At 59.7% G+C, this 94,334-nt stretch carries 84 protein-coding genes (1 of these 84 only partly in view); 43 read left to right on the top strand and 41 right to left on the bottom strand.

What is annotated here, in order from left to right:
* The 9 genes from QD336_RS20370 to QD336_RS20330 all read left to right on the top strand — a co-directional run.
* Window positions 1-1,148: type VI secretion system Vgr family protein (locus tag QD336_RS20370; protein ID WP_499171975.1), on the top strand; the 1,148-nt coding region annotated here is incomplete at its 5' end.
* 9 nt (window positions 1,149-1,157) lie between these two features.
* Window positions 1,158-2,303: a hypothetical protein gene (locus tag QD336_RS20365; RefSeq protein ID WP_499171974.1), complete on the top strand. Its 1,146-nt coding sequence runs from the start codon at window positions 1,158-1,160 to the stop codon at window positions 2,301-2,303.
* Between the two features lie 16 nt (window positions 2,304-2,319).
* The gene (locus QD336_RS20360; protein WP_499171973.1) at window positions 2,320-3,483 is read left to right on the top strand and encodes a hypothetical protein; all 1,164 of its coding nucleotides are present in this window, start codon (window positions 2,320-2,322) and stop codon (window positions 3,481-3,483) included.
* Between the two features lie 78 nt (window positions 3,484-3,561).
* On the top strand, window positions 3,562-3,810 hold the full coding sequence (locus QD336_RS20355) for a hypothetical protein (protein ID WP_499171972.1): 249 nt from the start codon (window positions 3,562-3,564) through the stop codon (window positions 3,808-3,810).
* A gap of 5 nt (window positions 3,811-3,815) precedes the next feature.
* Window positions 3,816-4,841, top strand: a complete 1,026-nt coding sequence (locus tag QD336_RS20350) for a DUF2169 family type VI secretion system accessory protein (protein WP_499171971.1) — start codon at window positions 3,816-3,818, stop codon at window positions 4,839-4,841.
* The gene (locus tag QD336_RS20345; protein ID WP_499171970.1) at window positions 4,838-5,905 is read left to right on the top strand and encodes a hypothetical protein; all 1,068 of its coding nucleotides are present in this window, start codon (window positions 4,838-4,840) and stop codon (window positions 5,903-5,905) included. The genes QD336_RS20350 and QD336_RS20345 overlap by 4 nt, the downstream gene beginning before the upstream one ends.
* Window positions 5,902-7,023, top strand: a complete 1,122-nt coding sequence (locus QD336_RS20340) for a DUF4150 domain-containing protein (RefSeq protein ID WP_499171969.1) — start codon at window positions 5,902-5,904, stop codon at window positions 7,021-7,023. Before QD336_RS20345 ends, QD336_RS20340 begins: the two co-directional genes overlap by 4 nt.
* 9 nt (window positions 7,024-7,032) lie before the next feature.
* Window positions 7,033-8,025, top strand: coding sequence for a type VI immunity family protein (locus QD336_RS20335; protein WP_269344551.1), 993 nt, complete (start codon window positions 7,033-7,035; stop codon window positions 8,023-8,025).
* Between the two features lie 9 nt (window positions 8,026-8,034).
* Window positions 8,035-9,027: a type VI immunity family protein gene (locus QD336_RS20330; protein WP_499171968.1), complete on the top strand. Its 993-nt coding sequence runs from the start codon at window positions 8,035-8,037 to the stop codon at window positions 9,025-9,027.
* A 46-nt stretch (window positions 9,028-9,073) separates the two neighbouring features.
* Here the strand turns inward: QD336_RS20330 and QD336_RS20325 are convergent, their stop codons facing one another.
* A complete protein-coding gene (locus tag QD336_RS20325) occupies window positions 9,074-10,465 on the bottom strand; it encodes a M20/M25/M40 family metallo-hydrolase (protein WP_499171967.1) in 1,392 nt (463 codons plus the stop codon).
* A 32-nt stretch (window positions 10,466-10,497) separates the two neighbouring features.
* Complete coding sequence (locus QD336_RS20320; protein WP_499171965.1) at window positions 10,498-11,412, bottom strand: EamA family transporter; 915 nt, start codon at window positions 11,410-11,412, stop codon at window positions 10,498-10,500.
* A gap of 92 nt (window positions 11,413-11,504) precedes the next feature.
* Here QD336_RS20320 and QD336_RS20315 point away from each other — a divergent pair, with 92 nt between their 5' ends.
* Window positions 11,505-11,987: an Lrp/AsnC family transcriptional regulator gene (locus QD336_RS20315; protein ID WP_499171964.1), complete on the top strand. Its 483-nt coding sequence runs from the start codon at window positions 11,505-11,507 to the stop codon at window positions 11,985-11,987.
* A 51-nt stretch (window positions 11,988-12,038) separates the two neighbouring features.
* Here QD336_RS20315 and QD336_RS20310 read toward each other — a convergent pair whose 3' ends face one another.
* The 8 genes from QD336_RS20310 to QD336_RS20275 form a co-directional block, all read right to left on the bottom strand.
* Complete coding sequence (locus QD336_RS20310) at window positions 12,039-12,344, bottom strand: hypothetical protein (RefSeq protein ID WP_499171962.1); 306 nt, start codon at window positions 12,342-12,344, stop codon at window positions 12,039-12,041.
* A gap of 201 nt (window positions 12,345-12,545) precedes the next feature.
* Window positions 12,546-13,766: a mannonate dehydratase gene (gene uxuA / locus QD336_RS20305; protein ID WP_499171961.1), complete on the bottom strand. Its 1,221-nt coding sequence runs from the start codon at window positions 13,764-13,766 to the stop codon at window positions 12,546-12,548.
* Between the two features lie 70 nt (window positions 13,767-13,836).
* Entirely contained in the window at window positions 13,837-14,691 is an 855-nt protein-coding gene (locus tag QD336_RS20300) for a carbohydrate ABC transporter permease (RefSeq protein ID WP_499171960.1), read from the bottom strand.
* Entirely contained in the window at window positions 14,688-15,578 is an 891-nt protein-coding gene (locus QD336_RS20295; RefSeq protein ID WP_269344566.1) for a carbohydrate ABC transporter permease, read from the bottom strand. The genes QD336_RS20300 and QD336_RS20295 overlap by 4 nt, the downstream gene beginning before the upstream one ends.
* 65 nt (window positions 15,579-15,643) lie before the next feature.
* A complete protein-coding gene (locus QD336_RS20290) occupies window positions 15,644-16,912 on the bottom strand; it encodes an ABC transporter substrate-binding protein (protein ID WP_499171959.1) in 1,269 nt (422 codons plus the stop codon).
* A 51-nt stretch (window positions 16,913-16,963) separates the two neighbouring features.
* Window positions 16,964-18,040 carry an ABC transporter ATP-binding protein gene (locus QD336_RS20285; protein WP_499171958.1) on the bottom strand — a complete coding sequence of 359 codons (1,077 nt, stop codon included), beginning with the start codon at window positions 18,038-18,040 and terminating at the stop codon, window positions 16,964-16,966.
* Window positions 18,041-18,058: 18 nt separating this feature from the next.
* Window positions 18,059-19,204, bottom strand: a complete 1,146-nt coding sequence (locus tag QD336_RS20280; RefSeq protein ID WP_499171957.1) for an N-acetylglucosamine-6-phosphate deacetylase — start codon at window positions 19,202-19,204, stop codon at window positions 18,059-18,061.
* Window positions 19,201-19,980 (bottom strand): 6-phosphogluconolactonase, encoded by a 780-nt coding sequence (locus QD336_RS20275; protein ID WP_499171956.1) that lies wholly within the window; start codon window positions 19,978-19,980, stop codon window positions 19,201-19,203. Before QD336_RS20275 ends, QD336_RS20280 begins: the two co-directional genes overlap by 4 nt.
* Window positions 19,981-20,187: 207 nt before the next feature.
* Here QD336_RS20275 and QD336_RS20270 point away from each other — a divergent pair, with 207 nt between their 5' ends.
* Genes QD336_RS20270 through QD336_RS20260 form a run of 3 tightly spaced genes read left to right on the top strand, consistent with a single transcriptional unit; the run spans window position 20,188 to window position 23,229 of the window.
* Window positions 20,188-21,225, top strand: a complete 1,038-nt coding sequence (locus QD336_RS20270) for a Gfo/Idh/MocA family protein (protein WP_499171955.1) — start codon at window positions 20,188-20,190, stop codon at window positions 21,223-21,225.
* Window positions 21,225-22,217, top strand: a complete 993-nt coding sequence (locus tag QD336_RS20265) for a Gfo/Idh/MocA family protein (RefSeq protein WP_499171954.1) — start codon at window positions 21,225-21,227, stop codon at window positions 22,215-22,217. Before QD336_RS20270 ends, QD336_RS20265 begins: the two co-directional genes overlap by 1 nt.
* Window positions 22,207-23,229, top strand: a complete 1,023-nt coding sequence (locus QD336_RS20260) for a LacI family DNA-binding transcriptional regulator (protein ID WP_499171978.1) — start codon at window positions 22,207-22,209, stop codon at window positions 23,227-23,229. The genes QD336_RS20265 and QD336_RS20260 overlap by 11 nt, the downstream gene beginning before the upstream one ends.
* A 141-nt stretch (window positions 23,230-23,370) precedes the next feature.
* Here QD336_RS20260 and QD336_RS20255 read toward each other — a convergent pair whose 3' ends face one another.
* Window positions 23,371-23,778: a MerR family transcriptional regulator gene (locus tag QD336_RS20255; RefSeq protein WP_499171953.1), complete on the bottom strand. Its 408-nt coding sequence runs from the start codon at window positions 23,776-23,778 to the stop codon at window positions 23,371-23,373.
* Between the two features lie 85 nt (window positions 23,779-23,863).
* Here QD336_RS20255 and QD336_RS20250 point away from each other — a divergent pair, with 85 nt between their 5' ends.
* On the top strand, window positions 23,864-25,099 hold the full coding sequence (locus tag QD336_RS20250) for an NADH:flavin oxidoreductase/NADH oxidase family protein (RefSeq protein WP_499171951.1): 1,236 nt from the start codon (window positions 23,864-23,866) through the stop codon (window positions 25,097-25,099).
* Between the two features lie 71 nt (window positions 25,100-25,170).
* On the opposite strand, the gene QD336_RS20245 is transcribed toward QD336_RS20250, so the two are convergent.
* The 17 genes from QD336_RS20245 to QD336_RS20165 all read right to left on the bottom strand — a co-directional run bounded on the left by QD336_RS20245 (window position 25,171) and on the right by QD336_RS20165 (window position 45,927).
* A complete protein-coding gene (locus QD336_RS20245) occupies window positions 25,171-26,352 on the bottom strand; it encodes an acyl-CoA dehydrogenase family protein (RefSeq protein WP_499171949.1) in 1,182 nt (393 codons plus the stop codon).
* A 112-nt stretch (window positions 26,353-26,464) separates the two neighbouring features.
* Entirely contained in the window at window positions 26,465-27,568 is a 1,104-nt protein-coding gene (locus QD336_RS20240) for an LLM class flavin-dependent oxidoreductase (RefSeq protein WP_269344585.1), read from the bottom strand.
* A 108-nt stretch (window positions 27,569-27,676) separates the two neighbouring features.
* Window positions 27,677-28,810: an LLM class flavin-dependent oxidoreductase gene (locus QD336_RS20235; protein ID WP_499171946.1), complete on the bottom strand. Its 1,134-nt coding sequence runs from the start codon at window positions 28,808-28,810 to the stop codon at window positions 27,677-27,679.
* The gene (locus QD336_RS20230) at window positions 28,807-30,525 is read right to left on the bottom strand and encodes a dipeptide ABC transporter ATP-binding protein (protein WP_499171944.1); all 1,719 of its coding nucleotides are present in this window, start codon (window positions 30,523-30,525) and stop codon (window positions 28,807-28,809) included. Before QD336_RS20230 ends, QD336_RS20235 begins: the two co-directional genes overlap by 4 nt.
* The gene (locus QD336_RS20225) at window positions 30,504-31,349 is read right to left on the bottom strand and encodes an ABC transporter permease (protein ID WP_499171943.1); all 846 of its coding nucleotides are present in this window, start codon (window positions 31,347-31,349) and stop codon (window positions 30,504-30,506) included. Before QD336_RS20225 ends, QD336_RS20230 begins: the two co-directional genes overlap by 22 nt.
* Window positions 31,346-32,356, bottom strand: a complete 1,011-nt coding sequence (locus QD336_RS20220) for an ABC transporter permease (protein ID WP_499171942.1) — start codon at window positions 32,354-32,356, stop codon at window positions 31,346-31,348. The genes QD336_RS20225 and QD336_RS20220 overlap by 4 nt, the downstream gene beginning before the upstream one ends.
* Window positions 32,357-32,394: 38 nt before the next feature.
* Window positions 32,395-34,050, bottom strand: coding sequence for an ABC transporter substrate-binding protein (locus tag QD336_RS20215; RefSeq protein ID WP_499171941.1), 1,656 nt, complete (start codon window positions 34,048-34,050; stop codon window positions 32,395-32,397).
* A 335-nt stretch (window positions 34,051-34,385) separates the two neighbouring features.
* On the bottom strand, window positions 34,386-36,791 hold the full coding sequence (locus tag QD336_RS20210) for a molybdopterin guanine dinucleotide-containing S/N-oxide reductase (protein WP_499171940.1): 2,406 nt from the start codon (window positions 36,789-36,791) through the stop codon (window positions 34,386-34,388).
* A gap of 37 nt (window positions 36,792-36,828) precedes the next feature.
* Window positions 36,829-38,205, bottom strand: a complete 1,377-nt coding sequence (locus QD336_RS20205) for an FAD-binding oxidoreductase (RefSeq protein ID WP_499171939.1) — start codon at window positions 38,203-38,205, stop codon at window positions 36,829-36,831.
* A 111-nt stretch (window positions 38,206-38,316) separates the two neighbouring features.
* The gene (locus QD336_RS20200; RefSeq protein ID WP_499171938.1) at window positions 38,317-38,919 is read right to left on the bottom strand and encodes a 2-hydroxychromene-2-carboxylate isomerase; all 603 of its coding nucleotides are present in this window, start codon (window positions 38,917-38,919) and stop codon (window positions 38,317-38,319) included.
* A gap of 12 nt (window positions 38,920-38,931) precedes the next feature.
* Entirely contained in the window at window positions 38,932-39,501 is a 570-nt protein-coding gene (locus tag QD336_RS20195; protein WP_499171937.1) for a TetR/AcrR family transcriptional regulator, read from the bottom strand.
* 51 nt (window positions 39,502-39,552) lie between these two features.
* Window positions 39,553-40,581: a ketopantoate reductase family protein gene (locus QD336_RS20190; RefSeq protein WP_499171936.1), complete on the bottom strand. Its 1,029-nt coding sequence runs from the start codon at window positions 40,579-40,581 to the stop codon at window positions 39,553-39,555.
* A 303-nt stretch (window positions 40,582-40,884) separates the two neighbouring features.
* The gene (locus tag QD336_RS20185) at window positions 40,885-41,727 is read right to left on the bottom strand and encodes an NADPH-dependent oxidoreductase (RefSeq protein ID WP_499171935.1); all 843 of its coding nucleotides are present in this window, start codon (window positions 41,725-41,727) and stop codon (window positions 40,885-40,887) included.
* A 131-nt stretch (window positions 41,728-41,858) separates the two neighbouring features.
* Window positions 41,859-42,590, bottom strand: a complete 732-nt coding sequence (locus tag QD336_RS20180) for an ABC transporter ATP-binding protein (protein ID WP_499171934.1) — start codon at window positions 42,588-42,590, stop codon at window positions 41,859-41,861.
* Window positions 42,587-43,456 (bottom strand): ABC transporter permease, encoded by an 870-nt coding sequence (locus tag QD336_RS20175; protein WP_499171932.1) that lies wholly within the window; start codon window positions 43,454-43,456, stop codon window positions 42,587-42,589. The genes QD336_RS20180 and QD336_RS20175 overlap by 4 nt, the downstream gene beginning before the upstream one ends.
* A complete protein-coding gene (locus tag QD336_RS20170; RefSeq protein WP_499171931.1) occupies window positions 43,453-44,448 on the bottom strand; it encodes an aliphatic sulfonate ABC transporter substrate-binding protein in 996 nt (331 codons plus the stop codon). The genes QD336_RS20175 and QD336_RS20170 overlap by 4 nt, the downstream gene beginning before the upstream one ends.
* A 153-nt stretch (window positions 44,449-44,601) precedes the next feature.
* A complete protein-coding gene (locus tag QD336_RS20165) occupies window positions 44,602-45,927 on the bottom strand; it encodes an LLM class flavin-dependent oxidoreductase (protein ID WP_499171929.1) in 1,326 nt (441 codons plus the stop codon).
* Window positions 45,928-46,302: 375 nt separating this feature from the next.
* On the opposite strand from QD336_RS20165, the gene QD336_RS20160 reads away from it, so the two are divergent.
* Genes QD336_RS20160 through QD336_RS20120 form a run of 9 tightly spaced genes read left to right on the top strand, consistent with a single transcriptional unit; the run spans window position 46,303 to window position 55,796 of the window.
* Entirely contained in the window at window positions 46,303-47,802 is a 1,500-nt protein-coding gene (locus QD336_RS20160; RefSeq protein WP_499171928.1) for a SidA/IucD/PvdA family monooxygenase, read from the top strand.
* The gene (locus QD336_RS20155) at window positions 47,795-48,439 is read left to right on the top strand and encodes a 2-hydroxychromene-2-carboxylate isomerase (RefSeq protein ID WP_499171927.1); all 645 of its coding nucleotides are present in this window, start codon (window positions 47,795-47,797) and stop codon (window positions 48,437-48,439) included. The genes QD336_RS20160 and QD336_RS20155 overlap by 8 nt, the downstream gene beginning before the upstream one ends.
* On the top strand, window positions 48,436-49,437 hold the full coding sequence (locus QD336_RS20150; RefSeq protein WP_499171926.1) for a dipeptidase: 1,002 nt from the start codon (window positions 48,436-48,438) through the stop codon (window positions 49,435-49,437). The genes QD336_RS20155 and QD336_RS20150 overlap by 4 nt, the downstream gene beginning before the upstream one ends.
* 30 nt (window positions 49,438-49,467) lie before the next feature.
* Window positions 49,468-50,541, top strand: coding sequence for an ABC transporter substrate-binding protein (locus tag QD336_RS20145; protein WP_499171925.1), 1,074 nt, complete (start codon window positions 49,468-49,470; stop codon window positions 50,539-50,541).
* Window positions 50,542-50,561: 20 nt separating this feature from the next.
* Window positions 50,562-51,617 carry an ABC transporter ATP-binding protein gene (locus tag QD336_RS20140; RefSeq protein WP_499171924.1) on the top strand — a complete coding sequence of 352 codons (1,056 nt, stop codon included), beginning with the start codon at window positions 50,562-50,564 and terminating at the stop codon, window positions 51,615-51,617.
* Window positions 51,617-52,492 carry an ABC transporter permease gene (locus QD336_RS20135; protein ID WP_499171923.1) on the top strand — a complete coding sequence of 292 codons (876 nt, stop codon included), beginning with the start codon at window positions 51,617-51,619 and terminating at the stop codon, window positions 52,490-52,492. The genes QD336_RS20140 and QD336_RS20135 overlap by 1 nt, the downstream gene beginning before the upstream one ends.
* 8 nt (window positions 52,493-52,500) lie before the next feature.
* Window positions 52,501-53,289: an ABC transporter permease gene (locus QD336_RS20130; RefSeq protein WP_174024537.1), complete on the top strand. Its 789-nt coding sequence runs from the start codon at window positions 52,501-52,503 to the stop codon at window positions 53,287-53,289.
* A gap of 1 nt (window position 53,290) precedes the next feature.
* On the top strand, window positions 53,291-54,799 hold the full coding sequence (locus tag QD336_RS20125; RefSeq protein ID WP_499171922.1) for a carboxylesterase/lipase family protein: 1,509 nt from the start codon (window positions 53,291-53,293) through the stop codon (window positions 54,797-54,799).
* A gap of 49 nt (window positions 54,800-54,848) precedes the next feature.
* Window positions 54,849-55,796, top strand: a complete 948-nt coding sequence (locus QD336_RS20120; protein WP_269344633.1) for a LysR family transcriptional regulator — start codon at window positions 54,849-54,851, stop codon at window positions 55,794-55,796.
* Window positions 55,797-55,982: 186 nt separating this feature from the next.
* Here QD336_RS20120 and QD336_RS20115 read toward each other — a convergent pair whose 3' ends face one another.
* Complete coding sequence (locus QD336_RS20115) at window positions 55,983-56,759, bottom strand: HpcH/HpaI aldolase family protein (protein ID WP_499171921.1); 777 nt, start codon at window positions 56,757-56,759, stop codon at window positions 55,983-55,985.
* Window positions 56,760-56,897: 138 nt separating this feature from the next.
* On the opposite strand from QD336_RS20115, the gene QD336_RS20110 reads away from it, so the two are divergent.
* The 8 genes from QD336_RS20110 (at window position 56,898) to QD336_RS20075 (ending at window position 64,942) form a co-directional block, all read left to right on the top strand.
* Window positions 56,898-57,815 (top strand): proline iminopeptidase-family hydrolase, encoded by a 918-nt coding sequence (locus tag QD336_RS20110; protein ID WP_499171920.1) that lies wholly within the window; start codon window positions 56,898-56,900, stop codon window positions 57,813-57,815.
* Complete coding sequence (locus QD336_RS20105) at window positions 57,812-58,672, top strand: carbon-nitrogen hydrolase family protein (RefSeq protein ID WP_499171919.1); 861 nt, start codon at window positions 57,812-57,814, stop codon at window positions 58,670-58,672. Before QD336_RS20110 ends, QD336_RS20105 begins: the two co-directional genes overlap by 4 nt.
* Complete coding sequence (locus QD336_RS20100) at window positions 58,669-59,337, top strand: RraA family protein (RefSeq protein ID WP_499171918.1); 669 nt, start codon at window positions 58,669-58,671, stop codon at window positions 59,335-59,337. The genes QD336_RS20105 and QD336_RS20100 overlap by 4 nt, the downstream gene beginning before the upstream one ends.
* Window positions 59,338-59,450: 113 nt before the next feature.
* A complete protein-coding gene (locus tag QD336_RS20095; protein ID WP_499171917.1) occupies window positions 59,451-60,296 on the top strand; it encodes an alpha/beta fold hydrolase in 846 nt (281 codons plus the stop codon).
* 4 nt (window positions 60,297-60,300) lie between these two features.
* The gene (locus QD336_RS20090) at window positions 60,301-61,392 is read left to right on the top strand and encodes an ABC transporter substrate-binding protein (RefSeq protein ID WP_499171916.1); all 1,092 of its coding nucleotides are present in this window, start codon (window positions 60,301-60,303) and stop codon (window positions 61,390-61,392) included.
* Window positions 61,393-61,444: 52 nt separating this feature from the next.
* Window positions 61,445-63,184 (top strand): ABC transporter permease, encoded by a 1,740-nt coding sequence (locus tag QD336_RS20085; RefSeq protein WP_499171915.1) that lies wholly within the window; start codon window positions 61,445-61,447, stop codon window positions 63,182-63,184.
* A complete protein-coding gene (locus QD336_RS20080) occupies window positions 63,177-64,268 on the top strand; it encodes an ABC transporter ATP-binding protein (protein WP_499171914.1) in 1,092 nt (363 codons plus the stop codon). The genes QD336_RS20085 and QD336_RS20080 overlap by 8 nt, the downstream gene beginning before the upstream one ends.
* A gap of 23 nt (window positions 64,269-64,291) precedes the next feature.
* On the top strand, window positions 64,292-64,942 hold the full coding sequence (locus tag QD336_RS20075; RefSeq protein WP_269344650.1) for a GntR family transcriptional regulator: 651 nt from the start codon (window positions 64,292-64,294) through the stop codon (window positions 64,940-64,942).
* A 30-nt stretch (window positions 64,943-64,972) separates the two neighbouring features.
* Here the strand turns inward: QD336_RS20075 and QD336_RS20070 are convergent, their stop codons facing one another.
* Window positions 64,973-65,725, bottom strand: a complete 753-nt coding sequence (locus QD336_RS20070; protein WP_499171912.1) for a helix-turn-helix transcriptional regulator — start codon at window positions 65,723-65,725, stop codon at window positions 64,973-64,975.
* Between the two features lie 373 nt (window positions 65,726-66,098).
* Here QD336_RS20070 and QD336_RS20065 point away from each other — a divergent pair, with 373 nt between their 5' ends.
* The 4 genes from QD336_RS20065 (at window position 66,099) to QD336_RS20050 (ending at window position 70,789) form a co-directional block, all read left to right on the top strand.
* Window positions 66,099-67,103 (top strand): sugar ABC transporter substrate-binding protein, encoded by a 1,005-nt coding sequence (locus tag QD336_RS20065; protein ID WP_499171911.1) that lies wholly within the window; start codon window positions 66,099-66,101, stop codon window positions 67,101-67,103.
* A gap of 90 nt (window positions 67,104-67,193) precedes the next feature.
* A complete protein-coding gene (locus QD336_RS20060; RefSeq protein ID WP_499171909.1) occupies window positions 67,194-68,753 on the top strand; it encodes a sugar ABC transporter ATP-binding protein in 1,560 nt (519 codons plus the stop codon).
* 25 nt (window positions 68,754-68,778) lie between these two features.
* Window positions 68,779-69,786: an ABC transporter permease gene (locus QD336_RS20055; RefSeq protein WP_499171977.1), complete on the top strand. Its 1,008-nt coding sequence runs from the start codon at window positions 68,779-68,781 to the stop codon at window positions 69,784-69,786.
* Between the two features lies 1 nt (window position 69,787).
* Window positions 69,788-70,789, top strand: a complete 1,002-nt coding sequence (locus QD336_RS20050) for an ABC transporter permease (protein ID WP_499171908.1) — start codon at window positions 69,788-69,790, stop codon at window positions 70,787-70,789.
* 74 nt (window positions 70,790-70,863) lie between these two features.
* Here QD336_RS20050 and QD336_RS20045 read toward each other — a convergent pair whose 3' ends face one another.
* Window positions 70,864-72,282, bottom strand: a complete 1,419-nt coding sequence (locus tag QD336_RS20045; RefSeq protein ID WP_499171907.1) for an LLM class flavin-dependent oxidoreductase — start codon at window positions 72,280-72,282, stop codon at window positions 70,864-70,866.
* Between the two features lie 305 nt (window positions 72,283-72,587).
* Here QD336_RS20045 and QD336_RS20040 point away from each other — a divergent pair, with 305 nt between their 5' ends.
* From QD336_RS20040 to mgrA, 5 genes are all read left to right on the top strand, one after another.
* The gene (locus QD336_RS20040) at window positions 72,588-74,012 is read left to right on the top strand and encodes an FAD/NAD(P)-binding protein (protein WP_499171906.1); all 1,425 of its coding nucleotides are present in this window, start codon (window positions 72,588-72,590) and stop codon (window positions 74,010-74,012) included.
* Window positions 74,013-74,038: 26 nt separating this feature from the next.
* Window positions 74,039-75,208, top strand: coding sequence for an FMNH2-dependent alkanesulfonate monooxygenase (gene ssuD / locus QD336_RS20035; protein WP_269344663.1), 1,170 nt, complete (start codon window positions 74,039-74,041; stop codon window positions 75,206-75,208).
* 218 nt (window positions 75,209-75,426) lie between these two features.
* On the top strand, window positions 75,427-76,695 hold the full coding sequence (locus QD336_RS20030; RefSeq protein WP_499171905.1) for an SfnB family sulfur acquisition oxidoreductase: 1,269 nt from the start codon (window positions 75,427-75,429) through the stop codon (window positions 76,693-76,695).
* A 10-nt stretch (window positions 76,696-76,705) separates the two neighbouring features.
* Entirely contained in the window at window positions 76,706-77,968 is a 1,263-nt protein-coding gene (locus tag QD336_RS20025; protein ID WP_499171904.1) for an SfnB family sulfur acquisition oxidoreductase, read from the top strand.
* An 89-nt stretch (window positions 77,969-78,057) separates the two neighbouring features.
* Window positions 78,058-79,101 carry an L-glyceraldehyde 3-phosphate reductase gene (gene mgrA / locus QD336_RS20020; protein WP_499171903.1) on the top strand — a complete coding sequence of 348 codons (1,044 nt, stop codon included), beginning with the start codon at window positions 78,058-78,060 and terminating at the stop codon, window positions 79,099-79,101.
* Between the two features lie 66 nt (window positions 79,102-79,167).
* On the opposite strand, the gene QD336_RS20015 is transcribed toward mgrA, so the two are convergent.
* From QD336_RS20015 to QD336_RS20000, 4 genes are all read right to left on the bottom strand, one after another.
* A complete protein-coding gene (locus QD336_RS20015) occupies window positions 79,168-80,421 on the bottom strand; it encodes an LVIVD repeat-containing protein (protein WP_499171902.1) in 1,254 nt (417 codons plus the stop codon).
* A gap of 67 nt (window positions 80,422-80,488) precedes the next feature.
* Window positions 80,489-81,532 carry a substrate-binding domain-containing protein gene (locus tag QD336_RS20010; RefSeq protein ID WP_499171901.1) on the bottom strand — a complete coding sequence of 348 codons (1,044 nt, stop codon included), beginning with the start codon at window positions 81,530-81,532 and terminating at the stop codon, window positions 80,489-80,491.
* A gap of 32 nt (window positions 81,533-81,564) precedes the next feature.
* Entirely contained in the window at window positions 81,565-82,599 is a 1,035-nt protein-coding gene (locus QD336_RS20005) for an ABC transporter permease (RefSeq protein ID WP_499171900.1), read from the bottom strand.
* Complete coding sequence (locus tag QD336_RS20000) at window positions 82,599-84,080, bottom strand: sugar ABC transporter ATP-binding protein (protein ID WP_499171899.1); 1,482 nt, start codon at window positions 84,078-84,080, stop codon at window positions 82,599-82,601. The genes QD336_RS20005 and QD336_RS20000 overlap by 1 nt, the downstream gene beginning before the upstream one ends.
* A gap of 355 nt (window positions 84,081-84,435) precedes the next feature.
* Here QD336_RS20000 and QD336_RS19995 point away from each other — a divergent pair, with 355 nt between their 5' ends.
* Window positions 84,436-85,482 (top strand): substrate-binding domain-containing protein, encoded by a 1,047-nt coding sequence (locus QD336_RS19995; protein ID WP_499171897.1) that lies wholly within the window; start codon window positions 84,436-84,438, stop codon window positions 85,480-85,482.
* Between the two features lie 189 nt (window positions 85,483-85,671).
* Here QD336_RS19995 and QD336_RS19990 read toward each other — a convergent pair whose 3' ends face one another.
* From QD336_RS19990 to QD336_RS19975, 4 genes are all read right to left on the bottom strand, one after another.
* Window positions 85,672-86,523, bottom strand: coding sequence for an ABC transporter permease subunit (locus tag QD336_RS19990; protein WP_499171896.1), 852 nt, complete (start codon window positions 86,521-86,523; stop codon window positions 85,672-85,674).
* Window positions 86,520-87,311, bottom strand: a complete 792-nt coding sequence (locus tag QD336_RS19985) for a taurine ABC transporter ATP-binding protein (RefSeq protein ID WP_499171895.1) — start codon at window positions 87,309-87,311, stop codon at window positions 86,520-86,522. Before QD336_RS19985 ends, QD336_RS19990 begins: the two co-directional genes overlap by 4 nt.
* Before the next feature lie 72 nt (window positions 87,312-87,383).
* A complete protein-coding gene (gene tauA / locus QD336_RS19980) occupies window positions 87,384-88,397 on the bottom strand; it encodes a taurine ABC transporter substrate-binding protein (protein WP_442864931.1) in 1,014 nt (337 codons plus the stop codon).
* Window positions 88,398-88,731: 334 nt separating this feature from the next.
* Entirely contained in the window at window positions 88,732-89,682 is a 951-nt protein-coding gene (locus QD336_RS19975; RefSeq protein ID WP_499171894.1) for an MYG1 family protein, read from the bottom strand.
* A gap of 272 nt (window positions 89,683-89,954) precedes the next feature.
* Between QD336_RS19975 and QD336_RS19970 the strand changes: the two genes are divergently transcribed.
* Window positions 89,955-90,185: a hypothetical protein gene (locus QD336_RS19970; RefSeq protein ID WP_269344675.1), complete on the top strand. Its 231-nt coding sequence runs from the start codon at window positions 89,955-89,957 to the stop codon at window positions 90,183-90,185.
* 132 nt (window positions 90,186-90,317) lie between these two features.
* Here the strand turns inward: QD336_RS19970 and QD336_RS19965 are convergent, their stop codons facing one another.
* Window positions 90,318-91,709, bottom strand: coding sequence for an amidohydrolase (locus tag QD336_RS19965; RefSeq protein WP_499171893.1), 1,392 nt, complete (start codon window positions 91,707-91,709; stop codon window positions 90,318-90,320).
* A 9-nt stretch (window positions 91,710-91,718) separates the two neighbouring features.
* Window positions 91,719-92,942, bottom strand: a complete 1,224-nt coding sequence (locus QD336_RS19960) for an MFS transporter (protein ID WP_499171892.1) — start codon at window positions 92,940-92,942, stop codon at window positions 91,719-91,721.
* 116 nt (window positions 92,943-93,058) lie between these two features.
* Here QD336_RS19960 and QD336_RS19955 point away from each other — a divergent pair, with 116 nt between their 5' ends.
* Window positions 93,059-94,334, top strand: the 5' portion of a protein-coding gene (locus QD336_RS19955; protein WP_499171890.1) for a helix-turn-helix domain-containing protein. It continues 629 nt past the right edge of the window; 1,276 of the gene's 1,905 nt are visible here — the first part of the coding sequence; it begins with the start codon at window positions 93,059-93,061; its stop codon lies beyond the right edge, outside the window.

Raw genomic sequence — 94,334 nt, 5'->3', positions numbered from 1 at the left:
CGCCTTACGAGGTCGCCCATCCCGAACATGCCTATGAGGAGCATGTGATCATCAGGGCAAGCCACAGCATCGTCGACCTGTCCTATGAAACAAACAGCAACGAGCCGGAGTATCGCAACCACTTCGAGGCGATCCCGGCCCGCGTGCCGCTGACGCCGCACCGGACGACGAAGCGTCCGCGCATCGAAGGCACGCAGGTGGCGATCGTCGCCGGGCCCGAAGGCGAGGAAATCCATCCGGATCAATATGGCCGCATCAAGCTGTGGTTCCCCTGGGACCGCAAGGCGAAGAAGGACGGCACGGATACGTGCTGGGTGCGGGTGGCGCAGAACTGGGCGGGCTCCACCTGGGGCGGCCAGATCATTCCGCGTATCGGCATGGAGGTCATGGTTGCCTTTGTCGATGGCGACCCGGACCGGCCGCTGGTGACCGGCGTGGTGCCGAATGCGCGGCAGACCGTTCCTTATGATCTGCCGGCGAACAAGACGCGCAGCACGTTCCGCACCAATACGCACAAAGGGTCCGGATTCAACGAATTGCGGTTTGAGGACGAAGCGGAGCAGGAGGAGGTATTTCTCCACGCTCAGAAGGACACGAATTTTGAAATTCTGAACGATTATTCCAAACGCGTGGGACACGATAAATCGGAACTCGTGGCCAACGACAAATCGACGGAAGTTGGCGGCGACCATGATGAGGTGATCGCCGGCAACATGTCGATTGCGGTAGGTGAAAATGCCTTGTCAAACCTTCTGAGGGACAAGACGAAGCTCGTCTTCGACAAGGTTGGCGCTGCGTTGGGCAAAATGAAGATCCCGGACCCATTCAATTTCGCGAAAGGGAATTTCCAGCTTTTCGTGGAGAAAAATCACTCGCAGGTCGTTGGTATCGGGTCCTCGGAAGTTGTCGGCGGGGCGAAATCGACGGTCGTTGGACACACTTATCAAACGACGGTGGGTAAGTCTCACAGTGTCATCGTCCGGGGGCGCTCCGATACGGATATCGGGCGCATCATGAACATTCGGGTAGGCGAACAATTGACGATCAAGGTGGGAGAGAACTCGATGCTGACGATGTCGCGCGAGGGGCATATCGTGATTCAAGGGAAGCATATTCATTTCCAAGCCGACCAGATTACACAGAACTGAGTGTAGGCCATGGCTGAGAAACCATCAGGATTGCCGCCGTCTCGCATGCTGGGTGTGCCGTTTTCCGCATATGACGACGACAATGTTCTGGATATGTTGAAAACCGACCTGTCGACATTCAAGCGTCATCCGTTTTTTCCGGTATCTCCGCGGATCACGCCGCCATATCGCGCAGATGCGCCCCAGCAGTCGTTCAATTCCAACGGCGGAATGTGCGAATATATACCGGCTGTGGACGAGACCGTGCTTTTCGGACGATCGTCCAGCGCAAACAAGCTCCTTCCCCAGAAAGAACGTGAAAACGAGACCAAGGAAAACGCCTGGAAATTTGGTGAGCTGAGCAAGGACTACAAGGACGCGGGCGTCGGCAAGAAATATCAACGGGGCGTGAGAGAGTATCTTGCTTCGGGTTACACACGCCGCAATCCGGACGGAAAGACCGCCCACGACACTGACTGGCGCGGCAAATGGAAGGAACGCAATTTCCAGGTTGCCGAATTTACCTGGTGGAAAGCCGATAAAAAATTGGCCGGAGACAGCTTTGGCGACCCGGCAAAGGATTGGGCTTCAGGAGAATACAAACTCGGAGCACTGGAAGGTGATGGAAAGGCCGGTTTTTCTGTCACCAAAGGCGGAATTGATGCCAAACTAAGCGCAAAAGCCAGTGCCGCCGCCGCCCAGGGCAAGGTCGAAGTTCTCAAGGACCAGGTCATCTCCGGCGCCGCGAAAGGTGCGGTGCTGAAAGGAGAGCTTGAGGGCGAGGTTGCCTTTGTCGGTAACCCTGAAGAGGTAACGGGAACACTGAAACTTGCCGCCAAGGCCAATGTCATCGAGGGATCGGTCAACGGAGAACTCTGCCTGACGCCAAGCCGTGTCGGCAACCCTGTCATCAAAGCGTGGAACTGGTTGTTCGAAGAGCACAACCAGCTCATCGAGGACAAATGGGATATAGGTGTTTGTGTTGGCGGTGAGTTGCAGGGAGCTGTTGGCGCTCAGGCTGAGGCATCTGCTGAAGCTGGCGTGAAAAAGGGCAAGGCGCGCGCCGAAGTCGGCGCAAAACTTGGCTTGGGCGTGGGTGGCGGCGCGAAAGTGTCTGGCGGCCTGACGGGTCTTGATAAGGCGGCAGACCTCGTCAAGGGATGGTGGGGAAAATGATACGGAGAACCGAACGTTGAAGCCTCTATTTTTGGTGCTGCGCCGACTGTCTTTTTCGGCGATGGTTTTAATGACGACCGCAATTGGATTGGATGTTATGGCTGAAGATTATACGAGCCGTTTGACCCTCGACACCACAGCGAAGGCGTCCGAGCCATATACATTTCAAGACGCCAAGGATCTTAACTTTCACTCGGTCAAGATCGACAAGTTCATGTGGTTCAAGGAACAGCGGGCACTGTCCGAATGGGACAAGTACGAAACCTTTGACAATGTTACCCTGCAGACGATCGGCTATGATCCCGCCAATCGCGATCATTTCGAAATCCAGATCATCACCGCCGAGATCAAACCGGAAAAGGTTGCCCGTGGGGTCGATTACGCCCGGCTCTTCGCGAAAGAATGGGCACCTTCGGTCGCCGCGATGAAGGAACATGGTCGCGATGCTGGCGATGTGTTTGCCCTCGGGCCGGATAATGGATTCAACCGCCGTGAGAGGGTTGCGGTTTGGCGCGAGGACAAGTCTCTGCTCATTGTGCGTGCCGGCTATGCAGAAGAGGAGGCCGCCCGCGTCGAACCCCAGATCGGGCAATTTTTCGGAGCTTTGAAGCTCGACAACGAAACGGCTGACAGCATTGAAGGCTCGATGCATTGGGAAAAATTGCCGTCGAGTGGCGGCACGGTCTACTCCGCGCGCCTGCCGGATGGATGGAAAAAACTGACACAGAACAGCGATCCCAATCCGTCCTATACGGGAGCGATATTCACAAATTCCAATGATCCGGACGGAAACGCGGCCGTATCCCTGTTCGCCTTTCCAACGCCCAAGTCGGACGTGTCGCCAACTGACGACCAGTTGCGTCAACTCGCTGCCAAAGTGGTGGAAATAGAGCTGCAGAATCTCATGCCGGACGTGGGCTTCAAGTTGGACGAGGACGTCAGTTTCGTTCCCGGCGAAAAAGTCGGTGACGTGGACAAAGGTTTCATCGACATCGTTACTCTCCAGGGCAGCGAACAGAAGATACGTGCCAGGACCGTATTGAGTGTCGGGAAAGGCGTTGTCACCGCAGTGGCTTCGCTTACTGCGTTTCCTGCTGCGCCGAAGGACGTTGCAACAATGATCCATACCGATTTCGTTACGCGTACCATCGAAGAAGGTTTGGTGAAACAACTGAAATAGAGATCTGTGGTCGCTGGAAGTGCCGCTCATTTTGGGATCGGCCTTCCATCTGGGTGAATTTAGAGGGAGTTCGCAGGCATGAATCAAATCCCTGATCGTAAAGCGCTGTTGGCACAAGCTCTTCCGTTATCGGAGGACGTCTGGGGCAAGCTACTGAAGCTTGCGGCGATGATCGAGTTTGACGGTTCCGGTGCGTTGGCAATCCGTAATGGCGAAGCCCGCATCGTGCTGGGTGCTGATGGAGTCGTCAGAGTGGAAGGCAAGAAAATCATCCAGACGGCTCGCCAGAATATCGCACTGGACGCCGCCTATATCGACCTGAACTGACCGGCATGTGGGCAGTCAGCAACAACACGCCTTTCTCCGCGGACGGTTATTTCATTCGGGATCGTGATGGAAAGGAATATTGGTGTGTCGCCGTGCGCGGGCGGTTTCGTGCGCGTCCCGACGGCATGACTGATCTTCTCGAGCCGCAGCCTGTCCGGCTCTCGCCGGCCTATCGTGACGCCGAGGCAAATGAGCTCCTCGCGGATGCTGATTTCGCACCTTTCAGGCCCGCCGCAGATATTCTTCTCCATGGCTCGGCTGTGGCACTGGACGAAAAGCCTTTGGATAGCATCGATGTCACCGTTGCTGTCGGTACAATGACCAAGCAGGCCGCCGTCACGGGCGAAGCGCGCATGATCAAAAAAAGGCGCGGCTGGGAGGCTGCCGAAAGAGAGCGGGTTTCACGCGTCGAACTGTCATGGACGCGTTCGCTCGGCGGAAGCGATCTCTTTGCGGATGACGATGGCGCCGAGTGCGAAGCCAATCCAATTGGCCGGGGCTGGTCCCGTCATTTCGAGCGCGCGCCGGAGGGTGCGGAACTGGCCATGCCGCAGATCGCGGCTCCCGCCGATGTCTTCCATCCCGGCCGTCCGCTTTCGCAGCCGGTCGGGTTCGGCGCGATTCAGCCGGCCTGGGCAACGCGGCGTATCCACGCCGGCACCTATGATGAAGCGTGGATGAAACACAGGTCGCCGCTTTTGCCTTCCGATTTCTCGGAAAATTTCCACCAGACCGCGCCGGTCGATCAAATCTATCCCGGCGAGTTGCGTGGTGGCGAACCGGTACGACTGGAAGGGCTTCATCCGGAAGGCGGTTACGCATTTCGCCTGCCACAATGTATCCTCGAAGCGGACACTCGGATCGCCGGCAAGACGCTGACGCACAGGTTCAGGCTCGTTCAGGTGGAAATCACGGGCGATGAGCGTCTCGTGGATCTGGTATGGAACGCCCATGTGCCCTGTGGCGGGCGCGATCAGGACGTTGAAGTCTCTTTCCTTCGATTGAGGCAAATGGCCGGGGTCGTTTCATGAGGGCAGCGGTTTCAATTCTGGCGGCCGGTCTGACATGTCCGGCGGGCAAAAATTTTGAAACGGCAATTGCCGCCTATTCGCGTGGCGAACGGTTTACCGAGAAGGACCGCAACCTGGTGATGGCGGACGGGCGACCACCGACCCTTGCGCCGGTCTATCCGTTGACGGAAGAGCGGGACTATGTCGAGCGGCTGCGAAAATTACTGTCCTGCGCGCTTGCCGATTGCCTTGCGCAATTGGCGCAGCGGGGGCAGGAAAGCGCGGATTATGCGATGCTTCTGCTGCTGCCCTATTGGATGGAGGGCGGGGTTGTCGCCGAGGCCTTTGATGCCAGGCTTAAGCAAACCCCTCTGACGCAGGTGAAGAGCCTCTCCGTTTCCTTTGGCGGACAGGCGGAAAGCCTGCAGCTTGTTGGCCGGGATGGTCCGGAAATCGTGAGGAGAACGGATAGAGTTGTCCTTGTTGCGGTTGTCGACAGTTATATTCACTCGGACATGCTCGACAGTCTGGCCTATCACGGTGAACTGCTGACACGGGACAACCCCTACGGCATGGTTCCCGGTGAAGCTGCGGCTGTGCTGGCGCTTGGGCCGGAAGACAATACGCGGCTCGGCCGGATTGCGCGCCTTTCTATCATGGAAGAGCCTGAAAGCCCCGTTGATCCCGAGCGCGGATTGATGGGCCGCGCCCTTGCGAGCTGTTATGGGGCCCTCCTCGAAGGCGGCTTTTCCCCGGATCGCTTCATTGTCGATCTCAATGGTGATCGCGTCCGCGCCGAGGAATTTGGATATGCGATCACAACCAACGCCGCGCAAATGGCTGACCTCTCCGACAGGGCGGAAATCCCGGCGCTTCAGCTGGGTGACCTTGGGGCCGCGAGCGGGCTTGTGATGGCGGCGCTTGCGCTTGGGCCGGCGCCCGGATCGCGCGTAGAAAAGGCGGAGCCGGGGGGCGAGGAATTTCTCTACAGCCTTCTGTCCGCCAGTTCCCGCGACGGGTTGAGAGCGGCGACAATTGTGGAAAGCGTCCAGCGCGACATGGAAACCGGCAGGATAGACGCATGAAGGAAACAATCCGCATCAACGGGATTACACTCTGCCATAAAAACTCGAATGGCTATGTCCGCTCGACGCTGCCGGATGTATGCCTGACCCCGCCCAAGCCTGTGCCCGTGCCGTATACGAATACCGCATTCGCCCACGACCTCGCCGATGGCACCACCACGGTGTTTTCGCATGGCGGGGCGATGAATGGCGTGCGCGGCTCCCGGTTCGCCAAATCGATCGGTGACGAGCCCGGTTCGTCCGGAGGGGTCAAATCCGGCACGCATCTGCATGAGGCCACTTTCCTGTCCTGGTCTCCCGACGTATTCATGCAAGGCCGCGCGGTGACGCGCCTTACCGACAAGATGCTGCTTAACAAGGGCAACACCGTATCGGTCGGCGGCTACAAGACCGATCTGCCCGAAGGCGATCCCGAACGTTATCTCTGCGAGGTGGGCTGCCGCTGTTATGCGCTGCATCGTCCGAGAAACAGCGTTACCGAGGGGCTTGAATGGATGGATCAGGTTTTGCCGCGCGACGACGAGGCGAGCCCGGGCCGCTACCAGCGCTGTGTCGATGCGACGATCCAGGCGCAATATCCGAACACGGTCCTTGGCAGCAGCATGCCGGTCGGCGATCCGCGCACTAATTACGGCTATATTTCCGAGCTTGGCTTCTGGGACCCGAACAATCCGAACAACACATTCCCGGACAAACCGCCCGGCAATGTCATCCTGCAGGGAGAGGAACACGACATTCCCAAGGTTCCCCGCCGGGCGCCCTGGGGCGGTACGCGATGGTTCAACGTGCGTGGCTCCCGCTGGCTCGACGTGGTGAAAGTCGAGAACGGCCAGATGACCCATATGTACGACATGAAATTTCCGGGAGACAAGTTTCCGAATGATGCGGCGAAGGCCAGGGCATATGAAGATATCGCTGACCGGCACGGTGCTGAATATAGTGAGTTCGTGGTGCTGGATGAGTGTGACAACTGTGAGGAAGCGGTAAGGCAGCGCGAACAGGAGCGGCAGTGGGAAGCTGAGAGACGGTGGCGCGAACTCCAGAAAGGTCTGGAGAATCCGATCTGGTTGCCCTTGCCCGGTCGTCGGTTCCCCGGCCGCCCGATACCGATCAAGTAGGATAATATCATGAATTTAAACGAACTCATCACCACGATGGCCATCCTCGAGGAGCGGGGTGAACTCGAAAAACTGGATGAAATCGGATTGCCGCCCGGCAATGCCATCCAGTGGCTGTTCGGGCTGACATCCGGGTTCTATTTTGCCAATGGAGAAACGCGTCAGATACGCCAATCCATGCTCGGTTTGGCAGTGCGTTATTACGATCTCGCAGAGGGCAACACCAATTTATTGTCGTTTAATGAGCGGACACGCCGTATCTCAGCGGGAAAACAGATCGAGGAATATCTGTCGCAGGGCGACTATTACGACGAGAAGGAGACGGCGAGTTTCTATATAAGGCATATGCCAAAACAGGCTTTGCGTTCGACGGATCCGGTCCACGACTACTTCACTGCCCTTCTTCCCGGCGCCGGTTATCGCGGCGGCAATGGACACCTCATGTGCCAGACGAGACTATCGGCGTTGTCGCGCGATCGGGATGGCGTGGTCCGTTTTTTCGTTGACGCCTGCCGCGATCTGCGGGTTTTCTACGCCGTATCGGGTTTATCGCTTTTTTTCTATTCCTACGCCTCGGGCGCAACGGCAAAAGCCTACCCTCTTTTTCGCAGGTTTCCCGGGCTGCTTTACGAGGATGGCGCGCGTTTTGGATTGGCGATACGAGACAGGACGGACACTATCCGCGACGTGAACTGGCTGACAGCCGTCAACGATGAACTGCTCGCGCGGGTTGGCGGCCTTGAAAAGGCACGAACGGTACTCGGCGAGGAAGTCATCCTTCACCCTTACGAGGGCGGCGTCGTTTTCCAGGCTGGAGACCAGCCTGTGCTCGGTGACTTGAACAAGGGGCGGGTGCCCGCGGCATATCGCGCGGTCAACGATTTTCTCAAGCCCCTGCGTTATGAGAACTGGGAGCGCGCCTATCTTAGAGCGCCACATGATGTCGATAAGATGGAGTACACCGAATGGTGGACACGCCGGTTTGATGGTGGCGAGCGTTAGGGCGGTTTCTTGGATATAGACGAACTCATCACCACGATGGCGATCCTCGAGGAGCGCGGTGAACTCGAAAAACTGGATGAAATCGGCCTGCCGCCCGGCAATGTCATCCAATGGCTGTTCGGGCTGACATCCGGGTTCTATTTTGCGGATGGTGAAACACGGCGTACGCGCCAAGCCATGCTCGATCTGGCGTTACGTTACTACGACCTTGCGGAAGGCAACACAAATCTGTTGTCCTTTAACGAGCGTGTGCGTCGCATCTCGTCACGGGAAGACGTCGCGCAATATCTGTCACAAGATGAATATTTCGACGAGGCCGAGACGGCGAGCTTCTATATCAGGCACATGCCAAAACAGGCGCTGCGTTCGGCGAATCCGGTTCGCGACTACCTTACGGCCCTTCTTCCAGGCATCGGTTACCGCGGCGGCAACGGGCGCGTGATGTATCAGACGCGGCTATCGGAATTATCACGCAATCCAACTGGCGTGGTTCGCCTCTTTGTTGACGCCTGCCGTGATCTCCGGGTTTTTTATGCCGTTTCGGGGATGTCGCTTTTCTTCTATTCCTATGCGGCAGGTGCAACTGAAAAGGCATATCCCTTGTTCCGCAGATTTCCCGGCCTTCTCTATGAGGACGGCATCCGTTTTGGGTTAATCATTTCGCAGCGCACCGATGTGATCCGTGATGTGAATTGGCTTACAGCCGTCAACGATGAACTGCTGGCGCGGGTCGGTGGTCTTGAGAAGGCGAGAGAAGTGCTCGCAGACGAGATTGTCCTCCATCCTTACGAGGGGGGTGTCGTTTTCCAGGCGGGCGAACGGCCTGTGCTCGGCGACTTGAACAAGGGGCAGGCGCCCTCGGCGTACCGCGCGGTCAACGATTTTCTCAAGCCCCTGCGTTACGAGGCCTGGGATTATCCCTATCTGCGAGCGCCTTACGGTGTCGATGAGATGGAGTATACGCAATGGTGGACCCATCGATTTGACGATGGTGAACGTTAAGGTCGACCACTCTAGTGAATTTAAACGAACCCATCACCATGATGGTCTATTGGGCGAAAGCGTCAAGCAGGCGAACCCAGCTGCGAATGCCTTTGTGGAAGCTCGTCAGGTCGTACTTCTCGTTGGGCGAGTGAATTCGGTCATCATTTTGGGCGAAACCGATGAAGAGGGTGTCCATGCCCAGAATGCGCTTGAATTCACCGCCAACGGGAATTGAGCCACCATCTCCGATGATGACGGCGGGCTTGCCCCACTCGCGCGTGAGTGCGGCAAGGGCCTTGTTGAGTAGCGCGCCTTCGGAGGGAACGGTCAGTGCCGGGCTACCACCATGATCAGTGAAGGTCACCGAACAATCGGCAGGGATGCGGGCGCGCGCATAAGCTCTGAAGGTGTCCCGGATCTTTCGTGGGTCCATATTGGAGACAAGGCGGAAAGAAATCTTTGCGCTGGCCCTGGCGGGTATCACTGTTTTGAACCCTTCGCCGGTGTATCCGCCAAAAATGCCGTTGATCTCGCAGGTGGGGCGGCTCCAGAGCAGCTCGAGCACCGAGCGGTCTCGTTCGCCGGCTGGCAGGGAGAGGCCGGCACCCGCAAGAAACGCATTTTCATCGAAGCCGAGGCCGCGCCACTGCTCTTTGACGTTGGTCGGCAGTTCAGCGACGTCTTCGTAGAAGCCTTCGAGCGCAACGCGCCCATCCGCATCATGCAGCGATGCAATGATCTCCGCCAGGATTTGGTTTGGATTGCGCGCAGCACCGCCATACGTGCCCGAATGCAAATCCCTGTTGGCGCAGAAGATGGTTATCTCTTCGCCCACGAACCCGCGCAACATGGTGGTGACGCAAGGTGTCTGGCGGTCCCACATGTCGGTATCACAAACGAGTGCGATGTCTGCCTTAAGCTCTTGCATATTCGCTTCGATGAAAGCGGGCAAATTTTTGCCACCGCTCTCTTCCTCGCCTTCGAGAAGGATGGAGACCCTGACTGGCAGCTTGCCGACGACATGACGCCAGGCACGGCATGCTTCGATGAAAGTCATGAGCTGCCCTTTATCATCGGAAGCACCGCGGCCGGTGATGACCCTGGTGCCGTCGGCAATGGTCTTGACTTGCGGCAGGAACGGGTCGGTGCTCCAGAGATCGAGGGGGTCGACGGGTTGGACGTCGTAATGGCCGTAAAACAACACATGTGGATCGGTCCCATCACGATCATGGGCGACGACGATCGGATGGCCCGGCGTCAGGTGCGTCGCGACTTCGAAGCCGCATGCGGTGAGATCGTCAACAAGCCATTGTGCGGCCGCCTTGCAGTCCTCAGCAAAAGCGGGATCCGTCGAGATTGATTTAATCCGCAGCAGTTCCTGCAAACGCTCCACGCTTTGGTCAAGTCCGGCATCGACATGGGCGAGGACAGTATCGACTGTGGCAGTATCGGGCATGGTCCAGCGATCTCCTTTCTTTAGATTTCCGGCTAATTCGGCTTGTGTATCGCGACACCGAGCATGACGAGGGCGACGCCTGCGAGATCGATAAATTCGGGTATCTGACGCAAGACGACCACGCCGATGATTGTCGCCGTTGCCGGCAGGAGCGCCAGGAGCAACGCAAAGCTGGAGCGCGGCAGGCGCGACATTGCAAATTGATCACAGACATAAGGGATCACCGAGGAGCAGATCCCGACCCCGATCCCCGCAAGAACCAAAAGCGGCGCACCGAAGGCATTGAGCGCATCGAGAAATCCGATCGGGATCACGAAGATGAAGGCCGCCGCCATCGCCGCGCCCAGACGCTCCACCCCCTTCGATGCGCCGCTTTGTGAAATCCTGTGTCCAAGCACGATATAGAGAACGAAAAGACCACCGTTCACAAATGCCCAGACGAGGCCAAGCGGATCGGCAGACCATTCTCTGCCCCCACCCATGCCAATGAGCCACGGCACGTCAATCAGCAGGGCGACGCCGAAGACTGTCAGGGCGAAGGCGAGCCAGTTTCTGCCGGTTCGCAGGCCCCAAAGCGCTATTCCAATCGTCCCGACGAACTCTATTGCCGCAACGAGCGCAATCGGCAGGCGGTCAAGTGCCAGATAAAATGCGGAGTTCATGACCGCGAGACACGCACCCAATGAGAGAAGGAGCAGCCGCTCCCTTGATGAGGCAAGCGCGAAGGTCCGCCAAGGCTTGGTAAACGGCGCAAAAATCAGTGCGGCCGAGGCAATCCGGAACCAGGCAACACCGAGGACGCCGACAGCAGGAAACAGCAACACGGCAAATGATGGGCCAAGATAGTGAAAGACGGCCGAAACGCCGAACCACGCGTGCGGCGGAACCCGTTCGGCAATGTGGGTTGACCGTTGTAAAGGAGCGGCGGGTGAGACTTGATTGTTCATGCCAGCATGATACCAAGGCAATTCAGCCTTCGGAATAACGATTGAACTCAGAAATTAATGATAATGCCTCATGATCAAAGGTGAAAAAGACAATGCACTTTCAAAATAGAAAGGAAGCGTTGGGGGCCGGGTTTGATGAGATCGACGCGCGCCTGCTGACCGCTCTGTATAAAAATGCGCGCCTGTCGAATGCGGAACTGGCACGCCAGGTCGGACTTTCGGCGCCCAGCGTTTCAGAGCGGGTTAGGCGGTTGGAAGATCGGGGCGTGATCACCGGCTATGGTGCCCGTGTGGATCATAGCAAGCTGGGGCTTGCGCTTACCATCATGATCCGGGCGCGTCCCCTGCCAGGCGAAATGAAGAACATGATTGAGGCGATCCGCAACACGCCAGAAATCGTAAGGTGTGACCGCGTGTCGGGGGACGACTGTTTTGTTGCTATCGCGCATGTCCGGGACGTGCAGCAGATGGAAGCTGTCATTGACCGAATAGTTCCTTACGGGTCCACCAACTCGGCAATCGTCCAGTCCGCGCCCTTCGAGGCCAGATTGGGGGCGTTTGCGGAAGCACTCTGAAAACTTCAGAAAAACAAGCTCACCCATCTGAATATGGCGCGGCAGGAAAGCTCAGATACCCGACCCGTCAAGCTCGCGGGCGTCTTCGCCTTCCCAGGGAGTGGGCATCGAGAGGCCGTCGACATCTGCTGAGGGCATGGGCATCCAACACTTCAATTCCGGCTCCGCATACTCGATGATCCGCCCTGGAGACGAGTCAGAAGCACGCCAGCCTTCTGAACCGTGCTGGTCACCCTTCGACCAGTACGCAAGGTCCACCTGGGACGGACCTTGTTCGGATGAGCGGATCGTGACGAGAATGCGATCGCCATTTTTCGGCGCGCTTGCCATATGACGCCATCGGCGTGGTTGATCCATTATTTTTCCTCCGTCTTGGCTTTCAATTGTGACCTCGCTGTCAAAGAGGTCAACCAAAACTTTGCATGGCCCTCTGTCGATCCGACGGGTATTCGATCCAGATTTCTACGCGGCGGTATGAAATAGGCCACTACGGCCGCCGGCAGGAAGAGGTTCAGGCGGCCCCGCCGACAATTGGCTTGCTGGCGGCGCCGAGCATCATCAGGTGCGTTCCCCGGAAAACATCGGATGCGATATCGCGGTCATGATGCCGCGTAATTCCGCCAGTCCCTTGAGGCGGCCGATGGCCGGATAACCGGGGCGGGTCTGGCGCACATGATCGTCGAGAATGTTCTGGCCATGGTCCGGGCGGAAGGGTATCTGCCAGTCCTCCCGGCCTTGCCGTTTGCGTCGGGCTTCTTCGGCAAGTATCGCGGCGATGACGGCAACCATATCGGTATTGCCTTCCAGGTGGGCGGCCTCATGAAACGAACCGCCGGCGCGTCTGTCTTCCAGCGTCACGTTCCGCAGATGCAGGAAATGCACCCGGCTTCCGAGCCTCGCCATCATGCCAGGCAGATCGTTGTCCCTGCGGGCACCTAGCGAGCCAGTGCAGAGCGTGATACCGTTTGCTGGAATGTCGATGGCGTCGATCAGATAGCGATAGTCTTTTTCGGTCGACATGATGCGCGGCAGGCCGAGCAGCGGGAATGGCGGATCGTCGGGGTGGCAGCATAGTCTCAGGCCGAGATTTTCGGCGAAAGGCGCGACCTCGTCCAGAAAATCCAGCAGGTTCTGGCGCAACCGGTCGGCGGATATGCCGCTATAGAGATCAAGATGCGCCTTTACCTCATCGATGGTCATATGGGTCGCTGCCCCGGGTAGGCCAGACACGACGTTTGCGACAAGCTGCTGTCTGCGGCGATCGTCCATCTCCGAGAAACGCTGCCGCGCTTCTTCGATCAGCTCTGCATCGAAATCCCCGTTGGCGCCGGGGCGTTCGAGCAGGAAAAGATCGAAGGCGGTGAAATCCACGGCATCGAAGCGCATGCAGGTTGCGCCGTTGCCCAGGCGGTAGGCGAGATCGGTGCGCGTCCAATCGAGAACCGGCATGAAATTATAGCAGATCGTGCGAATGCCGGCGCCGGCCAGATGGGAGAGGCTGGTCTTCCAGTTTTCGATATGCGTGCGCCAGGCGCCGCTCTGGCGCTTGATATCCTCTGAAACGGGCAGGCTTTCCACCACCTCCCAGGTCAGGCCGGATGGCTGACCGTCGCGCATGACGGAAAGATCCCGCTGGTGCCGGGCGATTTCCTTCGGTGACCATATTTCGCCGGGCGGGATATGGTGCAGCGCCGTTACGACACCTTCGACCCCCGCCTGCAGCATGTCATCGATCGATACGGGATCGGAAGGGCCGAACCAACGCCAAGTTTGCCGCATCTCTAGTCCTTTTCTGATTATGTGAATGAAGCTTGGCGAACGAAGGAAAAGGGGAGGTCGGGCCTCCCCGCTATTCCTTCATGCCGCTGGCGGCGACACCCTTGACGAAGTTCCGCCGCATCGCGCCGAAGAAGATGACGCTCGGGATCAGCGACAGGGCAGCAGCAGCGCTGAGGCGACCGAGATCGACGGTGAAGCCTGTCTGGAAAAGGGCAAGCCCGACCTCGAGAACGTATTTGTCGCGGGCGGTATTGACGACCATCGGCCATGCGAAGGTCGTCCATGCCTGAAAGAAGGCGAGAACGGTCAGCGTGCCGATCGGGCCACGCATGAGCGGTAGAACGATGCGGAAGAAAATCCACCATTCCCCGGCACCATCCATGCGCGCGGCTTCCATCAACTCGTCGGGGATGGAGGAGATCGCATATTGCCGGATGAGGAAGATGCCGAAGCTCATCACCAGATAGCCGGCCAGAAGCCCGCCGAGGGAGTTCAGCAACCCCAGTTGCCGTACGCCGAGATAAAGCGGGATCATGTATACTTCGAATGGCACTATAGCGGTAGCGAGTACACCGAAGAATATCAGGTTCACGCCGGGAAAGCGGAATTTCGCCAGGACATAACCGGTGACGGACGACGTAAGAACGATGGCGACCGTCGAAATGGCCGCGAAGGCGAGACTGTTGCCCATCCAGATCAATAGCGGCGTTTCGGTAATGATGGAGGAGAAATTATCCAGCGTCGGCGATTGCGGAATGAGCCGCGGCGGCCACGCCAGGAGTTCCGCCGGTGTCTTGAAGGCGTTGGCGGTGAGCATGATGAGCGGCAGGATCATCAGCACGCCGAAGACCGTCAGAATGACGTCTACGGTGAGTTTCTGGAAGGAAAAGCCCCCGGATTTCCGGTTCTGTAACGTGTGGTTCATCGGCGCGCCGCCTTGTCACGGAAGAAAACGAATTGACCGGCCGTCAGGAGAAGCACGATGGCGAGAAGCACCACGGCTTCCGCTGCGGCGTATCCGACGCGGTAGTTGCGGAAGCTGTTTTCCAGCATGTCGAGCACGAGCACCCTGACGAGCTTGCCGGGCGCGCCCTGGGAGTCCGAGGCGAGCACGAAAGCCTGTCCGTAAATATTGAAGGCGGCGATCATGGTGACGACCGATACATAGAGCGTCACGGGCCGCAGCTGCGGCACAGAAATATGCCGGAAACATTCCCATGCCGTCGCACCGTCCAGCCGGGCGGCTTCATAGAGCGACACCGGGATATTGCGCAGGCCGATTAGGAAGATCAGGACCGCGTAACCGAGCGCCTGCCAGGAACACAGGACGATGATGCAGACGATCGACCAGACAGGATCAAAAAGCCAGGCCTGCGCAGGCATGCCGAAGAGGCCGAGGAAAGCATTCAACGGTCCGAGTTGTGCATCGAAAACCCATTTCCAGGCCATGGCCGCCGGCACGAGCGACACGATATGGGGAATGAAGAGGCTGGTTTCGTAAAACCCCGCCAATGCGCTGCCGAAGCGATATTGGATGAGTGCGGCAAGACCGAGCGCAAGGGGGATCGTCAACGCCAGCACACCGAAGGCGATGATCGTGGTGTTGCGCAGGGCTTCGAGAAACAGCGGATCGCCCGCAAGCTCCTGAAAATTGGCAAGGCCGATAAAAGGTTTGTTACGGGAGATGATATCCCATTTGAACAGGCTGAGCCGTAACGTCTCGAAGATCGGTACGACACGGACGAGCACGAACAGCGTCAGCGGCACGGCCAGCGCGCTTATCACGAAGCTCAATTGTTTGCGGCGTTTCATCTGACAGTCCTTTTGCCGCGGGGACAGCAAGGCTGTCCCCGGCACGTTACTTCAGGCCCTGGCGATTATTTCACCAGCAGGCCTTCCCGTTCGAGGATGGAGTCGATTTCCCTGGCGGCGTCGGCAAGCACACGATCGATACCCGCATCGTCCGTTGCGAGCGCCGGATTGGCGAATGCAGCTTCCAGACGTGCGGCGAAACGGGTCAAGATTTCGCTTGAGGGTGCGATCGGTGGCAAGCTGAAATAGGTGTAATCCTTCGGTGGGGCAGCAAATGCTTCCAGCGCCGGGTTTTTGGCGATGATGGCCGCGTAGTCGATGTTGTCCTGTGATGGCAGCCAGCCGACATTCTGCAGCAGCCATTGCAGATTCTCAGGAGCATTTGTCATCTCGACGAACTCCCAGGCAAGCGCGCTGCGGTCGTTTTCGGCCGGCACGAACAGCGATGCCGGCACCACCAGAGAGCCCTTGGGCAGCGGCGCGGTTGCGTATTTCAGGCTAGACGCCTTCTTGACGATGTCGCCGATGACCCAGGATTCACGGATAAACATCGCGGTCTGCCCAAGCTCGAATGCTTCCGCATCCGCCTTCATCTGCGGGCTGACGGTCTTCGTTACAAAAAGCTGCTCGAGATATTGCTTCAGCGTCTTGCGCCCGGCCTCACTGGCAATCGCCGCTTTCCAGCCTTCGCCTCTCTTCTCGATCAATGTGCCGCCGAACTGGTGAAGATTGATCCAGAACTTTTCGCTGATGCCCTGGCCGCCACCGGAAAGTCGCATGGACCAGCCGCTGGCGGCGGGATTTCCAGAAGCATCCCGCTCGGTCAGCTTGGCGGCATATTCGGAATACTCCTCCATCGTCTTCGGCGGGCCGGAAAGGTCGGCCCTGGCGAATTTCTCGGTATTGTAATAGAGCGCCGCCTGTCCGTGATAAAGCGGCACGCCGTAGACATGCTCGCCATCCGAGACGGCGGCGGAATAGACGGCGTTGAAGTTCTTCGGGTCCTTCACGAAGGCGGCCACTTTATCCGGCGCGAGCGCCAGCAAGCCCGACTGCACGTAACGAGGCGCCTCGGACTGCATTTCGACAATATCGGCGGCGGAACCAGCGGGCAGGGCAAAGGCCAGACGCTTTTCATGTTCGCGCAGGCTAATGGTTTCGACTTTCAACTCGAAATCCGGATGCTTGGCTTTCATTTGTCCGGCTACGTATTTGTAGAAGGGGTCGAGCTCGGGCGATCCGCCCCAAAGCGTCAGGGTTTCCGCCTGCGCTGTCCAGGAAAGGCCAGCCAGAAGTGCGGCAATCGGTAGTGTCTTGAAGGGATGCAATGCCATTTCTGTTCTCCTCTTAGGTAATCGACTGTTTTTTGTCGTTATATTTATCGGTTAACGCTGATCGCCTTCGATCCTTGCGCCGGTTGCCTTGTCGAACAGGTGCGTTCCGGCAGGGGATAGTTTCAGCGACAGGGTGGCACCCGGATTGTCCGGCAATCTTTCCCGGAAAACGGCGGTCACTTCCTCTCCCCCGAGCTTCAACGTGGCATGGCTTTCCGCGCCTGTCGGCTCGACGGAGACAATGGAGGCCTCGATACGTGCCGGATCGTCGGGTGCGCAGAGGAGCAGGCTTTCGGGCCGGATGCCGAGCAGTATCTCGCCGGAGGGGCGGCCCAATCGCGTCGGAAGCGGTATTTTTGTGCCGTCACGCATCACGAAATCCGTTTCCATCGAAAGTCCCTCGAGAAAATTCATCGCCGGTGAACCGATGAAGCCCGCAACGAAGAGATTGGCGGGCCGGTCGTACAGTTCCAGCGGGGAGCCGACCTGCTCGATGATACCGCCCTGCATGACCACGATCCTGTCCGCCATCGTCATGGCTTCGACCTGGTCATGGGTGACGTAGATCATCGTGTTGCCAAGCCGGCGATGCAGCGACTTGATTTCCGTGCGCATCTTCACGCGCAGCTTGGCGTCCAGATTGGACAGGGGTTCGTCAAACAGGAAGACCTTTGGCTTGCGCACGATCGCGCGTCCCATGGCGACGCGCTGGCGTTGGCCACCCGAGAGCTGGCGTGGGTAGCGCTTCAGGTAGTCGCTGAGGCCGAGGATCGCGGCCGCGGCCTCCACCTCCTTGCGGATGCGGTCGGCCGGAGCACGGCGCAGCTTCATCGAGAAGGCCATGTTGTCGTAAACCGTCATGTGCGGATAAAGCGCGTAGTTCTGGAACACCATCGCGATATCGCGGTCTTTCGACTCGATGTCGTTGATCACCCGGCCATTGATGTGGATTTCGCCATCCGAAACGTCCTCAAGTCCCGCAATCATTCTGAGGAGGGTGGACTTGCCGCAACCGGACGGGCCGACGAGTACGACGAATTCGCCATCTTCCATCGCAACGTTAAGATCGCGCAGGGCGTGAAAGTCGCCGTAATGTTTATGCAGTTTGCGGATTTCCACCCGTGCCATCTTACTTCCCCACTATGCTTATTGAGAGGCGGACGGTTCCGCCCCCGATTCTGGCTCGCAAAGACGCAGGCTCGTTTCTCCCGGCACCCAGCGGAAGGCAATGAAATCCGCCCGGGCGCCCTCGCGCAGACCGGTTTCGAGACCGAGTGCTTTTGCTGGATTGACTGCGGCCATGGTGAGCGCATCCCTAATGTTGAACCCTTCCAGGCCTGCGACCAATGCGACGCCATCCGAAAGCGGTTTTGCCGCACCGGCAAGCAGCCGCGTGCCTGCCATGGAGAGGCGGCCTTCGGCCGAAAGCTCCACGTCGCCGCCGACCGGCTGCCGGTAGCGGCCCGGCGGCATGCCCGCAAGCGCGACCATATCGCTGACAAGGATCGATCTCTGCACACCCTTCGCTCTCAACATTGCAGTGAGGGTTACCCGGTCCAGGTGGTGGCCATCGGCGATGAACATTGCCTGCAACCCGTCATTGGCGAGCTGCGCCCATATCAGGTTCGGATGACGCGGCAATGTCTGAGAGACGCCGTTGCCGAGATGGGTGCTGAAGCCGGCTCCCGCCTGCGATGCCTCGGCGATATCAGCGGCTTCGGCCGAGGAATGCCCAATGGAAACAAGGCAACCCGCGTTGCGCACATGATGAATGAAGGCGCGCGCATCGGCCTGCTTCGGGCAGAGCGTCACCAATCGCACAATTCCGCCCGAGGCCTCTTGCCACTGGTCGAACTCCTCGCAGCGTGAAGAACGAACGTGCTCCCGTGGATGCGCGCCCCGTGCCCCGTCTTCCGGCGAGATGAAAGGGCCTTCGACGTGAACGCCGGGGATCATCTCGGCGAGCCATTGATGGTTTGTACGGGCGGTCGCGATGGCGGAGAGCGCATTGCAGATCGCATCGCTCGATGCGGTGATCAGCGTCGGCAGGAACGCCTTGATGCCTTGGCTGCGCATCCCCGCCGCAACGGCGAGTACCGTCTCCTCGTTCATATCGTGACGATTGAAATCATGGCCGCCCCATCCATTTACCTGCAGGTCTATGAGACCGGGCGCCAGCCAGGGAAGATCCTCACCGAGGTCTTCCTCGATGGGGCGCAGAGCGGCGATCCAGCCGTTTTCGACGGCAATACCGATGACCTTTCCGCTTATGGCGTCGCGTCCGACAATCATGCGGCGCTCCTGTCGATGTCGGGCATGGAATCAGCATCGATATAGAGCCGTGCCTGATTATGGGTGCGCAGAATACTCGCGGGGCAGTCTTCCTCAACCGGCCCGGTCAGCATGCGGGTCACCGCTTCTTTCTTGAGCGCACCGGGTACGACACATACCATGCTGGTCGCGGCGAGAAGTGCGGGAATGGTAACGGTGATCGCCTGTTGCGGCACGTCGGCCAGTTCGGCGAAACATTCGTCCTCCACCTGCTGCACACGGCAATCCTGCGCGAGCGTCACGACCTTAACCGCCTCTTTTTCGTCGAACCGCGCTTCCGGCGGATCGTTGAAGGCAAGATGGCCGTTGATGCCGACACCGAGGCATATGAGGTCGAGCGGTTCATCGGCGAGGCGGCGGGCATAATCGGCAGCACAGGCTTCGGGCGACGCGAACCTATGCGGTTCGATGTGATGTACGGTTCCGAAGGGCAGGCGTGAGAACAGATGCCGGTCGAGCCAGTTGGCGAAACGCGCCATATGGCCGGTCTCAAGCCCGATATATTCGTCCATGTGGAAGGCCGTGATCCGCGACCAGTCAATATCCTTTTCCTGGCAGAGAAGGGCAAGCGTATCCTGCTGGCTGGGGGCGGCGGCGAACATGACCGAAGCGCGATCCTTCGTGGCGAGAAGCTGGCGTAGCGTGGCGGCAAGATCAAGGCTGGCCATTTTGGCCATATCGCTGCGCGACGCTCCGCTTCGGACGATGAGACGATCAACCTGCCATGACGGCGACATATGTAAACTCCCCATTTGTTGCTTCGAGCAAAATGCAACCGATTGCATAAGTCAATAGTGTTTTTGTGCAATTTTTTGCGAAAACCTGTCTCGATTGCCGTAATTTCCAAGGAATTCATAATTTTTGCTCGGCGCCTATTGCAAAATTTTATGAAATCGGTTGCATAGATGTTATGTGCACTACACTCGCTCAGGAAGGAGATAGACGTGTCGGTCATCAAGGTCGGGCTGGTTGGGCCCGGAACAATTGGCAGGGTTCATCGCGATGCGATCGGTGCTGTTGAAGGTATCGAACTGACCGCCGTCGCAGGCGGCACCGCAGAGGAGCTGGAACTCTTCGCCGTACCGCAGGGCGCGCGCCTCTTCACCGACGCCGCATCGATGCTGGAGCAGGCCGACCTGGATGTGGTCGTGATCGCCACCCCGAGCGGCACCCACTATGCGCCGGCGCGGGCGGCGCTGGACCGGGGCCTGCATGTCGTCGTCGAAAAGCCGCTGGCTGTCGACCTCGATGAGGCGGCCGATCTTTATCGGCGTTCGCAAGCGGCTGGTCTTGTCTGCTCCACCATGTCGCAGCGGCGTCTGGAGGCTCAGCACCAGGATATCCATCGCCGTCTGCGCTCAGGCGAACTGGGGCGGCCCGTTGCTATCGAAGGTCAGGTCTACTGGCACCGCTCGGATGCCTATTACGATGAAAAGCCGTGGCGAAAGCTCGATCGACAGGGCGGTGGATCGTTGTTCAATCAGGGCATCCATACGCTCGATCTCATGCTCTGGCTTTTCGGTCCGGTCGTAAGCGTGATGGCGGAAACGACCAATGTTGCGGGGCGCGAAGGCGGCAGCGAGGATCTCTGCCAGGCCCTTCTGACCTTCGGAAACGGTGCTCGGGGCATCATCGTCACCAGCACGGCCACGCCGCCGGGACGCCCCGCCTCGTTGATGCTGTTCACGGATCGCGGTCACGTGGCGATCAATCATACGGATGTCGTTGAGTGGACATTCCCGGATCAGCCGCTGCCGGTCGCTGCCGATGCCTCGATCAAAAGTGGCGCGGGCAGTCAGGTCAGCATTGGCATTCGCGGTCATGTCGACCAGTGGCTCGATATTCGCGATGCGATCCGCGACGGACGTCCGGCGGATATTACCTTTCGGGATGGTCTCGAAGCGGTGCGTGTCATCACTGCGATCTATCGATCTGCTGAATCCGGGCGCAGAATTGTCATGAGCGACGTGGGAGACGCATGATGTCCGTGAAGAAACTTGCCATACTGGGCGCGGCGCATGGCCATGTCAGCTATGTCACAGATGGCCTTGCCGGACGCAAAGACGTCGAGCTTGTGGCGCTGGCCGATCATGATGGGGAACGCCGCCGCACCTTCAGCGAAAAATTCGGCGTCCCTGCCTATGCGGATCTCGATGCGCTTCTTGCTGCGCACGAAATCGATGGTGCCGCCGTGATTGCCGAGCCCGGCCTGCGTGCAGGGCTCATCGAGGCATGCCTTGAAAGGAATATTTTCGTTATCGCCGACAAACCCCTCGCTTTGACCATGGAAGAGGTCGACCGGATCGGCAAGGCAGATGGTGGCCGCAACCGCGTGGCGCTCATGCTGGAAAAGCGTTTTTATCCGGTAACGCGAAAGGCGCGAGAACTCTTTCTGAACGGTGAGATCGGCGACCTCGTCGCCGTTACCGCGACAGGTCCCCACAAGCTCCTGCCATCGGCGCGTCCGGCGTGGTTTTTCGATCCAGCGCTCTATGGCACAATCGTCAACGATCTTGCTGTCCACGACATCGATCTCGTCCTGTGGCTGACGGCGGCATCGTCAGGCCGCATCAGCGGTTGGAAAAGCCCGGGCCATCCTGAGGGGCACCCGGCATTTTCGCTGGCGGGGCGTGCGCTTTTGACCCTCGATTCCGGCGTGCAGGCGGCGATCGACATGGACTGGCGTCAACCCGAGGTCGCGATCCGGCATGGGGATTACGCAATGCGTCTTGTCGGAACCCGCGGACGCATGGATATTCTGTTTGGAGAAGGACGCCTGCTGGTGGAAACCGATAAGCGCCGCCTCTGGGAGCCGGAACTGCCATCGCCCATCGGGCCGGCGCAGGATGCTCTTGATGCATTGACAGGGGTAGCGCCTTTGCAGGTATCGACAGGGGAAGCGCTTCTGGCAAGTCGTATCGCGGCATTGGCCGCTCTCAGCGCGGAAGACGGGGGACAGGACTATCACTGGTAAGAAGGAACAGAAGTCGAAGGAGCGTGCGAAGCCGACGCTGGAGGAAATAGCGTATCGGGCGAATACCTCCCGCTCGACGGTTTCACGCGCCTTCAGCCGGCCGGACCTGCTCAATCCGAAGACGGTCGAGCAGATATTGTCGATCGCGGAGGAACTTGGCTATCGGCCGAACAACATGGCCCGTGCGCTTTCCACGGGCCGAACGGGCAATATCGGGCTGCTCGTGCCGGATATAGCCAATCCGTTCTTTCCGCCGCTCATCAAGGCCATTCAGCAGAATGCCGACGCCTATGACCTCTGCCTGTTCCTGGGGTCTTCCGGCGAAAGCGCGACGCGGGAAAACACGCTCTTCCAGCGTCTGGCGAGCCAGACGGACGGTATCATTCTGGCCTCGACCCGGCTCAGCGAGGCGCAGGTGCGGGCCCACGCCGAAAGACACCCTGTAACGCTGATCAATCGCGACATCGCGGGATTGCCGCGTGTGCTGATAGACACGCAGGCGGCGGTGAGGGATGCCATCGGCTTCCTGCTCGAGAACGGCCATCGTGATATTGCCTATCTCTCCGGTCCAAAAGAATCCTGGTCGAACCAGCAGCGACTGGAGGCCGCGGCCGAAGCGTGCCGGAAGGCAGGCGTGCGGTTTGAGGTAATACAATTATCCGAACCCACCTTCGAAGGCGGCGAGAAGGCGGCGGAAGAGGCTGTGACCGTAGGCGTGACAGCCATTCTGGCGTTTGATGACCTGACCGCGCAAGGTGCACACGCCCGACTTTCCGCCCTGGGAATTGTGGTGCCGCGGGACATGAGTCTAATCGGTTGCGACGATGCGCTACCCGCCATGACCTACCCCGCCCTTTCGACCCTGAGCGGCCTGTCGCAGGAGGCAGGGCGACATGCGTTGAAGCTTTTGCAAGACGCTATCCAGCATGGCAAAAGCCTTCAGGACATGAAGGTCGTTCTGGGCGCTCGCTTCATCAGCCGCGATACCGCGGGGCCGGTGCGGCGTAGGTAGGGATCGCAACATTGGTTTTGACCGCAAGTCGGAATTCCTGCGGTCGGCGCGACAAGTTGAGGTACGCTGCGGGCCGTCTTTCCCACTCGATGTCCATATAGGCCGTGTGTCGAGCCGCCCGGCCCTGCGGGTGGCGGCGTCTCACGTCTTGCCGAGTATACGGGACAGAACACGCCGCGCATTGGCTGCACAATCCATGTCGCCAGGCTTGGCCTCGATATCCTCAAGGAGTGCGATGAGCTGCGTCTTGTTTTGGGCCAGCCGCGTTTCCAGTGCCTCGATATCCGCCACCTTGCGGCGGAGCGCCTCAATCAGGCTGTCATGGTCCCATCGGTCCAGGTCGGACGGCAGAAGCGTGCGGATTTCATCAAGGCTGAAGCCGGCGGCCTGCGCGGTGGTGATCAGTTCCAGCACCGTCACCGCTTCCGACGGATAGCGGCGGTAGCCGTTCGGACGGCGGTCGACCATCTTGAGCAGGCCGGCGCTTTCATAGAAGCGGATGCGCGAGTTCGTCAGCCCCGTACGCTTCGCCAGTTCACCGATATTCATCTGTAAAATTCCTTTGGGAAGTCGCTTGACCTTCAACTTAGCTTAAACGTTAGGGTCTGTCTAAATCTAGTTTGGAGACCTTGTCATGTCCCTGTTTTCCCCGCTGACGCTGCCCAATGGCGCTATTATCCCAAACCGCATCGCCAAGGCCGCGATGGAAGAGAATATGGCGGACGGTGACCACGCGCCGTCCGCCGAGCTCATCAGCCTCTATCGTGCGTGGGCCGCGGGTGGATCCGGGCTCATCATCACTGGCAATGTGATGATCGATGCCCACGCCATGACCGGCCCGGCCGGTATTGTCCTGGAAGACGACCGTTATCTCGACCGCTTCAAGACATGGGCGGACGCCGCGCGAGCGGGCGGTGGCGAGGTCTGGATGCAGATCAATCATCCCGGCCGCCAGATGCCGGCTGGGCTTGGCCAGCCGACACTGGCTCCATCCGCGATCGCGCTCGATCTTGGCGCGCAGTCCAAAGTTTTCCCCGTGCCGCGCGAGATGACGTCCGACGACATCGCCGAGATCGAGCGCCGCTTTGTCAACACTGCGGTTCTGGCGGAACGCGCTGGTTTCACCGGCGTCGAGATCCACGCGGCCCATGGCTATCTGCTGAGCCAGTTCCTTTCCCCACTCGCCAACCACCGGAAGGATCGCTGGGGCGGAAACCTCGAAAACCGTGCGCGTCTTTTGCTGGATATCGTTCGCAGCGTGCGCGCGGCCGTCTCGCCGGGCTTTGCCGTGGCGGTCAAACTCAACTCGGCCGATTTCCAGCGTGGCGGTTTCTCGCCTGACGATGCGCAAGCCGTGGTCGCCATGCTCGGCAACCTCGGTGTAGACCTCGTTGAGTTGTCCGGCGGCAGCTATGAAGCGCCAGCGATGATGGGTGCGGCGCGCGATGACCGCACCTTGGCACGCGAAGCCTACTTCCTCGAATTTGCGCGCAAGATCGCAGAAGCCGCGACGATGCCGCTAATGGTCACAGGCGGCATCAGGCGTCGCGAGGTGGCGGAGACGGTGATCGAAAGTGGTGTGGCCATGGCGGGGATCGCGACGGCGCTCGCTATCGAGCCGAACCTGCCGCGTAACTGGAGCCTCGGGAAAAACGACGCTCCGGCGCTGAAGCCGATCACCTGGAAGAACAAGCCAGTTGCATCTTCGGCGCACATGGCCGCTGTCCGCTACCAGTTGGTCCGCCTCAGCCGTCGCCGGCGCACGGCTCCGAATGTGTCGCCGGTCTGGGCGCTGCTCACCTCCCAGATATGCGCAAAGCGCAGCACGCGTCGGTATCGTCACTGGATGGCGGAGCGGAAGGCGGCCTGATCGCCCACCGACGAATTTGCGCCAGTTAACGGGAGTTGCCCGGCTCTTGACTCTGGCGCTGCCACCGCGCCTCAGGCCGTCTTCAGGATTGACAGGCCGGCCGGATGTGTCGACCGCTCATTCTCGCCCGTTTTCCAGCGCTCGAAGGCGGCTCGGCCGAGAATGGCGACGGACGTATCCTCCTGGGGAGCATGGACGAGAACGGACTGGATATCCCGGAAATGCCGCTCGAGGCCGAGATCGGCGTTGAGGCCGGGATTGCCGATGCCACGGACAGCCAGTTGCACGGCTTCCCGGATTTGCCTGCCGGCGAGAAGCCGGGCCCTTATCAGGTGTTCGGCGTCGCCGATATGGCTTGCGAGTGTGTCGAAGATGATCTGCCGGGCACCGGAGACCAAAAGGTCGATCTCACCCGAAAGCGTGACAAAACGTTCTGTCCGCGCAATGGGATGGCCGAGATTGGCGGGCACGCGTTCGTGGGCGAAACGAATGAATGCTTCCTGAGCTGCTTCGGCCGCGCCCAGATAGATTGCCGTGAGCGCGAGCGTCATTGCCGCGTGGCTGCGATTATCCTGCTGGGCAACCGAGGGGTCAACGAGCTCCAGCACATTTTCTGCCGGGATTTCAACCTCGGTATATTCGACGTCGTGCGAACCGGTCGCCCGCATTCCGAGGCTCTTCCAGTTCTCTATGATCTTGATGCCGGGCAGGCCGTTGGGGACCACGAAGGTACCGACCCGCGCCTGAACCTCATCGGTGTGCGCCCAGACGAGGAAGTGTGTGAGGCCATGCGCACCCGTCACGAAGCGCTTGCGGCCCGTGATCGACCAGCCATTTGCCGTCCGGTGCGCGCGCGTGGCGGGCAATCCGCCGCGTGCCGGAGAGCCCAGCTCGGGTTCCACACGGGCGGCATTCAGCAGCAGCGGCTGATGTTTGGCCCTGGAAAGAAGATCCCTGTAAAGGCCGTCAGGCCAGTGGTCCTTCGTTGCCTGCCCCAGATGGGTGAAGATCGTCATCGCGCTGATGAGGGCCACAGAGGGATCACCGCGCCCAAGCGCTGCCAGAATATGGGCTGCGGTGCTCAGGGTCCCTGCCGGGCCGCCGTAACGCGTGGCCACGGTGCTCTCGAGAAGCCCCGCCTGATGAACGGCGCGAATGCCGGTCCAGGGAAACTGGCCGGTCTGATCGGCATCCGGTGCGGCTTCGGAAAGGACGCGCACGGCTGCGTCAAGTGCGGTGGGATCATACGACATGCGGATAACGGCTTTCTGGAGGTCGAGAGGCGGGATCATCCGTTACGGGCATGGATGATCCCGTCCTAGAAGGAAAGTGCATAGGTCCGACGGCGTGGCCGGACTGCCGCGATCAGGCGGCGGCCTTCTTTTTTGCCTCTTCGCGTTCGCGAATGCCTTCGCGGACGAGGGGCAGGATGTATCGTCCATAGTCGACGGCATCATTATAATTGTCGTATCCACGGATCGAAATCAGATCGGCGCCGAGATCGATATAGTCGAGAATGGAGTCGGCGATCGTTCGTGGTGATCCGACCAAAGCGGTTGTTGCGCCGCTTGCATTGGTCGCGGTGACCGTCGGATACCACAGCGCCCGGTCGTGAACATCGCCGCGTTTGGCGATATCGAGCAGGCGCTGGGAGCCGATATTGGCGGGGGCTGTTGCGTTGACGGGTGCGCGGGAAAGACCCTTCTGACGGTTCTCATTCAGGCGGTCGAGAACCCTGTGTGCCTTTTCCCAGGCCAGTTCGTCCGTTTCAGCCACGATTGGCCGGAAGGTAACCCAGATGCGCGGTCGATCGGTTCGGCCTGCTTTTGCGGCTTCGGCATAGATACGGTCGATCTGCTGCTTGGTTTCAGCCAGAGGTTCGCCCCAGAGGCCGAAAATATCGCACAGTGAGCCGCCGATACGATAGGCGGCGTCTGACGAACCGCCGAGCGAAATCGGGATCACACCGTTGATGGGGCGCACGGCGCTGCGGAATTGCTTGAACTGGTAATATTTGCCGTCGAAATCGAAGGGTTCGGTTGAAGTCCAGGCAAGGCGGAGAATGCGGATATATTCTTCCTGACGTTCGTAACGCTCTTCCTTGTTGAGGAAATCTCCCTCGCGCGCCTGTTCCTCGTCGCTGCCGCCCGCGATGAAGTGGACGACGACGCGCCCGCCGCTCAATTGGTCGAGCGTGGCGAGCGATTTGGCCGCAACCGTCGGATAAACGGTGTTGGGCCGGAGGGCGACGATGATCTTGATGTGCTTGGTATGCGCAAGCACCGTTGCGCCCAAAGTGAAGGGGTCGAACGAAGAAGAGGAATAGGGAATGAGCGTGTAGTTGAACCCGTAGTCGTCCAGCGCACGCGCATAACGTTCGAGGAAAAGCGGATCGACCGGAGCATCCGGGATGGGGTTCAGATCATTGGACGCGTTGGGAAAGCTGACGCTGATGAATTCCGCAGCCATGGGAGCTCCTTGGTGTTTCTGTGTGTCGGGTAAAAGCTAAAGCCGGCACGGCATATGAGGAAGACAGGTCTTTCTATTTCTATTGAATATGTAGAAAATATTGCCCGACTATGCTGATGGTCTAGAAGCCTCGATTGCCGTCTGTTCCGGTTCGTCGTGATGCGGAGTAGGTCTCCACCCCAGAGACGGAGCAACCGCCGTTGCAAGATCGGTAAGCAATCTTATGTTTTCGGACAGTCCGAAAGCGGGAGGCAGAAACAGGACGAGTTCGTCTGCTGCTGCCAGCCCCGGGTCGCTCAACACCGCCTCTATGACGGCATCCGGTGTTCCTTGAAAGACCGGAGAAATCATCGCGCCAACCGGCTGGCCGGCGGGAGCCAGCGCCCCCTTCGGGCGCGAGGCGGCAATTCCCGCCGTGCGGCGTTCAAGATCGTAGGCTGCGTATTTCTCCCGCAGCTCCGGGGTGGTGCCGACCAGAATGGAAGCGGCAACGGCGACCGGCGGCGGCGTCGTTTTCCAGATGCGCTGCCAGTGGGTGCGATAGGCTTCGATGATGCGCGCCTGATATTGACCGAAAGTCTCGCCCTCGGCCTGATCGTGAAGCACGGTTCCTGAAATCAGGCCGATCCCGAGTTCGGCAGCCTGTATCGCTGAATCGAGGCTGGCAGAGCCTTGCCGGATACGGCCGCGCAAACTGGGGCTATGTGGGGTCACGCGTAACTCGGCTCCCGCAGGCGCGCCTGTGTCCCGCTCCGTAACCGTGTGCAGAACATCGCCGGCAATGGCGGCGAGGAAACGCGACTGGCGCCGCTTTGCCTCTGTCCGGGCATCGGTATCGACGGTTCCAAAAACGGCGTCGAACGCACCGTTGGCCCCGGTCGAAATGGCAAGTTCAAGCCGGCCGTCGATCAAAAGATCGGTTGTTCCCGCCGCCTCAGCCAGGAGGATAGGGTCCTGATAACGCATCGGGATGACGGCGGAGCCGAGCGTGATGTGCCGCGTATGCTGGCCGACTGCCGCAAAGAAGGGTAATGGCGAAGAAAGGTAGTGATCGAAGTGACGCTGATAGGCCCAGCCTGACTGATACCCCAGCCTTTCCGCCTGTCTGAACAGTTCTATCCCCTGTCGCAGCCCCTTTGCCGGACCGTCATCGTCGTTGAACGACACCCGCGTATTGAAACCAAGCCGCTGCTTCGGTCGAAAAACCACGGGAAGGCCGCCGGAAGGTGCAGCAATATTCATGCGAGTTGCTCCTTCCGCAGAGCGTGCCGGGCCGCGGGAATGCGAACCGTCCCGGCAATGCCCGACGGGATGGAGTTCAGCAGCGACGCGGTATATTCATGTTTCGGATTGCCGAAAATCTCGGTGACGGTGCCATGTTCGACAATGCGTCCCCGCTGCATCACCGAAACGCTATGCGCAAGTTGCCGGACCAGAGCGAGGTCGTGCGAAACGAAAACATAGGTCAGGCCGAGCTTCGCCTGCAGCGACAACAAAACCTCGACGATATCTGCCTGAACGCTGACATCGAGAGCGGAGGTGGGCTCGTCCAGTACGATCACATCCGGTTTGAGGACCAGCGAACGGGCGATTGCCACACGCTGACGTTGCCCGCCGGACAGGGCCGACGGTTTGCGCTCCAGCAGGTGCTCGCTCAAGCCGACATTCGCGAGCGCTTCCCGTACCCGCTCGGAGCGCTCTTTCGGCGTCCCGATTTCGAACCGGTCGAGTGGTTCACGAACAAGCTGTCCCACCTTCCATGTCGGGTCGAGTGATGTAAACGGGTTCTGGTAAACCAGTTGAAGATGCCGCCAGACGGACCGCAGCGAAGCGCGGCTTTTGCTCGTGACGGTCTCGTCGGCAACCGTGATCGTACCGCTTTCCGGCTCTTCGAGCCCCAGCAGCAGGCGGATCGTCGTCGTCTTGCCGGAGCCGGATTCGCCGACGAGGGCATGGGTCGTGCCGGCCGGAACCGTAAACGAAATATCGTCCACCGCCGTCAGGGTTTTGCCATCGACGGTGAAGCGCTTGGTGACGCCGCTGACGGCGATCTTTGGCGATTTGTCGCTCTCGAGAAGGCTGAAGCCCGGATCGCGGAGCTTGGCATAACGCTCCGGGTTGAGCGCGGGCACGTCGCCATGAAGCTTTTTCGCATAGGGTGAGGAGGGGGAGGAAAAAACGGCCGATGTCCTGCCCGCTTCCTGTACGACACCGTTCTTCAGCACGACGAGATTGTCTGCCCTTTCTGCCGCTATTGCGAGATCATGGGTAATGAGAAGCAGGCTAATGTTCAGCTCGTCGCGAATGCGGGAGAGGAGATCGAGGATTCGCTTCTGGATCGTGACGTCGAGTGCCGAGGTCGGTTCGTCCGCCACCAGCAGCGCAGGGCGCGGCAATATTGCCAGAGCGATCAGCACGCGCTGCAGCATCCCTCCGGAGAGCTGGTGTGGATAGGAATCGTAGACCCGTTGCGGATTGTCGAGACCCACCTTGGCGAATGTGTCGAGGATAAGTGTCTTGCGGATCGCAGGATTGGCCTCTTCCGTCAGCGCTGCGGCCTCCAGTGCCTGGGAGCCGATTGTTCTCACAGGATTGAGAGCGTTGCCCGGATCCTGCGGCACGAAGCCGATTTCACGGCCACGAAACGGCCTGAAGCGGCGCTCCGGTAATGCAAGAATGTTCTGCCTGTCGAAGACGACCTGGCCCGTGGCGTTCGCACCGTTGGGAAGAAGCCTCAGCACGGCTTTCGCGATTGTCGATTTTCCAGAACCGGATTCTCCGATAAGGGCGAGGCTTTCGCCGCGCCCGATTTCGAAACCGACATTATGGACGACCTCCTGCCTCCCGTAGGCAACGGCAAGGTTTTCGACCTTGAGGAGGGGCGTTGCGTGTAGTGGAGACGCTGCCACGATCTCGGGTAGGACTGGCGCTGTTTTCAGTGCGATTTGCGAAGCCATCGGCTGATCCTGTTGACAGAGAGGACGGTCACGATCGTAACGAACGCGGGCGCATAAACGAGCCAGGGCCATTTGAGGTAGTCCTTGCCGATTGAAATCAGCAGGCCCCAGTCGGAAGAAGGCGGAGGGTCGCCGTAGCCGAGGAAGGCGAGGCTGGCGATGACCAGGATGGACTCGCCGAATTGCAGCACGGCGAGCGGCAGCATCGAGCGGGATGCATTTGGAAGGACGTGTCTGAGAACGATGTAGCGGCGTGAACCGCCCAGCAGAAACGAGGCCTCCACGAAGGTCGCCTGACGGGTCTTGATGACCTCGGAGCGCGCCACGCGGGCGAAAAACGCAATGGCCGATATGCCCGTCGCGATCGCCGCATTGATCGTTTCGAAGCCGATGGCCGTGACGATGATGACCGCGAGCAGGAACTTCGGGATGGACAGCAGTACGTCGACAAAACGCGCAAAGACGATATCCACCCAGCCGCCGAAAAACCCGGCGAGCAAACCGATCACGCCACCGATGAAGACGCCGATGACGACGGCGACCAAAGCGCTCGATACGGATGAGGCTGTGCCATAAACGACCCGTGTATAGAGATCGCGCCCCAGATGATCCGTGCCGAACCAGTGCGCAAAGCTTGGCGCAAGAAGCTTGTCCGCCGGAACGCCGTTGATCGGGCTCTGGCTGGTGAACAGTTGCGGCGCAATCGACCAGGCGACGACAATCGCGATGACGAGGAGGGAAAGCGCAACCGTTGCGGTGATGTTGAGAGCTTTCAGCTTCTCGAAGGGATTGCTGCCGGAGACCGGGCTGGAGATAAGGCTCATGGTTTGGCCCCCGTTTCAAGGCCAAGCGGCGTGTCATCGATGGCTGCCAGACGACGTTTTCGGCCGGCGATAATTTTCACCCGCGGATCGAGCAGCGGATAGAGAAGATCGGCGATGAGGTTGACGACAACGAACACCACGGCTCCCAGCGAGACGATGGCCTGCAGGACGGGCAGGTCCTGCGTGCTGACGGAGCGCTGTACGAGACTGCCGATACCGGTGCGGCCGAACACGGTTTCCGTGATCAGCGAATTGCCCAGAAGTTCACCCACGGTCAGGGCGATGACGGTTACGACCGGCAGCGATGCGGGCTTGAGCAGATGTGTCGCGAAAAGCCGTTTCGGCCCGATGCCGCGGCTGCGGGCAACCGCTGCGTAATCCTGCTCCGCTTCATGGTCGAGATTGGCGATCAGGACTTCCGCGATCTGTGCGGAAAACGGTATGCCGATGGTGATTGCCGCAAACAGCGTCGCCCAGAAGCTGTCAGGCTCGATGACCCGGAACAGCCTGAGCTGAAAACCGAAGAGATGGATCAGAAACAGGCCGATGACGAAATTGGGTGTCGACAGGAATAGCGAGGGGAAGGCCCGCAGCAATCCCTGCCCATATCGTTTCGGCGCGACCTGCGTGCCATAGGCAACGGCGAAGGCGAGGATCAACGCCACCGTGAGCCCGGCGGAGGCCAAAACCAGCGTCGATGGCAGCACTTCGGCAATCAGGGTCGCCACGGGTCGATTGGATCGCATCGAAACACCGAGATCGCCCGTCAGGAATGCCGACAGGGAGTGCCAGAGCTGCACGATGATCGGCCTGTCCAGCCCCTGTGCAGCAATAATTTCAGCGATCTCCTGTTCCGAAAAACCGTTCTGAGGGTTGCGCAGAACGCTGGTGATCGGGTCGCCAGGCAAAACGCTGACGACCACGAAGGTGAAGACATAGGCCAGAAGGATGACGACGATCGCCTGGCCGAGCCGCTTTGCGGCGTAGGTTAGGTAGGCATTGCTCATGCCGTCACCTCCTTGACGTTACTCGGTGGGTGCTGGCCTCATTCGGCAATGAACGCTGTGTAATAGCTGGCGTAAGCGACGCCGTTATAGACTTCGCCCTTCAGCTTCGGCGACTGCACGTAAATGCGCTGAACGATTTGCGTGCGTGGTATGAAGTAGCCCTGTTCCAGCAGGTATTTTTGCAGGCCGTCCAAAAGAGGCTTTCGTTCTTCGACGGAACCCGCACCGGCGATTTTGTCGCGCAGATCGTTCAGCTTGGCGTCACGATCATCCAGCGCAAACCAGTTCTCGCCATTGTTGGCGTTGGTCAGGATGCTGGCGACCGTGCCGGCGTCGATGAAGCTGCGCGTGACTTCATATGTGGGAACGGCGGCGCCACCGAATTTGACCTTCTCGCCATAGGTCACGACATCATAAGCCCTGATGTTGACCTTCCACCCGAGCTTGCCAAGCTGCTGGGCAATCAACTCATCGACGGATTTCGAGGTTGCCAGGTAAGGATTGGAATGGATCGTCAGTTCCAGCGGCTTGCCGTCTTTCACCCGAACGCCGTTCGCGCCCTTGACCCATCCGGCTTCGTCCAGAAGTTTTTCCGACTTGTCCGGGTTATAGGCGAGGAGATCGCTGTGATCCGTGGCACCCGGGACATTGCTTTGAATGAACGATGTCGCAAGCTTCCAGTCCTGCGTATAGACGGTGTCGATGATCTCCTGGCGATTGATGCCTGCCTGGAGTGCCTGACGCACCTTCACGTCATCATAGGGTTGAAGCTTGGTGTTGACCGCCCAGCCATTGACGAAGCCGAGATAACGCGGGGTCGCGACGGTGAAGCCTTCCTCCTTGAGCGATTTCAGCTCCTGGGGCGAGGCATTGTAAGCGACGTCCGCCTGACCGGACTGAACGGAAGCGACGCGGAGGGATGGCTCCGACACCAGCTTGTAGGTGATGGTATCGAGATAGGCGGGGCCGGTGTGGCCGACTGCGGCAGGTCCCCAATTATAATCCTTGCGCTTGACCAGCGTGACATGGTCGCCCTCTTTCCAGGACTCCACCACATAAGGCCCGCTGCCGGCGGTCTTGCTGAGGTCAGCCTGCTGGCCGGCCGGCTGGGCAATGCTCTTGGGAGAGATCAGGATGGAACCGTGATAACCAAGGGTTGGAATGAAACCGAGCGTGGGTTTCTTGAAGAATACTTTGACCGTCGTGGCATCGACCGCTTCAGCGTGATCGTAGGTCTTGGGGAAGAGGCCGATCGGGTTGATCCCCTCGCTCTTGCGGCCGGCATACCAGATGTCGAGATTGGCAACGACGGCCTTGGCATCAAGCGGTTCGCCATCGGAGAAAGTCACGCCGCTTTTGAGGTGAAGCGTGAATTCCGTTGCGGTGTCGTTCTGCTCCCAACGTTCGGCAATCCATGGGCTAACCTTGCCTTCGGCATCGACGTAAAGCAGCTTATCCGTCACATGACCCCATATATGGCCCTGGAAGCTCGAAATGGCGCTGTTGTTGGGGATCCATGTATCGCCCAGTGAATCGATCAGAAATGTGATGTCACCGCCATCGCGCGGCGTATCCGCGGCGATTGCCGTCAGAGGTGCTGCTGTCGATAAAAACAGCGAGGCCGAGACTGCAAGGGAGGCTGTGAAAAGCAACCGGCGACGCGAGAGGGAGAATGAGAAAGAACGTTGTGTCATGGTATGATCCTGAAAAATTCAAAGTTTTTTCGTTGTAATTTCGGCATCTCCTGCGGTCGTACATGCTGCTGCCGTCATTGGAACAACGCATGTTAAACCGTTGCCGCACCGGCCTTTCAGCCGAGCGGGGGAATGCTTGAGTTCATTGGGTGGGCGGGTTGACCGCGAGGGTTAGCGAGCGGCTCCTGGCAGCTTGCCTGGATGAGGAGCGCGCCCGCTTCTACATATTTCAGTCATGTCGCGGCCCCTTCGTTGCGGTGTTTATCTTGCCCATAAACTAGCAGCCGGGCGTGAGGGAGAAAGACTGGTTATTCTTTTTCTATCGATTTAGTGAATTATTTTATCGCCATTTTGCCGGCAGTTTGGATTGGTGTTTCAGACGCATGTAAATTGCCGTCTCGCACCGGCGATAGATGATGTCGCGGTGCCGGAGATACTGTGTCACGCGGCACAAAGGTCATGGCTTCGAAAACCCTGACCGGCGGCAGGTCGCCGGTGAAAAGCTCAACCTCCACCTTGGCGATCTGGCCGGTCGAACCTTGCGCCAGTTTCGAAGTGCCGATGTCGCGGGTGAGGATGTTGGGGTTGCCATGGATGCAGATGGCATTGTCCGCAATGGGATCCAGCGGCTCGAACCATGCGCCGGTGGCAAGCTGCATCACGCCCGGCATGACGTCATCGCTCAGGATAGCGCCGGCGAGGCAGCGTCCGCGTGCATTAAAAAGCCTGACGACGTCGCCGTGAGATATTCCCCGGGCAGACGCATCGGCGGGATGGATGCGGACAGGTTCTCTATCTTTGATCTTGGTCGAACGGCTGAAATCGCCATAGTCCAGCTGGCTGTGCAGACGCTGATACGGCTGGTTGCAGACGAGATGAAGGGGGTGGAGGGGCGCGTCATCCGATATCTCCGCTCGTGGCGGATACCAGCGCGGATGACCTTTGCAGTCGTCATAACCGAAGCCCTCGACAGTTTCGGAAAAAATCTCGATCTTTCCTGAAGGCGTTGGCAGCGGTTTAGTCTCGGGGTCCAGCAGGAAGCTGCGCGCCGGGCCACCTTCGTCAGGTTTAACCGGAAGAAGCAGCTCCCCACGCTCCCAGAAGGTTTCAAAATCAGGCGCATCATGTCCGCCTGCCGCGAGCGCGTTACGGGTGGTCTCGTACAGGAAGGTGAGCCATTCCCTGCTGCTACGGTTTTCGGTAAAGGCCTCGAACCTGCCAAGTTCACGCGCAATGCCGGCGAATATCTCGTAATCATCGCGTGCTTCACCAACGGGGTCGATCAGGCGCTTCATGGCGATCATCAGGGGATCGCGATCTGCGGCGCCGATGTCGTCACGCTCAAGCGTGGTGGTGGCGGGCAGCACGATATCGGCATGTCGCGCGGTGGAGGTCCAGGCCGATTCGTGGACGATGATCGTTTCGGGACGCCGGAAAGCGGCCCGTAACCGGTTGATATCCTGATGATGATGGAATGGATTGCCGCCTGCCCAATAGACGAGCCGGATATCGGGGTAGCGAAGTGAGTGGCCGTTATAATGAAACTCCGCGCCGGGATTGAGCAGCATGTCGGCGATGCGTGCGCAGGGGATATAGTCCGGCACGGGGTTTTTGAACTGTTGCAATGTTGGCAAGGGAACGGCGAGCAGGTTCTTGCCGATATTGCCCAGTGCGCCGAGGGAATAGGAGAATCCGCCGCCATCCAATCCGATCTGGCCGAGCATGGCGGCAAGGACAATGCCCATCCACACCGGCTGTTCGCCATAATCAGCCCGCTGCAGCGAATGGCTGACCGTGATCAGGGTCCTCGAACTGGACATCTTCCGCGCCAGCTCGCGGATCGTCTCCGAGGCGATGTTGCAGATAGCGGCCGCCCATTCCGGGCTCTTGTGCTGGCCGTCCTCCCTGCCGAGAAGATAGGTCTCGAACCGCTCATATCCAACCGTATAACGCTCCAGAAACGTCCGGTCGTGCAGCCCTTCCGTGACGAGGACGTGCGCAAGCCCGAGCATCATCGCCACGTCCGTGCCGGGAGTTATGGAAAGCCACTCGGCATTCACATCACTGGGAAAATCGTCTGCCAGCGGGCTGATAAATGTGAAATGCGCGCCGCGAGCGCTCGCGCCGGCCAGTTTCTGCCGGACCGTGTGCGTGCTGATCCCTCCACCATGGACATCGGCGTTCTTGATCGCCATGCCACCGAAGGCAAGCACCAGCTCGCTGCTGCGTTCGATCGCATCCCAGGTCACGCTCTTGCGGTCGAAGCTGTCATACGGTCCAAGCACATGGGGGATTATCACCATGGCCGCGCCGGAACTGTAAGTGTTGACGGACCGGACATATCCGCCAAGGACATTCAGAAAACGGTGTATTTGGCTTTGTGCGTGATGAAACCGGCCGGCACTCGACCAACCATAGGAGCCGCCGAACACCGCGCCCGGGCCATGATCGTCATAGACCCGTCCAAGCTCGTCCGCGACCAGTTTCGTTGCTTCGGCCCAACTGACCTCGACGTAATCGTCAGCGCCGCGTCGCTGTGTATGGCCCGTTTCGCGCTCAAGCCAGCCACGCCGGATCGCAGGCCGCCGGACGCGAGCCGGGCTATGGGCAACTGCGGGAAGATTGCCCAGAAGCGGTGACGGGTGCGGGTCGCCGGGGTGCGGCTCTATCTCCAGTCGCCCATTTGCAAACCGACCGGAGAACGCGCCCCAATGGGAACTGTGAGTTTTGAAGGAATTCATCGCGTGACCTCACGATCAGGATTGCTAAACGGCAATTCTATTTCGGCAGGATTTTTCCCGGGTTCATGATACCGGCGGGATCGACCGCATGTTTGATGAGCGCCATCAGATCAACCGCGTCGCCATGTTCTTCACGCAGATAAGCGATCTTGCCGATGCCCACGCCATGTTCGCCAGTCGAAGTGCCACCGACAGAGAGGGCATATTGCACCATCTTCTTGTTGATGGTCGCCACTTCGCCGAGCTCTTCCGCATTGCCGGGGTCGACCGCGAAGACGACGTGATAATTGCCGTCGCCGACGTGGCCGAGGATAGCTGCCGGAACGCTGCAATCCTTAAGAAGTTCGCGGGTGTTCAATATGCAGTTGCTGAGCTGCGAGACCGGAACACAGACATCCGATGACCAGCCTTTGGCATTTGGCCTCTGGGATACGACGGCATAGAACGCATTATGCCTCGCTTTCCAGAGGCGATTACGGTCTTCGGGTGCATTGGCCCACTCGAAATCCTTGCCGCCATGGTCCTCCACGATAGTGGATACCATATCGACCTGCTCCTGAACGCCGGCGGGCGAGCCGTGAAACTCGAAAGCCAACGTATCCTCGATCTTCAGGTCCTGCCCGGAATAGGCGTTAACGGCCCTGATCAGGCCACGGTCCATAAGCTCCATGCGGGCGACCGGGATGCCCAGCTGCACGACCTGAATGGCTGCTGCCACCGCCTGTTCGACGCTCTCGAAAGAGCAGAGTGCTGCCGAGATGGTCTCCGGTATTCCGTAGAGGCGGAGCGTTATTTCGGTGATGATCCCGAGAGTGCCTTCCGAGCCCACAAATAACCGCGTCAGGTCATAGCCGGCGGAAGATTTTCTGGCGCGACCGCCGGTCCTGATGATCTGGCCGGTCGGCAGCACCACGGTCAGCCCGAGCACGTTTTCCCGCATCGTTCCATAGCGGACGGCATTGGTGCCGGAAGCGCGGGTTGCGGCCATGCCGCCAATGGAGGCGTTTGCGCCGGGATCGATGGGAAAGAACAATCCCATGTCTCGCAGGTAAGTGTTTAGCTGCTCCCGCGTTACGCCGGCCTCAACCGTGCAATCCAGATCTTCACCGCTGATACGGGCGATCTTCGACATGCGTGAAAGGTCGACCGAGACCCCGCCATTAACGGCCGTCAAATGCCCCTCGAGCGAAGTGCCGGCGCCGAAAGCGATGACGGGCACACGCTCCGCCGCGCATAACCGCACGATTTCGGATACTTCTGCCGTGGTTTCAGCGAAAGCGACCGCGTCGGGAAACGCGGCTGCATGATGCGCTTCGCCACGCCCATGCTGCTCGCGCAGGGCAAGTGACGTCGATAGACGCTCACCGAGCAGGTCTTGCAGGGATAGGATGAGAGGAGCGGGCAGATCGGGCATAAGGAGATTCCATGGGAGCCTTGCGGGAGAAAGCCGCGAGAGGCTTTATGAACATAGGACGAAACGCCTTGGCAGGACCGCGAAACCGTCTCCCGCCGTCCGGCGGCGATATCAGGCGGCGAGCTTCTCACCGCTGAGATGACGCTCGAGGAACGGAAGACTATCCTGCCCCCAATAGAGTTCATTCTGATATCGGTAGGTCGGCACGCCGAACACACCGGCTGTCCTGGCGGCTTCGAAACTGGCCTTTTGCCGGGCCGCAACCGCATCGCTTTGGCCACGTTCATCGAGCGCCGCCGCATCAAAGCCCGCGGCTGTCGCAATCGCCCGCCGGACATCCGCATTGCCGATGTCTTCACCGCGAACCCAGAAAGCCTCCTGAAGCGAAAGTGCAAGCTTAAGCCAGTCCTGACCCGCCTCGATCGCTGCCGCAACCATCAGGCCTGCCGGTGAGGGATCGGAGAGAGCTGCGCGATTGTCGAAATTGAGCACTTTTCCGCGCAATTCCGCCCAGCGCTTCAGATCCCTGATCCAGTAGGCACGTCTGGCCTCAGGCCGGTTTCGCGAATAAATGGCGCCATTTTCCTCGATCAGCGGAATGACATGTGGGTGGATCGTGGCGCCCTGTTCTTTCGCCAGGGCAGCAAAGGGTTCGAGACCGATGAAGGCCCAGGGAGAGCCGATGCTGAAAAAATAATCGATCGTCTTTGTCATTGTCTGCTGCTTTCAGTTGGATTGATTGGTGGAGGCGGCCATGTCGAAGACGGAGAGAGCACAGTCACGCGCAACCAGGACAGCTTCAGGATTCCGCCCGACGGCGACGGTTGCCAATGCCCCTTCGTAAAGAAGCGAAAGATGGGCGGCGGCAATCTGCGCAGTGCTGCCGGCTCTTGCGAGGACAGCGGCAAATACGTCCCTGACCTTCGCCTTATGGGTACGTGCAACGGATACGACACGCTCGGACTCGCCATGTTCCGCAACCGCAAGAGCGAAAGCGCAGCCGCGAAAATCCGGGCTGTCGGCTTTTTCGTGGAGTTGATCGAAGATCAGCCGGATCTGCTCCTTCGGAGCCATGTCCGCATCCAGCACTTTCTGAAACGAATAGATTACCCGCTCGTGCCGTGCCTCCAGATAGGCCGCAACGAGGTGATCCTTGGACGGGAAATGCCGGTAGAGCGTGGCTTTCGCAACATTCGCTTCTTCGATGATCCGATCTATGCCGACAGCCCGGATACCTTCACGATAGAAGAGCGTACCGGCGGCGGCGAGGATATGGTCTGATATGGCTTCTCTCATTTTATCGTTTCACATTGTCGTTTGATAAATGGCACTGCTACGCGCTGCCGGTCATGAAGGGGTGGCGGGATTGGGATGCGCTGTCCGGTCCGGGGCGGCGATGAGAGAGGTGATTGCATCGAGCGGCAGCGGTTTTGAAAACCCGCCCTGATGCGCCAGTTTCCCGGCAAGCGTTTGAACGGCTTCGTTATAGGGCGTCGGAACATTGTGAAGCCGACCGAGCAAAACGATTTCGCCGTTGAGGAAATCCACTTCGCTCGAGGCTCCGCGTTTGAAACTCTGCCATGTTGATTGCTGGCCCGGATGAATGCCGCTGTTCGGCGCAACGTGCCAGTTGGAGATGTCGAGGGTTCGCTCGGAGGGCAAGGCAAGGGTGTAACCCGCTGCCTCCAGCACATGGCGGGCTTCATCCACCAGAGCCGCGCTGATCCTGTCGTTCAGATCCTGGGGACCGTCGAAAAGTTCCAGGGCATTGCGAACGTTGTGGAGGAGTTTTGCTGATTTCCACCGGCGGATATCGTCGCTCGCCTCGGCCAGATATCCCGCCCTGTTCAGGTCTGCCGTGACCTGCGTGGTCACGTCATCCTGTCCGCCCGGAAAACGCCCAACCGTCACGATGCCCAACTGCGGCTCGCCACCGACCACTACCTTGCCGGTTTCCGTGAACCGCGCCGGTGTCAGAATGCTTGCGCCATATACCCTGGAAAATGTTCTCAGCGCATTTGCTTCGGTCGCCAGTCCGTTTTGAAAAGTCACGACAGGAAGGTTTGCCGCTGCCGGCGTCGTTGTGTTCGAGACGCTTTGCCAGGACCAGAAGGCAAGTGCGCTGACGGCATCCTGAGCTTTCACCGTGAGCAGGAGGATATCATCCAGCGTCAATTCCGGAAGATCAGCCAGGTCGAAAACCTTGAGATCGATCTGCCGCGTCTCCGCGGGGCGCTGAAATGTAAGGCCATGTTGCCTGATATGATTGATCTGCGCACCCCGTCCGAAAAGTGCATAGTCAATGCCGGAAAGTGCGAACTGTGCTGCAAGGCTCGCGCCCACCGCACCGGCGCCGATGATAACGTAACGTGGCATCTGTTGTTTCTCGTCTTTTTTCACGCCCCGGATTTTCCGGAGGGCGTCGGCTGTTCATTGGTTGGCGGTCTGCGCGGGCGGCAATTGGGGATGGGGGTGGAAACGGTTCAGAATTATTCTGGAGCGGATCGTAAAGCCTGCCCGCCGTGTAAAGGAAGACCGGTCATTCTATATCTACTAATTTTATAGAAAATCAGTTCCCGAAATCAGCGATTTCGGGAGAGATCGCGCTGCTCCTGGCCGGCGCTTCATTCTGGCTGACAGGGACGCATCTGCATTCGATGCCGGCAGCCGCAACAATCTTTATTTGATACCGAAACCGAGGCGACGCAATGTTTGGCTCAGTTCCGCGCGGCCTTTCAGCGCGGCGGCATTTTCCACGCGCTGGGCAATGGGTGACGTCCAGCCGTTTTGCGGCAGGCCCTGTTTTTCCTGAAACACCTTCAAGACCTCATCATAGGAACTGAGATCATCGCTTGCCGGTTCTGAATAGGTTTCATGAAACAGAATGGATGATTGCGACAGGCGCGGCTTGACGTCGGTTTTCACCGCCGGGTCGGGATAGCCGACCGTGAGGCCAAAGACGGCGATGGTCTCGGGAGGAAGGTTCAGTTCGCGGGACACGTCTTCCGGCCTGTTGCGGATACCGCCGACATAGCAGGAGCCAAGACCGAGTGAATCAATGGCGGCAACGGCATTCTGCGCGGCCAGCGCCGCATCGATGGCGCCGATCAGGAAGCTCTCCAGATAATCCAGCCCTTCGCCCCTGTTGCCTTGGTTGGAAGCGACCGTGCGCAACCGCTTCAGGTCGATCAGCCAGACGAGGAAAACGGGTGCGTCCTTTATGTGACCGTTACCACCCGTGAAATCTGCCAGTCGCGCCTTGCGCTCCCTGTCCTGAACCGCCACCACGCTCCAAGCCTGAAGATTGGACGATGTCGGTGCAGATTGTGCGGCTGCGACCAGAAGTTCCAGAGTGCCCTGCGGCAAAGCTTTTGGCAGATAGGCGCGGGCGGTGCGATGGTTCAGCAAGGCGTCAATGGTGTCGTTCCAGAAGGGCGGAGAAAAGTCGGCCTGCGCTCCATAACGGGCCTCAACCCGCTGCTGTGGAGTTTCAAGTTTGGTGATCGGACTGGACAGGGTCATCGCGTTAAGCTCCGTAATATTGGGATGGGTTGCAACGCCCATGGTGGGAAGGCCGTGCAAGGCCTATCATTTTATGCTTTCCCAGTTCACCGGCCAGCTTCACGCAGACTATTCGGATCAAGCCGTAGCCGTCAGATGACGTGGGCGTTGTGCAGGGCGGTCAGCACCTCGTTCTTGAGGCTGGCGAGTTGCGGTGACCTTCGGTCGCGCGGACGTCGCACGTCCACCTCTATATGCTGCTGGATGCGGCCGTCATGGGCACCCATCATGTAAATCCTGTCGCCGAGGTAGAGCGCTTCGTCAATGTCATGGGTGACGAGCAGGAAGGAAATGCCGCGCTGTTCGACGAGCTTCAGCACCAGATCCTGCAACTTCATCCGCGTGAAAGCGTCGACCGCACTGAAGGGTTCATCGAGCAGCAGGATGCGCGGCTCGGTATAGAGCGCCCTTGCTATCGCCACACGTTGCGCCATGCCGCCCGAAAGGGCTTTTGGCAGTGCTCCGCCATGGCCGCTCAAACCGACATCGTTGATCAGCTTTTCCACGCGCCCGACATCATATTTCCTGCCGGCCGCATAACCGATGTTTTCGGCAACCGTCAGCCAGGGCATCAGGCGGGGTTCCTGAAAGACGAAGGCAATGGGCGGTGAGCCCGATGCCTGCGCCTCGTCCTCCTGAACCCTGACCGCACCAGAAAAACGCCGGTCGAGGCCGGCGGCGATGCGCAGCAATGTGCTCTTGCCGCAGCCGCTGGGGCCAAGAAGGACCGCCGCTTCGCCATCACCCAGCGTGAGTTGGATATCCTGAAGGACCACCGTGTCGCCGAAAGCCTTCTCGCGCACATCGACATTGAGCAAACTCATCGCAGGCGTCCTTCCTGCTGAAGCGGATAGGTGTCGCGCCAGCGCAGGCAGCGGTCCTCAACGATCTTGAAGAGGCTGTCGGAAATCTTGCCCAGCACCGCAAGGCAGATGATGGCGATCATGACGAGATCGGGCCGGGAAAGCTCCCGCCCGTCGGACAGCATGTAGCCGATACCTTCCGAGGCAGCCAGAAGTTCGGCCGCGACGACGCTCAGCCAGGCGAGCGACAACCCGTAACGCAGGCCCGTGAAGAGATGCGGCAGCGAGGCGGGAATGAAAATCCGCCACACCAGCACGGGCAGCGGCTGGCGATACATCTCGCCCACCTCCACCAGCTTGCGGTCGACATTCCTGATGCCGGAAAAAAGGTTGAGATAGACCGGAAAAAACGCGCTTTTGGCGATCAGCACGATTTTCGAGGTTTCGCCGATGCCGAACCAGATCATCAGCAGCGGCACCCATGCGAGGCTCGGGACCGCACGCAACGCCTGAAACGTCGGCTCGAGATAACGTTCGGCGGCAATCACCAGACCGACGAGCGAACCGACGACGATGGCGAGCAGGGAACCGATGACGAAGCCGACGAAGACGCGCGCAGTACTGGCCGCAACATTCGTCCACAGGGGACCTTCCGCAAGCCGCAGGAAGGTGTCGTAAAGTTCGGAGGGCGGCGGCAGCACATAGGGGCTGACCCAGCCGAGGCGAACGAAAAGCTCGAGCAGCAAAAGCGAGCCGACGGGCACGATTGCGCCGCGCAGGTCGAAACGGCCAAGGAAATTCCCCACCCTCTGCAAAAAGGGCAATCGGGAAGGGAATTGATCAGCAGTCTGTTTCACGCGCTGGAATTCGCGCGGATGGGAATTCATGCGCCAAGTGCCTTTTTCGCCGGTGCCGGATCGATCAGCGAGGAAAGGACATTGTCGACATTGACGCCGGGGCGCAGAACATCGTCGCCCAAAAGCGGCGTGACGATGCGGATCGAGTTCAGTAATTCTTCGCCGGGAACGGGATCCTTCCAGTCGCGCTTCTCGATCGTGAGCTTGGTGATCTTGGGATCGTTGCCGGTGACCTGCGTGACGAAATCGATGAATTCGCCCTTGTTTTCACGGATCCATTTCTGCGTCTGCACCCAGACACCGAGAAGTCTGTCGACCGCTTTCGGGTACTTCGCCAGAAACGCCTCGGAGACGCTGAAGACGCTGCCGTCGCGCCAGCTGCGCTCATCGAAAATCGCCCGGTCGCCGGCAAGCTCGGCCTGGGATGTGTGTGGATCGATGCCGACCCAGGCATCCACCTGACCCTGCTGAAGCGCGTTGAAACCTTCCGGATGCTGCAGGTTCACGACCTTGAGGTCGTTGATGGACAGCTTGTTCTGGTCAAGCGCGCGGACGAGGGTGAAATAGGGCGCGGTGCCCTTGGTCACAGCAATGGTCTTGCCCTTGAGATCGGCGACGGTTTTGACCGGTGAGTCCGGGCGTACCTGAATGATGGAGGAACCGCCCCAGCTCGCCACATAGATCACCTTCAGCGGCACGCCGTTGGCGCGCGCGAGAAAGGCGGAAAGGGCGGCCGAACCGGCAAAGTCCGTCGAGCCGACCTTCAGGAATTCGAGCGAATTGTTGCTGCCGCGGGATTGCACCCAGGTGATCTTGGTGCCGACATCCTTGAAAGCTTCCTCAAGCCAGCCCTTGTTCTTTATCAGCAGCGTATGGGAGGAGTAAAATCCCCAGTCCAGCTTCAGCTCGGCAGGAAACTCCTGTGAATTCTGGGCTAGCGCCTTGCCCGTGGCAAGCGGTGCCGCAAGAGCGCCGGCAATGCCGAATTTGACGATCTGGCGGCGGGAATGTTCAGCCTTCATATTAATTCACCTAATTTATGTATTTTGTGTATTTAAAGGGTATGGGCGAGTGTTTTTAAGGTCAATCCGCCCTTCTGGAACCTCATGCCAAACTTTGCGACCGACGTGGAAAATCTCCCTACCGGGAGAGCGATCGGCGCGACGGCGCTTTATTCAGGTGAAAAATCGATTGGCCGGTCGTTGCAGACCAAGATGGTCGCGCAATGTCGGCCCCTCATAATCCTTGCGGAACAGCCCGCGCTTTTGCAGTTCCGGCACCACCTGCGTCGTGAAGTCGTCCAGGCCGGCAGGCAGGAAAGGGAAGGTTACATTGAAACCATCCGAGCCCTCTTCATGAAGCCATTGCTCCATCTCGTCGGCGATGGTCTTTGGCGTGCCGACGAAGGCAAGGCCCGCATAACCGCCCAGTCGTTGGGCAAGCTGGCGCACCGTCAGGCCTTCGTTTCGGGCAAGTTCGATCACCCTTTCACGGCTGGATTTGCTGGCATTGGTCTCGGGAATATCAGGCAGGGGACCATCGGGATCGAAGCCTGAAACATCGTGGCCGAGCGCAATGGAAAGTGAGGCGATTGCGCTGTCATAATGGACAAGGCTGTCGAGCCTGGCGCGTTTCGCCTTGGCCTCTTCCACGCTGTCGCCGACGAGAACGAAAGCGCCCGGCAGGATGACAATTCCGTCGCGCGAACGGCCAGCGGCGACAGTCCTGTCCTTGACGTCCTTATAAAAGGCCTTTCCCGCCGCAAGCGTGGGTGTTGCGGCAAAAACCACCTCTGCCGTCTCGGCGGCAAGCTGGCGTCCAGGCTCGGAAGCTCCCGCCTGCACGATGACGGGCCAACCCTGCACCGGACGCGCGATGTTGAGTGGTCCGCGCACGGAAAATTCCGGTCCCTTGTGGTCCAGCACATGCATCTTTTCGGGATCGAAGAACAGCCCGCTATCGACATCCCGGATAAAGGCGTCGTCGGAAAAGGAATCCCAGAGACCGGTGACGACATCGTAAAATTCCCGCGCGCGGCCATAACGCTCGGCATGGTCAGGCTGTTCCTCGCGGCCGAAGTTTCGGGCGGCGTCCGGATTTGACGTGGTGACGATGTTCCAGCCGGCGCGGCCGTTGCTGAGATGATCGAGCGAGGCGAAACGCCGGGCCACATGATACGGCTCATCGAATGTGGTGGAGGCGGTGGCGACCAGCCCGATGCGGGAGGTGACGGCGGCGAGCGCCGAAAGCAGGGTGAAGGGCTCGAAGGAGGTGACGGTGTGGCTGCGGCGCAGTGCTTCCGTGGGCATGTTCAGCACCGCCAGATGATCGGCCATGAAGAAGGCATCGAACTTCGCGGCCTCGAGCTGTTGTGCGAAGCGAGCCAGATGGGCGAAATTGAAATTCGCATCCGGGAATGCGCCCGGATAACGCCATGCACCCGTGTGGAGACTGACGGGCCGCATGAAGGCGCCGAGATGCAGTTTGCGATCATTTGCCATTGGGCTTCACTTTCGTTGATGTTTTTGGCTTGCGCGACTCGTTGCCGATGGCCGCAGCCGCAGGCACGCCTTTGCTGATGGCGACGATATCCCTGCCGAAGGATCGGCGCGGCAAAGACTATTCCGATTATGATTTCCGAACCGAAAGATTTTTGCCGAAATTCCGCATTTGGCGATGATCCCGCCACCCACGCGGCTTTGTTTCCACCCTGTTGAGCGGGGGAACCGAAGGGTCGGACGTCACTTCCAGCCGCCCGCGCCAAAATTTGCCGAAAACCGCAGATGATTAGAAGAATTTTGCTTTCCGGATCTCCGCTTCTGTGTTTCTTATGATGCTTAAATAGAATTTTTAATGCTCATTAATTCAGAAATAACATGATGGAAGATCGCAAAACCGACGCAGTGTCTGTGAATGCGGGCGGCTTGCCGGCGCTGGAGGCGAGGCTTGCGCAGGAGCTCGCCCTGCTTGAGCGGCCGGCAAAGCCGTGGGTACCGCGCACCTCTCTCAACGGCTCTGAAGTGCTTGACGTCGCCGTCATCGGTGCCGGGCTCTGCGGGCTGACCGCGCTTGCCGCTCTTTCATTCGCCGGGATCGACAATGCCAGGGCTTTCGACAGGGCGCCCAGCGGGCGGGAAGGCCCGTGGGTGACCAGTGCGCGCATGGAGACATTGCGCACCCGCAAGGAACTGGCTGGACCGGCGCTTGGTATACCCTCCCTGACATTCCGCGCGTGGTTCGAGGCGCAGTTCGGCGCGCGCGCCTATGAGGAGATGGGGCTGATACCGCGTGAAGCCTGGATGGCCTATATGGTCTGGTATCGCACTGTGCTGGCGCTGCCGGTGAGCAACGATACCGAACTTGCCGGTCTCGTTTTGCGCGAAGATGGCCTGCTCGCTCTTGATTTTGTTGGGCCGGAAGGTCCTGCCAGGGTTCTGGCGCGCCGGGTGATCCTGGCGACGGGGCTCTATGGTCTCGGTGCGCCGCGCCTGCCGGATGTGGCGAAAACGGTTCCCACCCGTTTCGTGCGCCATAGCGGCGATGTATTCGATGTGAGCGCATGGCGCGGCAAGCGCGTCGCGGTGGCCGGTGCCGGGGCTTCGGCCATGGACAATGCAGCCGCAGCGCTGGAAGCGGGGGCCGCCCGTGTCGATCTTTTCATTCGCAGGCCCGATATCCCGCGGGTCGAAAAATTCGGCGGTGTCGCCAGTCTCGGCATGACCCACGGTTATATCGGCCTGCCCGATGCCGACCGTTGGGCCTTCATGGTTGAGGCGGAGCGGACGCAGATCCCGCCGCCGCGCCACAGCGTCCTCAGGGTCTCGCGCCATGACAATGCGTTCTTCCATCTTGGCAGTCCCATTCTCAGCCTGACGGGAGTGGGCGATGTGGTAGAGATCGAGACCCCGAAGGGGCGCTATCTCGCTGATCTCATCATTTTCGCCACCGGCTTCGATGTCGATTTCGCCCGGCGGCCGGAATTTTCAGCCCTGAACGACCGTGTCCTGCTCTGGCGCGATGCCTATCAGCCGCCGGCCGGGCAGGAGAATGACGCGCTGGGGTCCTATCCCTATCTCGGGCCGGCCTTCGAGTTTCTGCCGAAACCGGATCTGCCGCCCACCGAGGCGGAGGCGATTTCCCGCATCCATTGTTTCGCCTATCCGGCCGTTCCCTCCCACGGGAAAATCACCAGCGGCATTCCGGCCATAAGCCCGGGGGCGGAGCGGTTGGCGCAGGGCATCGCGCGGTCTCTCTTCGTCGAAGATCGCGCCCGTCATTTCGATACTTTCATGAACCACGACGCCGCTGAAATCACCGGCGAGGAATGGCGCGATGCGGACGCGCAGGACAGGATCAAGGAGCATGCCAATGGCTGAAGCGGCGCTGAAACTGGAGATATTTTACGGGATTTCTTCGCCATGGGCCTATTTCGGCGCACCACGAGCCATCGAAGTCGCCCGCACACATGGCGCCGCAATCGTGCTGCGGCCCATCCGCATCATCGAGGCTAATGGTGGTATTCCGCTGCGCAGCCGCCCGGATGCCCGGCAGAGCTATCACGCCGTGGAGCTGGACCGGTGGCGTCGATATCTCGACATGCCGCTCAACCTGACGCCGAAATTTTATCCCTGCGCCACCATCGAACGCGCTGCCCAGCTTATCATCGCTGCGCAGAAGGCCGGGCTCGATGCGATCAGCCTGTCCTTCGCCATCCAGCGCGCCTTGTGGAGCGAAGAGCGTGACATTGCCGATCTCGAGACGCTCCGCGCCATCGCGCAGGCGGTTCTCGGCTCTGAAGGTGCGGCCCTCGTGCGCGATCCGCAACGGCAAGACATCGTGGCGGAATGGCAGGGAAATCTCGCCGAAGCCGAACGTCTCGGGATTTTCGGCACGCCGACCTATGTGGTGAATGGCGAACTCTTCTGGGGGCAGGACCGTCTGGAATTCGTCAGCCGCGCCCTTGGGGTGCTCAAGCAGCAGCTTTCACAATCCGCAGTGAGGACATCCGCATGACCGATGCCGCAAAACTTCACAATGAGGCTATCGTCATCGACGGTCTGCAGACCTGCCAGTGGAGCAGGTCCATATTCGAGGACATGCGCGCCGGCGGCCTCACCGCCGTCAATGTCTCCAGCGTGATCTGGGAAAACTTTCGCGAGGGCATCGGTTATGTCAGCGAATGGAAGCGTTTCCTGCGGGAAAACGACGACCTTATCCGCCCGGTGCGTACGGTTGCCGATATTTACGCGGCCAAGGCCGAGAACAGGACCGGCATCATCATCGGCTGGCAGAACACTTCGCCGCTCGAGGACAAGCTGGATTATGTCGAGATTTTCAAGGATCTCGGCGTCGGCATCATGCAGCTGACCTACAATACCCAGAACTATTCCGGTGCCGGTTACCTTGAAGAAAACGACAGCGGCCTGACAGGCTTCGGCCGCGAGGTGCTGGCGGAGATGAACCGTGTCGGCGTTCTCTGCGATTTGAGCCATGTCGGCGACAGAACCACGGCGGATGTCATCGCCCGCTCGCAAGCGCCGGTCTGCATTTCGCATGTGCTGCCACGGGCGCTGCGCGACGTGAAGCGCAACAAGCCGGATGAACTCTTCAAGGCCTGCGCGGAGAAGGGCGGCATCATCGGCATCAGCCTTTTTGCGCCGGGCCTTGCCGCCGGAAACGATGCGACGGTGGAGGATTATCTCGATGCCATGGCCTATGTCATCGATCTCGTCGGCGAAGATCACGTCGGCATCGGCACGGATTTCTCGCAGGAGCGGCCGCGCCCCGGCCCCTGGCAGCTCTGGGCCAACCGTGACAAGGGCACGGCCCGCACGCTGACGGAATTTGCGACCGTCAAGATTTCCAAGCCGAAGGGCATCGAGCGCATCGGCGAGGTGCCCAACATCACCGCCCGCATGCTGGCCCGCGGCTGGAGCGAAACACTCGTCCTCAAACTTCTCGGCCAGAACTGGCTGCGCGTGCTGGACGCCGCCTGGCGGCCGGCAAACTGACAATATCAAAAACAAACGGAGGCAACTGAAATGAAAAATGCTCATCAGCGCCGCAAGGCCGCTCTCGTCGTCGGCATCGTTGCCGCCGGGATCGCATCGCTCTCGGGTACCGTCTTCGCACAGGATGCGACGAAGGGCACCGTCAACATCGTCGGTTTCTCCGGCGTCTTTGCGGATAATTATCAGAAATTCATCATCGACGCCTTCAAGGCCAAACATCCCGGCATCGAGGTGAATTATCAGCAGAGCAAGAATTCGGCCGAAACGCTGGCGCTTCTCACCCTTCAGCGCGCCGAGCCGAAGGTCGACGTCGCCCTGATCGACGTTTCGGTTGCGATCAAGGCGAACAAGGAAGAGCTGTTCACCAAGCTTGATCCCGCCAGGGTGCCGAACCTTGCCGAACAGCCGGAATGGGCGCGCATCGACGGTGACCGCGCCGTCGCCTTCTCGCAGGACAATCTGGCTATCCTCTACAATACCGACGCAGTGAAGGAGCCGCCGACAAGCTGGGCTGATCTCGCCGATCCGAAATACAAGGGAAAGATCGCCGCCAAGCTTTCCGATACGCGCGGCGTCATCCTGCTGCCGATCCTCACCAAGCTGAAGGGCGGGGACTACAAGACCTCCGTCGATCCGGCCATCGATTTCCTGAAGGAAGTTGCGCCGAGCGTCTCGACCTTCGAACCTGCGCCGGATTGTTATGCGGTGGTGCAGAGCGGCGAAGTTGATCTCTCCATCTGCTGGAACGGCCGCGCGCAATATCTGCACGACACGCAGGGCGGCAAGATCGGCATTGCCCTGCCGAAGGAAGGCTCCATCGGCCAGACGAACACGATCGGTCTGGTCGAAGGCTCCGCCAACAAGGAGGCTGCCGAACTCTTCGTCAATTATGCGCTGAGCGCCGAGGCACAGGCGACCTTTGCCGAAAAGAGCTTCTACGGTCCGGTCAACAGCAAGGTCGCGCTCAGCGAACCCGTTGCCGCCCGCATCTACGGCAGCAAGGAGGCCCAGGCCGCGCAGTCTTCTCTCGACTGGAACTTCGTGGCGGACAAATATTCGGCGTGGATACAGCGGATCAACCGCGAGGTCATCGCGGCGAATTGAGACAGGAAGCAGAGGACGCCATGGCCGATCATCATGTCGAGATCGACAATCTCGTGAAGACCTATCCGGGCGCCCTCAAGCCCTCCGTGGATCACGTCAGCCTTTCCCTGCCGCGCGGGGAAATGCTGGCGCTGCTGGGGCCTTCCGGCTGCGGCAAGACGACGATCCTGCGCATGATCGCCGGCCTCATTCCGGTAACCTCGGGTGAAATCCGGCTGGACGGTCGCGATATTTCCGCAACCCCGGTGCACAGGCGCAATATGGGCATGGTCTTTCAGGCCTATGCCCTGTTTCCGCATATGAATGTTGCCGAAAACATCGCCTTCGGGCTGGAAATGCGCGGCATTGCAAAGTCCGAGCGCAAGGAGCGGGTGGCGAAGGCGCTCGATCTGGTCAAGCTTTCCGGTTTCGGCGAAAGGCGCGTCTCCCAGCTTTCCGGCGGCCAGCAGCAGCGGGCGGCCATCGCCCGCTCTCTCGTCATCGAACCCGCTCTGCTGCTGTTCGACGAGCCGCTCTCCAATCTCGATGCCAAGCTGCGCGACGAGATGCGCGATGAAATCCGCGATATCCAGAACCGCACCGGCGTCACCAGTATTTTCGTGACGCATGATCAGGACGAGGCCCTGTCCATGGCCGATCGGCTCGCCGTCATGTCTGAAGGGCGGCTGGAGCAGATCGGCACGCCGCGCGAGATTTTCGACCGCCCAAAAACGGATTTTGTCGCCTCCTTCATTGGCGCCGGCTCGTTCCTTGCGGGCACCGTGGTTGCGTCGGGCCGCGCCGAGATTCCCGGCCTCGGCTTCCTGCATTTCTCGGGCACTGTCCCGGTTGGCCAAAAGGCGCGGTTTCTGGTTCGCCCGCATCGCTTTCTCCTTGGCGATGGCGTCAATGCTTTCTCGGGCATCGTCGAGCACGTCACCTATCGCGGGCAGATGCTGACGCTTGGCGTGCGCGCCGGCGATCATCGCCTTCAGGCCGATCTGCCCACCCATGCCGCTGCCTTGCCGGCGAAGGGTGAGCGGGTGACGCTTTCCGTTGCGCCCGAGGATGTGACGCTGATCGGGGAGGCGGCCTGATGGCGTCGGCAAGCCATGCTTCCGGTGGCGGCACGTCGCATCGCGGCGTTTTGCTTCTCCTGCTTCTGCCGGGCCTCGTCGCACTGTTGACGACGTTTCTGTTGCCGCTCATCTGGCTGGTGCGCGCCTCATTCGCATCCTCGTCCATGGCCGCACTTCGCGGCGGCGACTGGACGCTCGAATCCTACAGAACCGTGCTGTTCGACCCGTTTTACTGGAAGATTGCCTGGAACACGCTTTATCTCGGCGTGAATGTCGCCATTTTCACGGTCGTTTTTTCTTATCCTATCGCACTTTTCCTCGCCCGCACCCAAAGCCGCTGGCGCGGGGTGCTGACGGCACTTGCCGTTGCCCCGCTTCTCACCTCCTCGGTGGTGCGCACCTATGGCTGGATGGTCATTCTGGGGGACAGGGGCGTCATCAACACGGCGCTGCAATCCTCCGGACTGACGGACGGCGTCATCCGTCTGACCAATAATTATTTCGGCGCAACCGTCGCGCTGATCGAAATCCTGATGCCCTACGCGATCCTGGCGATGCTGAGCGGCTTCGGCCGGCTGAACACACAGCTGGAGGAGGCCGCCGCCATGCTGGGCGCAAACCGCCTGCGCGTCTTCACCCGCATCGTGCTGCCGCTTTCGCTGCCCGGCGTTCTCACCGCCGCACTTCTCGTCTTCGTGCTGGCGATTTCCTCTTTCGTCACGCCGCGCCTGATGGGCGGCGGCCGCGTCTTCGTCATCGGCACGGAGGTTTATAACGAAGCGACGGTGACGCTGAACTGGCCTCTGGCGGCGGCGCTTTCGGTGCTTTTGCTCGTGCTGTTCGGCAGCGTGATCGTGATTTACCAGCGCGCCATGCGCGCGCTTGAGACGTGAGGCCGGCCATGGACGCAAAATTCGGACGTCTCGCCCACGCGCTTCTGCTGACACTGCTTTACCTGTTTCTTCTGGCGCCGATCATCGTCGTCCTGATCATTTCCTTCGATACGCGGCAATATCTGGCTTTTCCGCCGGAAAGCCTGTCCTTCGGCTCCTATGCCAAGGTTTTCGCCAATGCCAAATTTATCGGCGCCTTCTGGCGCAGCCTCGGCATTGGCCTGCTTGTCGGTTTCGTCTCGATCTTCGCGGGGCTGCTTCTGTCGCTGGCGCTGTCACGGCATGAATTCCGTGGCAAGGGCGCGATCAATTTCCTCATCCTCGCACCCTTCCTCGTACCGCATATCGTGCTTGCCGTCGGCGTGATGCTGGTGCTCGGGCCGCTTGGCCTGCTCGACAGCTATACCGGCATTTTCCTCGCCCATCTCGGCATCACCACGCCCTATACGGTGCGCACCATCACCATGAGCCTGATGGCGGTGGATCGCCGTATCGAGGAGGCGGCGCGCGTTCATGGCGCATCGCCGGCCATGGTGCTGTGGCGCATCACCCTGCCGCTGGTCCGGCCCGGCCTCATCGCCGGGGCTGTCATCGCCTTCCTGATTTCCTTCGATGAAGCGACGATCTCGCTCTTCATCGTTTCGGTCAAATCCTCGACGCTGCCGACGGAAATCTATCACTATCTGGAATACTCCACCGATCCGCAGATTGCCGCTCTCTCCGTCATCCTCATTCTGATTTCGGTTATCGTCGTGGTGGCGGTCGAGCGGTTGATCGGGTTGCGCAAGGTGTTGTGACATGACGAAGGTAAAAATCGCGGCCGGTGCGCTGCAGGGTGTCAGGGAAAACGGAATTCACGCCTTTCTCGGTGTGCCCTATGCCGCGCCTGTCACGCCGGAACGCCGCTTCGAAGCTCCGCAGCCAGTCCTGCCATGGCAGGGCACGCGGGACGCCACCCGGCTTGGGCCCGTCTGCCCGCAAATTCCCACTTACGGTCCGGTAGGCACCGCCGCCACCTCGAAACTGGCCTTCGGCGAGGATTTCCTGACGCTCAATATCCGCACGCCGGATCCTGCTGGCCGGGCGCCGGTGCTCTTCTGGATCCATGGCGGTGGATATGCGGTCGGTTCTGCAAACGAGCCGGTGCTGCAAAGCGGTGCTTTCGCGGCAAGCGGCATCGTCGAAGTTACCGTCAATTTTCGCCTCGGTGCACTCGGCTTCCTCCATGTCGAGGGAAAACCCGATAATCGCGGTCTGCTCGATCTTGTGGCCGCGCTCGAATGGGTGCGCGACACTATTGCCGCCTTTGGTGGTGATCCTGAACGGGTGACCCTCGCGGGGCGCTCGGCAGGCGGCTTCGCGGTCGCGACGCTAATGGCCATGCCGCGTGCGCAGGGGCTTTTTCACCGGGCCATGCCGCAAAGCGGTGCAAGCACGGCGATCGCCTCGCAAGAGGATGCCGCCAAGCTTTCGCGCCGCTTTCGGGCGGCGGCGGAAACGGACGATGCGTCGCTTGCCGAGCTTCCCATGCAGAGGCTGCTCGAAATCCAGCGCGATCTCTGCAACCAGTCCTATGAGCAACATGATTTTGCCCGCGACGGGGCGGCCGCGATGCTCGGCGTGCCCTTTGTGCCTGTCGTCGACGGGGTGACCCTGCCCGAACATCCGGAAACTGCCGCGCAGGCAGGGCGCACCGCCGCCGTGCCGATGATGATCGGCTGCACGACCGGAGAATACGTCACCCATGCGACGGTGCAGCCGGAAATAGATTTCGCGCTCTGCGCAAAGCTGCTGCATGAGCGTGTTTTGCCCTGTGGCCACAGCGGTTCCGGCATTGTGGAGCGCTATCGCGCCGCCTTGCCAGGCCACAGCCCACGCGGCATCTGGCGCGCGGTTGCCGGCGATCTGGTCTTCCAGCTTCCAGCGATCCGTTTCGCCAAGCTGCATGCCCGCTTCAACCCGGTCTATAAATATCTCTACGGCTCTTTGGGTGCCAATGAACTGGGTGCGCCGCATGGGGCGGAAGTCGGTTCCGTCTGGTATCGCGATGGCTCAAACAGCCGCGACCTGCCGGAGAGGCAGCGCGTGCCGGATGCGGGCTTCGCAAGAGCGATCCATGATCTGTGGGCCTCATTCATCACGGGCGCACGGCCGACCGCGCCAAACGGCACTTGGCCGCTTTATCATGCCGAAAAGCCGATGGTTCTGCGGGCGGGGCCAACAGGGTTTGGTGTCACTCTCGATCCTTTCGACGGGCGCGAGGCGCTCTGGCTGCCGGCTGGTCATGAAGATCGTCGGTCGGTATAGCGCTTGGTGACGATGACGAAGAAACACAGGTCTCGGGGCGGAGTGGAAAATGGTGTCTGACTATCTCGATACACGGCAACTCGAGGCTTTCGTGGCTGTGGTTTCGATCGGCAGCATTACGGGTGCAGCAAAAGCGCTGGGCAAATCCCAACCCGTCGTGACGCGCCTCATCCAGGACCTGGAGGGCGAAATCGGTTTTGCGCTGCTGCATCGCAACGGACCCCGCATCGCCCCCACCGAAAAGGGCGTCGCTTTTTTCGCCCAGGCGGAACTGTTCCTCGGTGGCCTCAGAACGATCAGCGAAAGCGCAAGGCGCATTCAAGGCGCGCGCCGTACGGCCATCGAGGTGGCGTCGATCCCGGCGATTGCGGCCAGCCTTTTGCCGAAGGCGCTTGCCGCCCTACCGGCCGACAGGTTTCCCGATCACGTGCATCTGCAGAGCATTTCCTCGGAAAATGTCGTGCAGGCGGTGATGGCGGGGACGGCGGATCTGGGCGCCGTCAGTCTTCCGCTCGACAATCCCGGCATCGACATCCACTGGCTGGGGGAGGTGCCATGCGTGGCCGTGGTTGCGGAGGATCACCCGTTGGCGCAAAAGGCGGTGATCTCCGCGGAAGACCTCGCCGGACATCGGCTTATAGCGTCTGCAAATCCCTTCCGCCTTCGTATGCGGATCAACGATGTGCTTTCCAATCTCGGCGTCGACCTGTCCTCCGTGATCGACAGCAATGCGACCTATGTTTCCCTTTCGCTTGCGCGCATGGGGCTCGGCATCGCCATCGTCGAATCGATCACCCTCTGGGGCCTGCCGGTGGAGGGTGTCCGCGTTCTGCCTCTTTCATTCCACATACCGTTCCAGTGGGGCCTCGTCACGGCGGCCGGCCGGCCGGTCATTTTCGAGGTGGAGCAACTGGTGGCCACCGCAAGGCGAATGGTGGCGGACATACCGCAAGCGGTGGTGTACGATAAAATATCGCAAATCCAATTATTTGATTGAGTTTTCCCAGATGCGGGCGTTTCGATTGTTCGGCATCTCTCGCCTCCCGCCTTGAGGGGCAGTCCATCTGTTGAGCGAACTTCTACACCCGTTCCAGTCCACTCATCGTGATCAGCCCAACAGGCGCCATTCCACCGATCGGCAAGACGGCATTCGACGTCAGTCCCGGTCTGCTCGGGGCATGTTTTAACTTGTCTTCGGCCGTAACGCCGCCCTCGATGCCTGTGTGAGCAGGCCTGTATCGCTTGCAGTTGTCACGAGGCTGTAGCCTCGATCAAACATGTCGCCGAGATCCGAAGGGTCGATTGCCGCACCGCCGAGCAACCGGCCGGATGCGAGAACGCGTTCCTCGATATGGGCAATCGCTTTTTTGAGTTCGCTCGAACCGAGATCGCCATAAGGCCCGAAGCCGGAGGTGAGATCGAGCGGGCCGATGAACAGCATATCGATGCCTTCGACCGCCGTAATGGCATCGATCGCTTCGGCTCCTTCGCGCGATTCGATCATGGCGACAACCAGTGTCCGGGATCGGGCCTGTTCCACATAGGTGAGCCGGTCCAGGCCGTAACGCGCGGCACGGGAGACCGTGAACTGGGCGCCACGTCGTCCGAGAGGTGGATAATGGGTGGCTTCGACGAGTACGCGTGCCTGTTCCGCGCAACGGACATCCGCCGCGACGATGCCGTCGAACCCGGCATCCAGTAGCGGTTTGATGTCCGCCGCCGAGGCGCCATGCACGCGCACAAGCACTGGCACGGTGCTTACGGACTTTATTGCGCGCAACTCGTGCAATGCGCCGTAAAGGCCGGCTGCCGCATGTTCCCTGTCTATGACGAGCGCGCCGTAACCCGCCAGCGCCATGATTTCCCCCACGTCGGGAGAGGCCAAAAACAGGAATGCGCCCTGCACCTTTGCGCCGGAGTGCAATTGCGCGCGGAGATCGGGGCGATCGGTTTCAGGCATGCTTGCGTCTCCAGAGGGTTTCTGGCGAAAAGAGCGCGCGTTGGCGCGGGACGCAATCCTGTAATTCTTTGCAGGTAGGCAGCCCGTTTCAGCGCTGGCATGCTGTGGGCATATTGAACTCACACGGATGACATATTGATGCAGCAGAGGCCTGAAGTCCTTGAGGGATATGCCCCTTTTCGGGAATACAAGACCTGGTTTCAAGTGACGGGAAACCTGAATTCCGATAAGGTGCCGCTGATCGTGGCCCATGGTGGCCCCGGCTGCACCCATGATTACGTGCTGTCTTTCGCAGACATTGCGCAGAGTGGCCGTTGCGTCATTCATTATGACCAGATCGGAAATGGCCGCTCGACTCACCTGCGCGATGTGCCCAAGGGTTTCTGGTCCGTCGATCTGTTTCTCGATGAACTGGACAATCTGCTGCGCCACCTGGGCATCGGGCAGCGCTATAATCTGCTTGGACAGTCATGGGGTGGAATGCTGGCAGCGGAACATGCGGTCCGGCGCCCGGAGGGGCTCAATGCCCTCGTCATTGCGTCCTCACCATCCTCCATGCCGGTCTGGGTGGCCGAGGCGCTGAGATTGCGCAAGGCCCTACCGCTCGACGTGCAGGAGATGCTTGCACGCCACGAGGCGGACGGCACCTATGATCATCCGGACTATCAGGCGGCAAGCGATGTCTTCTATCGGCGTCATGTGTGCCGCCTCGACCCCTGGCCCGACGATGTGGTGCGAACCTTCCGGGCGCTGGCGGAAGACCCCACCGTCTATCATGCGATGAACGGACCGACGGAGTTCCACGTCATCGGAACGCTGAAGAACTGGACCGTGGATGACCGGCTTCACCGTGTTGCCGTACCGACGCTCGTCATGTCCGGTTATCATGACGAAGCGACGCAGGCCTGCGTTGAGCCCTTCGTGCAACTCATTCCGAATGCGCAGCAGATCGTGATGCCGAACTCCGCGCATATGTGTCATCTGGAGGAGCGCGCCGATACCATGGCTGCCGTTGAAGGATTTCTGAGCCAACACGACCTGAGGGTTTCCGCATGACCACCGCCACCCGTTTTGCCGCCATCCAGATGTGCAGCACCGCAGATGTCGCATCGAATAACCGCGCCATTGAAGGGTTCGTCCGTGAGGCGGCCGGGCTGGGAGCGACTATTGTCAGTCTGCCGGAAGCCGCCAATATCCTGTTGAAGGATAATATGCAGTATGCCGGTACCTGCGTTGCCGAAGATGACGATACGACCCTGGCGCTTTGCCGCCGACTGGCCGCCGAACTGCGAATATGGCTGCACGACGGTTCGCTTCTGATCAGAACGGAAGACGGTACGCGCATCTGGAACCGCACCCACGTCATCTCTCCCACGGGAGACATCGTTGCGCGTTACGACAAGCTGCACACCTTCGACGTGAAGCTCGGCGATGGGCATGATTTCCGGGAATCACGGGCCGTGCAGCCGGGCGAGGGCCCGCCTGTCGTTGTCGATCTCGGCGCCTCAAATGTCAGGCTCGGATTGTCGATCTGCTATGATGTGCGGTTTGCCGCGCTCTTCCGGATGCTGGCCACCGCGGGTGCAAATGTGCTGATGATCCCGGCATCCTTCTCGCCTGTTACCGGGCCGGCGCATTGGGAAACTCTCCTGCGGGCGCGTGCGATCGAAACCGGAAGCTATGTCGTTGCTGCGGCTCAGTGCGGTACGCGGGATGGTGTGCATACGCATGGTCATGCCATGATTGTCTCTCCGTTCGGAGAGGTTATTTCTTCACTGGGTGAAGAGCCCGGTGTCATTGTCGCAGATATCGATCCGGCTGAGGTGGAGGAAACCCGCCGTCGTTTGCCCGGTCTCACCCAGGGCCGGGATCTGCGGCCGACAATGACCGTGTTTGCTGGAAGTCTCTCATGACGGCGTCGCTTTATCAGGTCAACCCGCCCGCAGCGCCGCTTTCATCTGATCTTGTCGACCTGATGTCGCGGACTGAAACGGCAACCATCGGCCATATCCTGCATGATGGTTTCTGTGATCCGGCTCTGGCCCCGGTGGTTACCGGCAAGCGTGTGGCCGGCACGGCGTTCACGGTTCGCATTCCGGGCATGGACTCGGCGACATTGCATTATGCGCTGTCCATGGTTCGCCCCGGGGATATCCTCATCATTGATCGCGCTGGCGATGATACGCATGCCTGCTGGGGCGGAGTGGTCACCCTCGCGGCCAAGCTGGCCGGCGTTGCCGCCGCCGTCATCGATGGGCGAGCGACCGATTTTGCCGAGATACGCAGTCACGATATGCCCGTCTGGTGTCGTGGAACCTCGTCGAAAACGACGAAATTCGTCGGCCTCGGTGGTGCCATCAACATCCCGGTCAGCGTCGGCGGAATATCGGTGATGCCAGGCGATGGCGTTCTCTGTGACGAAAATGGCGTCGTGCTGCTGAAACCGGAACAGATCATGCCGATCTGTTCGCGCGCAATTGCCATGCAAGAGAACGAGGCATCCGTTATTGCACGCCTGCGGCGCGGTGAGCGCCTCTGCGATATTTCCGGGGCAACCACCATGGTCGAAGGTCGCTAGAATATGAGCAACGGCACCCGCCTCAGTTTCCGCAAACAAAATTGGCGCCAATTTTGTTTGCCTTATTGGTTTGAGAAGTTCAGATTGCTTGGGCCAACAGGAGCAAGAACGACGTGACGTTTTCGACGAGCCCGATCCATGCGTTTACCGACGGTGAGCCGCGTTTCGGTTTCCTGTTTTCTCCGGCAGGCGCTCCTGTTGAGAAAGGGGCCGATCCGAGCGCGGCCAAGGCGCCTCTGGTCATTGTCGCTCACGGCTCCGATCGCGATGCAGCCGGCATGCTCGAGGCCATGCGCGAAGGGCTTGGGGGGAGGGCGGTCTCCATTCTTGCACCTCTCTTTGCCTCCGAGATCGACGGAGAGGATCATTCCGACGGTTATAAATTCCTGGTGTCGGCCGGTATCGATTATATTTCGGTGACGAAATCCATGATTGCCGCAGCCTCGCGGCTGGGCGGAGGTTTTGGCAGCGTCTATCTCTTCGGATTTTCGGGCGGTGCGCAGTTTGCCCATCGATATGCGCTGTTTTGTGCATCGGAACTGTCAGGGCTTGTTGTCGCCTCACCCGGAAACGTGACGCTGCTTGATGAAACGCTCGAATGGTGGCCGGGGCTTGGCGGCGCTGCCGCGGCGATTGGCCGTGCAACCGATATTGCTTCGCTACGCAAGCTTCCGGTCGGGATCATCATCGGATCGGAAGACCGGGCAGGCGGCCTCGTCGCGCGGCCCGCCGGTGCCCCGCATGGATCCCTTTACGAAGGCGTGGCCGGGGCCAGTCGTCTGGAGCGTGCGCACAGCCTGAGCCAAAGCTTCCGGAGCCACGATATTCAGACCGTTCTCCATGAAATCGAGGGTGTGGGTCATGAACTCAGGCCCGTCACCTTGAAAGCCGCGGAGTTGATCGCGCGATGGATCGATGCCGGGGAATGCCAGACATCGCTGATAAAAAAAGGGGAATGAAGCCGTGAAATACAGATATCTTCTGACTGCCGCCGTCATACTCACCGCCGGTGCCGTCAAGGCGCAGGATGTGCCGGCGGGTTATCCTGCCAGCTATTCCAAACTCGTTGCGGAGGCGAAAGCCGAGGGCAGCCTGCGCATCTACACGAACCTCAGCGAAGACAATATCGCGCCGGTTATCAAGGCTTTCAACAAGGCCTATCCGGACATCAAGGTCGGGAGCCTGGAAATGGGACCTTCCGAAGCCTTTTCCCGCTATCGTGCCGAGGTGGGGAGCGGTGTTGAATCTGCCGATCTCCTGATCTCCAGCACGATCGTCGACTGGATGAGCGCGATCAAGGATGGCCTTTTAACCGACTATAATTCGCCGGAACGGGAAAGACTGCCCGAATGGAGCTATCCGCACGCCGGCCTTTATACATTCTCCGCTGACCCCATGGTGACCATCTACAACAAGCTGACGGTTCCGGCGGAGCTTCAGGTCGACAGCATGGAGGCCTATTTCGCCAATATCTCCGCGCATCCGGAGGTGTTTTCCGGCAAGATCGGGACCTATGACGGCCGTTATGCCTTCGGTGGTGCGCTCAATTACGCCCTGGTGGAGCGATATGGCGACAAGGCCTGGGGCTGGTTCGAAAAGGCTGGCCCATCCATCAAGCCCGGCGGCGGTGCGGGTGGCATGATCGAGCGCACGTTGAGCGGAGAACTCTCTTCGGCCTATTTTGTCTCCGGGCCGGTGGTGTTCAGCAAGATCGCCGACGGGCTTGGTGACATCATCGGCTGGAATTTCCCGAAGGATGGCACCGTCATTTTTCCGCGCGGCATGGGCATAACCGCCAAGGCTGCGCACCCGGCCGCGGCCAAGGTTTTCCTTGATTTCCTTCTCTCCGAGGCAGGCCAGGCGGCGGTTGCCGCCGGAAAGCTCACGCCATATCGCCCCGGCTTTGTCGCGGAGGGAGACCTGTCCTATTCGCTGGACGAGGTGGCCAAGGCCGTGGGCGGAAAACAGAACCTGCTGATGATCAGCTACGACCGAAAGATGATCGATGGCAATGCGGCCTTTTCGGCCCGCTGGGGCGCTGCTTTCAAAATGTGATTGACGGTCCGGCGTGATGTCGCGCCGGACCCTGACAAAAGGATGTACAATCATGGGCCGCAGCCCTCGTATTTCTTCGGCGATCCCTCAAGGGGAGGCGCCGTCAACCTTGCCGGACTACTCACGGCTCATTCAGCTGCTGATCTTCGTCGTGACGGCGATCCTCATGCTGGCGCCGGCAATTCCCATCGCCGTTCAGGTTTTTATCGATCGGCCGCTTTATTCCGAAGGCTGGGTCTTTACCTTCGCCAATTTAGGCAAGCTCTTCGGGTCTGAGCAGCTCGTTTCGGTTCTTGGCACAACGGCTGTCTTCGCCGTGATCACCGTCGTCATCGCGCAGGTCGGCGGCGTGGCGGCCGCCCTGCTCCTCGGGCGCACCGATCTTCCCGGCAGACAATGGATAGGCGGCGTCCTGATGTGGCCGCTTTACCTTTCCCACCTGATCTTCGGCATGGGGTGGGTCATCATGTATGGTCCGTCCGGATTTGTGACCCAATGGCTCGCGCGCATGCTGGGCGGGGCACCCTGGAACCTCTATTCCCTGACGGGTATGGGGATTGTCGCTGGCGTGTCGCAGATTCCGCTCGCCTATCTCTATTGTCTTTATGGCGCCGTTCGATCCGTCGACCCCGCGCTTGAACATGCGGCGCGCACGGTCGGTGCCCGTCCCTTGAATGTCCTGGCGCGCGTGACCCTACCGTTGATGATCCCCTCGATCATAACGTCCGCCGCGCTCAACCTCATCATTGCGGTCGAAACGCTGTCCATCCCGCTTTTTCTCGGCGGACCTGCACGGATCGAAACGCTGTCGACATTCCTCTATCATCAGGGCATTGCGGCAAGCGACCCGGACCATGGTCTGATTGCGGCCTCCTCCCTGCTTCTCGTCGTGCTCGTGGCGGCGACACTGTTTGTCCAGCGGTTGCTGCTGCAGAACAGCCATCGCTACGAGACGGTGAAAGGCAAGGGCAGCCGTCCGGCTCTCCTGAGGCTCGGCAGCTTGAAGTGGCCGATTGTCGTCATCGTGGCACTGCTGGCTTTCTTCCTCGTCATCGTGCCGGTCTTCGGTGTTGTTCTGCGCGCATTCACCACCTTCCTTTCGCCGCTCGTCGCACCCTGGACCACGTTGACGTTGAAGAATTTCAATACGTTGCTGGCTTCGGAGGCTTTCGTCCGGGCGATCCGCAACACCTTCTTCGTGTCTTTCTTTTCCGCGTCGGCGGGAACGATACTGGCGGTGATGGTGGCGTTGCTCATTCAGCGGTCGGACTTTCCGTTCAAACGCACGCTGGAGACGCTTGCCTATTCGCCACGCGTCATCCCCGGCCTCATCACCGGACTGGGTATCTTCTACGCGACCGTCATCTTCGCACCGTTGGGCTGGCTGCGTGGCAGCCTGTGGATACTCGTCCTCGCTTACGTCATGGCGACGCTGCCGCTCGCGCTCGGCGCCATACAGCCCGCCGTCATCCAGATCAGCGCGGATCTCGACAAGGCGGCGCGCACGGTGGGGGCGAACTGGTTCAGTTCGATGCGCATCGTCATGGTGCCCCTTCTGCGATCGGCCATGCTGGGCAGCTTCGTGCTGTTGTTCATCTTCCACCTCAAGTCCTACATCATCGCCATTTTCCTCATCGTTCCCGGGCTGGAAGTGATGGGCGTGACGATGCTCAGCCTCTGGACAAATGGTGATGTCGGTGTAACCGCCGCCTTTGCAACGCTTCAGATGGTTCTCATTGCTCTCTTCCTCGTCGCGACGCGGCTCGTTTTCCGGGTAAAACTCTATGACTGATCTCGTCCTTTCCGATCTCACCCGCAGCTATGGCGCCATCAACGCCATAGACAACATCAACATCACGGTCGGCGCCGGAGAGTTTCTCACCCTGCTTGGTCCGTCAGGCTGCGGCAAATCCACGACGCTTGCGGCGATCGCCGGCCTCGATCAGCCGACTCATGGCCGCATCAGCTTTGCGGGCCGCACATTATTCGATGCCGTTACGGGAATTGCGCTTCCGCCCGAGGCACGGGGGTTTGGCGTCGTTTTTCAGTCCTACGCGCTCTGGCCCCACATGACGGTGGAAGACAATGTCGGCCTCTCTCTCAAGCTGCGGAAGGTCGAGGCGTCCGAGCGAAACCGGCGGGTAGGCGAGGCGCTCGAACTTGTCGGACTGACCGCCTATGCAAAACGTTATCCCGGCGAATTGTCCGGTGGGCAGCAGCAGCGTGTGGCCCTGGCGCGCGCGGTGGTGTTCCGCCCGGCACTGCTTCTGCTGGACGAGCCACTGTCCAATCTGGATGCCCAGCTTCGTCAGGAAGCACGCGTCTGGCTGAAGAGCATTCAACGCGAGCTTGGCCTGACCGCGATCTATGTCACCCATGATCAGGAAGAGGCGCTATCGATGAGCGACCGGATCGTGGTGATGCGCGGAGGCCATATCATTCAGATGGGCACCCCGCAGGATATTTATGAAAGGCCTGTACATCCCTTCTCGGCGAGTTTCATCGGCAGTGCCAATCTGATTGCGGGCGGGTCTGTTTCGGAGGTTTCCGAGAAACAGGCGGTCATCACGTTCGGGGACGGGCAGGCCATTCGTGGAGTTGCGCCATTGCCGCTCCAGTCGGGCAGCCCGGCTGTCGTTGCGGTGCGGCCCCAGAATATCCGGCTGGCCGAGGTGCCAGATGCAAATCGCCTTCTCGTTCACTTCGGTCCCGCGAATTATCTCGGCGACCGTTTTGAGCAGGAAGCCTTTCTCGGAGAATGCCGTCTTCGTCTTCAGGCAATCCGGCCGGCGCCTGAAGGACAAGGTAGTATCTGGATCGATCGGGCGAATGCGCTTATTTTCCCGCCGGATGAACGCGCGAAAGACAAGACCTGATGAACAGCGGCAAGGACAGAGATTTGGATAGGCCGGAAACGGCGAAACCGGCCGAAGTGGTACGCCCGCTTACCGAGCGTATCCGTTCGGATGTTCTGGTGGGCACCTATCGCCCCGGTGAGTGGTTGCGGCAGGTTGATCTGCAGGAGACCTACGGTGTAACCCGGGCGCAGATACGCCGGTCGCTGGACGACCTGGTGCTGATGGGCATGGCGGAGCATGTGCCCAATCGCGGTATCCGCCTGGTGATGCCGAGTACCGAGGCACGGTCGCAGATTTCGGAGATCCGCACCATTCTGGAGCGGGAAGCGGCGCTCCTCATGGTCAAGGATATACGATCGAGTGATATCGAGAAAATCGCCTCGGCGGCGGCGGCTTTCGAACAGGCCATCGAAGTGGGGTCGTATGTGGAACTACGACGCCTCAACCACGAATTTCACAGGACCATGAATGCCTCGCTTGCCAACACGATGATGGCGAACCTGCTCAATGACCTGAGGGAACGCGATCTGCCGGGTTCCTGGTCGGGCTGGGTCAGCACGAGCACTCTGAAAGCCTCGTCGGATGATCATTTCGACATGGTGGAGGCGTTGCGCAGGCGCGACGGTCCGCAGCTCGCGGAAATCGTTGGTCGACACATTAACCGCTGGCGTGCGCATGCGGCCGAGGCATAGGAGAACGCGCTCCGGCCCGCCAGGCAATATCTATTGCAATATTCCGTAGTGGGCGGCGCGGGCAATCGCCTGCGCCCTGTTGCGTGCTCCGAGCTTTCGCATGGCTGACTGGAGATGCATCACAACAGTCGAGATCGAGCGGTCCAGCGCATATGCCACCTGCTTGTCCGACATGCCCTCCGCGCAAAGGCGGACACATTCCGTTTCGCGCGGGGTCAGCCGCACGGCAACCGTTGCCAGGTCTTCCTGACTGGCTTCTGCCAACAGCTTTCCATGCAGTTTGTGGGCAAACAACATGAACTCCGCCACGAACAGGCTTTCCAGAACCTGCCTGTCCGGCGGTCGTCGCCAGAAACCGGTTACCGTGGCGCAGCCTTTTGATGGGGTCTGAACCGGTACGGTCAATCCGCGCGCCATTTCGGAGTCCCGGAGATAGTTCGCGACCGCCCCCTGGGCCGTGGGTGTCAGAACCGATGGTTCGTCGAAATGATAAGACCAATAGAGTGGCTGGATTGATCTGAGCGCCAGAATCTGGACCGGGTCTGAAAGATAGAGCCCTCCGTCAAACCACATGGATTCCATATCTTTGGGCATGTTGCGCATACCGACGATGGTCGGAGGCACCACTTGTCCATCGGGCGTGAACGGTACGGGCGTATAGTCGTAAATCAGGCCTTCAAGCCCGAATGCAGTAGCCTCCACCATGGCACTGTCGAAAAAACCGTCCAGGTTCTGTGGCTGATTGCTTCGTCTTCTGCCTTGATCCTGAAGCGCGCTTTTCATCCCGATTCCGCCGTTTGCCTAAACTCCACCCCTGATGATTTTATGCTGAAACTTTGAACCATCGCAATGAGCTTCGGCAACTCTTGCAGATCGAATGCGTAGGAATATTCATACGCCCGACAAGCTCCTTCGCATCAACACATATGCCTGCTGCCGACACCAAACGGTTCGGACATTCAGCCCCCGATGGATCGCGCCGCCTTATCGTTGGCATTGCGAAATCAAGGCTCAATCAATCTGCTTGCCGTGGAGCCCAATCAAGCTCACCCGCCGGCTTAAAATTTTCCCGCATCGGCCCGCATTTGGAAAATCCTGTCTGTTGGCGCCATATTCCATATTTTATTTATGGATTACATCTATTTTGGGGACGCACATGACAGAAGATATTTTCTCCGGGTTTAACCGCCGCAACCTCCTGAAACTGGCGGCGGTCACCGCTGCGGCCATCGGCACGCAGGCCGCTTCCGGTTCGAGGGCTTTCGCCGAGCAGGAGCTTTCCCTGAAGGGCAAGCGTATCGGCATCAGTGCCACGGGTACGGATCATTTCTTCGATCTGCAGGCCTATAATGCCCAGATCGAGGAAGTGAAGCGTCTCGGCGGTGAGCCGATCGCGGTTGACGCCAGCCGCAATGACGGCAAGCTGGTGTCGCAGCTCCAAACGTTGATCGCCCAGAAACCGGATGCGATCGTGCAGCTTCTGGGCACCTTGAGCGTCATCGATCCCTGGCTGAAAAAGGCGCGTGATGCGGGCATTCCCGTCTTCACCATCGATGTCGGCTCGACCAATTCGCTGAACAATGCCACATCCGACAATTGGGGCATCGGCAAGGATCTGGCGTTGCAGCTCGTTTCCGATATCGGAGGCGAAGGCAATATCGTCGTGTTCAACGGTTTTTACGGCGTGACGCCCTGCGCCATCCGTTATGACCAGCTCGTCAACGTCACGAAATATTTCCCCAAGGTGAAGATCATCCAGCCGGAACTGCGCGACGTCATTCCGAACACGGTGCAGGATGCCTTTACCCAGATCACCGCAATTCTGAGCAAATATCCGGAAAAGGGCTCGATCAAGGCGATCTGGTCGGCCTGGGATATTCCGCAGCTCGGGGCAACGCAGGCGCTGGTTGCGGCGGGCCGCACGGAAATCAAGACCTATGGTGTTGATGGCAGCCCAGAGGTTCTCCAGCTTGTGGCGGATCCCAATTCTCCCGCTGCGGCCGATGTCGCCCAGCAGCCAGCCGAACTCGGCAGAACGGCCATCCGCAATGTCGCGCGTTATCTGGCCGGCGAAACCCTTCCGCGCGAAACCTACGTACCGGCGCTCATCGCCAACAAGGGGAATGTCAGTGAGGTCTCCAAAAAGCTCGGCATTGGCTGAGGCGTGAACCCGCAAGGCGCGATGCAGCCGCTTCGCGCCTTCAGGCCCTGGTTCGGGATGATCTGAACCGCCGTGCATGGAGAATTTGCCGTGGCTGTCGCAACATATCCGGACCATCCGGTCGAGGCTCGCGAGACGGACGACATCATTCGTCTGCGCGATATTACCAAATCCTTTGGCGGTGCCCAGGCCTTGTCCGGTGCATCGCTTGCCGTGCGTCGCGGCACCGTTCACGGCCTCGTCGGCCAGAATGGCGCCGGCAAGTCGACCCTCATCAAGTTGCTGGCCGGCTTGCACGGGGCGGATGGCGGTTCAATCGAGATCGATGGACAATCCTACGATCGGTTGACGCCGCATCTCGTGGAAAAGCTCGGTATTCATTTCATCCATCAGGACCGGTTGCTGGTGCCGACATTCACGGTGGGCGAAGCGCTTTTTCTGGCGCGTGAACCGCGGATCAAAGGGACGCCGTTTCTTGACCGTACCCTGATGCGCCGTCGTGCCGCCGAGGTGCTTGTGCGCTATTTCGGTTTGCACCTGCCGAATTCAGCGCTGATTTCCGATCTTTCGGCAGCGGAAAAACAGATTATCCAGATCACGCGCGCGCTCATCGACAATCCCAAGGTGCTGGTGTTCGATGAACCCACCGCAGCCCTTGTGCGGCGGGAGGCGGAACTCCTGTTCTCGCTGATCCGGCGGCTGCGGGAGGACGGCATAACGGTGATCTATATCTCGCATTATCTGGGCGAGATCGTCGATATCTGCGACACGGTGACGGTTCTGCGCAACGGCCGCGATGTCGCAACCCTTTCTGTCGCCGATACATCGGCGGCTGAAATCGGCGCGCTGATGGTGAACCGCGATATCGCCGAATTTTACCCCAAGCCCCGGATCGTTCCGGGGGAGGATCTCCTGTCGGTGAAAGGTCTTTCGCTTGCCGACAGATACTCGGATGTCGGCTTCACGCTGAGAAAGGGCGAGGTGCTGGGCCTCGCCGGGTTGGTTGGTTCAGGCGCAAAAGAAGTCATCCGCACTCTTTTCGGGCTTGAGATGCCGTCGTCCGGGACCATTGAGGCGGGCGGCGAGACGATATCGGCCGCCAGCCCGGCACATGCGGCGGCGCGGCGGCTTGCGCTCGTTCCTGAAGATCGTCGTCGCGATGGTGTGGCGCTCGATCTCACCGTCGCTGAAAATACAACACTTGCCAGTCTCGGGCGCTTTTCCCGCCTGGGCTTTCTCAGGAAGACAGACGAACGGCGCCAGGCCGAAGATCTGATCAAGCGGTTGCAGATCAAAACGGAAGGTCCGGATGCGCTGGTCAGAACCCTCTCCGGTGGCAACCAGCAGAAGGTCGCAATCGCCAAATGGCTGAGCCGTCAGTCGGAAATCTATCTTCTCGATGAACCGTCGGTCGGCGTCGATATCGCCGCCAAGGTGGAGATTTATACGCTCATCGGCGAACTCGCGGCGCGTGGTGCCGGCGTCATCGTCCTGTCCTCCGATATCGAGGAGCTTCTGGGCATAACGGACCGGGTTCTGGTCTTTTTCCGCGGACGGATCACGCGCGAGTTCATTTCGAAAGACACGCGGCAGGAACAAATTCTATCGGAGGTCACAGGTGCTTCGGACGCCAATACTCACAGTCGCTGAAGCCGCGTCCACCGCGCCTCACGATCTGAATTTCCCGCAGCAGGCGCCTTTCCGGTTTTCGCGCGAAGGCAATATCCGTCGCAGGCTCGCGACCTTTGCCCTGCGAGGCGGCGCGCTTGCGGTTTTTGTCGCGGTTTTTGCCTTCTTTTCGCTTGCTGCCCCCTTTTTCCTGTCGGTGGGCAATATCGGCAACGTGCTGGCGCAATCGGCCATTGGCGGCGTTCTCGCCATCGGGCTGACGATCGTGATCATTGCCGGTGGTTCCAACGTGGTCACGGGGGGCATCGATCTGTCGCTGGCGGCAAATATGGGATTGAGCGCGGCGGTTTACGCAACCCTCACGCAGGCCGGTTATGGTGATGCCACGGCGGCTGCAGGAGCGCTTGCAACGGGGGCCGCAATCGGTGCCGTGAACGCACTCGCCGTCACGGTCGTCGGCATCGTGCCGCTTCTGGCGACGCTGGCGGTGATGAATGTCGTGGCCGGGCTCGAACTGGTTCTGACGCAGAATACCGTCATCCCGGCCTCTACCGAATTCCTCTCGGCCCTTTCCGCCACCGGTCCTGCTGGAATACCGGCGCTGGCCTATGTCCTCATCCTTTTTGCGGGGCTCGTGGCAGCGGTGGTGCAATATACCCCCTTGGGATTGCGGCTTTATGCCGTCGGCGAATTTCCCGAGGCGGCGAGGGCTGCCGGGCTGCCGGTAAAATCCTTCGTGGCTGGCGCATTCGTGACGAGCGGTCTGTTTGGCGGTTTCGCAGGCATATTGTCCGTGTCCTACCTTAGCGGCAGCACCACCGGCTCCGGTGAAATGCTTCTGCCCGTGGTGGTCACCGCGCTTCTCGGCTCTGTCTTTTCACGTCGCCTGGTGTCGACGGTGACCGGCACGCTGCTGTCGGCTCTTTTCGTCGGTTTCCTTGTCAACGGTTTCCAGCTTCTCAACATTTCCAGCACGCTGGTGAGCGGCGTCCAGGGTCTTCTGATCCTGCTCGTCGTGTCCGCCACGACCCTTTTGCGTCGGGAGAACCGCTAATATGTCGTCTGCTGCCATCGCCCCGGGCAATAAAGCTGTGCTCATCTCTGCCGTGCGAACGGTCGCACGCTTTGCGCTACCGTCGGCTCTGTTGATCGTTTTTGCCCTGTTCGCGAGCCTTGCGCCCGGATTTCTGACGACGACGAACCTCATCAGCGTGCTGGTCAATAATTTCGTGCTGCTGGCAATCGTCTCCATCGCCATGACTTTTGTCGTGGCCTCCGGCGGCATCGATCTTTCCGTCGGCGCCGCGATTGATTTTGCAAGTTTCGCATTCGTGTCGCTGGTTCTTGCGGGACAGCCAGTGGCAATTGCTGCGCTGGCGGGGCTTGCGGCCGGTGCGCTGGTCGGCATTTTTAATGCCATTCTCATTGCGGGCATCGGCATTTCGCCTTTCCTCGCCACGCTCGGCACCCTGTTCGTCGGCCGCAGCATCCAGCAATTGCTGACCAATGGCGGTAATCCCGTCTATCTGCCTCCCGCCGGTGTGCCCGAAGCCTTTCGGTTCCTCGGTCATGGCAATCTGTTCGGTGTTTCCGTTTCCTTGATTGTCGCCTTCGCCGTGGTCATCGCTGCCTGGAACATCCTGTCCGGCACGCGCTTCGGCCGCGTCGTCGTTTCCTCCGGAATCCAGGCCAGTGTCGTCCGCTATTCGGGCATCCGGCTTTCCGGTCATGTGGCGGTGGTCTATGTTCTGGCGGCAGCCGTCGCCGCCATTGCGGGGCTCATTATCACCTCGACGGTGACCGTCTACATCCCGTCATCCGGCAACGCCTTTCTGCTGAATGCGATCGGCGCAACCTTCATCGGCACGACGCTTGATCCAAGGGGACGACCGAACGTGCCCGGCACCGTTCTTGGTGTGCTGCTGCTCAGCATCGTCGCCAATGGTCTTCTGCTGTCAGGCCTGAATTTCTATTGGCAGCAGGTCGGTACGGGACTGCTGATCTTCCTTGTCCTCGCCATCGGCTTCGCCAATCGGAAGGCGACCGCACATGCATGAACCGCCCCGGAAGGGGCGGCGCGGGGATGGCGTTTTTGGATCACAGGCGCGAGACGGCCGGGCGAGAGGCCATTTCAGACCGCGGCACTCTTTGGTATCGCGCCGGCCGCTTCCGCCTCTTCCCGCTTGATCGCTTCAATGTCGCGATAACGGTTGGCCGGATGGTTGGTCGCCAGATAGTCGCCATCGCCGAAAAGCTTTTCCCGTAGTGTGCCCGGCTTGTATGCCGTGGGATAAACACCGCGTTTCTGGAGTTCAGGGACGATATAACCGACCACATCCTCGAAACTGTCGGGTGTCACCGCATAGGCGAGGTTGAAGCCGTCGACGTCAGTATCATCCACCCATTCCTGCAGGATATCGGCGATGCGCGAAGGAGAGCCGACGAAGACCGGCCCCATCCCGCCGATGCCGCCGAATTTCGCCAGTTCGTCGATTGTCCAGGATTTGTCGCCGCCGGCGATGTGCTCGACGAAGGAATGGATTGCATTGGTTTCGACCTTCCGCACCTGGTCCGTCGGTGCATATTGGCCGAAATCGATGCCACTCCAGCCCGACATGAAGACCAGAGAGCCGTCATAGGAAACGTAATCCCGGTATTCTTCGAACTTCTTCTGCGCCTTTTCGTCCGTCTCGTCGGTGATGATGGTGACCAGCGTGTAGATATAGACCTTCTTGGGGTCACGTCCGGCTTCGGCGACGCGTCGGCGGGTTTCCGCAACGTGCTGTTTGAGAACGGATTTGGTCGGGGCGGCGACGAAGATGCATTCAGCATGTTCGGCGGCAAAGGCCTTGCCGGGGCCTGAAGCGCCCGCCTGATAGAGAACGGGGGTGCGTTGCGGCGAGGGTTCACTCAGATGATAGCCCGGCACCTCGAAATATTTGCCCTTGTGACCGATCTCGTGAACCTTGGCGGGATCGGTGAAGATGCGTCGGTCACGGTCACGCAGCACCGCGCCTTCTTCCCAGCTTCCTTCGAAAAGCTTGTAGAGCACTTCGATATATTCGGCGGCCACTTCATAACGGTTGTCGTGACGGCGCAAGCCGCCCTGGCCGATATTCTTCGCCCCGCTCTCCAGATAGGAGGTGACGATATTCCAGCCGATCCGGCCTTTGCTATGGTGATCGGCGGTCGAAAGCCGGCGCGCAAATGTGTAGGGATGCTCAAACGAGGTGGAAGCGGTGATGCCGATGCCCAGATGTTCCGTCGCCAGCGCAATGGGGGCGGCAAGCTGCAGCGGATCGTTCACCGGTATCTGCGCGGCCTGATGCAGGGCGTGATAGTTCGAACCCTTGTAGACATCGTAATAACCGATGACATCGGCAATGAAGATACCGTCGAACACGCCGCGTTCCAGCGTGCGGGCCAGATCCTGCCAATAATCGAGATCCTTGTATTTCCAGGATTTATCGCGCGGATGCGCCCAAAGGCCCGGTGACTGATGCCCTACACAATTCATGTCGAAGGCGTTGAAGCGAATGGTCTTGCTCATGCTAAACTCCCAGATATGTCGGAGCCGAGGATAAAGGGGGCATGACGCGCGCGACAGTTTCTTGATGTTTTTTATAGACTAACTTGGAGAATAAAATTCCGCGCCGGGTGGAGCAGGCAACAGCCCTGTCCCGTCACCCCGGACACGTGCGACCGGCGCCACTGAATGAAACCGATGCCGGATGACAGGCGGCGCGGATGATTTTTTCGTTCCGCCCGCCAAAATTGGAAGTTCGTAAGGCTACTAAATCGACAAATGTTGTAGATTTTCTCCAGTCGCGAGGCGACAAGATCATGCGGATTGAGATGCCAGTAAACCGGAAGAATGCGATTGTCGCCATCATTGGCGGTGGGTTTAGCGGAGCAGCGCTTGCTGTTCACCTCCATCGCGCTGCCGCGCGGCTGGAAGGGGTGCGGATCGTCGTGTTCGAACCGAGGGAGACGCTGGGCGCCGGGCTTGCCTATTCCACGCCGGAGCCTGCCAACCGGATCAATGTGCCGGCCGGGCGCATGACGCTTTATCCCGACGATCCGGATAGTTTTGTCCGTTATATCGAGAAAACCAATGTGCTGGCGGAGGATGCGGCTGCGCTTCTGCCGGATGGTCAGGCCTATCCCCAGCGCCGTGTCTTCGGCGCCTATGTTGCCGCCGAGATGGCTCCCTTGCTGGAAGCGGGCATTGTCGAACATGAGCGCAGCCGTGTGGAACATGTGGCCCGCCACGGCGAGGGCTGGGAATTGCTTACCGCAGACGGCAACAGTCACGTCGCGGATATCGTGGTGGTGGCGACAAGCCATCCGCCGCCGGCCCTTCCGCAGGTGCTGCGACCGCTTGCCGGCCATCCGAAACTGGTGGCTGACTTGAATGCGGATGCCGCGCTGGACAACATCACCGCAGATGATCGCATTTTGATCGTCGGTAATGGCCTGACGGCGGCCGATGCATTTGCCGCACTGAAGCGCCGTGGCCATCACGCAGCGGTCGTCTCACTCTCACGCCGGGGCCTGCGGTCGCGTGGCCATCCCGCCGCGCCGCAGGAGCCCTATGGGGATTTTACCGATCCGCCGCTGGGAAGCGCCTCGGAATTGCTGCGGCGGATCCGTAAGGCTTTGCGCGCAGCGCAGGCAACCGGTGTTACCTGGCATGGCGTTCTGGATGCCGTGCGCCTGCAGGGGCGCGACATATGGCGCAATCTTCCCTTGAATGAACGGCGCAGGGTCGTGCGCTGGCTGCGTCCCTTCTGGGACGCGCATCGCTTCAGGATTGCGCCGCAGGTCGAGGCGCTTCTGGATGAAGCCGTCGTTTCTGGTGAGTTGCGGATTGTCGCCGGTTCGCTCGTATCAGCGCAGGATGACCGGAACGGTTCGCTGCTTGTCGATCTCAGGCTTCGTGGCCAAAAGGACATCGCGCGGATCGAGGTGGAGGCGATCATCGTCACCACCGGGCCTGCCCATGGCGGGATTCTGAAATCGCAGGCCTTTCTTTCCGGGCTGGAGCAGGCGGGTTTTCTGACACTCTGCCCGACCGGCCTCGGCATCCGTTGCGACGAGCGATCACGCGCCATCGACCGTCAGGGTCAGGCCGTCGAGACGCTGTTGATCGGTGGTCCTCTGGCTCGCGGAACCTTCGGAGAATTGATGGGCCTGCCACAGGTTACGGAACATGCGGTCTATGTGGCCGCAGAGATTGCGAGCAGCCTTGCATCGGCCGCGACGGAAAGCCGTCGCTGAACGGACAACACGAAAGGATATTCCAGATGGCGAAAACAGACGCTCCGCTTGATTTTTTATGGTTCATCCCGTCATCGGGCGATGGTTCCTATCTCGGTTCCGATGATCTGTCGCGACCTTCCGATCCCGGATATTTCCGGGAAATAGCCCAGGCGGCGGATCGGCTCGGTTACTCCGGCGTGCTCATTCCCACCGGCGTCGCCTGTGAGGAATCCTTCATTCTGGCGGCCAATCTCGCTGCTTTTACCGAGAAGCTCAAATTCCTCGTCGCCATCCGTCCGGGCGTTGCATCACCCGCCTATTATGCGCGGCTGGCTTCCACGCTCGATCGTGTTTCCCATGGCCGGCTGCTGCTTAACATCGTGGTTGGCGGCAGCGCGCAGGAACTGGCCGGCGACGGCATTTTCCTGCCGCATGACGAGCGTTACGATCACGCCGACGAGTTCTTTCAGGTCTTCAACTCACTGATCGAAACCGGCAAGGGGAATCTCGACGGCAAATATATCAAGGCGCTGGATGCCCGGCTTGGTCTGCCGCCGGTGCAGGAGCCGCGTCCGCCGATTTATTTCGGTGGCTCTTCCGATGCCGGCATCGAGTTTTCGGCCGGGATCACCGATAAATATCTGACCTGGGGCGAGCCGCCGGCACAGGTGGCGGAAAAAATCGCCAAGGTGCGTGCCGCTGCCGCAAAAAGGGGGCGGAAGGTTACCTTCGGCATCCGTCTGCATTTCATCGTGCGTGAAACGGACGAGGAGGCCTGGGCCGATGCCGACAGGCTGATTTCGAAGCTTTCCGATGAGACCATCGCTTCCGCTCAGGAGGTCTTCTCCAAGGCCTCGGACTCCGTCGGGCAGGCGAGGATGCAGGCCCTGCACAATGGCCGGCGCGACAAGCTGGAAGTTTCTCCCAATCTATGGGCGGGCATAGGGCTGGTTCGCTCGGGCGCAGGCACGGCACTTGTCGGTTCCCCGAAGACGGTCGCGGCGCGGCTCAGGGAATATCAGGAGCTCGGCATCGATACCGTCATTGCCTCCGGTTATCCGCATCTGGAGGAGGCCTATCGCCTGTCCGAGCTGCTGTTTCCGGAAATCGGCCTCGGCGGGCCGCGAAACGAGATTCGCTCTTCCTTCGGCGCGAAACAGGTGTTCGGCGGCGGCGGCCATGGCGGCAATGTGAAAGTCGCATCAGGTTCCTGAAGAAAATATCTGGCGGAAGAAACCTCTTCCGCCAGACATGAGGCTTAAGACGCCAAGCGTATTTTGGCCCGTTGATCCGCCGAGGCGCTCTTTCGTTTTTTTCGATATTCAGAGAAAAACCTTCTCTAATATAGAGCATAAAAAACATAGAATTACTGTTCTGCGCCGCGCCTTGTGCGATGCTCACGCCATCATTCACCGTGTTTGAGAGGCGTCCCATGGGCACGATTTCCGAGACCAAGATCGACTATAGTGTTCATCCGCGCGTCAATTCTGCGGACCCGATTGCGCCGCGTCCGCGGCCGGCGACCCCGGCGCATATCGTCTCGTCGGACGCGGAAGCGATAGAAATCGCGCAGCGGCTGGCGGAAAAATTCAGGGTCGGTGCGGCGCTGCGCGATCGCGAAGGCCTGTTGCCGATTGATGAGCTGGACGAATATTCCCAGAGCGGTCTCTGGAGCATCAACGTTCCCAAAGCCTATGGCGGGCCGGAAGTATCGTACGCCACGCTTGCCAGGGTCATCGCAACGATTGCGGCGGCCGATCCCGCCATTGCCCAGATCACCCAGAACCATCTGGCAATCGTCGCCACCGTCGATCTGGACGGCACGGAAGACCAGAAAAAACTGTTTTTCGGCTGGGCGCTTCAGGGTATTCGTTACGGCAACGCCTTCTCCGAGTTGAAGAGCAAGACCGTCGCCGATTTCGAGACGAAAGTGGCCCATGACGGCGACAGCGTGATCGTCAATGGCGAGAAATTTTATACGACCGGAGCCCTTCTCGCGCATATCGTGCCGATTGTCGCCCTAGATGAAACGGGGCAGGGATATCTCGTTTTCGCCGACCGTGACGCTCCGGGCCTGACGGTGACCAACAACTGGTCGAGCTTTGGCCAGCGCACCACGGCATCGGGATCGGTGAAGATCGAAAATGTCCGTGTTCCCAAGGAGAGGGCGGTAAAGGTCACCTCCTTCGATCACCCCACCATTGGCGGCCCGGTCTCGCAGATCATCCAGTCGGCAATCGATGTGGGCATTGCCCGCGGCACGATCGATGACACCATCGCCTTCATCGGCAAGCACAGCCGGCCATGGCTCGACAGCGGCAAGCAGACGGCGGGCGAAGATCTCTTCACCATTGCCGCCATCGGCGATCTGAAAATCCGTCTGCATGCAGCCGAGGCGCTTCTTGAAATTGCCGGTCACAGCATCGATGCCGCAAAGCGGAACACGACGCTGGAAACCGTTTCGGAAGCGACGATCAGGACCGGGGAATCGAAGGTTCTGACCACCGAAATCGCTATTCTGGCAACCAACAAACTGTTCGAACTTGCCGGCACCCGTTCGACACTTGCCGAACATGGGCTGGACCGGCATTGGCGAAACGCCCGCGTCCACACGCTGCACGATCCGGTGCGGTGGAAATATTTCCATGTCGGAAACTATTATCTGAACGGCGCACACCCCCCGCGCCATGCCTGGAATTGAGGCCGTTTCCATGACAACGACTGACCGGAAGCTGCATCGCGAGGCTGCGTTGACCTCGGGAAAACCTGCGCCGCATATCCCGCCGCGTCGGACGAAGGCTCACATCATAAAGGACGATGCCGAGGCTATTGCCGTTGCGCAGGAGCTTGCGCGCGGCTTCGCCGCCGGGGCGGCGGAACGCGACAGGGAGCGGCGGTTGCCGCTCGCCGAAATCGAGCGTTTTTCGCAAAGCGGATTGTGGGCCATTACCGTGCCGAAGGACTATGGCGGTGCCGGTGTTTCGGCCGTAACGCTGGCGGAAGTGACCGCGATCATTTCCGCCGCCGATGGCAGCATCGGGCAAATTCCGCAAAACCATTTCTACATGGTCGAGGCCTTGCGGTTGGCCGGCAGCGAGGAACAGAATCGGCATTATTTTAAGCGCATTCTCGACGGAGACCGGCTGGGCAATGCCTTCACCGAAATCGGTACAAAAACCCCGGTCGATTACAAGACGCACTTCGCCGAGCGGGATGGCAGGCTGCTGCTGAACGGACAGAAGTTCTATGCCACCGGTTCTCTGTTTGCCCACATCATCGTTGTCGTCGCCAAGGGGCCGGATGGGCGGGTGAATATCGTCTTTATCGACCGCGCAACGGCTGGGCTTTCGCTGGTCGACGACTGGACGTCCTTTGGCCAGCGCACGACAGGCAGCGGCACTGTCACCTTCGATGAGGTTGAAATCACACCGTTCCAGGTCGTGGATCACGATGTCGTCTTCGAGCGGCCGACACCCATGGGGCCTTTTGCGCAGATCATCCATGCCGCCGTTCAGGTCGGCATTGCACGCGGTGCTCTCGCGGAAACGATCTCCTATGTTCGCGCCCATGCTCGCCCGTTTTTCGAGCTGAGCATCGAGCACGGTTATGAAGACCCGCACACCATCCATGCTGTCGGAGACGTTTCCATCCGCGTGCATGCGGCCGACGCGCTTCTCGCAAGAGCCGGCCGCATCCTCGACAGTGCGAGTGCGGCACCGGACGAAAAATCGGTGGCAGCGGCCTCCATCGCGGTGGCGGAGGTCAAGTCGCTTGGTACGGAAGCCGCTCAACTTGCGTCTACGAAGCTCATAGAACTCGGCGGGGCGCGTTCCACGCTGGAAAGCTATGGGCTCGACCGTTACTGGCGCAATGCCAGAACGCATTCGCTGCATGATCCCGTCCGCTGGAAATATCACCATATCGGCAATTTCTATCTGAACGGCACGCTGCCGCCGCGTCACGGGGCCATCTAGCGTCCGGTTTCAAAATCACAAATCCCCTACCCAAACCGGCGATCACCGATCGCCGGACGACCATTCAACGCCATCAGGAAACAGAGACCATGACGTATCATCCAGATCCCAACCGCTATGAAGACGCCACCTTCCGCCGTGTCGGGCGCAGCGGCCTGAAACTGCCGGCGATTTCCTTCGGCCTCTGGCACAATTTCGGCGATACGACGCCGCTCGAAACGCAACGCTCCATTCTTTTCAAGGCTTTCGATCTCGGCATCACCCATTTCGACCTCGCCAATAATTACGGCCCGCCCGCCGGCAGCGCCGAGGTGAATTTCGGCCATATATTGAAACAGGATCTTGCCAATTACCGTGACGAACTGATCGTCTCCACGAAGGCCGGATGGGACATGTGGCCCGGCCCCTATGGACGCGGCGGCGGTTCCAAAAAAGCCCTGCTCTCCAGCCTCGATCAGAGCCTGACCCGGCTGGGGCTGGACTATGTCGATATTTTCTACTCGCATCGTTTCGATGCGGAAACGCCGCTTGAAGAAACCGCCGATGCGCTGGCGCAGGCCGTTCGTCAGGGCAAGGCGCTCTATGTTGGCGTGTCGTCCTATTCCGGCGTGAAGACGCGTGAAATTGCGGCGCTGCTGAAAGAGCGCGGCGTGCCGCTCCTCATCAACCAGCCTGCCTATAATCTCTTCAACCGCTGGGCCGAAAAGGACCTTCTGGATGCGACCGACGAGGTCGGTGCGGGTGTGATTGCCTTTACGCCGCTGGCGCAGGGATTGCTGACCAATAAATATCTGAACGGCGTGCCGCAGGATGCGCGCGTCAACCGTCCGGGCGGGGATTTCCTGCGGCCGGAGCATCTGAAGCAGGAGAATATCGATCGAGCCCGCGCTCTCAATGAGATTGCCAGAAACCGCGGGCAGTCGCTGGCGCAGCTCGCCATCGCCTGGGTGCTGCGCGACAAGCGCGTCACCTCGGCGCTGATTGGCGCAAGCTCCGCCAGACAGGTGGAGGAAAATGTCGCGGCGCTCAAGAACCCGTATTTCACGGCGGAAGAGCTGGTGGAAATCGATCGTTATGCCGTCGAAGGTGGCATCAATCTGTGGGAAAAACCGTCCCACGACGAAGTGGTCTGATGCATTCTGTCTTATCAAAAATCGCCCGGGTTTTCCCGGGCGATTTTTTCGTCAGGTCACGTTGCTTCAACCGCCATATTCGATGATTTCAAGCCCGGCGTTATAGTCGGTCGCGTAGATCAGCCCATTGGCATCAACAAAGACATCGGCCGACTGGATGACTTTCGGCCGGCTCGGCCGCCGGTCCGTCATCGTTGCCGGCCCTGCTGGAACGAGCGCGCCGGTTTCGACGGGATGATAGGGATCGGAAATATCGAAGGCGCGGATGCCGGCATTCTGCCAGGTGGCGAAGATCAGCGTTTCCGACACGAAGGAACCTGGCCGGTTTTCATGCAGGTTATGCGGGCCGAAATGGCCGCCCTTCTTCGCGTAATCGATCTCGTTCGGGATCGGGAATGTCGAGATGCTGACCGGATTTTCCGGAACGCGGATGTCGAAAATCCAGGTGTGCTTGCGTCCGTCTTCCTCGTTGTCCAGCACGGCTTCGTCGGCGACCACCAGCAGGTCGCGGCCCGGCAAGGGCAGCGGCGAGTGGGTGCCGCCGCCATAGGGCGGTGACCAGTTACGATGGGCGATGAGCTTGGGAGCCGAATGATCGCTGACGTCAAGCAGGGTCAGGCCGCCATCACGCCAGCAGGCATAGGCGGTGTCGCCATGCACCAGTGCGTGATGCAGGGCATATCGTTTTCCCTCGCTCCATGCCGGTTTTTCACCCTCGGCCGTGTTCATGCCCGGCAGCCACCAGCGGCCCAGCAATTGCGGCCTCGTTGGATCGGCAAGATCGATGGTGACGAAGATATAATCGGAAAAGCCGTCCAGCAGCGCCGAAGCGTAGGCGTAACGCCCGCCCACATACCACAGGCGGTGGAAACCGATGCCATCGACATCCAGCTGGCCGATTTTTCTGGGCTTGTCGGGTGTCGAGATGTCGAACACCGTCATGCCCGCGGTCCACACCCGCTCCCGTTTTTCCGCAGCGACCGTCTCGCCGACCGATTTGGTATAATAGGCCTTTTCGTCGGTGAAGGACTGGACATCGGCGAAAAGATCGAGCGCGTTGATGACCAGCAGCAGGTCGTCATGGGTCTGCAGGTGAATGTTCCAGGTGTTGGCCGGGGCCTGCACGTAGTTGACGGTTTTCGGATTCTTTGCATCGCGCGCGTCGATGATCGAAAAGCCCTGCGACCATGGATGTGCCACATAAGCGTAACCGCGATGGACCATCAGTTGCAGGCCATCGCCACGGCCGCCGATATCGCTATGGCCGATGAGTTTCATGTTGCGGGTGAAATCGGGTTTCGGAAGGTCTGGGGCGGCCATGGTCTGCTCTTGCGTTGCGATGGGAAAAGCGCCGCCTGCGGGCGGCGGCGCATCTTGGTAAAGGCGATCAATGCTTGACGGCGGGGATCCAGGCGGCGGTAGCGGCGTCGCTTTTCAGAAATGCCGGGAATTTCTTCTGGAGGTCCTCGATGGTGCCAATGTCGTTTTTCACCAGATCGTCACGGGTGATGAGGGTCGGCTGCAACAGCACCGACCGGCCGGGGAATTGGCCTGCGATCGAAAGCGAGACGGCACGCACCGATACTTCACCGACGACGGCGGCGTTGGTTGCGGCGGTGGCGGCCCAGGCGCTGTCCGGCTCGGTGATGAGCTGGATGTCCGCCGTCGAAATATCTACGCCGTAGATCTTCACCTGCTGTGAAAGGCCGAGTTCGTCGATGGCGAGCTTTGCGCCCTTGGCGAATTCATCCCAAGGGGTGAAGATGACGGAAATATCCGGATTGGCGCGCAGGACGGCCTTCGTCTGATCGGCGACGGAGGCCGGCACCGTATCATTTACGACGCCCCAGACGGCCTTTTCCTTCAGATTGTGTTTGGCGATGAAGTCTTTCCACACGGCGTAACGCCGGTCGAGCGGCGCAAAGCCGGCGACATAGACCGCCCCGCCGACAAAGCCGTCGCCCTTGTCCTTCACGGCCTGATCCAGCACTAGCTTCGCCATGTCCTTGTCGCTCTGCTCGATCTGCGGGATTTGCGGGTTTTCGAGGTCCACGTCATAGGCAACGACCTTGATACCCTTGTCGAGCGCCTTTTGCGCCACGTCCTTCAGCACTTCCGGGCGGCCATTGTTGATGATGATGCCGTCGACGCCGAGATTGATCGCCTGCTCGACGAGGTTTCTCTGCGTGTCATTGTCATTGCGGGCCTGGGAGACGGTAAGCTTGACGCCGAGCGTATCGGCCTGCCGCTTGACGCCCGCCTCAAAGGCCTGCAGCCAGTCGCCGCTGCCGAGGAAGCTGACGACGGCAATGTTGACCGTCTTCTTGTCGAAGGGTGCCGGGGCGCCTTCGATGCCGGCGGAAAAGGCGCTGGTGGAGAGGAAGCTAAGCGAGATGACGGCCGCGGCCAGTGTCTTGACGGTTTTGAACATGGTTTCCACTTCTCTGGACGGATATTGAAAGGTCAGATTTTTGTGCGGGCAACGCCGTAGGTCAGCGCCAGTGCGCCAACCAGAACAGCGCCCTTGATGAAGTCCTGCGTGTAATAAGGTGCGTTCAGCATGGTGAGGCCATTGAGCAGCACGCCGACGAAAACGGCGCCGACAAGCGTGCCAAGAACGTTCGGGCGGCGCAGCGCCAGAACCGCAAAGCCGATCAGCGCGGCGGCGACCGAATCCATCAGCAGCGAGGCGCCGGAGGAAACGTCGCCCCGGCCGACGCGGGCGGCGACGATGATGCCGCCAAGGGCCGCGAGCGTGCCCGAAAGCACGTAAGCGAAGGTCTTGATCCTGTCGACATTGGCGCCTGCAAGCCGCGCGGCCGTTTCATTGCCGCCGGTGGCGTAGATCAGGCGACCCAACCTCGTCTTTTCGGTTAGAATGAACAGAACGAAGGCGACGATGGCCATCAGCACCACGGGCAGGGGGATGAAGCCGAACAGGCTGGAGCGCCCGATCGTCAGGAAGGCGGGATCGTATTTGCCGCTGGCCGTCGAACCGTCAGGCAGGATGAGGCCGACGGAGATGGAGCGACCGGCCGTCGGGATGAGCTGGAGGCCGGTCAGCAGGAACATGGTGGCGAGTGTGGCCAGCAGGTCCGGCACCTTGAGCCTGACGATCAGGAAAGCATTGGCAAGGCCGACAAGCGCGCCGAAGGCCAGCACCAGCGGCACCGTCTGCCAGGCACTCAGCCCCAGCACGATCATCGCATAACTTGCGGCCATGACGCTGGATGCCGCCACCGCCCCGACCGAGAGGTCGAAGCCGTTGATGGCAAGCGTGACGCTGACGCCGGCACCGATGATGGCGACGACGGAGACCGCCTGCAGGATGCTCATGAGATTGTTGATGTTGATGAAGGCGGGCTGCGCGAGCGAAAAACCGACGACCATCGCTGCGAGCAACAGGAAAACCGCGCCCCGTCTTATCGCGTTTCGCAGCGTTTCCAGTGTCGCCGCTTCTTTTGACTGTTCTGAAATCTCTCGGGTGCCGTCGACCATCAGGCGGGTTCCTTGTGAAGATGCGGCGTTCCGGCATCGTTGGTTTGTTCGAAAAGGGTGTGCCCATCCATCACGAGGACCCGGTCAGCCACCTCATAGGCTTCTTCCGGATCGGATGTGGCGATGAGCGTGGCGCGCCCGGAATGGCGGCGAATGGCGGCAATGATATCCTGCCGTGCGCCGACATCGACGCCCTGGAACGGTTCGTCCAGCAAAAGCAGGCGGCTGGGCTCGGCTTCCCAGCGGCCGATGACGACCTTCTGCTGGTTGCCGCCCGAAAGCGACCAGACAGAGGCATCGGCCGATTGCGCCTTGATCGACAGGCGCTGGATCGCTTTCCGGCCTTCCTCTTTTTCCCGGTTGGATAACAGGAACCCGGAGGGATACCATTTTCCGAGATGCGGCAGGCTGATCGTTGCGGCAATGCTTTCGCCCGGCCAGTCGGCATGGATGAAAGAGGATCTGTGCCGGTCTTCGGCGGCCATCACCACGCCGGCGGCGATCGCTTCGGCGGGGCTGCCCGGCGCATAGGTCTTGCCATCCAGAAATGCCTGTCCGCCCAAAAAAGAGCCAAGGCCGAACAGCGTGGACAGAAGACGGCTTTTACCGGCTCCGAGAACGCCGGTGATGGCGACCACCTCTCCCTCCCGCACGGAGAGGGAAAAGGGCGCGCTTTCCGGCAGCAGACGCGTGCTCTCCAGTCGCAGCACCGTCTTTTCGAAATCACGCCGCCGGTCCGGGCGCGCCGCATTCAACGAGCGGCCGATCATGGTTTCAATGGCGGCGCTGAAATCGACGGGCCGGACGAAAGAACCGACATTGCGCCCGCCGCGCAGGATTTCGACCCGGTCCGCGAGCGCTTCGAGATCGGCGGTTCGGTGCGAAATATAGAGCACACCGATCCCGCGCGCCTTCAGGGAGCGTACGAGATCGTAAAGACGGGCCGATTCCCGGGCGGAAAGGCTGGCCGTCGGTTCGTCCAGAATGATCAGCCGGGCCTTGTTGGCGAGTGCGCGGGCAATGGCGACCTGCTGCCGGTCAGCGGCGCTCAGCGTCTCGAAATCCCGGTCGAGCGGCAGATCGAAACCGGTTTCGGCGAGAATGGCCGCAGCCTGCCGGCGGACCGATTTTTTCGACAGGAAGAAGGGATGACGGCCATCAACGAAATGGTTGAGCAGAAGCGCGTCCGCGACCGTCAGACCCGGAATGCCAACGACATCCGTTGACTGATGGACCGTGACGATGCCCTGCGATGCCGCATCCGCCGGGCTTTGCGGCGAAAATGGCTTGCCTTGCCATGTCATCGTTCCGGCATCCGGCCGATAAAGCCCGGAGAGAATTTTGACGAGCGTGGATTTTCCAGCACCGTTTGCACCCATCAGTGCGACGACTTCACCCGCCTCGATCGCGAGATGCGCATCGGTGAGGGCCTTGGTGGAGCCGAACGCGTGGGAGATGTTCTGAACGTCGAGAAGGGGCATGTGCGGAAATCCATCCTGTAACAATCCAGTTTGGTAATACTTTTGCAGCGGCAAACAAGAATGGCCCTTCTATTGTGCCGTCAAAGCAGGGAATAAATTTCCATCGTCCTTTGTGCGGGTTCCAAGCGATTGAAATTCATCATTTTTACGCGATCCTGGTCAATCGGTCAGACCAGCGCGGCGAAGAATCTCCGCCCTCCCGGCTTGAGCAAAACCTGTCATTTCCTGTGCCCGCGAGACAAAAGAAAACTCGTTTCCCCGCGCAAAATAGCAATATTAAACCCATAAAAACGATAGATTATATGCACATAATTTGAGGACTATCCAGCCGCCACTCAATTGGAGAAAAATCCCGATGTCTTTGAAACCCGGTCACATCGCTCTTGCGCTTTTGCCTTCGCTTCTGGCCGCCGGGGCCGTAAGCGCACAAGGGCTGAAAGGCGCGCCCGATCCCTTCGACAAGGGTGGCGTCAAGATCGCGCTGATCAGCTATATTTCCGCCGGCGATTTCTTCCAGGCCTATCAGTCTGGCGCCGAGGCGCAGGCAAAGGCGCTGGGCGCAGACCTCAGGATATTCCCCGGCAGGCAGGATGCAGCGCAACAGCGTGAGCAGATCCTGCAGGCGATCAATCTTGGTGTCGAGGCCATCATCATCGATCACGGCCAGCCGGAATCACTGACGGATGTGGTTCAGCAGGCATTGGACAAGGGCATCAAGGTCGTCGCTTTCGATGTGAACCTCAACAATCCGAAGATCCCGCAGGTCGAGCAGTCGGATCATCGTCTGGCCGAGCTGGCGCTTGATCAGGCCTTGAAGGATAACGGCACGAATTTTAAGGCCGGTTATGCCTATGTGGCGGGTTTTGCGCCGCTCGACCGCCGTAACGAGGTGTGGGACAAGGTGAAGGCAGCCAATAAGGGCATTGTCGAGAAGGCCCGTTTCGGAACGGTGAGTGATACGACCGCAGCGGCCACGGCGGATCAGGCCAAGGCCGTTCTGCGCGCCAACCCGGAAATCTCGGTGATTTTTGCACCCTATGATGAATTTGCCCGTGGTGTGAAATTGGCCGTGGCCGATCTGGGCATTGGCGACAAAATCAAGATTTATTCCGCCGATGTTTCCACGGCCGATATTCAGGAAATCGTCGAGCCGGGCAGCCCCTGGGTCGCCACTGCGGCGACCAATCCGGCTGTGGTGGGTGCCGTGTCGGTGCGCGCCGCCGCACTTGAAATCGCCGGCGAGAACGTGCCGAAAACCATCGTTGTCGATCCGGTTCTGGTTACCCAGGAGCAGTTACGGGCGGCAGGCGTGAAAACCATCGAAGAGCTTGCGAAGAAAATTCCCGCCTTCTCKACCAGCACAGCTGCCACCGCGAGCTGGATACCGGCCGCAGCCTTTTGAACCGCCTGGAAAAACGGATGTCGAAAGCGCCCCGGCCCGCCGTGCCGGGGCGTTTTCATGTCGGCAATGGCCTCCGGGCCTGCCTTGCGCGCAATTGCTTATCTTCCGAATTGTCGGCACGCCGTTGCTCTGGAAAGAGGGGATGGTCCACTCCTTTCCAGCCGCGCCTGTTAAAGAAGGGAAGGACCGTCAGGCCTTCCCCTTCCAGGGAACGAGAACCCGCTCCAGCAGCCGGACTGAAAAACCGAAGCCGAAAGCGCAGACGGAGATGATGGCGATGCCGACAAACACCACGTCGGTTGCCAGGAACTGTGCGGCGGACATGATGAGGAAGCCGATGCCGCGCGTGGAGGCAATCAACTCGGCGGCGACCAGCGTTCCCCAGCCGATACCGAATGCAATGCGCACGCCGGTGAGGATTTCCGGCAGGGCGCTTGGCAGCACGATTTGCGTGAAAAGCTGCAGGCGCGATGCACCAAGCGAGCGTGCCGCATTGGCGCGCTCGACCGAAACGGAACGCACGCCGGCTTGCGCCGAGAGGCAGATCGGGGCGAACATGGCCAGAAACAGCAGGGCCACCTTGGATGTTTCTCCGATGCCGAGCCAGATGATCATCAACGGCAGATAGGAAAGCGGCGGCAGCGGCCAGTAGAACTCGATGGGCGTATCGAGAATGCCCTTGGCCCAGCGGTTCAGGCCCATCAGAAGGCCGATTGGAATGGCGGTGACGACGGCAAGCGCGGCGGCAAGACCAATGCGAAACAGGCTGGCGCCGATATGTTGGCCAATCGATGCGCCGGCATAACCGTCGGTGTAGATCACGGTGAACTGGTGCAGCACTTCGCCGGGGCGTGGCAGGAAGAGGCTCGGCGCGAGTTTGAGCGCCGTTGCCGCCCACCAGGCGAAAATCAGCACGGCGGCGGTGGCGATGCTGATCGCGACTGTCGGCCTGCCGTCCAGCCCGAAACCGGCCATCCTCACCGTCCTGGGCTTTATGGGGGCGGTTTCCATCGCCTTGCCTTCAAGTTCCAGCGTCGTCATGCGTGAAGCTCCGTCTTGCTGTGGTCGCGATGCAGAATTTCGCGGATCTCTTCGCGCAGGGTGTTGAATTCCCGCGAAAGATGGATGGAACGCACATCGCCGGTTTCGACAAAGCGGCGCACGAAATCGAGATCATAACGCGCGACGACCCGGCCGGGCCGCGGCGACATGACGATGACCTGCGTGCCGAGGAAGAGCGCTTCCTCGATGGAATGGGTGATGAAAAAGATGCGTTTGCCGGTTCGGTGCCAGACGGAAATCAGCAGTTCCTGCATCTGCTCGCGCGTCAGGCTGTCCAGAGCGCCGAACGGCTCGTCCATCAGCAGAATATCGGGCTCGGTGGCCAGCGCCCGCGCGATACCGACACGCTGGCGCATGCCGCCTGAAAGTTCATGAGGGAAGTTCTCGGCGAAATCCCTGAGGCCCACCAGCGCAAGCAGTTCCTCGGCTTTTTCTCGCCTTTGTTTCTTGCCGATACCTGCGAATTTCAATCCGAGCGCCACGTTGTCGGCGATGTTGGACCACGGCAGCAACGTATCTTTCTGGAAGACGACGCCGCGGTCCGCGCCCGGCGCTGTGATTTCGCGGCCGTTCAAGGTGATGGACCCCTCGGATATGGGCAGGAATCCGGCAATTGCGTTCAAAAGCGTGGATTTGCCGCAGCCCGAAGCGCCGAGCGCCACCACGAAAGCGCCTTCGGGAATATCGAGGTTTACACGGTCGAGCGCGTGGATTTCCTTGCCGTCGTGCCCGTCGAAATAAACGGTGGCGTTCTGGATTTGCAGCATTTTATCGTTTCCAAAGTGGCAAACCCGCCGGTTCCCTGGGAACAGGCGGGCGCGTGTTTTCTCTTGCCGTGCTTACTGGGTGAGCTTCAGCGCGTCCGCCGTCGTGAAGGCCGCGTAGCTCGGCAGAACCTCGGAAATCTTGCCCTGGTCCTTGAGGAACTGCGATGTCGCCTTGAGGATTTTGGCAACGCCGGAATTTTCTCCACCGCCGAGCCATGCGTCGGAAGCCTGGACATCCGGCGTCAGCAGGTTGAGATTGTTAAGTGCGGCCGCCTGTTGTTCCGCAGTGCCGCCAAGGAGCTTGGCAAGTGTTTTGGCATTTTCACTTTGAGGCCCCCATGCAGCCTTGTCGGCGGCGAAGGAGGCGTAATATTTATTGATGACACCGGCGAATTTGATCAGGAATTCGTTGTTGTCATCGGCGAATTTGCCGGTCGCAACCCAGGCGCTGAAGGTTGGGGCGCCCTTTTCGGCCACTTCCTTCGAGGTGATGAGAACCTTGCCGTTTTTCTTCAGCTCGGTCAGCGCCGGATCCCAGACGAAACCGCCGTCGATGTCACCACGATTATAGGCGGCGACGATTTCCGGCTGCGGAATGGCCAGAACCTGTACGTCCTTTTCCGAAAGGCCGCGCGACTTTATCAGTTGCAGAAGCTGATAGTGGTCGGTGGAAACAGGCGCGGCGGCCAGCTTTTTGCCCTTGAGATCATCGAGGCTTTCAATGCCCGAGCCGTTGCGAACGACGAGAGCCTCATCGATGCCGGAGATCGAGGACAGGTAAAAGGCCCTCACGTCGAGGCCGCGCGAGGTGGAGGAAGCGAAGGGACTGGAGCCAACATAGCCGATCTGCACATCGCCGGAGGCGATGGCCGCGAAGATTTCCGCGCCCGAATTGAACTTACGGAAGTCAATATCGTAGCCGGTTTCCCTGGCGAATTCGCCGTTGGCAATCGCCACGGAGGAAGGCAGCGCGTCAGTCTGATAAGCGACGACCACCTTTTTTTCTGCCGCTTCGGCCATAAATGCCGGAGCCGTCATGCCAATGGTCGCTGCGATCACAGCGGAAAAGAGTGTTCTGGGCGTCATGTCTCTGAGCTTTCCGGCGGTAGCGCCATTTCTTCGGAATTCATGTGAATGAAGAAAAGCATAAGTGACGCGTCGGGAATTGGCAGGAAAACCAATCTATAGAATTCCGCCGAACGGTAAATTCTTGGCGGAAAAACCATAAAAACTATAGAAAACTATCCGATCAAGATCGTCGCCTTGACGGCAAAGGCCGTGAAGACACCCATCGGGCTTTGGCAAAGGCCGGAACTGTTGTGTGCCCCTCCGCCTGCGACCTGCGTGCCACGAAGGCCACCTTTGAGGCGGACCCAAAATGCATCAGGCGCAAGAACGGCGGAGGGGGATCGCGGTTATGTCAGGGCTTTGCCGCCATCGCTTCCTTGCCGAGGGAGAGAGCCTCCTTTACCGCGAGCTCTGCCATGGCCAGTGCGGCATCGCGGGTTCTCGCCGCTGCGACAAACCGGCCGTTATGGCAGAAGCTTGCGCCTTCGACGCCACACGCCGCTTCCAGATCCTTGTCCGTCAGACCGGCCCAGGCCACCGGTAGGTCCGCACGCAGATCAAAGCCTTCATCCGCGCGACGGATACCGGTCAGGCACCAGTCGTTGTTGCGTGGATGAACGACAAAGAGCAGATGGTCGGCGCCGGACTTCACGATGGCGGGCCGAAACGGCATGCCCATCGGCAGTTCCAGAATATGCCCTTCACCGGCATCGACGATAGCCTGCTTCACCAGCGCTTCGGCCCGCAATTTCGCGGCGCTGTTGGCGATTTTTGCCTCAACGAAGCTGCGGGCAACGGCCAGCGCCGCATGGAAACTGCGATTGTCCGCCTCGGGATCGGTCTCGTCGAAAACAGGCTTCAGCGTTTCCAGCAAGACAGGCAGGGTCAGCCCGGCAAGCGGCCCGGCGATGGACGGGCTGAGCGCGCCATTATCGACCAGATCGACCGGCAGCACAAAGCTGGTATCGAAAGAGGCATGGACGGTTTCGATATGGTCTTCCGGTACACCGAAGGCGGCAAGATAGTCACGGCCGAAATGCTTCCAGATCAGGCCGAACGAGCTATATGGCTGGCCGTCGTCCCGCAACGGTGCGCCGCGCTGGTGGTGGTCAAAGATGCCTTTTGCCGCATCATAGACGCCGCCGACATCGTAGATGATGCGGTCTTCGCTGGGTGTGATCCATTCGGGCGCCCTGCTGCGGACGAGACGTGCCTGCGGAAAAAGCCGGGTCAGTACGACGCTGGACAGAAGTTCGTCGGCATGGAAGCCACCGGAATGGGTGACGAGGAAGTCCGGGATCATGTCGGGATACGCCTTGTTGCTTGCGGAGGGTCCGGCTGGAAAACTGGGCACCTGATACCTGTTGCCGGACGCCATCTCAACCCGCCATTCGCCACGGAGACCAAAAGCAATGACATGCTGTACCGTGTCTCCGCGGCAGCTATCTCAATCCGCTGAGGTACGTTTCTCCCCCATCAGATTTCGCCGATTGCCTCACGATTCATTTCAACGCATTATTTTCCGGCAGTACCCGCTGCATTGGTTTTCATTTGATTGAACCTATGGAGGAACAAATGGAAGGTGCACCTGTACGTTTTCGCGCTCTCGAGGATTGTGAGGCCTCGGGCATTCCCATACCTGCCGGCCCCTATGTCGGGACGGAGAAAATTCATGAACAGGACGATCAGCCGTTCGTAAAAATATTTCGATACAGTCTTGATCTGTCGGGCGAGGGGCAACGGCTTGACGTTACGCCCCTGGTGGAACTTGGCAAAATCACCGTCGTTCGGCAAAGCTCTCTCTGACGCCATCATTTTTGTCGTTTGAGAGCGCCGCATACTTCGATATGCCGCCAATCAGAAACTCTCCTCGCGGAGGGTTTCTTTTTTATCCACGCTCACCCGGCTTGCGCGCAAAAAAGGAGAGGGGGCGGGAAGTCAGCGAAGACGTTGCGGCGTGGCATCCGCCGGTATCAGCGGGATGTAGCTTTCTCCTGCCAGCTGCTCGCGGTGTTCGCCCTTCGCCCTGGTGATCAGTTCCGGATCGGTCAGCGCACGCACGGCTGAGGCGGCAAGAACCTTGCCGGCTTGCAGCATGCCCTTGTGGGCGTAACCCGAAGTCCCCTGCGAGACCATCTGCCAGGTATGCGGCGGCGTGCCGTAAGCCTCGGTCGCAACATATACCTGACCTGTCGGAACGAGCCAGCTTACGTCACCGACATCGGTTGAGCCGTGCAGGAAGGTCGGCACTTCTTCAAAGGCGTTCAGATCCTCCGAAAGGACCTTGCCACGTTTTGCAATACGGGCCTGAACTTCACTGGTGAAGGTCTTCTGGATATTTCCAGCGAAATCCTTTTCGCTGTTAGAAAAACCGGCAACGCCGATTTTTTCGAACTCCTGATGCATCATGCGCGCCAGAGTGACGTTGGGCACAAGGTCAGCCGAGGCCGCGTCGAAAGTAATATCCAGCTCGGTGCCTGTCATCATGGCGGCACCGCGCGCGACATCCTTCACCCGTTCGGTGATGTCGCGGACCTGATCCATCCGCGGTGCGCGTATCTTGTAAAGCACCTGCGCCTGCGCCTGAACCACATTCGGTGCCCGTCCGCCGGTGTCGGTGATGGCATAGTGAATGCGGCCATCCTGAATGATGTGTTCGCGCAGATAGTTGCAGCCGACATTGGTCAGCTCGACGGCATCCAGCGCCGAGCGTCCCAGGTGAGGTTCAAAACCTGCATGAGCACTCGTTCCCCGGAAGGAAAAATAGAGCTGGTTGGTTGCCAGCATGCGGGCGTTATAGGCGAGGTTTTCATCCCAGGGATGCCAGGTGAATGCCACATCGACGTCGGAAAACAATCCTTCACGTGCCATATACGCTTTGCCGCCACCGCCTTCTTCGGCTGGGCAGCCGTAATAACGGATCGTGCCCGCCAGCCCCAGTTCGTCCTTGCAGGCCTTGAGGGCAAGGATGGCGGCGAGCGCACCGGTGCCCAAGAGGTTGTGACCGCAGCCATGTCCATTGCCGCCTGCGACGACGGGATCGTGATGGGTGACGCCGCTCTTCTGGCTGAGGCCCGTCAGCGCATCAAATTCACCCAGTATCGCGACGACCGGCTGGCCTTCGCCGTAACTGGCTACAAAAGCGGTCTCTATATTGCCGGCATTGCGTGTGACGTCAAAGCCTGCCTTTTCCAGCTCATCCGCCAGAAGCGCCGCCGAACGTGTCTCTTCATAACGGATTTCCGCAAAAGACCAGATTGCATCGGACACCGACTTCAGATTGTCGGATTGGGTGGCGACGGTCCGTTCGATAATGTCGAGATAGGTCATTTTCTTCCTTCAGGCGGTCTGTTCGACAGGTTTGTTGCCATGAACGGCGGGAAAGGTGGTGGCGATAACGCAGACGAGAACGGCACAGGCAACGATCACCGAAAACGCAATCCCGTAATTTTGATTGGTGGCCGACAGAACGGCTCCGATCAGCATGGGGGATGCAAACGAGCCGAGCTGTGCGAGCGAATTGATCAGACCCGTTGCCGTACCCACTGTGTTCTGCGGGAAGTGTTTCATGATGCTGACGAATACGCTGATCGAGATCGCATTCAGGAAAACGTTGGAAACCGACAGGTAGGCGAAGGCGAGCGGAATGGATTCCTCATTGGCCATGAGATAGATGAATATCGCCGATACGGCCGCGCCGATGCAGATCAGATACTTTTCCTTCTGGTGGAAGAAGCGGTCGAGCAGCCAGCCGCAGGTGAGGAACGAGATGAAGCCCAGCGCCGGCGGGATCATCGAATAGGCGCCCATTTGCACCATGCTCATGCCCTTGACCTTCACCCAGTAGGACGGCAGCCATGACTGCAGACCCCAGAACACGATATTGGTAAAGAAATAGACCAGCGTGATCTTCCAGGTCAGCGAGTTTTTCAATAGCGCGCCGATACGCTTCTTTTCCGAAACCTTCTCCACCCTCTCCTTGACGACAGGCGTGTCGTTCGCCGGCTTCATGACGAAGAATAGCACAGCCGAGAGGAGAAGGCCGACGCCGCCGAGGACAAAGAACATCATCTGCCAGCTATGTGCGGCGATCAAAGCCGTAATGACGATCGAGCCGACTGCAAAACCAACCGACGCCCCTGACTGGAGTACCGACTTGGCGCGCGCCATCTGCGACTTCTCGAAGTGTTCGGTGATTGCCACGGAGCCGCCCGCAGGAAAGACGGCCTCGCCGGCGCCGGTCATGGCGCGTGCCGCAGCAAGGCCTATGGCGTTGTGCACAGCACCGGATACGGCCGTTCCCAGCGACCAGACGGCAACGGCGGAACTGAGCACGCGCCGCGCCCCGAAACGATCCACCAGATAACCGCCAATCAGCTGCGTCATCGAATAGGCCAGGAAAAAGGCGCTGATGATCATGCCCTGGTGATCCGGGGAAAGGCCGAACTCCTCACTGATGGGAATGATCGCGATATTGATGGCGGTCTTGTCGATGAAGCCCACGACCCAGCACAGGAACAGCATTCCTATGATGACATGGCGACGCTGTATTTTTGAAAACATATCAGAAGTTCCCTTTTATTGACTTTCTGCCTTTGTCGCATTGCCAGGGAAAAAATCGATGTTTATTCCTCCACAATATTTCAGAGTAATATGTGCATATCACCATGAGGTCGCCCGTGGAAATTACGCTGTCTTCCCATCCGGAACTGAGCAGGATGCAGCACGAAGGCGTGCTTCGCTTCGAAGATGTCGATGTGGAAACCGAGCAGACAGTGGCCCTGCTGTCCCACGCAGTTGAGCGAAGTGACGACAGGCTCCGCCTGGTGGTGGACCACTCCTATTTCACGGCGAAACGCACGATTTTCGAGGTTTCCGCCCAGTGCGGCGAACAGGTCACCACCCGCGTCGTTGCGGCCGTTCAGGAGGCGGTCATTGCCGTACAGACCAAGACCGTGGAAATGCTGGCATCTGTCAATGCCGCGGTGATCAACTCCCTGGACGATCAGGAAATCGTCCATAGTGTCCTTGCCGAGGTAATGAACGTGCTGCCGCACGCGGATGCCGGGGTCTTTCGGTTGTTCGATGAAGAAAGCGGTTATCTTATCCCGGTCTCACATCAAGGGCTGCCGGATGACTATACGCATTACCGCCTGCAGCCGAATGAATCCGTCTCCGGCGAGGTCTTCGTAACCGGCGTCCCTGCCATTCATAATGGAAGGCAAAACATCATTGATGCCCACCGTGTGATGAGCCCCGAAAGCCAGTCTTTCATGGAACGATCGCGGATTGCCAACGCATTGCTTTGCGTACCCGTTGCCGCGGAAGGCAAGCGCCTTGGCACATTGACCACATTGTGCTTTTCACCGCGTGGCACCTTCTCGCCGTTTGATCGTACGGTTCTGGAGTCGTTGGCTGCTCAGGTTGCCGTCGCATATCAGCGCTCGCTCGCCTATAAGAACGCTATCGCGACATCAAGCCGGCTTGAAAAAATGCGGAGCGACCTGGCAAGCAAGAATGCCGAGCTCGACCGCGCCGTGGAGTTGCACGACAAGCTTTTACGTATTTTCTCCACCAGCGGAAGTCTGGTCGAACGGCTGGATCTGGTTGCGGGCCTGTTTGGCGTCGAGTTTCGATTTGAGAACGTGCTCGGCGTGGATTATCGCTCCCGCGGCTGGACAGATCACCGTGACAGCCTTGAGCAGATCGTTGAGGTCGCTGAAGCCCCCGTGGGGTTTTTTCATTTCCGACCCATTGAGGATGCGCTCTTTCAGCGCGCACTTTTCGGCACGCTTTCTGCGTTCGTGGCATTGGACTTTGTCCGCGACATGTCGAAGCTAGATGTCCTGAACGCAAGCAAGAGAGCATATTTCGACGATCTTTTGAAAGGCGTCGAAAGTCATGGCCGGCTCGAACATTTCGGGTTCCGGCTGGAGCGCTTTCATCAGATCATGG

Source organism: Rhizobium sp. BR 250 (genome assembly GCF_047445855.1).
GTDB lineage: Bacteria > Pseudomonadota > Alphaproteobacteria > Rhizobiales > Rhizobiaceae > Agrobacterium > Agrobacterium tumefaciens_I.
This window is presented reverse-complemented; position numbering and strand designations above follow the sequence as displayed.

Coding starts and splice junctions, on each gene's coding strand:
- QD336_RS20365 (WP_499171974.1), top strand. CDS start 1,158: ATGGCTGAGAAACCATCAGGATTGCCGCCGTCTCGCATGCTGGGTGTG.
- QD336_RS20355 (WP_499171972.1), top strand. CDS start 3,562: ATGAATCAAATCCCTGATCGTAAAGCGCTGTTGGCACAAGCTCTTCCG.
- QD336_RS20350 (WP_499171971.1), top strand. CDS start 3,816: ATGTGGGCAGTCAGCAACAACACGCCTTTCTCCGCGGACGGTTATTTC.
- QD336_RS20345 (WP_499171970.1), top strand. CDS start 4,838: ATGAGGGCAGCGGTTTCAATTCTGGCGGCCGGTCTGACATGTCCGGCG.
- QD336_RS20340 (WP_499171969.1), top strand. CDS start 5,902: ATGAAGGAAACAATCCGCATCAACGGGATTACACTCTGCCATAAAAAC.
- QD336_RS20335 (WP_269344551.1), top strand. CDS start 7,033: ATGAATTTAAACGAACTCATCACCACGATGGCCATCCTCGAGGAGCGG.
- QD336_RS20325 (WP_499171967.1), bottom strand. CDS start 10,465: ATGCCCGATACTGCCACAGTCGATACTGTCCTCGCCCATGTCGATGCC.
- QD336_RS20320 (WP_499171965.1), bottom strand. CDS start 11,412: ATGAACAATCAAGTCTCACCCGCCGCTCCTTTACAACGGTCAACCCAC.
- QD336_RS20315 (WP_499171964.1), top strand. CDS start 11,505: ATGCACTTTCAAAATAGAAAGGAAGCGTTGGGGGCCGGGTTTGATGAG.
- QD336_RS20310 (WP_499171962.1), bottom strand. CDS start 12,344: ATGGATCAACCACGCCGATGGCGTCATATGGCAAGCGCGCCGAAAAAT.
- uxuA (WP_499171961.1), bottom strand. CDS start 13,766: ATGCGGCAAACTTGGCGTTGGTTCGGCCCTTCCGATCCCGTATCGATC.
- QD336_RS20300 (WP_499171960.1), bottom strand. CDS start 14,691: ATGAACCACACGTTACAGAACCGGAAATCCGGGGGCTTTTCCTTCCAG.
- QD336_RS20295 (WP_269344566.1), bottom strand. CDS start 15,578: ATGAAACGCCGCAAACAATTGAGCTTCGTGATAAGCGCGCTGGCCGTG.
- QD336_RS20290 (WP_499171959.1), bottom strand. CDS start 16,912: ATGGCATTGCATCCCTTCAAGACACTACCGATTGCCGCACTTCTGGCT.
- QD336_RS20285 (WP_499171958.1), bottom strand. CDS start 18,040: ATGGCACGGGTGGAAATCCGCAAACTGCATAAACATTACGGCGACTTT.
- QD336_RS20280 (WP_499171957.1), bottom strand. CDS start 19,204: ATGATTGTCGGACGCGACGCCATAAGCGGAAAGGTCATCGGTATTGCC.
- QD336_RS20275 (WP_499171956.1), bottom strand. CDS start 19,980: ATGTCGCCGTCATGGCAGGTTGATCGTCTCATCGTCCGAAGCGGAGCG.
- QD336_RS20265 (WP_499171954.1), top strand. CDS start 21,225: ATGTCCGTGAAGAAACTTGCCATACTGGGCGCGGCGCATGGCCATGTC.
- QD336_RS20255 (WP_499171953.1), bottom strand. CDS start 23,778: ATGAATATCGGTGAACTGGCGAAGCGTACGGGGCTGACGAACTCGCGC.
- QD336_RS20250 (WP_499171951.1), top strand. CDS start 23,864: ATGTCCCTGTTTTCCCCGCTGACGCTGCCCAATGGCGCTATTATCCCA.
- QD336_RS20245 (WP_499171949.1), bottom strand. CDS start 26,352: ATGTCGTATGATCCCACCGCACTTGACGCAGCCGTGCGCGTCCTTTCC.
- QD336_RS20240 (WP_269344585.1), bottom strand. CDS start 27,568: ATGGCTGCGGAATTCATCAGCGTCAGCTTTCCCAACGCGTCCAATGAT.
- QD336_RS20235 (WP_499171946.1), bottom strand. CDS start 28,810: ATGAATATTGCTGCACCTTCCGGCGGCCTTCCCGTGGTTTTTCGACCG.
- QD336_RS20230 (WP_499171944.1), bottom strand. CDS start 30,525: ATGGCTTCGCAAATCGCACTGAAAACAGCGCCAGTCCTACCCGAGATC.
- QD336_RS20225 (WP_499171943.1), bottom strand. CDS start 31,349: ATGAGCCTTATCTCCAGCCCGGTCTCCGGCAGCAATCCCTTCGAGAAG.
- QD336_RS20220 (WP_499171942.1), bottom strand. CDS start 32,356: ATGAGCAATGCCTACCTAACCTACGCCGCAAAGCGGCTCGGCCAGGCG.
- QD336_RS20215 (WP_499171941.1), bottom strand. CDS start 34,050: ATGACACAACGTTCTTTCTCATTCTCCCTCTCGCGTCGCCGGTTGCTT.
- QD336_RS20210 (WP_499171940.1), bottom strand. CDS start 36,791: ATGAATTCCTTCAAAACTCACAGTTCCCATTGGGGCGCGTTCTCCGGT.
- QD336_RS20205 (WP_499171939.1), bottom strand. CDS start 38,205: ATGCCCGATCTGCCCGCTCCTCTCATCCTATCCCTGCAAGACCTGCTC.
- QD336_RS20200 (WP_499171938.1), bottom strand. CDS start 38,919: ATGACAAAGACGATCGATTATTTTTTCAGCATCGGCTCTCCCTGGGCC.
- QD336_RS20195 (WP_499171937.1), bottom strand. CDS start 39,501: ATGAGAGAAGCCATATCAGACCATATCCTCGCCGCCGCCGGTACGCTC.
- QD336_RS20190 (WP_499171936.1), bottom strand. CDS start 40,581: ATGCCACGTTACGTTATCATCGGCGCCGGTGCGGTGGGCGCGAGCCTT.
- QD336_RS20185 (WP_499171935.1), bottom strand. CDS start 41,727: ATGACCCTGTCCAGTCCGATCACCAAACTTGAAACTCCACAGCAGCGG.
- QD336_RS20180 (WP_499171934.1), bottom strand. CDS start 42,590: ATGAGTTTGCTCAATGTCGATGTGCGCGAGAAGGCTTTCGGCGACACG.
- QD336_RS20175 (WP_499171932.1), bottom strand. CDS start 43,456: ATGAATTCCCATCCGCGCGAATTCCAGCGCGTGAAACAGACTGCTGAT.
- QD336_RS20170 (WP_499171931.1), bottom strand. CDS start 44,448: ATGAAGGCTGAACATTCCCGCCGCCAGATCGTCAAATTCGGCATTGCC.
- QD336_RS20165 (WP_499171929.1), bottom strand. CDS start 45,927: ATGGCAAATGATCGCAAACTGCATCTCGGCGCCTTCATGCGGCCCGTC.
- QD336_RS20160 (WP_499171928.1), top strand. CDS start 46,303: ATGATGGAAGATCGCAAAACCGACGCAGTGTCTGTGAATGCGGGCGGC.
- QD336_RS20155 (WP_499171927.1), top strand. CDS start 47,795: ATGGCTGAAGCGGCGCTGAAACTGGAGATATTTTACGGGATTTCTTCG.
- QD336_RS20150 (WP_499171926.1), top strand. CDS start 48,436: ATGACCGATGCCGCAAAACTTCACAATGAGGCTATCGTCATCGACGGT.
- QD336_RS20145 (WP_499171925.1), top strand. CDS start 49,468: ATGAAAAATGCTCATCAGCGCCGCAAGGCCGCTCTCGTCGTCGGCATC.
- QD336_RS20140 (WP_499171924.1), top strand. CDS start 50,562: ATGGCCGATCATCATGTCGAGATCGACAATCTCGTGAAGACCTATCCG.
- QD336_RS20135 (WP_499171923.1), top strand. CDS start 51,617: ATGGCGTCGGCAAGCCATGCTTCCGGTGGCGGCACGTCGCATCGCGGC.
- QD336_RS20130 (WP_174024537.1), top strand. CDS start 52,501: ATGGACGCAAAATTCGGACGTCTCGCCCACGCGCTTCTGCTGACACTG.
- QD336_RS20125 (WP_499171922.1), top strand. CDS start 53,291: ATGACGAAGGTAAAAATCGCGGCCGGTGCGCTGCAGGGTGTCAGGGAA.
- QD336_RS20120 (WP_269344633.1), top strand. CDS start 54,849: ATGGTGTCTGACTATCTCGATACACGGCAACTCGAGGCTTTCGTGGCT.
- QD336_RS20115 (WP_499171921.1), bottom strand. CDS start 56,759: ATGCCTGAAACCGATCGCCCCGATCTCCGCGCGCAATTGCACTCCGGC.
- QD336_RS20110 (WP_499171920.1), top strand. CDS start 56,898: ATGCAGCAGAGGCCTGAAGTCCTTGAGGGATATGCCCCTTTTCGGGAA.
- QD336_RS20105 (WP_499171919.1), top strand. CDS start 57,812: ATGACCACCGCCACCCGTTTTGCCGCCATCCAGATGTGCAGCACCGCA.
- QD336_RS20100 (WP_499171918.1), top strand. CDS start 58,669: ATGACGGCGTCGCTTTATCAGGTCAACCCGCCCGCAGCGCCGCTTTCA.
- QD336_RS20085 (WP_499171915.1), top strand. CDS start 61,445: ATGGGCCGCAGCCCTCGTATTTCTTCGGCGATCCCTCAAGGGGAGGCG.
- QD336_RS20080 (WP_499171914.1), top strand. CDS start 63,177: ATGACTGATCTCGTCCTTTCCGATCTCACCCGCAGCTATGGCGCCATC.
- QD336_RS20070 (WP_499171912.1), bottom strand. CDS start 65,725: ATGAAAAGCGCGCTTCAGGATCAAGGCAGAAGACGAAGCAATCAGCCA.
- QD336_RS20065 (WP_499171911.1), top strand. CDS start 66,099: ATGACAGAAGATATTTTCTCCGGGTTTAACCGCCGCAACCTCCTGAAA.
- QD336_RS20050 (WP_499171908.1), top strand. CDS start 69,788: ATGTCGTCTGCTGCCATCGCCCCGGGCAATAAAGCTGTGCTCATCTCT.
- QD336_RS20045 (WP_499171907.1), bottom strand. CDS start 72,282: ATGAGCAAGACCATTCGCTTCAACGCCTTCGACATGAATTGTGTAGGG.
- QD336_RS20040 (WP_499171906.1), top strand. CDS start 72,588: ATGCCAGTAAACCGGAAGAATGCGATTGTCGCCATCATTGGCGGTGGG.
- ssuD (WP_269344663.1), top strand. CDS start 74,039: ATGGCGAAAACAGACGCTCCGCTTGATTTTTTATGGTTCATCCCGTCA.
- QD336_RS20030 (WP_499171905.1), top strand. CDS start 75,427: ATGGGCACGATTTCCGAGACCAAGATCGACTATAGTGTTCATCCGCGC.
- QD336_RS20025 (WP_499171904.1), top strand. CDS start 76,706: ATGACAACGACTGACCGGAAGCTGCATCGCGAGGCTGCGTTGACCTCG.
- mgrA (WP_499171903.1), top strand. CDS start 78,058: ATGACGTATCATCCAGATCCCAACCGCTATGAAGACGCCACCTTCCGC.
- QD336_RS20015 (WP_499171902.1), bottom strand. CDS start 80,421: ATGGCCGCCCCAGACCTTCCGAAACCCGATTTCACCCGCAACATGAAA.
- QD336_RS20010 (WP_499171901.1), bottom strand. CDS start 81,532: ATGTTCAAAACCGTCAAGACACTGGCCGCGGCCGTCATCTCGCTTAGC.
- QD336_RS20005 (WP_499171900.1), bottom strand. CDS start 82,599: ATGGTCGACGGCACCCGAGAGATTTCAGAACAGTCAAAAGAAGCGGCG.
- QD336_RS20000 (WP_499171899.1), bottom strand. CDS start 84,080: ATGCCCCTTCTCGACGTTCAGAACATCTCCCACGCGTTCGGCTCCACC.
- QD336_RS19990 (WP_499171896.1), bottom strand. CDS start 86,523: ATGACGACGCTGGAACTTGAAGGCAAGGCGATGGAAACCGCCCCCATA.
- QD336_RS19985 (WP_499171895.1), bottom strand. CDS start 87,311: ATGCTGCAAATCCAGAACGCCACCGTTTATTTCGACGGGCACGACGGC.
- tauA (WP_442864931.1), bottom strand. CDS start 88,397: ATGACGCCCAGAACACTCTTTTCCGCTGTGATCGCAGCGACCATTGGC.
- QD336_RS19975 (WP_499171894.1), bottom strand. CDS start 89,682: ATGATCCCGGACTTCCTCGTCACCCATTCCGGTGGCTTCCATGCCGAC.
- QD336_RS19970 (WP_269344675.1), top strand. CDS start 89,955: ATGGAAGGTGCACCTGTACGTTTTCGCGCTCTCGAGGATTGTGAGGCC.
- QD336_RS19965 (WP_499171893.1), bottom strand. CDS start 91,709: ATGACCTATCTCGACATTATCGAACGGACCGTCGCCACCCAATCCGAC.
- QD336_RS19960 (WP_499171892.1), bottom strand. CDS start 92,942: ATGTTTTCAAAAATACAGCGTCGCCATGTCATCATAGGAATGCTGTTC.